This window comes from Pseudomonas sp. GW823-FHT06E10, from assembly GCF_058794995.1.
In genome coordinates this window covers 505,094-617,290 of record NZ_JBXAHJ010000001.1, presented here as the reverse complement: position 1 = coordinate 617,290, position 112,197 = coordinate 505,094, and the positions used below count along the sequence as shown (strand labels likewise).

Annotated in this window: 109 protein-coding genes and 2 pseudogenes (2 of these 111 only partly in view); 61 read left to right on the top strand and 50 right to left on the bottom strand. The window is 59.4% G+C overall.

What is annotated here, in order from left to right:
- The 5 genes from AC1Q6Y_RS02875 to AC1Q6Y_RS02855 all read right to left on the bottom strand — a co-directional run.
- Positions 1–70, bottom strand: partial view of a GGDEF domain-containing protein gene (locus AC1Q6Y_RS02875; RefSeq protein WP_492624009.1) — the 5' portion only. It extends 1,889 nt beyond the left edge of the window; only the first 70 of its 1,959 coding nucleotides appear in the window; the start codon lies at positions 68–70; its stop codon lies off the left edge, out of view.
- A complete protein-coding gene (locus tag AC1Q6Y_RS02870) occupies positions 67–945 on the bottom strand; it encodes an endonuclease/exonuclease/phosphatase family protein (RefSeq protein WP_057712592.1) in 879 nt (292 codons plus the stop codon). Before AC1Q6Y_RS02870 ends, AC1Q6Y_RS02875 begins: the two co-directional genes overlap by 4 nt.
- 14 nt (positions 946–959) lie before the next feature.
- Positions 960–1,601, bottom strand: coding sequence for a thiol:disulfide interchange protein DsbA (dsbA, locus tag AC1Q6Y_RS02865; protein WP_057712593.1), 642 nt, complete (start codon positions 1,599–1,601; stop codon positions 960–962).
- A gap of 199 nt (positions 1,602–1,800) precedes the next feature.
- On the bottom strand, positions 1,801–2,430 hold the full coding sequence (locus AC1Q6Y_RS02860; protein WP_057712594.1) for a c-type cytochrome: 630 nt from the start codon (positions 2,428–2,430) through the stop codon (positions 1,801–1,803).
- Positions 2,431–2,475: 45 nt separating this feature from the next.
- A complete protein-coding gene (locus AC1Q6Y_RS02855; protein WP_008002190.1) occupies positions 2,476–2,766 on the bottom strand; it encodes a c-type cytochrome in 291 nt (96 codons plus the stop codon).
- A 191-nt stretch (positions 2,767–2,957) separates the two neighbouring features.
- On the opposite strand from AC1Q6Y_RS02855, the gene yihA reads away from it, so the two are divergent.
- On the top strand, positions 2,958–3,602 hold the full coding sequence (yihA, locus tag AC1Q6Y_RS02850) for a ribosome biogenesis GTP-binding protein YihA/YsxC (protein ID WP_046042671.1): 645 nt from the start codon (positions 2,958–2,960) through the stop codon (positions 3,600–3,602).
- Between the two features lie 410 nt (positions 3,603–4,012).
- Here the strand turns inward: yihA and polA are convergent, their stop codons facing one another.
- Positions 4,013–6,817 (bottom strand): DNA polymerase I, encoded by a 2,805-nt coding sequence (polA, locus tag AC1Q6Y_RS02845; protein ID WP_492624008.1) that lies wholly within the window; start codon positions 6,815–6,817, stop codon positions 4,013–4,015.
- A 74-nt stretch (positions 6,818–6,891) separates the two neighbouring features.
- Between polA and AC1Q6Y_RS02840 the strand changes: the two genes are divergently transcribed.
- Positions 6,892–7,179, top strand: a complete 288-nt coding sequence (locus AC1Q6Y_RS02840; RefSeq protein ID WP_492624007.1) for a DUF2782 domain-containing protein — start codon at positions 6,892–6,894, stop codon at positions 7,177–7,179.
- A 60-nt stretch (positions 7,180–7,239) separates the two neighbouring features.
- The gene (locus AC1Q6Y_RS02835; RefSeq protein ID WP_007989412.1) at positions 7,240–8,190 is read left to right on the top strand and encodes a homoserine kinase; all 951 of its coding nucleotides are present in this window, start codon (positions 7,240–7,242) and stop codon (positions 8,188–8,190) included.
- Between the two features lie 114 nt (positions 8,191–8,304).
- On the opposite strand, the gene znuA is transcribed toward AC1Q6Y_RS02835, so the two are convergent.
- A complete protein-coding gene (gene znuA, locus AC1Q6Y_RS02830; protein WP_174245497.1) occupies positions 8,305–9,225 on the bottom strand; it encodes a zinc ABC transporter substrate-binding protein ZnuA in 921 nt (306 codons plus the stop codon).
- A 66-nt stretch (positions 9,226–9,291) separates the two neighbouring features.
- Here znuA and zur point away from each other — a divergent pair, with 66 nt between their 5' ends.
- The 7 genes from zur to AC1Q6Y_RS02795 all read left to right on the top strand — a co-directional run bounded on the left by zur (position 9,292) and on the right by AC1Q6Y_RS02795 (position 14,974).
- Positions 9,292–9,774 (top strand): zinc uptake transcriptional repressor Zur, encoded by a 483-nt coding sequence (zur, locus tag AC1Q6Y_RS02825; RefSeq protein ID WP_008045818.1) that lies wholly within the window; start codon positions 9,292–9,294, stop codon positions 9,772–9,774.
- Positions 9,774–10,559 (top strand): zinc ABC transporter ATP-binding protein ZnuC, encoded by a 786-nt coding sequence (gene znuC, locus AC1Q6Y_RS02820; RefSeq protein ID WP_007989407.1) that lies wholly within the window; start codon positions 9,774–9,776, stop codon positions 10,557–10,559. The genes zur and znuC overlap by 1 nt, the downstream gene beginning before the upstream one ends.
- Positions 10,552–11,340, top strand: a complete 789-nt coding sequence (znuB, locus tag AC1Q6Y_RS02815; protein WP_057712600.1) for a zinc ABC transporter permease subunit ZnuB — start codon at positions 10,552–10,554, stop codon at positions 11,338–11,340. The genes znuC and znuB overlap by 8 nt, the downstream gene beginning before the upstream one ends.
- Positions 11,341–11,377: 37 nt before the next feature.
- Positions 11,378–12,094 (top strand): PA5502 family lipoprotein, encoded by a 717-nt coding sequence (locus AC1Q6Y_RS02810; RefSeq protein WP_057712601.1) that lies wholly within the window; start codon positions 11,378–11,380, stop codon positions 12,092–12,094.
- 367 nt (positions 12,095–12,461) lie between these two features.
- Positions 12,462–13,469: a methionine ABC transporter ATP-binding protein gene (locus AC1Q6Y_RS02805; protein WP_492624006.1), complete on the top strand. Its 1,008-nt coding sequence runs from the start codon at positions 12,462–12,464 to the stop codon at positions 13,467–13,469.
- Positions 13,469–14,143, top strand: coding sequence for a methionine ABC transporter permease (locus AC1Q6Y_RS02800; protein ID WP_057712603.1), 675 nt, complete (start codon positions 13,469–13,471; stop codon positions 14,141–14,143). The genes AC1Q6Y_RS02805 and AC1Q6Y_RS02800 overlap by 1 nt, the downstream gene beginning before the upstream one ends.
- 60 nt (positions 14,144–14,203) lie before the next feature.
- Positions 14,204–14,974 carry a MetQ/NlpA family ABC transporter substrate-binding protein gene (locus AC1Q6Y_RS02795; protein ID WP_090452329.1) on the top strand — a complete coding sequence of 257 codons (771 nt, stop codon included), beginning with the start codon at positions 14,204–14,206 and terminating at the stop codon, positions 14,972–14,974.
- Positions 14,975–15,140: 166 nt separating this feature from the next.
- Here the strand turns inward: AC1Q6Y_RS02795 and AC1Q6Y_RS02790 are convergent, their stop codons facing one another.
- The 5 genes from AC1Q6Y_RS02790 to AC1Q6Y_RS02770 are packed head-to-tail and all read right to left on the bottom strand — an operon-like array spanning position 15,141 to position 19,040.
- Entirely contained in the window at positions 15,141–15,776 is a 636-nt protein-coding gene (locus AC1Q6Y_RS02790; RefSeq protein WP_057712605.1) for an SCO family protein, read from the bottom strand.
- On the bottom strand, positions 15,773–16,672 hold the full coding sequence (cyoE, locus tag AC1Q6Y_RS02785) for a heme o synthase (RefSeq protein WP_008045805.1): 900 nt from the start codon (positions 16,670–16,672) through the stop codon (positions 15,773–15,775). Before cyoE ends, AC1Q6Y_RS02790 begins: the two co-directional genes overlap by 4 nt.
- Positions 16,660–17,730 (bottom strand): COX15/CtaA family protein, encoded by a 1,071-nt coding sequence (locus tag AC1Q6Y_RS02780; RefSeq protein ID WP_057712606.1) that lies wholly within the window; start codon positions 17,728–17,730, stop codon positions 16,660–16,662. The genes cyoE and AC1Q6Y_RS02780 overlap by 13 nt, the downstream gene beginning before the upstream one ends.
- A gap of 10 nt (positions 17,731–17,740) precedes the next feature.
- Positions 17,741–18,334, bottom strand: coding sequence for a PA_0111/PP_0108 family redox-active disulfide protein (locus tag AC1Q6Y_RS02775; RefSeq protein WP_090457722.1), 594 nt, complete (start codon positions 18,332–18,334; stop codon positions 17,741–17,743).
- Positions 18,300–19,040 (bottom strand): SURF1 family protein, encoded by a 741-nt coding sequence (locus tag AC1Q6Y_RS02770; protein WP_492624005.1) that lies wholly within the window; start codon positions 19,038–19,040, stop codon positions 18,300–18,302. Before AC1Q6Y_RS02770 ends, AC1Q6Y_RS02775 begins: the two co-directional genes overlap by 35 nt.
- 71 nt (positions 19,041–19,111) lie before the next feature.
- Here AC1Q6Y_RS02770 and AC1Q6Y_RS02765 point away from each other — a divergent pair, with 71 nt between their 5' ends.
- Positions 19,112–19,315: a twin transmembrane helix small protein gene (locus tag AC1Q6Y_RS02765; RefSeq protein ID WP_057712609.1), complete on the top strand. Its 204-nt coding sequence runs from the start codon at positions 19,112–19,114 to the stop codon at positions 19,313–19,315.
- Between the two features lie 19 nt (positions 19,316–19,334).
- Here the strand turns inward: AC1Q6Y_RS02765 and AC1Q6Y_RS02760 are convergent, their stop codons facing one another.
- The 4 genes from AC1Q6Y_RS02760 to coxB all read right to left on the bottom strand — a co-directional run bounded on the left by AC1Q6Y_RS02760 (position 19,335) and on the right by coxB (position 23,731).
- Positions 19,335–20,222, bottom strand: coding sequence for a cytochrome c oxidase subunit 3 (locus AC1Q6Y_RS02760; protein WP_057712610.1), 888 nt, complete (start codon positions 20,220–20,222; stop codon positions 19,335–19,337).
- 25 nt (positions 20,223–20,247) lie between these two features.
- On the bottom strand, positions 20,248–20,799 hold the full coding sequence (locus AC1Q6Y_RS02755) for a cytochrome c oxidase assembly protein (protein WP_056726726.1): 552 nt from the start codon (positions 20,797–20,799) through the stop codon (positions 20,248–20,250).
- 129 nt (positions 20,800–20,928) lie between these two features.
- Positions 20,929–22,521 (bottom strand): cytochrome c oxidase subunit I, encoded by a 1,593-nt coding sequence (ctaD, locus tag AC1Q6Y_RS02750; protein WP_057712611.1) that lies wholly within the window; start codon positions 22,519–22,521, stop codon positions 20,929–20,931.
- A gap of 82 nt (positions 22,522–22,603) precedes the next feature.
- Positions 22,604–23,731, bottom strand: a complete 1,128-nt coding sequence (gene coxB, locus AC1Q6Y_RS02745) for a cytochrome c oxidase subunit II (RefSeq protein ID WP_492624004.1) — start codon at positions 23,729–23,731, stop codon at positions 22,604–22,606.
- 369 nt (positions 23,732–24,100) lie between these two features.
- Here coxB and AC1Q6Y_RS02740 point away from each other — a divergent pair, with 369 nt between their 5' ends.
- A complete protein-coding gene (locus AC1Q6Y_RS02740) occupies positions 24,101–24,751 on the top strand; it encodes a hypothetical protein (RefSeq protein WP_057712613.1) in 651 nt (216 codons plus the stop codon).
- Positions 24,752–24,870: 119 nt separating this feature from the next.
- On the opposite strand, the gene AC1Q6Y_RS02735 is transcribed toward AC1Q6Y_RS02740, so the two are convergent.
- The 3 genes from AC1Q6Y_RS02735 to AC1Q6Y_RS02725 form a co-directional block, all read right to left on the bottom strand.
- Positions 24,871–26,397 carry a SulP family inorganic anion transporter gene (locus AC1Q6Y_RS02735; RefSeq protein WP_492624003.1) on the bottom strand — a complete coding sequence of 509 codons (1,527 nt, stop codon included), beginning with the start codon at positions 26,395–26,397 and terminating at the stop codon, positions 24,871–24,873.
- A gap of 91 nt (positions 26,398–26,488) precedes the next feature.
- The gene (locus AC1Q6Y_RS02730) at positions 26,489–27,220 is read right to left on the bottom strand and encodes a carbonic anhydrase (RefSeq protein ID WP_008045785.1); all 732 of its coding nucleotides are present in this window, start codon (positions 27,218–27,220) and stop codon (positions 26,489–26,491) included.
- 244 nt (positions 27,221–27,464) lie between these two features.
- On the bottom strand, positions 27,465–28,523 hold the full coding sequence (locus AC1Q6Y_RS02725; protein WP_492624002.1) for a PA0069 family radical SAM protein: 1,059 nt from the start codon (positions 28,521–28,523) through the stop codon (positions 27,465–27,467).
- Between the two features lie 224 nt (positions 28,524–28,747).
- Between AC1Q6Y_RS02725 and AC1Q6Y_RS02720 the strand changes: the two genes are divergently transcribed.
- The 3 genes from AC1Q6Y_RS02720 (at position 28,748) to AC1Q6Y_RS02710 (ending at position 30,438) form a co-directional block, all read left to right on the top strand.
- Entirely contained in the window at positions 28,748–29,050 is a 303-nt protein-coding gene (locus AC1Q6Y_RS02720) for a hypothetical protein (protein ID WP_349735885.1), read from the top strand.
- A gap of 85 nt (positions 29,051–29,135) precedes the next feature.
- Positions 29,136–29,684: a hypothetical protein gene (locus AC1Q6Y_RS02715; protein ID WP_492624001.1), complete on the top strand. Its 549-nt coding sequence runs from the start codon at positions 29,136–29,138 to the stop codon at positions 29,682–29,684.
- A gap of 109 nt (positions 29,685–29,793) precedes the next feature.
- Positions 29,794–30,438 (top strand): phosphatase domain-containing protein, encoded by a 645-nt coding sequence (locus AC1Q6Y_RS02710; protein ID WP_198530227.1) that lies wholly within the window; start codon positions 29,794–29,796, stop codon positions 30,436–30,438.
- 41 nt (positions 30,439–30,479) lie between these two features.
- Here the strand turns inward: AC1Q6Y_RS02710 and AC1Q6Y_RS02705 are convergent, their stop codons facing one another.
- The gene (locus tag AC1Q6Y_RS02705) at positions 30,480–30,767 is read right to left on the bottom strand and encodes a YheV family putative zinc ribbon protein (RefSeq protein WP_057712619.1); all 288 of its coding nucleotides are present in this window, start codon (positions 30,765–30,767) and stop codon (positions 30,480–30,482) included.
- Complete coding sequence (prlC, locus tag AC1Q6Y_RS02700; RefSeq protein WP_407515793.1) at positions 30,764–32,815, bottom strand: oligopeptidase A; 2,052 nt, start codon at positions 32,813–32,815, stop codon at positions 30,764–30,766. The genes AC1Q6Y_RS02705 and prlC overlap by 4 nt, the downstream gene beginning before the upstream one ends.
- Positions 32,816–32,903: 88 nt before the next feature.
- On the opposite strand from prlC, the gene AC1Q6Y_RS02695 reads away from it, so the two are divergent.
- Positions 32,904–33,449, top strand: coding sequence for a gamma carbonic anhydrase family protein (locus AC1Q6Y_RS02695; protein WP_407515794.1), 546 nt, complete (start codon positions 32,904–32,906; stop codon positions 33,447–33,449).
- A gap of 25 nt (positions 33,450–33,474) precedes the next feature.
- Entirely contained in the window at positions 33,475–34,125 is a 651-nt protein-coding gene (locus AC1Q6Y_RS02690) for an HAD family hydrolase (protein WP_407515795.1), read from the top strand.
- Between the two features lie 124 nt (positions 34,126–34,249).
- Here the strand turns inward: AC1Q6Y_RS02690 and AC1Q6Y_RS02685 are convergent, their stop codons facing one another.
- The 9 genes from AC1Q6Y_RS02685 to AC1Q6Y_RS02645 form a co-directional block, all read right to left on the bottom strand.
- Positions 34,250–34,873 (bottom strand): ABC-type transport auxiliary lipoprotein family protein, encoded by a 624-nt coding sequence (locus AC1Q6Y_RS02685; protein ID WP_407515796.1) that lies wholly within the window; start codon positions 34,871–34,873, stop codon positions 34,250–34,252.
- Positions 34,870–35,808 carry an MlaD family protein gene (locus tag AC1Q6Y_RS02680; RefSeq protein WP_407515797.1) on the bottom strand — a complete coding sequence of 313 codons (939 nt, stop codon included), beginning with the start codon at positions 35,806–35,808 and terminating at the stop codon, positions 34,870–34,872. Before AC1Q6Y_RS02680 ends, AC1Q6Y_RS02685 begins: the two co-directional genes overlap by 4 nt.
- A 1-nt stretch (position 35,809) precedes the next feature.
- Positions 35,810–36,613, bottom strand: a complete 804-nt coding sequence (locus AC1Q6Y_RS02675) for an ABC transporter ATP-binding protein (RefSeq protein WP_057712625.1) — start codon at positions 36,611–36,613, stop codon at positions 35,810–35,812.
- Positions 36,610–37,758, bottom strand: a complete 1,149-nt coding sequence (locus tag AC1Q6Y_RS02670; RefSeq protein ID WP_218494539.1) for an ABC transporter permease — start codon at positions 37,756–37,758, stop codon at positions 36,610–36,612. The genes AC1Q6Y_RS02675 and AC1Q6Y_RS02670 overlap by 4 nt, the downstream gene beginning before the upstream one ends.
- A 54-nt stretch (positions 37,759–37,812) precedes the next feature.
- Complete coding sequence (locus AC1Q6Y_RS02665; protein WP_057712627.1) at positions 37,813–38,841, bottom strand: DUF5924 family protein; 1,029 nt, start codon at positions 38,839–38,841, stop codon at positions 37,813–37,815.
- Between the two features lie 186 nt (positions 38,842–39,027).
- Complete coding sequence (locus AC1Q6Y_RS02660; RefSeq protein WP_492624000.1) at positions 39,028–40,404, bottom strand: M16 family metallopeptidase; 1,377 nt, start codon at positions 40,402–40,404, stop codon at positions 39,028–39,030.
- A gap of 56 nt (positions 40,405–40,460) precedes the next feature.
- Entirely contained in the window at positions 40,461–42,119 is a 1,659-nt protein-coding gene (locus AC1Q6Y_RS02655) for a Na/Pi cotransporter family protein (RefSeq protein WP_150812656.1), read from the bottom strand.
- A gap of 293 nt (positions 42,120–42,412) precedes the next feature.
- Positions 42,413–43,180 carry a TerC family protein gene (locus AC1Q6Y_RS02650; RefSeq protein WP_218494541.1) on the bottom strand — a complete coding sequence of 256 codons (768 nt, stop codon included), beginning with the start codon at positions 43,178–43,180 and terminating at the stop codon, positions 42,413–42,415.
- Between the two features lie 85 nt (positions 43,181–43,265).
- The gene (locus AC1Q6Y_RS02645; RefSeq protein ID WP_008045759.1) at positions 43,266–44,573 is read right to left on the bottom strand and encodes a CitMHS family transporter; all 1,308 of its coding nucleotides are present in this window, start codon (positions 44,571–44,573) and stop codon (positions 43,266–43,268) included.
- A gap of 319 nt (positions 44,574–44,892) precedes the next feature.
- Here AC1Q6Y_RS02645 and AC1Q6Y_RS02640 point away from each other — a divergent pair, with 319 nt between their 5' ends.
- On the top strand, positions 44,893–45,294 hold the full coding sequence (locus tag AC1Q6Y_RS02640; protein WP_349735879.1) for a GFA family protein: 402 nt from the start codon (positions 44,893–44,895) through the stop codon (positions 45,292–45,294).
- Here the strand turns inward: AC1Q6Y_RS02640 and AC1Q6Y_RS02635 are convergent, their stop codons facing one another.
- Positions 45,295–45,621: a DOPA 4,5-dioxygenase family protein gene (locus AC1Q6Y_RS02635; RefSeq protein WP_057712632.1), complete on the bottom strand. Its 327-nt coding sequence runs from the start codon at positions 45,619–45,621 to the stop codon at positions 45,295–45,297.
- A gap of 86 nt (positions 45,622–45,707) precedes the next feature.
- Here AC1Q6Y_RS02635 and AC1Q6Y_RS02630 point away from each other — a divergent pair, with 86 nt between their 5' ends.
- A complete protein-coding gene (locus AC1Q6Y_RS02630) occupies positions 45,708–46,370 on the top strand; it encodes an NAD(P)-dependent oxidoreductase (protein ID WP_057712633.1) in 663 nt (220 codons plus the stop codon).
- Here AC1Q6Y_RS02630 and AC1Q6Y_RS02625 read toward each other — a convergent pair.
- On the bottom strand, positions 46,367–47,317 hold the full coding sequence (locus AC1Q6Y_RS02625; protein WP_492623999.1) for a choline sulfate utilization transcriptional regulator: 951 nt from the start codon (positions 47,315–47,317) through the stop codon (positions 46,367–46,369). The genes AC1Q6Y_RS02630 and AC1Q6Y_RS02625 overlap by 4 nt on opposite strands.
- 114 nt (positions 47,318–47,431) lie before the next feature.
- On the opposite strand from AC1Q6Y_RS02625, the gene betC reads away from it, so the two are divergent.
- From betC to AC1Q6Y_RS02610, 3 genes are all read left to right on the top strand, one after another.
- Positions 47,432–48,946, top strand: coding sequence for a choline-sulfatase (betC, locus tag AC1Q6Y_RS02620; protein ID WP_492623998.1), 1,515 nt, complete (start codon positions 47,432–47,434; stop codon positions 48,944–48,946).
- A gap of 16 nt (positions 48,947–48,962) precedes the next feature.
- On the top strand, positions 48,963–49,883 hold the full coding sequence (choX, locus tag AC1Q6Y_RS02615; RefSeq protein ID WP_154860837.1) for a choline ABC transporter substrate-binding protein: 921 nt from the start codon (positions 48,963–48,965) through the stop codon (positions 49,881–49,883).
- 220 nt (positions 49,884–50,103) lie between these two features.
- Positions 50,104–51,672, top strand: a complete 1,569-nt coding sequence (locus AC1Q6Y_RS02610; RefSeq protein WP_057712637.1) for a SulP family inorganic anion transporter — start codon at positions 50,104–50,106, stop codon at positions 51,670–51,672.
- A 107-nt stretch (positions 51,673–51,779) separates the two neighbouring features.
- On the opposite strand, the gene aroE is transcribed toward AC1Q6Y_RS02610, so the two are convergent.
- A complete protein-coding gene (gene aroE / locus AC1Q6Y_RS02605; RefSeq protein ID WP_090452288.1) occupies positions 51,780–52,601 on the bottom strand; it encodes a shikimate dehydrogenase in 822 nt (273 codons plus the stop codon).
- 13 nt (positions 52,602–52,614) lie between these two features.
- Complete coding sequence (gene hemF, locus AC1Q6Y_RS02600) at positions 52,615–53,529, bottom strand: oxygen-dependent coproporphyrinogen oxidase (RefSeq protein ID WP_057716534.1); 915 nt, start codon at positions 53,527–53,529, stop codon at positions 52,615–52,617.
- A 163-nt stretch (positions 53,530–53,692) separates the two neighbouring features.
- Between hemF and AC1Q6Y_RS02595 the strand changes: the two genes are divergently transcribed.
- The gene (locus tag AC1Q6Y_RS02595; RefSeq protein ID WP_492623997.1) at positions 53,693–54,670 is read left to right on the top strand and encodes an NADPH:quinone reductase; all 978 of its coding nucleotides are present in this window, start codon (positions 53,693–53,695) and stop codon (positions 54,668–54,670) included.
- Between the two features lie 98 nt (positions 54,671–54,768).
- On the opposite strand, the gene tsaC is transcribed toward AC1Q6Y_RS02595, so the two are convergent.
- The 3 genes and pseudogenes from tsaC to AC1Q6Y_RS02580 form a co-directional block, all read right to left on the bottom strand.
- Entirely contained in the window at positions 54,769–55,326 is a 558-nt protein-coding gene (gene tsaC, locus AC1Q6Y_RS02590; RefSeq protein WP_057712640.1) for an L-threonylcarbamoyladenylate synthase type 1 TsaC, read from the bottom strand.
- A 54-nt stretch (positions 55,327–55,380) separates the two neighbouring features.
- Positions 55,381–56,487, bottom strand: a complete 1,107-nt coding sequence (gene dprA / locus AC1Q6Y_RS02585; protein WP_492623996.1) for a DNA-processing protein DprA — start codon at positions 56,485–56,487, stop codon at positions 55,381–55,383.
- Positions 56,488–56,568: 81 nt separating this feature from the next.
- A pseudogene (locus AC1Q6Y_RS02580) lies at positions 56,569–57,321 on the bottom strand (peptidoglycan-binding protein); the annotation flags it as partial.
- A gap of 242 nt (positions 57,322–57,563) precedes the next feature.
- Here AC1Q6Y_RS02580 and def point away from each other — a divergent pair.
- From def to AC1Q6Y_RS02555, 5 genes are all read left to right on the top strand, one after another.
- Entirely contained in the window at positions 57,564–58,070 is a 507-nt protein-coding gene (gene def, locus AC1Q6Y_RS02575) for a peptide deformylase (RefSeq protein ID WP_150812665.1), read from the top strand.
- A gap of 69 nt (positions 58,071–58,139) precedes the next feature.
- The gene (gene fmt, locus AC1Q6Y_RS02570; RefSeq protein WP_492623995.1) at positions 58,140–59,099 is read left to right on the top strand and encodes a methionyl-tRNA formyltransferase; all 960 of its coding nucleotides are present in this window, start codon (positions 58,140–58,142) and stop codon (positions 59,097–59,099) included.
- Positions 59,096–60,406: a 16S rRNA (cytosine(967)-C(5))-methyltransferase RsmB gene (gene rsmB / locus AC1Q6Y_RS02565; protein ID WP_429521690.1), complete on the top strand. Its 1,311-nt coding sequence runs from the start codon at positions 59,096–59,098 to the stop codon at positions 60,404–60,406. Before fmt ends, rsmB begins: the two co-directional genes overlap by 4 nt.
- A 22-nt stretch (positions 60,407–60,428) precedes the next feature.
- Positions 60,429–61,805, top strand: a complete 1,377-nt coding sequence (trkA, locus tag AC1Q6Y_RS02560) for a Trk system potassium transporter TrkA (RefSeq protein WP_057712646.1) — start codon at positions 60,429–60,431, stop codon at positions 61,803–61,805.
- 157 nt (positions 61,806–61,962) lie between these two features.
- Entirely contained in the window at positions 61,963–62,277 is a 315-nt protein-coding gene (locus AC1Q6Y_RS02555) for a tetratricopeptide repeat protein (RefSeq protein ID WP_057397334.1), read from the top strand.
- Between the two features lies 1 nt (position 62,278).
- On the opposite strand, the gene AC1Q6Y_RS02550 is transcribed toward AC1Q6Y_RS02555, so the two are convergent.
- From AC1Q6Y_RS02550 to tag, 3 genes are all read right to left on the bottom strand, one after another.
- The gene (locus AC1Q6Y_RS02550) at positions 62,279–62,518 is read right to left on the bottom strand and encodes a PilZ domain-containing protein (protein WP_057712647.1); all 240 of its coding nucleotides are present in this window, start codon (positions 62,516–62,518) and stop codon (positions 62,279–62,281) included.
- Positions 62,519–62,678: 160 nt separating this feature from the next.
- Positions 62,679–63,566 (bottom strand): lysophospholipid acyltransferase, encoded by an 888-nt coding sequence (locus tag AC1Q6Y_RS02545; RefSeq protein WP_057712648.1) that lies wholly within the window; start codon positions 63,564–63,566, stop codon positions 62,679–62,681.
- Positions 63,567–63,606: 40 nt separating this feature from the next.
- Positions 63,607–64,164, bottom strand: coding sequence for a DNA-3-methyladenine glycosylase I (gene tag / locus AC1Q6Y_RS02540; RefSeq protein ID WP_057712649.1), 558 nt, complete (start codon positions 64,162–64,164; stop codon positions 63,607–63,609).
- Between the two features lie 81 nt (positions 64,165–64,245).
- On the opposite strand from tag, the gene glyQ reads away from it, so the two are divergent.
- The 5 genes and pseudogenes from glyQ to AC1Q6Y_RS02515 all read left to right on the top strand — a co-directional run.
- Positions 64,246–65,199, top strand: coding sequence for a glycine--tRNA ligase subunit alpha (glyQ, locus tag AC1Q6Y_RS02535; protein ID WP_003187265.1), 954 nt, complete (start codon positions 64,246–64,248; stop codon positions 65,197–65,199).
- Entirely contained in the window at positions 65,196–67,250 is a 2,055-nt protein-coding gene (glyS, locus tag AC1Q6Y_RS02530) for a glycine--tRNA ligase subunit beta (RefSeq protein ID WP_057712650.1), read from the top strand. The genes glyQ and glyS overlap by 4 nt, the downstream gene beginning before the upstream one ends.
- A 4-nt stretch (positions 67,251–67,254) precedes the next feature.
- The gene (gmhB, locus tag AC1Q6Y_RS02525; RefSeq protein ID WP_218494801.1) at positions 67,255–67,794 is read left to right on the top strand and encodes a D-glycero-beta-D-manno-heptose 1,7-bisphosphate 7-phosphatase; all 540 of its coding nucleotides are present in this window, start codon (positions 67,255–67,257) and stop codon (positions 67,792–67,794) included.
- 83 nt (positions 67,795–67,877) lie between these two features.
- Entirely contained in the window at positions 67,878–68,657 is a 780-nt protein-coding gene (locus tag AC1Q6Y_RS02520; RefSeq protein ID WP_057712652.1) for a lysophospholipid acyltransferase family protein, read from the top strand.
- Positions 68,658–68,938: 281 nt separating this feature from the next.
- Positions 68,939–69,121, top strand: a pseudogene (locus tag AC1Q6Y_RS02515) (winged helix-turn-helix domain-containing protein); the annotation flags it as partial.
- 60 nt (positions 69,122–69,181) lie between these two features.
- Here the strand turns inward: AC1Q6Y_RS02515 and gyrB are convergent.
- Genes gyrB through dnaA form a run of 4 tightly spaced genes read right to left on the bottom strand, consistent with a single transcriptional unit; the run spans position 69,182 to position 75,392 of the window.
- Positions 69,182–71,599 (bottom strand): DNA topoisomerase (ATP-hydrolyzing) subunit B, encoded by a 2,418-nt coding sequence (gyrB, locus tag AC1Q6Y_RS02510; RefSeq protein WP_057716535.1) that lies wholly within the window; start codon positions 71,597–71,599, stop codon positions 69,182–69,184.
- 5 nt (positions 71,600–71,604) lie between these two features.
- Positions 71,605–72,708 (bottom strand): DNA replication/repair protein RecF, encoded by a 1,104-nt coding sequence (gene recF / locus AC1Q6Y_RS02505; RefSeq protein ID WP_007969883.1) that lies wholly within the window; start codon positions 72,706–72,708, stop codon positions 71,605–71,607.
- A 20-nt stretch (positions 72,709–72,728) separates the two neighbouring features.
- Positions 72,729–73,832, bottom strand: coding sequence for a DNA polymerase III subunit beta (dnaN, locus tag AC1Q6Y_RS02500; RefSeq protein WP_007969885.1), 1,104 nt, complete (start codon positions 73,830–73,832; stop codon positions 72,729–72,731).
- Between the two features lie 39 nt (positions 73,833–73,871).
- Complete coding sequence (gene dnaA / locus AC1Q6Y_RS02495) at positions 73,872–75,392, bottom strand: chromosomal replication initiator protein DnaA (RefSeq protein ID WP_057712654.1); 1,521 nt, start codon at positions 75,390–75,392, stop codon at positions 73,872–73,874.
- Between the two features lie 566 nt (positions 75,393–75,958).
- Between dnaA and rpmH the strand changes: the two genes are divergently transcribed.
- The 21 genes from rpmH to glmS all read left to right on the top strand — a co-directional run bounded on the left by rpmH (position 75,959) and on the right by glmS (position 96,245).
- Positions 75,959–76,093 carry a 50S ribosomal protein L34 gene (gene rpmH / locus AC1Q6Y_RS02490; protein WP_003213577.1) on the top strand — a complete coding sequence of 45 codons (135 nt, stop codon included), beginning with the start codon at positions 75,959–75,961 and terminating at the stop codon, positions 76,091–76,093.
- A gap of 16 nt (positions 76,094–76,109) precedes the next feature.
- Positions 76,110–76,511, top strand: a complete 402-nt coding sequence (gene rnpA, locus AC1Q6Y_RS02485; protein WP_056727027.1) for a ribonuclease P protein component — start codon at positions 76,110–76,112, stop codon at positions 76,509–76,511.
- Complete coding sequence (yidD, locus tag AC1Q6Y_RS02480) at positions 76,504–76,749, top strand: membrane protein insertion efficiency factor YidD (RefSeq protein WP_010207715.1); 246 nt, start codon at positions 76,504–76,506, stop codon at positions 76,747–76,749. The genes rnpA and yidD overlap by 8 nt, the downstream gene beginning before the upstream one ends.
- A 2-nt stretch (positions 76,750–76,751) precedes the next feature.
- A complete protein-coding gene (yidC, locus tag AC1Q6Y_RS02475; RefSeq protein WP_057712656.1) occupies positions 76,752–78,431 on the top strand; it encodes a membrane protein insertase YidC in 1,680 nt (559 codons plus the stop codon).
- Between the two features lie 79 nt (positions 78,432–78,510).
- Positions 78,511–79,881, top strand: coding sequence for a tRNA uridine-5-carboxymethylaminomethyl(34) synthesis GTPase MnmE (mnmE, locus tag AC1Q6Y_RS02470; RefSeq protein WP_090452271.1), 1,371 nt, complete (start codon positions 78,511–78,513; stop codon positions 79,879–79,881).
- A gap of 550 nt (positions 79,882–80,431) precedes the next feature.
- Positions 80,432–82,330 (top strand): tRNA uridine-5-carboxymethylaminomethyl(34) synthesis enzyme MnmG, encoded by a 1,899-nt coding sequence (gene mnmG, locus AC1Q6Y_RS02465; RefSeq protein ID WP_090452269.1) that lies wholly within the window; start codon positions 80,432–80,434, stop codon positions 82,328–82,330.
- Positions 82,327–82,971 (top strand): 16S rRNA (guanine(527)-N(7))-methyltransferase RsmG, encoded by a 645-nt coding sequence (gene rsmG, locus AC1Q6Y_RS02460; protein WP_492623994.1) that lies wholly within the window; start codon positions 82,327–82,329, stop codon positions 82,969–82,971. Before mnmG ends, rsmG begins: the two co-directional genes overlap by 4 nt.
- An 18-nt stretch (positions 82,972–82,989) precedes the next feature.
- Positions 82,990–83,787 (top strand): ParA family protein, encoded by a 798-nt coding sequence (locus AC1Q6Y_RS02455; RefSeq protein ID WP_046038783.1) that lies wholly within the window; start codon positions 82,990–82,992, stop codon positions 83,785–83,787.
- Between the two features lie 9 nt (positions 83,788–83,796).
- Complete coding sequence (locus tag AC1Q6Y_RS02450) at positions 83,797–84,669, top strand: ParB/RepB/Spo0J family partition protein (RefSeq protein ID WP_057712660.1); 873 nt, start codon at positions 83,797–83,799, stop codon at positions 84,667–84,669.
- A 148-nt stretch (positions 84,670–84,817) separates the two neighbouring features.
- On the top strand, positions 84,818–85,225 hold the full coding sequence (locus tag AC1Q6Y_RS02445; RefSeq protein WP_008045685.1) for a F0F1 ATP synthase subunit I: 408 nt from the start codon (positions 84,818–84,820) through the stop codon (positions 85,223–85,225).
- Between the two features lie 16 nt (positions 85,226–85,241).
- The gene (gene atpB, locus AC1Q6Y_RS02440; protein ID WP_057712662.1) at positions 85,242–86,111 is read left to right on the top strand and encodes a F0F1 ATP synthase subunit A; all 870 of its coding nucleotides are present in this window, start codon (positions 85,242–85,244) and stop codon (positions 86,109–86,111) included.
- A 133-nt stretch (positions 86,112–86,244) separates the two neighbouring features.
- The gene (gene atpE, locus AC1Q6Y_RS02435) at positions 86,245–86,502 is read left to right on the top strand and encodes a F0F1 ATP synthase subunit C (RefSeq protein WP_003097235.1); all 258 of its coding nucleotides are present in this window, start codon (positions 86,245–86,247) and stop codon (positions 86,500–86,502) included.
- Positions 86,503–86,560: 58 nt separating this feature from the next.
- Entirely contained in the window at positions 86,561–87,031 is a 471-nt protein-coding gene (locus AC1Q6Y_RS02430) for a F0F1 ATP synthase subunit B (protein WP_008045681.1), read from the top strand.
- Between the two features lie 12 nt (positions 87,032–87,043).
- Positions 87,044–87,580, top strand: a complete 537-nt coding sequence (locus AC1Q6Y_RS02425; protein WP_008045680.1) for a F0F1 ATP synthase subunit delta — start codon at positions 87,044–87,046, stop codon at positions 87,578–87,580.
- Positions 87,581–87,601: 21 nt separating this feature from the next.
- Positions 87,602–89,146, top strand: a complete 1,545-nt coding sequence (gene atpA / locus AC1Q6Y_RS02420) for a F0F1 ATP synthase subunit alpha (RefSeq protein WP_030132553.1) — start codon at positions 87,602–87,604, stop codon at positions 89,144–89,146.
- 50 nt (positions 89,147–89,196) lie between these two features.
- On the top strand, positions 89,197–90,057 hold the full coding sequence (gene atpG / locus AC1Q6Y_RS02415; protein ID WP_008045673.1) for a F0F1 ATP synthase subunit gamma: 861 nt from the start codon (positions 89,197–89,199) through the stop codon (positions 90,055–90,057).
- A gap of 27 nt (positions 90,058–90,084) precedes the next feature.
- The gene (gene atpD, locus AC1Q6Y_RS02410) at positions 90,085–91,464 is read left to right on the top strand and encodes a F0F1 ATP synthase subunit beta (protein ID WP_008002330.1); all 1,380 of its coding nucleotides are present in this window, start codon (positions 90,085–90,087) and stop codon (positions 91,462–91,464) included.
- Positions 91,465–91,509: 45 nt separating this feature from the next.
- A complete protein-coding gene (locus AC1Q6Y_RS02405; protein WP_007969909.1) occupies positions 91,510–91,935 on the top strand; it encodes a F0F1 ATP synthase subunit epsilon in 426 nt (141 codons plus the stop codon).
- Positions 91,936–92,048: 113 nt separating this feature from the next.
- Complete coding sequence (gene glmU / locus AC1Q6Y_RS02400) at positions 92,049–93,416, top strand: bifunctional UDP-N-acetylglucosamine diphosphorylase/glucosamine-1-phosphate N-acetyltransferase GlmU (protein WP_090452263.1); 1,368 nt, start codon at positions 92,049–92,051, stop codon at positions 93,414–93,416.
- A 218-nt stretch (positions 93,417–93,634) separates the two neighbouring features.
- Entirely contained in the window at positions 93,635–94,411 is a 777-nt protein-coding gene (locus AC1Q6Y_RS02395) for a DeoR family transcriptional regulator (protein WP_057712664.1), read from the top strand.
- Between the two features lies 1 nt (position 94,412).
- On the top strand, positions 94,413–96,245 hold the full coding sequence (glmS, locus tag AC1Q6Y_RS02390; protein ID WP_218494554.1) for a glutamine--fructose-6-phosphate transaminase (isomerizing): 1,833 nt from the start codon (positions 94,413–94,415) through the stop codon (positions 96,243–96,245).
- A 46-nt stretch (positions 96,246–96,291) separates the two neighbouring features.
- Here glmS and AC1Q6Y_RS02385 read toward each other — a convergent pair whose 3' ends face one another.
- The 4 genes from AC1Q6Y_RS02385 to AC1Q6Y_RS02370 are packed head-to-tail and all read right to left on the bottom strand — an operon-like array spanning position 96,292 to position 101,074.
- Entirely contained in the window at positions 96,292–97,317 is a 1,026-nt protein-coding gene (locus AC1Q6Y_RS02385; RefSeq protein WP_492623993.1) for a DUF2955 domain-containing protein, read from the bottom strand.
- On the bottom strand, positions 97,307–98,425 hold the full coding sequence (locus tag AC1Q6Y_RS02380) for an HlyD family secretion protein (protein WP_492623992.1): 1,119 nt from the start codon (positions 98,423–98,425) through the stop codon (positions 97,307–97,309). The genes AC1Q6Y_RS02385 and AC1Q6Y_RS02380 overlap by 11 nt, the downstream gene beginning before the upstream one ends.
- Positions 98,418–99,929 carry an efflux transporter outer membrane subunit gene (locus AC1Q6Y_RS02375; protein WP_102669468.1) on the bottom strand — a complete coding sequence of 504 codons (1,512 nt, stop codon included), beginning with the start codon at positions 99,927–99,929 and terminating at the stop codon, positions 98,418–98,420. The genes AC1Q6Y_RS02380 and AC1Q6Y_RS02375 overlap by 8 nt, the downstream gene beginning before the upstream one ends.
- A 14-nt stretch (positions 99,930–99,943) precedes the next feature.
- Positions 99,944–101,074 carry an AI-2E family transporter gene (locus tag AC1Q6Y_RS02370; RefSeq protein ID WP_057712669.1) on the bottom strand — a complete coding sequence of 377 codons (1,131 nt, stop codon included), beginning with the start codon at positions 101,072–101,074 and terminating at the stop codon, positions 99,944–99,946.
- Positions 101,075–101,656: 582 nt separating this feature from the next.
- Here AC1Q6Y_RS02370 and AC1Q6Y_RS02365 point away from each other — a divergent pair.
- The 5 genes from AC1Q6Y_RS02365 (at position 101,657) to AC1Q6Y_RS02345 (ending at position 108,974) form a co-directional block, all read left to right on the top strand.
- On the top strand, positions 101,657–102,559 hold the full coding sequence (locus AC1Q6Y_RS02365; RefSeq protein WP_492623991.1) for a LysR family transcriptional regulator: 903 nt from the start codon (positions 101,657–101,659) through the stop codon (positions 102,557–102,559).
- Between the two features lie 119 nt (positions 102,560–102,678).
- Positions 102,679–103,305 carry a glutathione S-transferase family protein gene (locus tag AC1Q6Y_RS02360; protein ID WP_349735862.1) on the top strand — a complete coding sequence of 209 codons (627 nt, stop codon included), beginning with the start codon at positions 102,679–102,681 and terminating at the stop codon, positions 103,303–103,305.
- Positions 103,306–103,368: 63 nt separating this feature from the next.
- Positions 103,369–105,399 (top strand): pyridoxamine 5'-phosphate oxidase family protein, encoded by a 2,031-nt coding sequence (locus tag AC1Q6Y_RS02355; protein ID WP_492623990.1) that lies wholly within the window; start codon positions 103,369–103,371, stop codon positions 105,397–105,399.
- 274 nt (positions 105,400–105,673) lie between these two features.
- Positions 105,674–106,870: a DUF3142 domain-containing protein gene (locus AC1Q6Y_RS02350; RefSeq protein ID WP_492623989.1), complete on the top strand. Its 1,197-nt coding sequence runs from the start codon at positions 105,674–105,676 to the stop codon at positions 106,868–106,870.
- Positions 106,857–108,974 carry a hypothetical protein gene (locus AC1Q6Y_RS02345; protein ID WP_492623988.1) on the top strand — a complete coding sequence of 706 codons (2,118 nt, stop codon included), beginning with the start codon at positions 106,857–106,859 and terminating at the stop codon, positions 108,972–108,974. The genes AC1Q6Y_RS02350 and AC1Q6Y_RS02345 overlap by 14 nt, the downstream gene beginning before the upstream one ends.
- Before the next feature lie 3 nt (positions 108,975–108,977).
- Here the strand turns inward: AC1Q6Y_RS02345 and AC1Q6Y_RS02340 are convergent, their stop codons facing one another.
- A complete protein-coding gene (locus AC1Q6Y_RS02340) occupies positions 108,978–109,607 on the bottom strand; it encodes a LysE family translocator (protein WP_090452245.1) in 630 nt (209 codons plus the stop codon).
- Between the two features lie 145 nt (positions 109,608–109,752).
- Here AC1Q6Y_RS02340 and AC1Q6Y_RS02335 point away from each other — a divergent pair, with 145 nt between their 5' ends.
- Entirely contained in the window at positions 109,753–110,226 is a 474-nt protein-coding gene (locus tag AC1Q6Y_RS02335) for an Lrp/AsnC family transcriptional regulator (protein ID WP_057712676.1), read from the top strand.
- A gap of 92 nt (positions 110,227–110,318) precedes the next feature.
- Here AC1Q6Y_RS02335 and lpdA read toward each other — a convergent pair whose 3' ends face one another.
- Complete coding sequence (lpdA, locus tag AC1Q6Y_RS02330) at positions 110,319–111,719, bottom strand: dihydrolipoyl dehydrogenase (RefSeq protein WP_057712677.1); 1,401 nt, start codon at positions 111,717–111,719, stop codon at positions 110,319–110,321.
- Positions 111,720–111,933: 214 nt separating this feature from the next.
- On the opposite strand from lpdA, the gene hflK reads away from it, so the two are divergent.
- Positions 111,934–112,197, top strand: the 5' portion of a protein-coding gene (gene hflK / locus AC1Q6Y_RS02325; protein WP_492624020.1) for a protease modulator HflK. Its footprint extends 1,695 nt past the window's final position; only the first 264 of its 1,959 coding nucleotides appear in the window; it begins with the start codon at positions 111,934–111,936; the stop codon falls past the right edge of the window.

Here is a 112,197-nt window from a genome sequence, read left to right as displayed (position 1 = left end):
GTTCGAGCTTTTCCTGTTGTTCGATGCTTTTGAGGTATTTCTCTTTCCAGCGCTGTGCTTCGTCGCTCATTCATGGGATCCGCGAGGGGCAGGACTCAACGCGGGCAATGCATCGGCCGTGAGCGAACCCGGCAAACGAATCTCTACCGCGACCGGCAGGTGATCGGAAATGGGCTGTGCCAGCACCTCAACCTTTTCCAGGGTCAGGCTCGGGCTCAGCAGGATATGGTCCAGGCAGCGCTGTGGGCGCCAGCTGGGAAACGTCGCTTCCAGTTGCGGCGCAAGCAGGCCGAGATCGCGCAACGGGGAATGTTGCAGCAGGTCACTGGCATGGGTGTTCATGTCGCCCATCAGCACCTGATGCTTGTAGTCGCCGATCAACTCGCGGATGTAGGCCAATTGCAGACTGCGTGCCCGGGCGCCCAACGCCAGGTGCATCATGACCACCACCAGCGCTTCCGGGCCTTCGCCGAACCGTACCAGAATGGCTCCGCGACCCTTTGGTCCCGGCAACGGATGATCCTCAATTGCCCACGGACGCAATCGGCTGAGCACGCCATTGCTGTGCTGGGCCAGGCGACCGAGATTACGATTGAGTTGTTGATACCAGTAGGGAAAGGCGCCGAGCTGGGCCAGGTGTTCGACCTGATTGACGTAGCCTGACCGCAGGCTGCCGCCATCGGCCTCTTGCAAGGCGACCAGATCGAAGTCGCCCAGCAGATTGCCGATTTTCTGCAGGTTATCGGCACGCCCCGTGTGCGGCAGCAGGTGCTGCCAGCCCCGGGTCAGGTAATGCCGATAGCGCTCGGTACTGATACCGACCTGGATATTGAAACTGAGCAAGCGCAGACGACTGTCTGCGGGCAGGCCCGTGGATTCCAGATGATGCTCGTTGACCCGCGGATCATGCAGGCCAACGATGCGTTCAGTACCCCATCGGCGCATGGCAGTGACTGCCCTTAGTTGGCGGCAGCCTTGTTAGCCGCTCGCTCTTTGTCGATCAGTTTGTCGGCCAGTTGCAGGGCCTGTTCGGCACCGCCGGCAGAACCCACGTCGAAGCGATACTTGCCGTTGACGACCAGGGTTGGAACGCCGGAGATTTCATACTTCTTGGCCAGTTCACGGGCTTGAACAACCTGGCCCTTGATAGCAAAGGAGTCGAAGGTGGCCAGGAATTTATCCTTGTCTACGCCCTGGGTAGCCAGGAAGTCAGCCATGTCATTCTTGTCGATCAGCTTCATTTTTTTGTTCTGGATCGCGTCGAATACCGCGGCATGAACCTTTTGCTCAACACCCATGGACTCAAGGGTCAAGAACATTTGGCCATGAGCATCCCAAGCTCCGCCGAACATGGCCGGAATACGCTTGAAATTCACATCGGATGGCAGCTTTTCAGCCCAAGGATTGATTGTCGGTTCAAAATGATAGCAATGCGGGCAGCCGTACCAGAACAGCTCCACCACTTCGATCTTGCCAGGCACGGCAACCGGAACCGGATTGGTCAGCTCGACATAAGGGGCGGCTGGGGCGTCGGCGGCCTGGGCAGTCATGCCAAACAGGCTGGCAGCGGCAAAAACGGCACTGATGATCAGATTACGCATGCTTTACTCCTGGACAAATTTTTTCGCCGCGCGCGATTGTTTTCAGACAGATCCTGGCGGGCTTGAGTTCTGTAGTGTAACGGCAGCGGCCACAAAAAAGGGCGGCCAAGGCCACCCTTTTTATACTTGCCGAGACGGATTAATCGAGCGTTAACGTTGCAGGCGATCAGCACGCCGTTCAACGCCCGATCCACCGGCCTTAGTGCAGGCCTTGAATGTAGCTGGACACCGCGGCGATGTCTTCGTCGCTCAGCTTCTTGGCAATGCTCTGCATCGGTTTGGTATCGCCGTCGTTGGTGCGGCCACCTTCTTCCTTGCGGAAATCGACCAGTTGCTTGCCGACGTATTGAGCGTGCTGGCCACCCAGGTGCGGGAAACCGGCAGCCGCGTTACCTGCGCCATTTGGCGAGTGGCAACCGGTGCAGGCTGGCAGGCCCTTGGCCAGGTCACCACCACGGAACAGGGCCTCACCGCGAGCGACGATCTTCGGATCGGCGGCACCGACGCTGCCTTTCTGGCTGGCGAAGTAGGCAGAGATGTCCGCCAGGTCCTGATCGCTCAGGTTGGTCAGCAGGCCGGTCATTTCCAGAACGGTGCGCTTGCCCGACTTGATGTCGTGCAATTGCTTGGTCAGGTAGCGTTCACCCTGACCTGCCAGTTTCGGAAAGTTTGGCGCCATGCTGTTGCCATCCGGGCCGTGGCAGGCGCCACAGACGGCGGCTTTGGCCTGGCCGGCTTTTGCATCACCCGGTTGTACTGCCTCACCTGCAGCATGGGCCATGCCGGAGATGCCCACGGTCAACAGCAGACTCACGATCAATTTCTTCATCAGCTAATCCAACTACGGCTAAGGGTTAAGAGTTATGGACCGGGCTTACTCGCTCATCCAAAGGATGATGGCTTGGTAATCCTCGGCACTGCAGTCCATGCACAAACCACGCGGCGGCATCGCCTTGAAACCCTGGGTCACGTGTTGCACCAGCGTCTCCATACCTTTCGCCAACCTCGGCGTCCAAGCTTCCTGATCGCCTTTTTTCGGCGCCATGGGGAGTTGGCCGGAATGACAGGCACCACAAACACGGTTGTACACAGCTTCCGGATCCTGTGTAGCCTGAGCGCTGTAAAGCGGCATCAATACACCGGCAGCTAGCAGCCATTTCGTCATAAAACGACCTTTTCAGGGTTGAGAGCGAGCTGCGTTCTAGTGCGCAATCAAGGTCTGTCGCTCTCGTGAACTTCGTCCTACGCTGGGACAAAGCGCACACAAAATCTGCGGCATTATATACTGGCGTCACTGAAACGGAAGCGACACTGCTTGCCGCACCCATTCCTGGCGCCGCCCACATCGGAAATCCCATGCAACTCAAGAATCCCATCCTCGGTCTGTGCCAACAGTCCACCTTCATGCTCAGCGCCGCCAAAGTCGATCAATGTCCGGATGACGAGGGCTTCGAAGTCGCCTTCGCCGGGCGTTCCAACGCTGGCAAGTCGAGTGCCTTGAACACCCTGACCCACGCCAGCCTGGCGCGCACCTCGAAAACCCCGGGACGCACGCAGCTGTTGAACTTCTTCAAGCTAGACGATGAACGCCGTCTGGTCGACCTGCCGGGCTACGGTTATGCAAAAGTACCGATCCCGCTCAAGCAACACTGGCAGCGTCACCTGGAGGCATATCTGGGTGGTCGCGAGAGTTTGAAGGGTCTGATCCTGATGATGGACATCCGCCATCCGATGACCGATTTCGACCTGCTGATGCTCGACTGGGCCGTGGCTGCAGGCATGCCGATGCACATTCTGCTGACCAAAGCGGACAAGCTGACCTATGGCGCGGCCAAGAACACACTGCTCAAGGTTCAGGCGGAAATCCGCAAGGGTTGGGGCGATCTGGTGACAATCCAGCTGTTTTCGGCCCCCAAACGCATGGGCCTGGAAGATGCCTACACCGTACTGGCTGGCTGGATGGAGCTGGCGGACAAGGGTGCCGAAGCAGAAGCTCAGTAAGTGCCGAAAACTGCCTGCGGCGTACGCAGGCAGTTTTCTCGGGGCAAAAAAAACCCCGGGCTTCATATGGGGAGGGAGAAGTTCCGGGGTTGAAGCTCTAGACCGCTAGGGCGGGGTCCAGATATCTGCCAACACTTAACACAACATAGGAGCATCGAAGGGCTTCACCAGCCATTCAGTAACTCTGAGTGGTGGTGTGCAAGATTAGTTCAGATTTTTTTCAGAGAGCTTTGAAATAACTCTGATAGCCCTCCGGCCCAAGCTGTTTTTTTACGCCCTTCTGCCGCGGCACTATGCCGCAGCAGAACTCGACAATTTTCTGTAGGAGCGAGCTTGCTCGCGATGGAGTGTCAGACACATCGATTTCGACTGAAATTCCATCGCGAGCAAGCTCGCTCCTACAAGAAGGCTCAGTGAGCCTCATCCCAGTTATTTCCAACACCCACTTCGACCAGCAACGGCACATCCAGCTTCGCCGCCTCGCTCATGTGTACGCGAATTTCATCGCGAACCTGGTCGACCAGGTCTTCACGTACCTCGAGCACCAGTTCATCGTGCACCTGCAAGATGACTTTGGCGTCGAGGCCCGACGCGGTCAGCCAGTTATCCACCGCGACCATGGCTTTCTTGATGATGTCCGCAGCGGTGCCTTGCATCGGTGCGTTGATTGCCGTGCGTTCGGCAGCGGCGCGCTCTTGCGGCTTGTTGGAGTTGATGTCCGGCAGGTACAGGCGACGGCCGAAGAACGTCTCGACATAACCTTGCTCGGCGGCCTGGGCACGCGTGCGGTCCATGTACTGGCGAACGCCGGGGTACCGGGCGAAGTAGGTATCGATGTAGGCCTTGGCAGTCTTGGTGTCGACGCCGATGTCCTTGCCGAGCTTCTGCGCGCCCATGCCGTAGATCAGGCCGAAATTGATCGCCTTGGCACTGCGGCGCTGGTCGGAGGTCACTTCGGCCAGTTCGACCTTGAACACTTCGGCGGCGGTCGCGGTGTGTACGTCCAGATTGTGGCGGAAGGCGTTCATCAGCCCTTCATCCCGGGACAGGTGCGCCATGATCCGCAGTTCGATCTGCGAATAGTCCGCAGCCAGCAGCTTGTAACCGACCGGGGCCACGAAGGCCTGGCGGATGCGACGCCCTTCGGCGGTGCGCACCGGGATGTTCTGCAGGTTCGGATCGCTGGAGGACAGCCGCCCGGTGGACGCCACCGCTTGGTGATACGAGGTATGGATCCGCCCGGTACGCGGGTTGATCTGCTCCGGCAGGCGATCGGTGTAGGTGCTTTTCAGCTTGCTCATGGAGCGATATTCCATGAGCACTTTCGGCAATCGATAGTCGTCTTCTGCCAGTTTGGCCAGCACTTCTTCGGCGGTTGATGGCTGGCCCTTGGCGGTTTTCTTCAGTACCGGCAGGCCGAGCTTCTCGTAAAGGATCACGCCAAGTTGCTTGGGCGAACCGAGGTTGAATTCCTCGCCGGCAATCTCGAAGGCTTCACGCTCCAGCGCCACCATCTTGTCGCCCAGTTCGATGCTTTGCACGCCCAGCAAGGCGGCGTCGACCAATGCCCCCTGGCGCTCGATACGCGCCAATACCGGCACCAACGGGATTTCGATGTCGGTCAGTACGCTGGCCAGGCTCGGAATAGCCGAGAGTTTTTCGAACAGGGCATGGTGCAGACGCAAGGTGATATCTGCATCTTCGGCGGCGTAAGGCCCGGCCTGCTCCAGGGCGATCTGGTCGAACGTCAGCTGTTTCACGCCTTTGCCGGCGATGTCCTGGAAACTTACCGTGGTGTGGTCCAGATACTTCTGCGCCAGGCTGTCCATGTCATGGCGGGTGGCCGTGGAGTTGAGCACGTAGGACTCAAGCATGGTGTCGAAGGCGATGCCACGCACGGTAATGCCGTTGTCCTGATCGCCGCCGATGGCGCAGTTGGCCAGGATGTTCATGTCGAACTTGGCGTGTTGGCCGACCTTGAGCTTGTCCGGATCTTCCAGAATCGGCTTGAGCGCGCGCAGGACCGTGTCACGATCCAGTTGCTGCGGCACACCGATGTAGGAATGGGTCAACGGGATGTAGGCCGCTTCGTTAGCCTGAACCGCGAACGACAGGCCCACCAGTTGCGCCTGCTGCGCATCGATGCCGGTGGTTTCGGTGTCGAAGGCAAACAGTCTGGCGTTGTTCAGTTTTTCCAGCCAGGCATCGAACCGCGCTTGATCGAGGATGGTTTCATAGGCGGCTTCAGCAGCGACGGCCGGTGCTTCGACCTCTGGTTCGCTGAACAGATCGGCGGCCGGTGCTGGCTCGGCGGCAGCGCTCAGTTCCAGGCGTTTGGCGTCGCGATCAAGGTCGTTCAGCCAGCTCTTGAACTCCAGCAGGGAGTACAACTCGTAGAGTTTCGCAGGATCTTCCGCGCCCATTTTCAGGTCGTCGAGGCCAACGTCCAGTGGCACGTCAACCTTGATGGTCGCCAGCTGATAGGACAGGAAGGCCATTTCCTTGTGCTCTTCGAGCTTGGCCGGCAGGGTTTTGGCGCCGCGAATCGGCAGGGTCGGCACGATGTCGAGTTGCGCATAGAGCTCGGTCAGACCGCCGTTCACACCGACCAGCAGGCCAGAAGCCGTCTTCGGACCGATGCCTGGAACACCCGGAATGTTGTCGGAAGAATCGCCCATGAGCGCCAGATAATCGATGATCTGCTCCGGAGCGACGCCGAATTTCTCCTTCACGCCCTCCACATCCATGCTGCTACCGGTCATGGTGTTGACCAAGGTAATGTGACCGTCGACCAGTTGCGCCATGTCCTTGTCACCGGTGGAGATGATCACCGGACGGTCCGCCGCCGCGCTGCTGCGGGCCAGGGTGCCGATCACGTCATCGGCCTCGACGCCTTCGACGCACAGCAGCGGGAAGCCCAGGGCGATCACGCTCTGGTGCAGCGGCTCGATCTGCACGCGCATATCGTCGGGCATGCTCGGACGGTTGGCCTTGTACTCGGCGAACATCTCATCGCGAAAAGTCCCACCCTTGGCGTCGAACACCACGGCGAACGGACTGTCCGGATATTGCTTGCGCAGGCTCTTGAGCATGTTGAGCACGCCCTTGACCGCGCCGGTCGGCAGGCCTTTGGACGTGGTCAGCGGTGGCAGCGCGTGAAAGGCGCGGTACAGGTAAGAAGAACCGTCCACCAGGACGAGGGGGGCTTGGCTCATGAGCAGGATCAACCTTTTCGGCGGGTCCGGCGCTAGAATAGCGGGACCGTTGACGACAAAGGGACAAGGTTATCATGCGCACACTAAATCGCCTGTTGCTGGCTGGCTTGTTTGCAATCGCACCATCGGCCGTGATGGCGGCGGACGATGCGCCATCGGCGGACCCGGATGTCACCATTCGCACGGAAGGCGATAAACTCATTCAGGAATACCGGCAAAACGGCTTTTTGTACGCCATCAAGGTCACCCCAAAGGTTGGCAAACCGTATTTCCTGGTGCGCGCGGATGGCTCGGAGGGAAACTTCGTCCGTTCCGACTACCCGGATATGCTGATTCCGGCGTGGGAAGTTTTTAAGTGGTAAGTCGTCCTTAACTTTAATTGGCGCCGGCTCAACAGCGGCGCCCGTACTGGCAGCTTAAACATGTCTGTGTTCACCCCCCTGGCTCGGCCCGAGCTGGAAGCTTTTCTCGCCCCTTATGGCCTCGGCCGCCTGCTTGATTTCCAGGGGATTGCCGCCGGTAGCGAAAATACCAATTTCTTTATCAGCCTGGAGCAGGGCGAATTTGTCCTGACCCTGGTCGAGCGCGGTCCGGTTCAGGAGATGCCATTCTTCATCGAACTGCTCGACGTACTGCACGGCGCCGACCTGCCGGTGCCTTACGCCTTGCGCACCACAGACGGCGTGGCCTTGCGAGAGCTGGCGGGCAAACCTGCGTTGCTGCAACCGCGCCTGGCCGGCAAGCACATCAAGCAAGCCAACGCGCAACATTGCGCGCAGGTGGGTGAATTGCTCGGCCATCTGCACCTGGCGACCCAGGCCAACATGATCAAGCGCAAAACCGATCGCGGCCTGGACTGGATGCTGGAGGAGGGCACGCAGTTTCTGTCGCACCTCGGCGCCGAACAGAAAGACCTGCTGCAACGGGCGCTGGAAGAAATCACCCGGCAGAAGGAAAAAATCCTGGCACTGCCGCGGGCGAACATTCACGCCGACCTGTTCCGCGACAACGCGATGTTCGAAGGCACGCACCTGACCGGGCTGATCGACTTCTACAACGCCTGCTCCGGGCCGATGCTCTACGACGTGGCGATTGCCTTGAACGACTGGTGCTCGGACGACGATGGCGTAATCGATGGACCGCGAGCGCGGGCCTTGCTGGGCGCTTACGCGGCCTTGCGACCGTTCACCGCCGCCGAAGCCGAGTTGTGGCCGACCATGCTGCGGGTGGCTTGCGTACGGTTCTGGTTGTCACGCCTGATCGCGGCGGAGTCGTTTGCCGGACAGGATGTGTTGATTCACGATCCGATGGAATTTCAATTGCGATTGGCACAGCGACAGACAGTCAACACGCCTTTGCCTTTCGCCCTTTAAAGGCTTTGACCTGTGGGAGCGAGCTTGCTCGCGATAGCGGCAGGTCAGTCAACATTGATGTTGATGTAATGCCGCCTTCGCGAGCAAGCTCGCTCCCACAGGGTCTGGTGTCGGTTACAGTGACTCCAGGCACCCCGCCAGATCATTCCCCAATTTCTCCAACACCTGCTCATAGCCCTGGCCAGTCGCCGGCGTGTACCCGCCCAGCGCATCCAGTTCAGCCAGTTTCACCGGCAAACCCGCCACCAGAGTTTCCGCCAGACGGGGCCGCAGTGGCGGTTCGCTGAACACGCAGGTCTTGCCGACTTCCTGCAATCGCGCGCGCATCGCCGCGACATGCTGGGCACCGGGTTGCACTTCGGCCGCGACGCTGAACACACCCACGTGCTTGAGGCCGTAGGCGTCTTCGAAGTAGTCGAAGGCTTCGTGGAAAACGAAGTAGGGCTTGCCCTGAACATCGGCCAGGCGTTTCTTCAGGCGCGCATCCAGTGCATCGAGACGCTCGTCGAAGGCTTTCAGATTGCTCTGATAGCGCGCGGCATTTGCAGGATCTGCGGCACTCAGGTCAGCCGCCATTTTCGTGGCGATGACCCGGGCGTTGACCGGCGACAGCCACAAGTGCGCATCCAGGCTGCCCGGACGGTGATCGTGGTCGTGTTCGTCAGCTTCTTCAGCGTGGGAGTGGTTATCTTCGGCAAAGTGACGCAGTTTCATGCCCGGCAAATCCTGCACGGCGACGTTGGGCAACGTACGACCATTGAGCACACGTGGCAGGAAGCCCTCCATGTCCGGGCCGATCCAGTACAGCAGGTCCACCGATTGCACCTTGCGTACGTCGGAAGGGCGCAACGCATAGTTATGCGGTGAGGCACCCGGTGGCAGCAAAACCTCGGGGATCGCCACGCCATCCTGCACCGCCGCGGCGATCAGTTGCAGAGGCTTGATGCTGGTAAGGACCTTGACCTCGGCCTGCGCCGAACCGATCAGCAGAAAACTTGCGATAAATGCGACAAAAACAGAAAAAAGTCGGGACACGATGACCACTCGAAGAGGCGAGAACGGGTAACATAATAACGTCTCTCACAAACCTCGTCGCCGCTCATGCTAAAAACACCGATCGCCAGCCGTCCCCACGACCACTCACATTGCGTTCACAGCGCTTTGTCCGAGGCCGATGCCCTGTGCGCACGTCAAGGTCTGCGCCTGACCGCGTTGCGCCGGCGAGTGCTGGAGCTGGTGTGGCAAAGCCACAAGCCTTTGGGTGCCTACGACATTCTCGCGGTCCTCAGCGAGCAGGACGGTCGTCGCGCCGCACCGCCGACGGTGTACCGCGCGCTGGATTTCCTGCTGGAAAACGGCCTGGTCCATCGGATTTCCTCGCTCAACGCCTTCATCGGCTGCAACCACCCGGAACATGCTCACCAGGGTCAGTTCCTGATCTGCCGTGTGTGCCACGCCGCGATCGAACTTGAGCAAAAATCCATCAGCGACGCGATCATCGCCAGCGCCAGGGATGTCGGGTTTGTCGTCGAAGGCCAGACCGTTGAAGTGGTCGGTCTCTGCTCCGGTTGCCAGGGGGCTTGATGAGCAACGCGCTGATCCGTCTTGAGCAGGTTGCCGTCACGTTCGCCGGGCAACCGGTGCTGGACAACATAGAACTGAGCGTCGAGCCGGGGCAGATCGTTACCCTGATCGGCCCCAACGGCGCAGGCAAAACCACCCTGGTGCGTGCCGTGCTCGGCCTGTTGAAACCGGACAGCGGCAGCGTCTGGCGCAAGCCGAAACTGCGGGTCGGTTACATGCCGCAAAAACTCCATGTCGATCCGACCCTCCCGCTGTCGGTCCTGCGTTTCCTGCGCCTGGTACCGGGGGTGGACCGTGCGATGGCCTTGGCTGCACTCAAGGAAGTCGGCGCCGAACAGGTGATCGACAGCCCGGTGCAAAGCGTTTCCGGTGGCGAAATGCAACGTGTGTTACTGGCCCGTGCCTTGTTGCGCGAACCGGAACTGCTGGTACTCGACGAACCGGTACAGGGCGTCGACGTGGCCGGCCAGGCCGAGCTGTACAGCCTGATCACCCGCCTGCGTGACCGTCATGGTTGCGGTGTGCTGATGGTCTCCCACGATTTGCATCTGGTGATGAGCACCACGGACCAGGTGGTTTGCCTCAATCGTCACGTATGCTGTTCCGGCCATCCCGAGCAGGTCAGCGGCGATCCGGCTTTCGTCGAGCTGTTCGGAAAGAACGCACAAAGCCTGGCGATTTATCACCACCATCACGACCACGCCCACGACTTGCATGGCTCGGTGGTCAAGGCGCCCGCGTCGGGCCAACCCCATGTTCACGGAGATAGCTGCAAGCATGGCTGATTTTCTGCTCTACGCCCTGCTTGCAGGCCTGGCCCTGGCCGTCGTCGCAGGCCCGCTGGGGTCTTTCGTGGTCTGGCGGCGCATGGCCTATTTCGGCGACACCCTGTCCCACGCGGCATTGCTCGGCGTGGCCCTGGGTTTTCTGCTGGATGTCAGCCCGACCGTTGCCGTCACTGTTGGCTGCTTGCTGTTGGCGGTGATGCTGGTGACGTTGCAACAACGCCAGCCGCTGGCATCCGACACACTTTTGGGAATTCTCGCACCCAGCACGCTCTCTCTGGGCCTGGTGGTACTAAGCTTCATGCACGAAGTGCGGATCGACCTGATGGCCTATCTGTTCGGTGACCTGCTGGCGATCAGCCCGACCGATCTGGCCTGGATTCTTGGCGGCAGCGCGGCGGTACTGGTCTTGCTGGTTACGTTGTGGCGCCCATTGCTGGCGATCACGGTGCATGAAGAACTGGCCAGGGTCGAAGGTTTGCCCGTGGCGGGATTGCGCCTGGCGTTAATGCTGTTGATCGCCGTGGTAATTGCCGTGGCGATGAAAATCGTCGGCGTGTTGCTGATCACTTCGTTGCTGATCATCCCGGCGGCTGCGGCACAACGTCATGCTCGCTCGCCGGAACAGATGGCACTGGGCGCGAGCCTGCTGGGCATACTCGCCGTGTGTGGCGGGCTGGCGCTGTCCTGGTTCAAGGACACCCCGGCTGGCCCGTCGATTGTGGTGACGGCCGCCGCGCTATTTCTGCTGAGTTTTGTTCTGCCCCGTCGAGGGGTGTAGACTTGCTCGTTTTTTGCGCAAATAGAGAGTCGCAGGAATGAAGTCGTTCGCCTCCCGTTATCTGCTCCTTGTCGCATTTTCTTTGCTGCTGGGCGCCTGCCAAAGCACGCCACCGGCGGCCACCGAGGCCGCCGATGCGCGGGCCGCGGCCATCGTACAACTGGAACAAAACATCGCCAGCGATGAACTGGCCATCGCCGAAGACCAATTGGCAGCCTTGCAGGCCGAATCGCCCAACGATGCTTCCCTTGAGCAATACCAGCGGCAGCTGGCCGAAGCCTATCTGCGCCGCAGCCAGATCGTGCTGCAAAAGGGTGACGTGGATGCCGCAGCAACTGCCCTGAGCCGTGCCCGCGCGTTGATGCCCAAGGCTCCGGCACTGACCGGCGGAGTCAACGGCTCGATTGCCCAGGCGCGCAAGGCCGAACTGGAAAGAGCCGAAGCCGCCCTCAAGGCTGCCGAAGCCAAGCCAAAAGCCAAGGTTATCGACCTGACGGCTGAAAGCACCACGGTCGTGCTCAATATCAACGATATGGGCAAACTGCGTCGCCAACTGGATGCCATTGCCGCCGATGTGGTGAATTTTCAGTGCGACGTGAGCATTCAGGCTCCACGCACTAATGATTACCCTTGGCTGGCCAACTTGCTGACCAAACGGGTGAAGAAACTCGATCCTGAGTTTGATCTGAAGCTGGAGCGGCAGATTTTGCGCAGTGTCCCGGCGCAGATGGTTCTAACGCCTCGTAAATCTTAAAAGCATCGCGAGCACGCTCGCTCCCACAGGGTTTCGGGTTGCCCACACATTTTGTGACCAACACATCTCTACTGTAGGAGCGAGCTTGCTCGCGATGGCGGTCTCCCTGGCTCCGCAGATCTTCAGGCCGGAATCGCCTTGGCCTTCGCCTCCCTGTCCCAAACCCGATGCTGCCCACCATATCGAAGTTGCCTTCGGCCTTGGGTGAGTTTCTTCAGCCGTTCCTTTTTTCTGACCTTTGATCGCGTTATTGCCAAATGACAGGACAAATACGAAATAAATGCTAAGAACCTCTATACGGACAGGCTAAAATGCGCGCCCGGCTAACCGCTGATCCTTTTCTAACGCGCCCCACAAGGTTCGCTACGTGATCGAGTTTCAAAACGTCCATAAAACCTACCGCGTCGCCGGTAAGGAAATCCCCGCCCTGCATCCGACCAGTCTGACGATTGAGAACGGGCAGGTTTACGGCTTGATCGGTCATTCCGGCGCAGGGAAAAGTACCCTGCTGCGTCTGATCAATCGCCTGGAAAACGCCAGTGGCGGCAAAATCACCGTCGACGGTGAAGAAGTCACTGCACTCGACGCCAACGGCCTGCGCCGCTTCCGTCAGCAGGTCGGGATGATTTTCCAGCACTTCAACCTGCTGGCCTCCAAGACTGTCGCCGACAACGTCTCGCTGCCTCTGACCCTGGCCGGCGAATTGTCGCGCAGCGAGATCGATTCGCGCGTGGCCGAGTTGCTGGCGCGGGTCGGCTTGTCCGACCACGCGAAAAAGTACCCGGCGCAATTGTCCGGCGGGCAGAAGCAGCGTGTCGGCATTGCCCGTGCGCTGGCGACCAAGCCAAAAATCCTGCTGTGCGACGAAGCCACCAGCGCCCTCGACCCGCAAACCACCGCATCGGTCCTGCAATTGCTGGCCGAGATCAATCGCGAGCTGAAACTGACCATCGTGTTGATCACCCACGAGATGGACGTGATCCGCCGGGTCTGCGACCAGGTAGCCGTGATGGACGCCGGCGTGATCGTCGAGCAAGGCTCGGTGGCCGAAGTGTTCCTGCATCCGAAGTACCCGACCACCAAGCGCTTCGTGCAGGAAGACGAGCAGATCGACGAAAGCGAACAGCGTGACGACTTCGCTCACGTGCCAGGCCGCATCGTGCGTCTGACCTTCCAGGGCGACGCGACCTACGCGCCGTTGCTGGGCACCGTCGCCCGGGAAACCGGTGTGGACTACAGCATCCTGGCCGGTCGCATCGACCGCATCAAAGACATCCCCTACGGGCAACTGACCCTGGCCGTGACCGGCGGTGACATGGAAGCAGCCTTCGCCCGCTTCACCGCAGCCGACGTCCACATGGAGGTGCTGCGCTAATGGAAGCCCTGACAAGTTTCTTCGCCAATATCGACTGGTTCGAAATCTGGCTGGCCACCGGTGACACCTTGCTGATGCTGGGTGGTTCGCTGTTGTTCACCGTACTGCTTGGCCTGCCGCTGGGTGTGCTGCTGTTCCTGTGCAGCCCGCGCCAGTTGCTGGAAGCCAAAGGCATCTACGCGATGTTGTCGCTGGTGGTGAACATCCTGCGCTCGCTGCCGTTCATCATCCTGCTGATCGTGATGATTCCGTTCACCGTGTTAATCACCGGTACCTCCCTTGGTGTCGCCGGTGCAATTCCGCCGCTGGTAGTGGGTGCCACGCCGTTTTTCGCGCGCCTGGTGGAAACCGCCCTGCGTGAAGTAGATCGCGGCATCATCGAAGCGACCCAGGCCATGGGCGCGACTACACGACAGATCATCACCAATGCCTTGCTGCCGGAGGCTCGTCCGGGCATCTTCGCGGCGATTACGGTGACCGCCATTACACTGGTGTCCTACACGGCGATGGCCGGTGTCGTTGGCGCTGGTGGTCTGGGTGACCTGGCGATCCGTTTCGGTTACCAGCGTTTCCAGACCGATGTGATGGTGGTGACAGTGGTGTTGCTGCTGGTACTGGTCCAGGTACTGCAAACCGTTGGCGACAAATTGGTCGTCCACTTTTCCCGTAAGTAAGACATGAGCCGGCCATTCGCTGGCAGGCGCCAAACGGGCGCCTCACATGGAGTTAGCTGAATGAAAAAACTACTCGTGGCCTTCGCGGCCGTTGCGGCATTCTCTGCCCACGCTGAAACCCTGACCGTCGCGGCCACTCCGGTTCCGCACGCCGAGATCCTCGAATTCGTGAAGCCGGCCCTGGCCAAAGAAGGCGTGGACCTGAAGGTCAAGGTATTTACCGACTACATCCAGCCAAACGTGCAGGTCGCGGAAAAACGCCTGGACGCCAACTTCTTCCAGCACCAGCCGTACCTGGATGAGTTCAACAAGGCCAAGGGCACCCATCTGGTTTCTGTGGCTGGCGTGCATCTGGAGCCCCTGGGCGCTTACTCCAGCAAGTACAAGACCATCGCTGAACTGCCTGGCGGTGCCAACGTGGTCATCCCGAACGACGCTACCAACGGCGGCCGTGCGCTGTTGCTGATGGCCAAGGCCGGCCTGATCAAGTTGAAGGATTCGAACAACATCCTGTCGACCGTCAAGGACATCACCGAGAACACCAAGGATCTGAAAATACGCGAACTGGAAGCCGCGACCATCCCGCGCGTGCTGACTCAGGTCGACCTGGCGCTGATCAACACCAACTACGCGCTGGAAGCCAAGCTTGATCCGGCCAAGGACGCGCTGTTCATCGAAGGCAGCGACTCGCCTTACGTGAACATCCTCGTTGCCCGTCCAGACGACAAGGACACCGATGCGATGAAGAAGCTGGTTACCGCGCTGCACAGCCCGGAAGTGAAAGCCTTCATCCTCGAGAAGTACAAAGGCGCGGTGGTGCCGGCGTTCTGATCAGCTGACGTAAACGAAAAAGGGGCGCATTGAATGCGCCCCTTTTTTGTGCCCGAACCACCACCCCTTGTAGGAGCGAGTTTGCTCGCGAAGGTGTGTCAGCTGCATAGGTGTCGACTGACACTCCATCGCGAGCAAGCTCGCTCCTACAAGGGTTTTGTGTTGTTTAATTGCGCTTGAGCATCACCGGCAACTGCGCCACCAGCTTCGCATTGTTCAACGGCGCCCGAATGAACCCACGCTGTGTCCCATCCGGCCCGATCACCGCGAGGTTGCCGCTGTGATCAACGGTGTAGTTCGGCTTGCTCGTGTCCGCCGGAATGAACGGAATGCTCACTGCGTTGGCGATCGTTTGCAGTTCATCGGTCGACGCCGGGGTCAGGCCGATGAACTGCGGGTCGAAGTAGCCCAGGTACTGCTTGAGCTGCTTGGGCGTATCGCGGTTCGGGTCGACGCTGACCAGCACAATCTGCAATTTATCCACAGCCTCGGGCGGCAATTCGCTCTTGATCTGCCGCAACTGGGCGAGGGTGGTCGGGCAGATGTCCGGGCAGAAGGTGTAGCCGAAGAACAGCAGGCTCCACTTGCCTTTCAATTCATTGATCGCGACCGGCTGGCCGTCCTGATTGGTCATCATCACGTCCGGCAGATTACGGCTCTGCGGCAGCAAGATGATGCCGGCGTCGATCAGCGCCGTCGGATCGCCCTGGTTTTTCCCGGACAGCACCTTGTTGACGGTCAGGCCCAGGATCAGTGCGACCAGGGCGACAAGTATGAAGACGGTTTTCTGGGTTCGAGTCATAGGTTCAACAATAGGTAGTGGTCTACGAGCAGGGCGATAAACAGCAGGAACAAGTAGTAGATAGAGTACTTGAACGTGTTGATTGCCGCGTGCGGCCGAGTGCCACGGTACAGCACCACGGCCCATTGCAGAAACCGCGCGCCCAACCCGAGCGCGCAGACCAGGTAGAGCGTGCCGCTCATGTGGATCACATAAGGCATCAGGCTGACGGCAAGCAATGCGAAGGTATAAAGCAGGATGTGAATCTTGGTGTAGTGCTCGCCATGGGTGACCGGCAACATCGGGATGTCGGCCTTGGCGTATTCCTCCTTGCGATGGATCGCCAGCGCCCAGAAGTGCGGCGGGGTCCAGGCGAAGATGATCAGCACCAGCAGCAGCGGTTCGGCGCTGACGTGACCGGTGGCGGCGGTCCAGCCAAGCAATGGCGGCGCGGCACCGGCCAGACCACCGATGACGATGTTCTGCGGGGTCGCGCGCTTGAGGAATCCGGTGTAGACCACCGCGTAGCCGAGCAACGAGGCGAGGGTCAGCCACGCGGTCAGCGGGTTGGTGAACGCCAGCAGCATGGCTTGCCCGAGGACCGCCAATACCAGCGCGAACGTCAGCGCGGCGGTCGGCGAAACCCGGCCTTCGGCGAGCGGCCGTTTGTGGGTGCGCGCCATCACCGCGTCGATGCGCCGGTCCACCACATGATTGACCGCCGCCGCGCCACCGGCACACAAAGCGATGCCCAGGTTGCCGAAAATCAGCACCGTCCACGGCACCCCGGCGCGGGTCGCGAGGAACATCCCCACCAGCGAAGTGATGAGCATCAGCACCACGACTTTGGGCTTGGTCAGTTCCAGGTAGTCACGCCAGATCGCCTGACTGGGACGTTCGCCGATCAGAATCGCCATGGCATTTCTCCTTTTATTGTTATGGGCCCGGCTGAGTGTTTACGTGGGCTGAAGTGCCAGCGCGCTTGCTTGACCCGGACCAGACTGGTTCGGGCGTGGTAATTGACCAGCACCATGGTCAGCAACAGCGCCGCGCCGCCCGCGTTATGCGCGACGGCCACCGGCAGCGGCAGATGGAACAACACGTTGCTGATGCCCAGGGTGATTTGTGCGCCGAGTGCGATCAGCACCAGGCCTGCCAGGCGCGTCATGCCAACCGCCTTCAGTTGCCAGGCCAGACCGAGCAATACCAGGGTGACCAGTAACGCGCCGATGCGATGAGTCAGGTGAATGGCCGTACGGGCATCGCTGTCCAGTTGCCCGCCGAGGTAGTTCGGGCCGATGTGCTGGGTCAGGTGAAAGCCGTTGGCGAAGTCCGCCGCTGGCAACCACTGGCCGTGACAGGTCGGAAAGTCGATGCAGGCCACGGCGGCGTAATTGGAACTGACCCAGCCCCCGAGGGCGATTTGCCCGATCACCAGCAACAGCCCTGCCGTCGCCCAGTGCTGCAAACGTCGTGGCACGGTCAGCGCCGGCAGTACGCCGGACAGGCGCAAGGTCAGCAGAAACAACAGGCTCAAGGTCGCGAAGCCGCCCAGCAAATGCCCGGTGACCACCTGCGGCCAGAGCTTGAGCGTTACCGTCCACATGCCGAACGCGGCCTGGCCAACAACCACCGCCAACAGGAACAACGGCAGCTTCACCGGCTGTCCGGGATGGCGGCGATGCACCCACGCACGACCCGCCAACACCGCGATTAACAGCCCCAGCGTGCCGGCGGAGTAGCGGTGGATCATCTCGTTCCAGCCCTTATGGGCCTCGACCGGAGCGTCCGGGAAATGCAATTCGGCATGGGCCAGTTGGGCTTCGCTTTTCGGCACGCTGATGAAGCCATAGCAGCCGGGCCAGTCCGGGCAGCCGAGGCCGGCGTGGGTCAGGCGCGTGTAGGCGCCGAGCAACACCACAATCAGTGCCAGCAAGGTGGCAAACAACGCGAGGCGAAATCCAGGCTTGGCCATGACGATGCCCTTATCCGATGTTCGACAGTTTCAGCAGGTGGCGCAGATCGTTGAGCAAGTCCTTGCCCTTCACCGACGGGTCGTAGCGCAGCACCAGATTGCCGTGGGGGTCGATGATCCACAGGTGCGGCACGTCATTGCTCTGAGCGCCTTTTGTGTAGGCAGGCAAGTCCAGTGAATAACGTTGCAACTGCGGGTACTCGCGTTGAAGTTTAGTCTCGTAATCGCTGTTCAGCGTCTGCGCGGTGGCCAATGCATGGCTGGCGCGGGACGCATCGCGGCCCAGGCCGATCTGGATTTGCCGCGCCAGATACACCAGTTGCTGGCAGTCCACCGCGCAATCCTTGGGCGCGGTCACCAGTATCTGCCAACGCTCTTCCTGGGCCTGCACGCCGATGTCCGCGCGGGTCTGACCGTTGCCGATCAGTTCGCCGTGATAACTGCGGCCCTCGGGCACCCAGAAATTCAGCTTGTACATGCCGGTGGCAAGGATCATCGGACCGATCACCCCGAGCAGGATCAGCAGCAGTTGCATACGGCCCTTGCGCCGGTTCACCAACGGTTTCGCCTCAGACATGCTGGGTGGATTCATGGCCGCTCCCATGGTGTTTCTCCTTTGCGTTGTGCCAGCCGAGATAGAGATAAAGACCGAACAGGACGATCGCCATGGCGAACCACTGCACGGCATAAGCGATGTGTTTTTCCGGGCCCATGGCGACTACGGGCCAGTTGGCCTGGTAGATGGCGGGTCCGGTTTCGGCACGTAGTTCGTAGGCAAAGCCTTCGCGATTCAGTGCTGTCCAGAGCTTGTCTGGCTCAACGGCCGTAATCAGCTTCGGCCATGTCAACGTTGTGGGATCTGCGTGCAATTGGAACGTCGCCCCAGGGGAGACGTAGACCCACGCGTCGAGGCTTACCGCCTCGGTGGGTGTCTTGAATTGCGGTGGTGTGCGGCGCTCCGGCCAAGGCAACCAGCCGCGATTGACCAGCAGCCAAAGCCCGGTGGCCTGATCGTGAAAGGGTTGTAACAGCTCGACGCCAACCCTGCCGTTGCGTTGACTGTTATCCAGCAGCAGGCTGTGTTCGGCATCGAACCGGCCGTACAGGTGAACCCGACGGAAGGCCGGGTCTGTCGTGTGTTGCAGTTCGGTGCTGGCCATCGGCTCGGCGGCCCGCCGCTCGGTGTAGCTTTGCAGCAGCGCGCTTTTCTCCGCGCCCCGACTCAACTGCCAGAACCCCAGGGACACCAGTAGCGGCAGCAGCAGCGCCACCACCAGCGTTGGCACGATACCTGGCCGAAAGCACTTCATGGCATTGCCAGAAAATCGGTCATCGCGATAGCTATACTCAAGTACATCGCTTGTCCCCCCGGAGTCTCACCATGCTCAAAGCAGCCATCGTCCTGATGCTGATTGCCACGGTTGTCAGCCTGTTCAGCGGCCTGTTTTTTCTGGTCAAGGACGACAGCCGCTCAAACCGCCTCGTCATTGCCTTGAGTGTTCGTGTGACCCTGGCCGCCCTTACCCTTGGCTTGATTGCCTGGGGCTTTTTCAGCGGCCAGTTGGTTTCCAATGCCCCTTGGTAACACGCTCCTACAAGCGGCTTTAAAGCACATAGACGAAAACAAACAGCCCGATCCACACCACATCCACGAAGTGCCAGTACCAGGTCGCCGCTTCGAAACCGAACTGGTGCTCGTTGTCGAAGTGCCCGCGCATGATCCGCATCAGCATCACGAACAGGATGATGGTGCCGATGGTGACGTGGGCGCCGTGGAACCCGGTGAGCATGAAGAAGGTCGCGCCGTAGATGCCCGAGCCCAGGGTCAGGCCCAGTTCGCGGTAGGCGTGCATGTACTCTTCGGCCTGGAAGATGAGGAACGCACTGCCGAGCAATACAGTGAGCGCCAGCCAGAGTTTCAGTGCGCCGCGATGGCCCTTTTTCAAGGCATGGTGGGCGATGGTCACGGTCACGCTGGAACTGACCAGCAACACGGTATTGAGCAGCGGCAGGCCCCAGGGGCTAATGACTTCCTTGGGCGGCGGAAACAGTTTCGAGTCGGGGTTGCTCAGCAACGGCCAGGTGAACTGGAAGTTCGGCCACAGCATGTGCGCCATGCCTTTGGCGCCTTCACCACCGAGCGCCGGTCCGGAGATTTGACGCACATAAAACAGCGCGCCAAAAAAGGCGATGAAGAACATCACCTCCGAGAAAATGAACCAGCTCATGCCCCAGCGGAACGAGCGATCCATCTGTGCGCTGTACAAGCCGCCGCGACTTTCCTTGATCACCGTGCCGAACCAGCCAAACAGCATGTAGGCCAGCAACAGCCCGCCGACGAAAAAGATTAGCGGCCCGTGGGATTCCGGACGCGCTGCTTTCAGATCATTGAACCAGGTGGCCAGGCCAAACACCGTGACGAACATCCCGACCGTGGCGATGATCGGCCATTTGCTCTGGGCCGGGACGTAATAATGTTCATGAGTTGCCATTTATTGTTCTCCTTATCGGGCACGCTCAGCCGCCAGTGTTTACAGCTACCGGTGGATGTCGGGCGGTGATATCGAACAGCGTGTAGGACAGCGTCAGGTGCTTCACATCCTTGGGCATATCACGGTCAACGATGAAACGTACCGGCATCTCGATCCGCTGACCGGGCTGCAGCACTTGCTGGGTAAAGCAGAAACATTCGGTCTTGTGGAAGTACGCCGCCGCATTGCTGGGCGCGATGCTCGGCACGGCTTGGGCGCTCATCGGTTTATCGGTGGGGTTGTGGGCGATGAAGATCATCTCGTTCACCGCCCCCGGGTTCGCGGTCAATTCGTCATGTTTGGGGTAAAAGTCCCACGGCATGTCGGCGGTGTTGGTCGACAGAAACTGCACGCGCACCTGCCGCGAGGTGTCGACCGTTTGCTCACCCTCGTACTGCCCGCCGGTCTTGCCATTAATGCCGAAGGCCTTGCACATCACGTCGTAGATCGGCACCAGGGCAAAGCCGAACACAAACATTGCCACCACCACGGTCAGCAGGCGCGTGACCAGTTTCTTCATCGAAATCGAGTCAGCCATGATTTCCGCACAACCCTGCAGGAGCGAGCTTGCTCGCGAAAAACTTGAGAGCGCCGTGGTGTGTCAGGCTTCCAGCGTCATCGTTGACGACCATCGCGAGCAAGCTCGCTCCTACAAGGGCCACAGTGTTCATTTCACTTCCGGCGGCGTGGTGAAGGTGTGATACGGCGCCGGCGACGGGATGCTCCACTCCAGACCTTCAGCCCCATCCCACGGCTTGGCCGGTGCCGGCGCGCCGCCTCGAATGGTCTTGATCACGATGAACAGGAAGAAGATCTGCGTGGCGCCGAACATGAATGCGCCGATCGACGACACCATGTTGAAGTCGGCGAACTGCAGGTTGTAGTCCGGAATCCGTCGTGGCATGCCCGCCAGCCCCACAAAGTGCATCGGGAAGAAGGCCAGGTTCATGCCGATGAACGACAGCCAGAAATGCAGCTTGCCGAGGGTTTCGTCGTACATGTGGCCGGTCCATTTCGGCAGCCAGTAGTAGGCCGAGGCGAAGATCCCGAAGATCGCCCCCGGCACCAGCACGTAATGGAAGTGCGCGACCACGAAGTAGGTGTCCTGGTACTGGAAGTCCGCCGGGGCGATGGCCAGCATCAACCCGGAGAAACCGCCGATGGAGAACAGGATCACGAACGCCACGGCAAACAGCATCGGCGTCTCGAACGTCAGCGAGCCCTGCCACATGGTGCTGGCCCAGTTGAACACCTTCACGCCCGTCGGCACCGCAATCAGCAACGTGGCGTACATGAAGAACAACTCGCCCACCAGCGGAATGCCGACCACGAACATGTGGTGCGCCCAGACGATGAACGACAGGAACGCGATACTCGCCGTGGCGTAGACCATCGAGGTGTAGCCGAACAGTGGCTTGCGCGAAAAGGCCGGAATGATCGAGCTGACGGCGCCGAAGGCCGGCAGGATCATGATGTACACCTCGGGGTGACCGAAGAACCAGAACACATGCTGGAACAGCACCGGGTCTCCGCCACCGGCGGCACTGAAGAAGCTGGTGCCGAAGTGGATGTCCATCAGCATCATCGTCACGCAACCGGCCAGTACCGGCATCACCGCAATCAGCAGGAACGCGGTGATCAGCCAGGTCCAGACGAACAACGGCATTTTCATCAGCGTCATGCCGGGGGCGCGCAGGTTGAGGATGGTGGCGATCACGTTGATCGCGCCCATGATCGAACTGATCCCCATCAAGTGGATGGCGAAAATGAAGAAGGTCACGCTTTCCGGCGCGTAGGTCGTCGACAGCGGCGCATAGAACGTCCAGCCGAAGTTCGGCCCGCCACCGGCAGTGAACAGGGTCGACACCAGCATCAGGAACGCCGCCGGCAACAACCAGAAGCTGAAGTTGTTCATGCGCGGCAGAGCCATGTCCGGCGCGCCGATCATCAGCGGGATCATCCAGTTGGCGAGGCCGACGAAGGCCGGCATCACCGCACCGAAGACCATCACCAGACCGTGCATGGTGGTCATCTGGTTGAAAAATTCCGGCTGGACGATCTGCAGCCCCGGCTGGAACAGCTCGGCGCGAATCACCATCGCGAACGAACCGCCAAGCAGGAACATGGAGAACGCAAACCACAGGTACAACGTACCGATGTCCTTGTGGTTGGTGGTCAGCACCCAGCGCATCAGGCCTTTTGCGGGGCCATGGGCGTGGTCGGTGGCGGTATGAACATGCTCATCGATTACAGCAGTCATGTCCTGTCTCCTGCAAACAGATGGACTGGGCAGGCCGGGGTGCGTAGCCCCGACCGGTTCCTTACGTGCGCAATAGACCGGGTCATTTGCTTTCCGCCTGTTTCAGCTCCAGCACTTCTTTAGGCGTGACCATGTCGCCCTTGTTGTTGCCCCAGGCGTTACGTTCATAGGTCACGACCGCCGCGATATCGACCTCCGAGAGTTGCTTGCCGAATGCGGCCATGGAAGTGCCAGGCTTGCCGTGGAAAACAATGCTCAGGTGAGCGTCTTTCGGTCCGGTGGCGATTTTCGAGCCCTTGAGTGCCGGGAACATCGGCGGCAGACCCTGGCCTTCGGCCTGGTGACAGGCCACGCAGGTGGTGTGATAGACCTTGTCGCCGCGTTCCTTGAGCTCCTCGAGCGTCCATTCCTTGCTGGTCAGCTCTTTGAGCTGCGCGGCCTCGGCCTTGCGATCGGCCAGCCATTTTTCGTAATCGGGCTTTTCCTTGACCTCGACCACGGTCGGCATGAAGCCGTGATCCTTGCCGCACAACTCGGCGCACTGGCCACGGTAGATGCCGGGCTTGTCGATACGGGTCCAGGCTTCATTGACGAACCCGGGAATCGCATCGCGCTTGACCGCGAAAGCCGGCACCCACCAGGAGTGGATCACGTCGGCGGAGGTCACAAGGAAGCGCACCTTGGCACCGACTGGCAGCACCAATGGCTTGTCGACTTCGAGCAGATAGTGCTCGCCCTTGGCTTCCTTGTTGTTGATCTGATCCTGGGGGGTGGTCAGGTTGCTGAAAAACTCGACGTCCTGGCCCAGGTATTTGTAGTGCCACTTCCACTGGTAACCGGTGATCTGGATGTCGATATCCGGCTCACTGGCGTCGTACATCTTGATCAGGGTCGCGGTAGCGGGAACCGCCATGGCCACCAGGATCAGGAAGGGCACGATGGTCCAGAGGATTTCGACGGTGGTGCTTTCATGAAATTTGGCGGCCACCTGCCCGGTCGAGCGGCGGTGGAGAATCATCGACCAGAACATGGCACCAAATACGATGATGCCGATCACCACACAGATCCAGAAAATGATCATGTGCAGGTCGAATACTGCGTGACTGATTTCAGTCGCTCCAGGCGCCATATTCACAGTCCAGGCCGCTTGCGCCTGACTGAAAATCGACCACAACAGGAGGCCCATCCAGACATGTGGATGTCGCATCATTGCGGGTTCCCCTTATCGTTCTTGTTATCCCGCCGGCTTTCACCTGCGGCAAGGGAGCGGCTGCATCAGACTACGAACTTGAGCACCGGGCCTTGCTGCATATGCAGTCGGGCGTCATCAGCTAACTCCATTCCACCCCGAGTATAGACAGCGACTCTCACCTCGCAATGCGAAGGCGTAAATGATCTGAAACAGCATTAACTTGCGTTGCAGGGCACGAATGGAGAAGGATGCAGACGAGTGGTGGCAAATCGATATAACGGGACCGTCTCAAGGATGAAATAATTATGACAAATGCGTCTTAGCATTTTTCGTAAGCCAGCTAAGTTATGTCTTCCCTATTTCATTGCCTTGTTTCCTGGAGTTTTCATGAACACCGCCGCATTGCGCGAGCAGATCCAAACAGCCCAACAACACGAAGCCGAGACCGGTCTGCTGACGCGTCAACTGGAAAGCAAACTGGCTCATCTGCACCCGGCGATCCAATTGCCGGAGGCCGATACCAAAGGCGTACTGACGCGATTTGTCGCCGCCTACATCGAAGAAGTGCCTGATCTGCTGGATGCAGCCAATGAAGTCGCCAGGGAAGCGGGCATTGAGTCACAGATCAAACCGGTGCTGAAAATCGCCGAGCAGTACTTCCTCCAGCCGCCAGCCATCATGGCCGGCCATGCCGGGCTCGACAGTCTGCTGGATGAAGCCTATCTGGCGCATCGGTTTGTCGAAGAGGTCAACGACCTGTACATCAAGCATCTTGGCCAGCCACTGATCCCCTTGGACATGACTGTCGCCAACCTGATTGCTCACCAATTGATCGGTGAGACGTTCGCCAACCAACTGGACGAAGTGGTGCATCACGCCATCGACGAGATGCTCAACGACGAAACCTTCGCACTGGAGTCCGTGGAAGCCTACCGCGAGAAGCTCAACAGCCCGGACACCGGCGCCGCGTGGAAACGCTGGCCGTGCATGTCCCGCCGTTTGGGCGTAGGCCTGGAACTGGATCAACCGGCGGCTTGATTCACCGGTAAACACAATCCCCTGTGGGAGCGAGCTTGCTCGCGATGAGGCTATATCATTCAACATCAAAGTTGACTGATCTACCGCCATCGCGAGCAAGCTCGCTCCCACATCGGGCCTCAGCCAGCCGCACCTATGCCCGTGTTGGTACGAACCCTGCCTTCAAGTCTGCGCTTCAGCCCCCGCGATTCAATCAACAGCTTCGAACCCTTGGCCGCATTCGCCCGGCCCCACTCCTCCAGAAGCTCCAGACACGAGTGATCGATGTAGCTCAGGTTGTTAAGCGGCACATGCACCGTCGCGCCTGGTGGAATACTACCCAGCACCTGGGTCAGCGCCGGCACTTTGAGGAAGGTCGCCGCGCCCACCAGGCGCAATTCCATTTCCCCTTCCTGAGGCAGGTCGATCAGGCTGATTTTCAACCGCGAAGCTTTCAGCGCCAGTTTCACCAGCGTCAGGCCGAAGCCAATCAATACGCCAGTCAGCAGGTCCGTGAAAACGATGGCGAGCGCGGTTGCCGCATAGGTGAACATCGGCGCCCGACCATACCGGCCCAAACCACGGAATACCTTGAGATCCACCAGCTTGAAACCGGTGTACACCAGCACGCCCGCCAGGCTCGCCACCGGAATGCTTTGCAGCACGCTGGACAGCAACAGTACGAACGCCAACAACCACAGGCCGTGGAAAATGGTCGAAAACCGCGTGGTTGCGCCAGCCTGAACATTCGCCGAACTGCGTACGATAACGCCGGTCATCGGCAACGCTCCAAGCAGGCCACACAGCATGTTGCCGATACCTTGCGCCGACAATTCCCGGTCGAAGTCCGAGCGCTGGCCACTGTGCATGCGATCAACCGCGGCGGCTGAGAGCAAGGTTTCGGCGCTCGCGATGAAAGCCACGGCAAACGCCGCGATCAGCAAGGTCGGATCAGCCAGGTTGAGCAGATCCGCTGGCTTGAGCCAGTCGATGGCCTCCATCAGGTTGGCCGGAACCTCAACCCGTTTGACCTGCAACGCCAGCATCAGGCTGGCAAGCGTGGCCAGACCGACGCCAAGTAGCGCGCCAGGAACGAAGCGCAGGGATTGCGGACGGAATTTATCCCACAGCCACATGACGGCGATTGTCGACAAACCGAGCAACCCGGCTTGCCAGCCAAACGTGGGCAACGCCAGAGACAGCGCCGCCGGGAAGGCCGCCAGGTTATCCAGACCCGAAGGTTTGGGCACTGCATCCAGCATCACATGCACCTGAGACAGGATGATCAGCACGCCAATCCCGGCCAGCATGCCGTACACCACCGCGGGTGCCGTCACTCGAAACCAGCAGCCCAGCTTCAATCGGCCAGCCACCAGTTGCAGCAAACCCGCCAACAACAGTATCGGCCCGAGCATGGCGATGCCGTGCTGGCGGACCAACTCGAATACCAGAACGGCCAGGCCCGCCGCCGGGCCGCTGACTTGCAGTGGCGAACCGGCCAACCAGCCGACCACCAGACCACCGATGATGCCGGTGATCAGGCCTTTGGCCGGCGGCAGCCCCGAAGCAATCGCGATGCCCATGCACAGAGGCAGGGCGACCAAAAACACAACCACCGAAGCCAGCAGCTCCCGTGGCAGAACAGCTTTGAGTCGAGCAGCACGCATGGTGAGTCTCCCGAAATTTTTCTTCAGGCATGGCAAAGCCAGGCTGCCTGAACGGCAGCCTCGGCTGAACCACACAACGATTTAGGAGGATTTAGAAGCGCGCTTTGGGCGTCGCCACGGGAATTGGCAGGCTGCCATTGAGCGGCAGGAAACAGCCTTGATCTGCGTCGTACGCTTTGATTTCGCTGGTTTCGATGTTGTAGACCCAGCCGTGAATAAATAGCTGACCGTTGGCCATGCGCGAAGCCACCGACGGATGGGTGCGCAGATGCTGCAACTGGGCGATCACATTCTCTTCAGTGAGGATGTGCATGCTTTCGCTTTCGCTGGAGCAGTTGCAGTTCTCTTGCACCATGGTTTTGGCCACTTCGGCATGACGCAGCCAGGCTTTGACCGTGGGCATTTTTTCCAGACTGTCCGGGTTGAGTACCGCGCGCATGGCGCCGCAGTCGGAATGCCCGCAAATGATAATGTGATGCACCCCAAGAGCCAGTACGGCGTACTCGATGGCCGTGGAAACACCACCGTTCATTTGCCCGTAAGGCGGCACGACGTTGCCGACGTTACGGGTCACGAACAGGTCGCCGGGGGAGCTCTGGGTAATCAACTCGGGAACGATGCGCGAATCGGCGCAGGCGATGAACATCGCTCGTGGCCGCTGGGCCGTGGCGAGTTTCTTGAAGAGCTCTTCCTGTTGAGGAAAGATCTCATGATGAAAATGCAAAAAGCCGTCAACGATATGCTGCAACGCTGCATCGGCGGTTTCGGCCTCGGGTTGGGCTGAAGCCGACGCAGCCAACGGCTGTTTATCCTTGTCACTCATCAATTCATCCTCATTGGCGGGCTCAGGGAGTCATCCCGTGTGGTCCGGTGTGAAGCCAGTGGCTGGTTAAAAAACATCCAGGCCAAACATCTCGACCCATCAGTCACTCGATGAACAAGGTAGCGGCCGAATCTTAATTGAAACTGAATAAAACGCTCTAGAATGCGCGTTACAGGTCACAAAAAACGTGACCAGCCTAAGACGCGAGCGCGATCTTCAGTACTCAACCATAGGCCAATTGTCCTCAAATCAATGACATTTGGCGACCGGGCGGACAAAAGGCATTGCAGTCCAGGTCAAAGCTTTCCCGGCGATTGAGCCCCAGGCGCTTGATGGCTTTGGCAAAACGCTGTGCCAGCAGGTCGGCGAAGGGACCTTCGCCGCGCATTCGAGCACCAAAGCGGCTGTCGTAGAGTTCACCGCCACGGCTCTGGCGAATCAGGCTCAGCACATGCGCCGCCCGTTGCGGATAGTGGGCGCCCAGCCATTCTTCGAACAGCGGCGCCACTTCCAGCGGCAGACGCAGCATCATGTAGGCAGCGCTTTGTGCTCCGGCGTCGTGAGCCTCGGCGAGCAGGCTTTCGAGTTCGCTGTCGTTGATCATCGGAATCATCGGTGAACACAGGACGCCCACCGGAATGCCCGCCTCGCGCATGACCCTGATCGCCCGCAACCGGGCCTTGGGCGCTGCGGCGCGGGGTTCAAGGATGCGTTTGAGATCGTCGTCCAGGGTGGTCAGGCTGATCATCACCGCCACCAGGTTTTGCTGTGCAAGTTCGGTCAGCAGGTCCAAATCGCGAAGGATCAGCGAGCCTTTGGTGACGATGGTCACGGGATGACGATATCGCAGCAGTACTTCGAGGGTTTGCCGGGTGATCCTGTACTCACGCTCGATCGGCTGATAGGGGTCGGTGTTGGAGCCGAGGTTGATCGGCGCACATTGATAGCCGCGTTTGGACAGCTGTTGCTCCAGCACATCCACAGCGTTGGTCTTGGCGATCAGCTTTGTCTCGAAATCCAGCCCGGGCGACATGTCCCAATAGGCATGGCTTGGCCGCGCGTAGCAGTAGATGCAGCCATGCTCGCAACCGCGATAGGGATTGATCGATCGATCGAAGGGCAAGTCCGGCGACGTGTTGCGGGTAATGATGGTTTTCGCCGTTTCAATGCTCACCTCGGTGCCCTGGGTGAGCGGTACTTCCTGATACCAGCCGTCGTCCTCAACCACCGAATGGCTGGGGGCAAAGCGGTTGTGCGGGTTGGTTGCGGTGCCGCGGCCGCGGGGAGGCAGAGAGCTAACCATCAGCGGACTCCTTGATCTGTATATCCATACAGTAACCGACTCACTGCCTGTCGACCAGTACCGCTCAGCCCTTCATCTGACAAAGGGGCATCATGATGCTTACTTGTTCATTGATAATCAGAAAACTCAGGAAACATATAGTCAGTGGTTAGATTCAATACCCAACCGTATATTCAACCCAACAGGCAATACCCTCAACAGCAATCAAATAAAAGGATTTATTAATGTCTTTCTTTAATCAGCGCGGTATTTTCCTTCAACTCATGCGACCAAATCCTTCGGAACCCAACACCTTGGTTTCTTTGCAACTGGCTCGCAAAGAGTTGAGTTGGGATGCGGAAAATGAAATGCAAGTTGAAAAGCTGGTCGACTCAACTTACTACACCGCCACTTCCACCGACCTTGGCAACTCTTTCAGCATCCGGACCGTGGGCAAGGATGTCGATGGAGACGGGACCATCGATGCCGACGACAAAGCCAAGTTACAGGCGCTGGCAAAGGCTTATGCCAGTATCGTCAATCCCTGAGCCCTGACTTTCCGATCACTGGAAAGTGCTATTGCCGAATGCATGCGGGCTCCCGCATGCATTCCAGACAGCCTGGAGGATAAAAATGTCAATGCTCATAAAAACCGGTGTTTATCTACAACAAATAGAAACGACGAAAGATGTACAGGTAATTATCAAGCTAATAAGGGCAGGCGAGTATCCGAACAAAACAATGGAGCAATTCGCTGATATTCTCGCAGGCGCTCCCTCAGTGACACTCCATATAAAAGACGAAGGCAAGACTTCAAAGCTCGATTTTGATCCTTGGTCCGATATCAATGTCACTCCAGACAATAGCATCGACGAAAAGGACATTGCCGCCCTTACACAACTTGCACTCGCTTTTTATCATCAACAAATAATTGCCCCAGAGGGCATAGCGTACCTTTATCGTCTTTCCGCTGAATCACCCGAGCTTCGAGTAGACGTTGAGGAATTTGAAATTGACGAAGATGATCATCAACTGTATAGCCTCGGTGTGTACGAAACTAAATCTGCAAATGCCGGCTCGTCTTTTGAAGGTCGCAAGCGCAACCCTTTAACTGGACAGGTGTTTAACTATGGGGTCGGACTGAACGAGCTGCTCAAATCCTTCATCAAACTGAAACTATAACCTGAGCGCGGACTTCACGATTCTTTGACAGTCAGCTCACAGGCCTTTGACCGTGCATGGCTGATCCTTGCCACCATCTTCCCGTCCCTTTCTGAACGGTCGCTCAAGCATGCTTTTTCCACGTTTTTTATCTGCAATATGCTTGTCGCTGGTTGTGCTCGCTAACCTGACACCGGCACTTGCTGACGACAGTGTGATGCAGCGTCCAGCAGACTGGGCTCAACAGATAGAGAAGCAATACAACCTCTTCCAGATGTCGCCGACGCTCTATCGCAGCGCCTTGCCGGACAAGGGCGCGGTGCCGCTGCTGGAGAAACTCAAGGTGGGTACTGTGATCAATTTCCTGCCCGAAGCAGACTCCAGTTGGTTGTCCGCGCCAGGCATCACGCAAGTACAACTGCCTTATCGCACCAACCATGTGGATGACGCCGATGTGCTCAAGGCCTTGCGCGCCATTCGGTCCGCCGAAGCCAAAGGCCCGGTGCTGATGCACTGCAAACACGGTTCCGACCGTACCGGCCTGATGGCCGCCATGTACCGGGCTGTCATCCAGGGCTGGACCAAGGAGGAGGCCCTGAACGAAATGACCCAGGGCGGTTTTGGCGACAGCACCCACTTCAAGGACGGAATTCGCTACATGATGCAGGCCGACGTGGAAAAACTGCGCACGGCCCTGGCCAATGGCGATTGCAGCACCAGCCCGTTCGCTGCGTGTTCAATGAAGAGCTGGTTCAAGTCCGCTCACATCGAATAAAAAAAGCCCCCGTTGCATTGCGCAACGGGGGCTTTTTTCACTCAGTTTTGTTCGTCAGGCTTTTTCTTCAGCTTCGGATTCGGGAAGAACTGAACCGGCTGAACCTTGGTGTCGGCAGGTTTGGGGGCGCTGGTGTTCACCCGCGTACCCAACTCCTTGGGCACCGACAGCCCTTGCTCATTGAGTGTGTCGGAGTAACCGCAGGCCACGCACTCTCGGTGCGGGACCTGGTCTTCATTCCACATCATCAATTTGTCCGGCTCGCTGCATGCCGGGCAGACCGCCCCGGCGATAAAGCGTTTTTTCGTAATCACAGGTCCCTCACTCATGCTGCCGCGCCCTCACTCAGGCCGCTGTGGCGCAAGAGTGCGTCAATTGATGGCTCACGACCACGGAAGTCGACGAACAGCACCATCGGCTCCTGGGAGCCGCCACGGGCCAGGATTGCTTCGCGGAACGCACGACCGGTGTCGGCGTTGAGCACGCCTTCTTCTTCGAACTTCGAGAACGCATCGGCCGACAGCACTTCAGCCCACTTATAGCTGTAGTAACCCGCGGCGTAACCGCCAGCGAAGATGTGCGCAAAACTGTTGGGGAAGCGGTTGTAGGCCGGCGGACGCATCACCGAAACCTCGTCACGCACGCCTTCAAGCACTTGCAGCACGCTGCGGCCGTCGCCATGGGTGGCGTGCAGTTCGAAGTCGAACAGCGAGAACTCCAGTTGGCGCACCATCATCAGGCCGGACTGGAAGTTTTTCGCCGCAAGCATCTTCCCAAGCAGGTCCTGAGGCAGCGGTTCGCCGGTTTCATAATGACCGGAAATCAGCGCCAGGCCTTCCGGCTCCCAGCACCAGTTTTCCATGAACTGGCTCGGCAGCTCGACCGCATCCCAAGCCACGCCGTTGATGCCGGACACGCCAGCATGCTCGACGCGGGTCAACAGGTGATGCAGGCCGTGACCGAACTCGTGGAACAGGGTGGTGACTTCGTCGTGGGTCAGCAGCGCAGGCTTGCCGCTGTCGGCCGGGGTGAAGTTGCACACCAGGTTGGCCACCGGGCTTTGCAATACACCGCCAGCGGTGCGACGACGGTCGCGGGCGCCATCCATCCAGGCGCCGCCACGCTTGTTGGCGCGAGCATAGAGGTCGAAGAAGAAGCGGCCGACGTGCTGGCCGTTTTCCTTGATTTCAAACAGACGGACATCCGGGTGCCAGGTGTCGAAGCCTTTCTGCTCGGCAATCTCGATGCCGTACAGGCGCTGGACGATGGCGAACAGACCGCTGAGCACCTTGTCGATCGGGAAGTAGGCGCGCAGGGCTTCCTGGGCGACGCTGTAACGCTGTTCACGGAGTTTTTCGCCGTAGAAACCGCTGTCCCAGCTTTGCAGATCCGGGCAGCCCTGTTCGGCGGCATAAGCCTTGAGCTGTTCCAGATCCTGGGCAGCGAACGGTTTGCTGCGCTTGGCCAGGTCGCGCAGGAAACTCAGCACCTGATCGCTGGACTCGGCCATTTTAGTCGCCAGGCTCAACTCGGAGAAACTGCTGAACCCCAAGAGTTTTGCCAGTTCCTGACGCAGGTCGAGGATTTCTTCCATGACCGGGCCGTTGTCGTTCTGGCCGGCATTCGGCCCCTGGTCCGACGCCCGGGTGCAGTACGCGGCGTAGACTTCTTCACGCAGCGCGCGGTCCTGGGCGTAGGTCATCACCGCGTAATAGCTCGGGAATTCCAGGGTGATCAGCCAGCCGTCCAGATCCTTGGCCTGAGCCGCGGCGGCCATTTGCGCTTTGGCCGAATCGGTCAGGCCGGCGAGGGCGGCCTCATCGGTGATGTGCTTGGTCCAGGCCTGAGTGGCATCGAGCAACTGGTTGGAAAAACGGCTGCCCAATTCGGACAGCTTGCTCTGCACTTCGGCGTAACGCTTTTGTTCGGCTTCCGGCAGGTCGATACCCGACAGACGGAAGTCACGCAGGGAGTGTTCCAGGATAGTTTTCTGCGCCACGTCGAAACCGGCGGCCTCCGGGCTGCTGGCCAGGGCTTCGAAAGCCTGGAACAGTTCGCGGTTCTGACCCATTTCAGTGGAATAGGCGCTCAAGGCCGGCAGGCACGACTCGTAGGCTTCACGCAGTTCGGCGCTGTTGCACACGGCATTGAGGTGGCTGACCGGGCTCCAGGCGGCGCCCAGACGGTCGTTGAGTTCGTCCATCGCCAGCACCAGGCCTGCCCACGTTGGCTGTTTGACCTGGGTCTTGAGGATCTCGACGATAGCGGCACGGTTGTCAGCCAGGATCTGTTCAATGGCCGGTTGTACGTGTTCGACGCGGATGGCGGAGAACGGCGGCAGGTCATAGGACTGCAAAAGAGGGTTGTTCACGCTCACGGTTGATACCTTGGCTGGAGAAACATGCAGCCATCTTAATTACAATCGACGTTCACCGCAGCTATCAGCAACAGAGAGAAACCCTATCGTGAACCTTCGCAAGTATCAGAACCACACGCCGCTGCTGGGTAAAGGCGCTTTTGTCGACGGCTCGGCAGTGGTGATCGGCGACGTTGAAATCGGCGAAGACAGCTCGGTCTGGCCGCTGACAGTGATCCGTGGCGACATGCATCGAATCCGCATCGGCGCGCGCACCAGCGTGCAGGATGGCTGCGTGTTGCACATCACCCACGCCGGGCCGTTCAACCCGGATGGCTTCCCGCTGCTGATCGGCGATGACGTGACCATCGCCCACAAGGTCATGCTGCATGGCTGTTCGGTGGGCAGCCGGGTGTTGATCGGCATGGGCAGCATCGTCATGGACGGTGCGGTGGTCGACGATGAGGTGATCATCGGTGCCGGCAGCCTAGTGCCGCCGGGCAAGCATCTGCAAAGCGGCTTCCTGTATGTGGGCAGCCCGGTGAAGCAGATCCGCCCGCTGAATGACAAGGAACGCACGTTTTTCACCTACAGCGCGGCGAACTACGTGAAGCTCAAGGACCTGCATCTGGCCGAAGGCTACGACCAGCTTTGACCCGGCCCCTTATTCAGGATTCGACATGCATTACCAAACCGTTTTGTTCGACCTCGATGGCACCCTGACCGACCCACGTGAGGGCATTACTCGTTCGATCCAGTTCGCCCTGAGCAAACTGGGTATCGATGAGCCGGACCTGGCCAGACTCGAACACTTCATCGGCCCGCCGTTGTTGCAGGCATTCATGCAGTTCTACGACTTCGATGAAGCCAAGGCCTGGGAAGCGGTGAATTTCTACCGCGAGCGCTTCAAGGTCACCGGCCTCTACGAAAACCGGGTGTTCGATGGTGTCACGCCACTACTGGAAACCCTGAGCGGGCAAGGCCGACAGCTGTACATCGCGACCTCGAAACCGTGGGTGTTCGCCCGGGAAATCGCCCGGCATTTCGATTTTGCCAAACACTTCAAGGTGATTTACGGCAGCGAACTGGACGGCACCCGGACCAACAAGGTCGAGCTGATCGCTCACCTGATGGCCGAAGAAAACCTGGACCCGGCCAACACTTTGATGATCGGCGACCGCAAGCACGACCTGATCGGCGCGCGCAGCAATAGCCTGGACGCGGCGGCGGTAGGTTACGGGTTCGGCAGCCATGAAGAGTTGAGCGCCGAAGCGCCGGCGTATCACTTTGAGACGCTGGAAGAGTTGCATCAGGCGTTTTTGCCGAGCTGATCAGGCCGACACAAGTCAACTGTGGGAGCGAGCTTGCTCGCGATAGCGGTGTGTCAGGCACATTGATTGTGAAGGTGCCTCAGTCATCGCGAGCAAGCTCGCTCCCACAGGACTGCGCAAGTCCTCAAGGTCTGGGCGGCGGGGCGAGTTTCTGTCCTTGCTCAACCGCCCAGTTCACCACCTGCGCGGTCAACTGATCGTTCGCCTGACCAAACCCCGCCACCACCGCCGGGACTTGCACATTGCTCAACGGCTGGCGCACTTCAAAGCGGCGGCTGGCGAGGATGCGCTGGTCGTAACTGCGCACCAGCAATGCATCCAGACGCACGACAGCGCTGGCATTCGTGCCTTGGTATTGAGTCTGGAACGCCTGCAGGCTGCCGCCCAATTCAAGATCGGTCTGGAAAATGCTGTCATCGGTGCTCAGCAGCGGCACCCGCCCGTCATGCTGGAAACCTTCCAGCAGGCGATTGCGCACCAGCACCGGCGCCGGGTCGCTCCAGCGTGAACCCTTGTAGTGGCTGATCACATCGCCCTGGGGAATTACGGCAATGTTCGGACTGTTCAACGCTTCGCTGGACTGGAATTTGCTCAGGCGCAGCGACCAGCGCTGCGGCGTGCCATGGCTGGCCGATGCGCTCTGGGCCGACGGCAATCGATAGACCTCGAAGGGCTCGGGCTTGGGCAGGATCGAGCACGAACTGATCAATGTGAAGCCAGCGAGGAGGGCAATCCGAATCAGCTTCATGGCGTAAATTCCTTGGTCTTGTCACTGCCCAGCAGGTAACCGCTGGGGTTGGCTTCCAGGCGTGTGGTGATGGTGCGCAACGAACTCAGGGTTTCGCGCATCTCACGGACCGCCGGGCCCAGGCCATTAAGGCCTTGCATGCCGCTGTTGAGCGAATCCTGATTGGTGGTGATCAGTTTGTTGAGGGTGGCGCTGCTCTCCTGCAGCGACTTCATCGCCTGCTCGGCACTGCCCAGCGCTTCCTTGCCATGCTCGTTGAGCAGCCCGTTGGCATTGCGCATCAACGCCGTCGTCTGCTCCAGCATGGTGTTGGCCTGCTTACCCACCGAGGCCAGTTGCTGCATGGTCTGGCGGATATCGCCGCGCTGATCGGCAATGGCCCCGGTGGTTTGCTCCAGGTGCTCCAGGGTGTTGCTGATGCGCTCGATGTTTTCCGTGGAGAACATCAGATTGGCGTTATGCATCAGCGTACTCACCCCGGCCATCAGGTCTTCGCTGTCGTTGAGCAGCCGGGCGATGGGCGAGGGCGAGGCGACGATGGTCGGCAGGTTACCGTCCTTGCCCTTGAGCGTCGGACTCTGTGGTGTGCCGCCGCTGAGTTGGATGATCGAAGTCCCGGTGACGCCGGTCAGGGCCAGTTTGGCCTGGGTGTCCTCCTTGACCGGGGTATCGCCGGCCAAGCGAATTCGCGCCAGCACCCGGCGCGGGTCTTTCGGGTCCAGGCGCAGCGAGATCACGTCGCCGACCTTGATCCCGCTGTACTGTACCGAACTACCTTGGGACAAACCGCTGACCGCCTCGTTGAACACGACTTCGTAGTCCTTGAACTCGGTGTCGACACTGGACTTGGCCAGCCACAGGCCGAACAGCAGCGCGGCCGTCACCACAATCACGGTGAACAGGCCGATCAATACATGATGGGCTCGGGTTTCCATGTCAGACCTCGTTGAGCTGTTGGGCGGCCGTCAATGCCGCGCGGCCACGAGGGCCATGGAAGTATTCGTGAATCCACGCATCGTTGGTTTCCGAAACCTTGTCGATGGCGTCCGCCACCAGCACTTTTTTCTGCGCCAGCACCGCCACCCGGTCAGTGATGGTGTAGAGCGTGTCGAGGTCGTGGGTCACCAGAAAGACACTCAGGCCCAAAGCATCGCGCAGGGTCAGGATCAATTGATCGAACGCGGCGGCGCCGATCGGGTCGAGACCGGCGGTGGGTTCGTCGAGAAACAGGATGTCCGGGTCCAGTGCCAATGCCCGGGCCAGCGCGGCGCGCTTGATCATGCCGCCGGACAGCGACGAGGGGTACTTCTCTGCGGCCGACAGCGGTAACCCGGCCAAGGCCATTTTCACCGCCGCCAGGTGCTCGGCGTCGTTGCGGCTCAAGCCGGCGTGTTCGATCAGCGGCAGGGCGACGTTCTCGGTCACCGTCAGTGAAGAGAACAGCGCGCCTTTCTGGAACAGCACGCCGAATCGCCGCTCCACCAGCGAACGCTCGTGCTCGGACAAGGTCGGCAGGTTTTTCCCGAAAACTTTCACCACGCCTTCGCTGGGCTGGCGCAACCCGACAATGCTGCGCAGCAGCACCGACTTGCCGCTGCCGGAGCCGCCGACCACGGCGAGGATCTCGCCCTTGTACAAGTCCAGGTCGAGGTTCTCGTGCACGCTCTGGCTTCCAAAACGGTTGCACAACCCACGGACTTCAATCACCGCCTCGGAGGGCGCTCTGGGGATACGACTCACCAACCCATCTCCATGAAAAACATCGCGGCGATCGCATCCATCACGATCACCACGAAAATCGACTGCACCACACTCGACGTGGTGTGCGCGCCCACAGACTCAGCGCTGCCACTGACCTTGAAGCCTTCGAGGCAACCGATGGCGGCGATGAGGAAGGCGAACACCGGCGCTTTGACGATCCCCACCAGAAAGTGCTGAACGCCGATGTCCGTTTGCAGCAGCGACAGGAACATCGCTGGCGAGATATCCAGCGCCACCGCGCAGACCACGGCACCGCCGATAATCCCTGACAGCATCGCCAGGAAGGTCAGCATCGGAAGGGCGATCAGCAACGCCAGGACCCGCGGCACCACCAGCAACTCCACGGGATCGAGGCCCAGCGTGCGGATGGCGTCGATTTCTTCGTTGGCCTTCATCGAACCGATTTGCGCCGTGAACGCACTGGCGGTGCGCCCGGCCATCAGGATCGCGGTCAGCAGCACACCGAATTCGCGCAGGAAGGCAAACCCCACCAGGTCCACGGTGAAGACGGTGGCGCCGAAAGTGGCCAGCACCGTCGACCCGAGAAACGCCACCACGGCGCCCACCAGAAAAGTCAGCAACGCAACGATGGGGGCGGCGTCGAGACCGGTCTGTTCGATATGGGCGATCATCGGCGTGACGCGCCAGCGCTTGGGACGGAACAGGCCGCGGACGATGGTTTCGATGATCAGTCCGACGAAACCCAGCAGTTGCAGGGTGTCCTGCCAGACAGTGTCCACCGCGCGGCCAATGCGGGTCAGCAACTGAATGGAAACGCTGACTTCCGGCTCCTTGATCGGTACGCAGAAATCGGTCAACGAGCAGTAGACGGTTTGCAGCAACGCCCGATCCGCGGCAGGGAGTGTGCAATCAGGATGTTCGGCAGAACGACCGAGGCGCTCGGAGCCGAGCAGCTCGACCAACAACGAGGCACCGGCGGTGTCGAGGGCGCCGAGACCATTGAGGTCGATGGGGGTGTTGGCGTCGTACTGGCCGTGGAGTTTTTCGCTCAACAGCTTGAGGTCAGCGTAATGGGCAAGCGTCCAGTCGCCCGTCACCCGCAACCGCGCAGGGGTAATCGAGGAGTCCAATCGGGCGTTGCCGGCCATCGTGCTGCTGATCATAAGCTCCGTGCTTGTTCAGTGATTACGCAGCTCTACGTAATAGCACGAACCGGACTACTTTTCTTTGATCGCTGTGCTGTCCGTGACTTTGAAGCGCAGCACGCCAATGACCTGGCCATCTTCGGTCAGGACCCGAACCTGCCATTTGCCGGCCGGGTTGCCCGGGAAGTTCTGCTTGTGGGTCCAGGCCCGGTAACCTTCCTTGCGCCCGCCACGAATATCCAGGGGGATGCGGTCGACCTCTTTACCGTTGAACTGCCAGACGTGATAAATCCGCTCGTCCAGGCCACGCGGGGCGTTGATCGCGGTGTACGCGTAAAGCCCGCCATTACGGATCTGTTCGGCGCTGACTTCGTCGAGGCTGGCGCCAGGTGTGCGATCCTGCATTTGCGTACTGATGGCCACGTCGGTCATCCACAGCGTCGCCGGCGGCACCCACGAGCGCAGCTCCCAACCAACGGCGCCGATGCCCAGGGTGATACTCAAGATCGCCAGCGCATTGCGCAGGGTACGAATCGGGAAGATCGACGCCAGGCTCGGGAACGACAGCAGCACCGAGATACCCAGTGCCCATTTGAAACTTTGCGCGGTGGTCAGGTGCATGATCACCGGCAATGCGGTGAGCAGCGCGGCGAACAGGGTCAGGGTGTGCAGGGCCAGAAACGCCCAACGCCGTGGAGCCAGCCACTTGTAGTAGAGCGGGTCGACGATCGAAATCAGCGCCGCGACGCCCAGCAACCCGGTGAAAAACAACTGGCCGCTGTTCCACGTCGTGGTGATGAAGAAGAACGGCAGGACAAAGAACAGGCTTTCCTGATGGATCATCTGCGTTGCGTAACGCAACAACGGTTCCGGTATTTCGCGCTTGAAGATGCGCGTGAACAGCTTGGTCAGGCTGTTTTCCAGCATCAGCCAGATCCAGCTGATCAGCATGATGGTGGTGATCCAGCTCGCCAGGCCTTGCTGGCGATCGACCAGAATGAAACTGCCCACCCCGGAGATGAAACCAAAGAGCGCAATGACCCCTGGGTACCGCTTCATCAAATCAAGGATGCGCTGTACGAAAAGGGATAGGTTTTGCATTCGTTGGTTTCACAGTCGTCGTAGGAAAAAACCTCGACAGGGTACCGCTGGTGCGGCGCTGTGGCGAGGGTTCGCGATGAGGCCGGCACATCCAACATTTTCGGCGGCTGACAATCCGCTATCGCGAGCAAGCTCGCTCCCACAGGGAACCGGCAAGGCCTCTCAGTCCGTTGTCACATGGAATGGTTACTTCCTGCGGTGCAAACGCCAGCCCACCAACATCAACACGATCAAGCCCACCCCACCGACCACCAGCCACATCAACTGGTCATAACTGAACAAAGGCTTCTCGATCCGCAAATACCCTGGTTGCAGGAGCAATTCGCGCACGGCCTTGTTCGCTTCTTCCAGGGTCACCCCTTGCAGCTCCCGGGCCGGGTTGGTGAAGTGACCGTCCTCGTAGTTACCGATCGCGCTCCAGTAGTAGTCGGCCAACGCGCTGTTGCCTTGTACGGCCCAGGCCTGGCGGGCAATCGCGGCCTGCTTGAGGCGGTTGAAGGTGTCGGCATTGAGGCCGTCCTTGAGCAGGCCGGCCTTCAGGTCCTCGAGTACTTGTTCGGCATCGGCCACGGCGTCGCGCTCAAGGTCGGCGTTGAGGCTCATGAAACCTACGCCGCCGAACACCTCGCGCTCCGCCCACGGGCCGTAGGACAAACCGTGAGCCAGGCGTAACTGGCGATAAAGCGCCCAATCCAGATAGTCCTTGAGCAAATCGAAGGTTTCATCGTGCCCATCCTCCAGTACCGGCTCCGGCACCAGCCAGTGCAACTTGGCGCCGTTGCCGACCAGACTGTGGGTCAAGGTGCGCTCATGGGTGGCGCTGGCCTGGATTTGCGGCAGCGGCGGATGCTCGCCAGGGGTGATCGCTTCCAGCGCGCCATACTCCCGTTCCAGATAGGCTGGCAGCAACTTGTCGAGGTCGCCGACCACGATCAGGGTCATGTTGTTCGGCGCATACCAGTCCTTGCGCACCTGCTCCAATTGTTCACGGGTCAGGTCATCGACCTGCGCACGCTCCGGGCATTTGAGGCCCAACTCCACGGCCAGTTGGTTGCTGGCCGTGTGGCCGAGGTCCTGACGATCGAGCCAGCGCTGCAGGTGCGAGTAGTGGCCGCCGTCTTCACGCTCGACCACTTGCTTGGCCGCGTTAATGGCGCTGTCGTCGAAGCGGGTCTGGGTCAGCAGCGCCAGCAACAGGTCGAGCACCTTGCGCTGGTTTTTCGCCGGGGCTTCGATGACGAAAGTCGTATCGGCATTACTGGTGAACGCGTTCCACTCGCCGCCCAGAGCCTGCATGCTTTCTTCCAGGCCGCCTTCGCCGCTGGCGTCGATACCGCTGAACAACAAGTGTTCCAGCAGATGCGGCAACTCCTTTTCTTCGCACTTGAAATCGTCCAGGCCAACGCCGACCACCAGCCGGATTGCCACATGCCCGTGGTCAGTGCCGGGCTTGAGCAGCAACTGCAAACCGTTGCGCAGGGTGTAGCCCTCGACCTGGAAGCGATCCAGGGCGAATGACGGGAATGAACCTAGCAACAGGCAGGCGAACAACAGACAACGCATAACGAGCTTCCGTACGGCTAGCGTAAGTTCAACAGACTTCAGGCAACTGTGGACGTTCAGGGTGAATGAGTGATGTCGCTCAAATCGTCGACCACCAGCGCACCTGTGTCCGATGTTTCCAGCACCACGTAGGCACTGCTGCAAAACAGCGAATTAAGACGCTTCATGTCGGCGATCAGCTCCAGGTGCAACGAACTGGTTTCGATACTTTGCACGATTTTACGTTGCAAGCGGCTGACATGAGCGTGAGCCAGGCGCCGTTCCTGTGCGCGGAAACGACGTTTTTCACGCACCAGCTGGCGGGCACTTTCCGGGTCGCCACTGAGAAACACCGACATCCCGAGCCGCAGGTTGGAAATCAACTGAGTTTGCAGCCCGGTCAATTCGTCCAGCCCCACTTCGGAAAACGACCGGCGCTGCGAGGTTTTCTGCTGCTGGACCTTGCGCAGCATGCGTTCGATCAAGTCGCTGGCCAGTTTCAGGTTGATCGCCAGTTCGATGATTTCCGCCCAACGCCGGCTGTCCTGATCGCTGAGATCTTCCCGGGGCATTTGCGCCAGATACAACTTGATCGCGCTGTAGAGCGCTTCGACATCGTCGGTCAGGCGCCGCATTTCCTGGGTGACGGCGGTTTGCTTTCCGCGCAACACGTCGAGCATGGCTTCGAGCATGTTGTCGATCAGGTCGCCCATGCGCAGGGTTTCCCGGGCTGCGTTGGCCAGCGCCAAACCGGGGGTGACCAACGCCGTGGGGTCAAGGTGTCGGGGCTTGGCCGTACCGTTGACTAGCGGGCGCTCCGGCAGCACCCAGGCACAAAACCTGGCCATCGGCCCAACACTGGGCAGCAAGATCAGGCAACGCGCGATGTTGTAGAGCAGGTGAAAGCCAATGACCATTTCCTGAGGGCTGAAATCCAGGCCATCGAGCCAGTGCACCAGCGGATCGAGCACTGGAATAATCAGTAAAAGACCAATCAGTTTGTACAGCAGGCTGCCCAGCGCCACTTGGCGCCCGGCGGCGTTCTGCATGCTGGTGCTGAGGAACGCGAGTATGCCGCTGCCGATATTGGCGCCGATCACGAGCCCGATGGCCACCGGCAGGCTGATCACGTTGGCGCCCGCCAGGGTCGCGGTGAGCAATACAGCGGCCAGGCTGGAATAGGAAAGCATCGCGAACAGCGCGCCGACCAGGGCGTCGAGCAGGATATCGCCGGTGAGCGAGGCGAAAATCACCTTCACCCCTTTGGCATGGGTAATCGGGTGCGCGGCTTCAACAATCAGTTGCAGCGCCAGAATGATCAACCCCAAGCCAATTGCGACACGGCCCATCTGTCCGAGTCGGGTCTGCTTGCGCGACAGAAAGAAGATCACCCCGGCAAAAATCAGCAACGGCGACAACCACGACAGATCGAACGTCAGCACCCGCGCCATCAGGGCCGTACCGACATCGGCACCGAGCATGGTGACCAACGCTGGCGTAAGCGCCATCAGGCCCTGGCCGACAAAGGAGGTGACCAGCATGGCGGTGGCGTTGCTGCTCTGGACCATCGCCGTCACGGCGATCCCGGAGAGGAAAGCCAGCCAGCGGTTGGACATGTTATGGCTGATGACATGGCGCAAGTTGGTGCCGTAGACCCGCAGGATGCCGGTTCGGACGATGTGCGTGCCCCAGATCAGCAGGGCCACGGCAGAAAGCAAATTGAGCAGGGTGAGCATAATGACCCCCTGTGGTGTAGCGCCCCAAAGGAGCAAGTTGACGGTACCGCGCGACGTTCTACGTTCTGTACTTAAGCTGTAGTTGGCTAACGGTCTGCGCGCCAGCATCGCATAGCCAAAGACGCGATTGAAACAAAACTGTCATGAAAAGAGCGATCTTCCAGCCACACAAAACACTGTGGGAGCGAGCTTGCTCGCGATGAGGCCATCAGATTCAACTTTGACGTTGACTGACAGACCACCATCGCAAGCAAGCTCGCTCCCACAGGTTTTGCGTATTGACCGCTACCGGGTTACTGGCCCGGAATGTCCTTGCGCAGCTTTACCGGATCCTGCTGTTTCTTCTTTTTCGCGATGGCAGTGCGCATCCTGATGTTGATCGCTTCCACCGCCAGCGAGAACGCCATGGCGAAGTAGACGTAGCCTTTTGGCACGTGCACGTCCAGGGATTCCGCAATCAGCACCGTACCGACGATCAGCAGGAACGACAGCGCCAGCATCTTCAGCGATGGGTGCTTGTCGATGAACTCACTGATGGTGCCAGATGCCCACATCATCACCAGTACGGCCACGATGATTGCCGCGACCATGACCGGTACGTGGGACACCATGCCGACCGCAGTGATCACCGAGTCCAGGGAGAATACGATGTCGATGATCGCAATCTGGACGATGGTGTAGAGGAAGTTGCCGCCCTTGCCCGAAGGCTCTTCGTTGGTTTCGTCTTCACCTTCCAGCGCGTGGTACATCTCTTGCGAGCTCTTCCACAGCAGGAACAGACCACCGAAGAACAGGATCAGGTCGCGTCCGGAAATACCCTGGCCGAATACTACGAACAGGTCCGCCGTCAGGCGCATGACCCAGGTGATCGACAGCAGAAGCAGGATTCGCGTGATCATGGCCAGCGCCAGACCGAAAATCCGGGTGCGCGCCTGCATGTGTTTGGGCATGCGGCTGACCAGGATCGAAATCATGATGATGTTATCGATACCCAGGACGATTTCCAGGGCGGTCAGGGTGAAGAAGGCAACCCAGATTTCAGGGTTGGTCAGCCATTCCATGTGTATTCCTTTGAGCGATTGTTAAACCAAAACGGGCCCGGGCTTCAAACAGCGAAGCCTGGACCCGAAGTGGTGAGTCTTGGGCTTATAGAGTGCTGAACACCGGGAAAGTCCCCAACAGCAGTGCAGCAATCAGTATGCAGATACAAACCAGCACTGCCCACTTGAGAGTGAAGCGCTGGTGGTCACCGAAGTCGATGCCGGCCAGGGCCACCAACAGGTAGGTCGATGGAACCAGCGGGCTCAACAGGTGGACGGGCTGACCGACGATCGAGGCACGTGCCATTTCCACTGCGGTTATACCGTAATGGCTGGCGGCTTCGGCAAGTACCGGTAACACGCCGTAATAAAATGCATCGTTCGACATGAAGAAAGTGAACGGCATGCTTACCAACGCCGTGATCACTGCCAGGTACGGGCCGAGGAAGTCCGGAATCACCGCCAACAGGCTCTTCGACATGGCGTCGACCATCCCGGTGCCGGTCAGGATACCGGTGAAGATACCGGCCGCAAAGATCAACCCGACCACCGCCAGTACGCTACCGGCGTGAGCCGCGACGCGATCCTTCTGCTGTTGCAGGCAAGGGTAGTTGACGATCATGGCGATACTGAACGCCACCATGAACAGTACCGGCAACGGCAGCAGGCCGGCGATCAGGGTGCACATCAAGGCCAAGGTCAGGGCGCCGTTGAACCAGATCAGCTTCGGACGACGGGCATCCGGGAACTGCGAAACGCTGATTTCACTGTGGTCGATTTCATCGCCCACCAGGTGCAGTTCACCCAGACGCGCACGTTCACGCTTGCCGTAGAAGTAGGCAATGACCAGGATCGCCACCACACCAGCCAGCATCGCAGGAATCATCGGTACGAAGATGTCGGACGGATCCACATGCAACGCACTGGCGGCGCGAGCAGTCGGGCCACCCCATGGGGTCATGTTCATCACGCCACCGGCGAGGATGATCAGGCCGGCCATGATTCGCGGGCTCATGCCGATACGGCTGTAGAGCGGCAGCATGGCGGCCACGCAGATCATGTAAGTGGTCGCGCCGTCACCATCGAGGGAGACAACGAGCGCCAGAACGGCGGTGCCGACCGAAACTTTCAGCGGGTCGCCCTTGACCAGTTTGAGGATCTTGCGCACGGCCGGGTCGAACAGGCCGGAGTCGATCATCAGGGCGAAGTACAAGATAGCGAACATCAGCATCACGCCGGTTGGCGCAAGCTTGGTAATGCCTTCGAGCATCATCGGACCGATCTTCGGCGAAAAACCGCCGAACAGGGCAAAGATGATTGGAATGATGATCAGGGCGATCAGCGCGGACAGGCGCTTGGTCATGATCAGGAACATGAACGTGATGACCATGGCGAAGCCAAGGAAAGTCAGCATGGGAATACTCCAGGCGTAGCGCGGCTAGGGAATGGGCGGATCAGGCGGGATCAGCGCAGAACGGGAAGCACGAGACGTACGGGCGGAGTTGCAGCGAAGCGGCGGATGGAAGAGGACATCAGAATCACCATTGTTGTTGTTAAATGGGCTGTGCGAGCGATAAACGCTGGCATTGGCCAACCGGTCTGTTGCCGGTAGTGGGGGCGATCCTAATCGGGGAAGCTTTCAGCCAGCTTTCGCCAATGAAAGCAAGGACCGGATGTGCAACCGATCGTCGGATTGGGTTTCAAGTCCCTGAACACAGGGCGGGAGGTTGAACATGGGCGAGCTTCACACCGGCGGCTGCCATTGCGGGCAACTGCGCTATCAATTCAGCGGGCCGCTGCACGATATCGCCCACTGTCATTGTTCGATTTGCCGACGGGTCAGCGGCGGCATCGTGACTACCTGGATAACCGTGCCGGCATCCGCCTTTCAATGGCTGGCCGGGACGCCGTCGCGGTACGAATCTTCATCCACCTGTGCGCGATATTTCTGCGGCCACTGTGGGGCGCAACTGGCACTAGCGACGCAACTAAGCCCGGAAAGCATCGACCTGACCATCGCCACCCTCGACCATCCTGAGCAAGCACCAGCCGAGCGGCACATCTGGACCGACAGCCGCTTGCCGTGGCTGCATCTGGACGAACATTTGCCCGGTGAGGCTGAAGAAACACTCTGATCAAAAAACAGACAGGTCCAGCGGCCGAATCGCGCCCATCCAGATCGCGTGCTCGGTGTGGTCAAGCAAATCGTCGCCGGTGTCCGGGTGCAGGAACACCACCAGCCCCTTGCGGTTCAGCGCCAGCCACGGCAGAACGTCGCCCAGCACCTGCGGTTCGAACGCCAACTGGCAGCTCCAGTCCGGGTGCGGACCGACCGGGCGCTCGTGCACGCGGCCCATTTTCAATGGAAACAATTGCGCCGCCCGTTCACATAAGGCTCGCGCCTGCGAGATCGTGTTGGCATCGAAATAAACGTGGGCGTGGTAGCCCGTTATCTGCTGCATCTGAATCCCTCTGAAAGTTGTTCGAACCCTCGCCGTTTCCTGCGGGTCAAACGTTATACAGACGCTGGAAAACAGGAAGCCCAGCCATGAAAAATGCCGAAACCCCCGTCGTGAAAGTGGTGCTTTATGGTGCCATGAGTAGCCTGGGCAGTGCGCTGATGGCTGAAATGCTGCGACGCCAGCATGAAGTGATCGCGATTCTCGATGACCTGACGGCGCTGGCACCCCGTCCGGGGCTGCGCACCAAGACTGGCGACCTGTTCGACGCGCAACGGGTCAAGCAGAGTGTGGCCGGCAGTTCAGTGGTTATCTGCTTACTGGACGCACCAGGGTTACCGTTCAATAGCGAACACGTGGAAAAAGCCATCGTGCCCGGCCCGGTCGAGCAGGTGCTGGCAGTGGATGCGCTCATCGATGGCATGCAGGCAGCAAACATCGCCCGATTGTTTCTGGTGGGTGATTTCGACGTGCTGGACGACCCGGAAACCGAGGATAGCTTGCAACGTCACGCCGCCGAGGAAATCCGCGAGGCACTGCAAAGCAGTCCTTTGAAGTGGACGCTGGTTAACGAACCGCGCGGGGTACCAGGGCTGACCATCGAACACTTTGCCAACATCGGTGGCAACCCCGAACCGGGGTTAGTTGAACCGCTCAAACGGCTGGCCCGCACTGCCGTGGGCATTGCCGATGAATTGCACCTGAACCTGCACATCGGCGAGCACGTCAACTTCATCGCAACCGACAGTTAAACCGCAATGGACGGCAGCGTCAGGCCGTTGAGCGATTGCGCACTGCAGGCCTGTTCCGCCATCAACCAATCCACAAACTGCTGGATCAATGCTCCGCGTCTTTTGCGCTGGGGCAGAACCACGTAGTAACCCAGCCTCGACATCACCGTTTCGCCGATCGGTCGACACAACAACCCTTGCGCCAGCAAGTTATCCACAAGGTGGCGCCAGCCGATGGCCACGCCCTGGCCGCCAATCGCCGCCTGAATCAGCAAGGTGTAATTATCGAAGCGCAACTGCCCGGGCGCCGGGGGCGAGGTAATGCCCAGCTCGCGGAACACACCACTCCAGTCGAACCAGTTACTGCTGTGTTCCCCACGCAGGTGCAACAAAGGAAACTCCAGCAATGCCTGGGCTGGCAAGGGCAGTGGACGCTCGCTCAACAGCTGCGGGCTGCACACCGGAAACACTTCCTCGCTGAACAGCCAATGGCTTTCACCCTGCTTGAAGCGGCCATCGCCGAACAGCACCGCCACATCGATATCGGTACGTAGCATGTTATGGCTGCGTTCACTGGTGACCAGGCTGACATCCACCTGCGGATTGGCCGCGTGAAAGCGGTGCAGACGCGGCATCAACCAATAGGCGGCGAAGGCAAAATCCGTGGCCACCTGCAGCACTTCATGCTGTTGCTGTGCGCTGATTGCGCTCAATCCTGCGTCGATATTCTGCAAACCGAGCTGAACCTGCTCAAAAAGAATCTGCCCAGCCTCTGTCAGTTCGATTCCGCGATAAATGCGGTCGAACAGGCGTGTTGTCAGTTGTTCTTCCAGGCGCTTGATCTGCTGGCTGATGGCCGGTTGCGTGGTGCCCAGTTCAACCGCCGCCGCTGTGAAGCTGCGCTGACGGGCCGCCGCTTCGAAGGCGCGAAGCAGATCCAGTGACAGGTCACCAAGGGCGTCATACATAAGCTGTGCTTATCCTAGTCATTGCCGCGTATGGGCTTTACCACAAGGTGCGAGGGTTTCATTCTCAAAGCCAGCACTCTCGCATAAACATCCACTATGGAATGCCGCGATCACATGAAGCGCAAGAACATTCTTTTCATCATGGCCGATCAAATGGCCGCGCCAATGTTGCCGTTCTACGGCCCATCGCCCATCAAACTGCCCAATCTCAGTCGCCTCGCCGTACAAGGCGTGGTGTTTGACTCCGCCTATTGCAACAGCCCATTGTGCGCGCCATCGCGTTTCACACTGGTCAGCGGCCAGTTGCCGAGCAAGATCGGCGCCTACGACAACGCCGCCGATTTCCCCGCTGACGTACCGACCTACGCCCACTACTTGCGCCGCCTCGGCTACCGCACCGCCCTGTCGGGCAAGATGCATTTCTGCGGGCCAGACCAGTTGCACGGCTACGAAGAACGCCTGACCAGTGACATTTACCCGGCCGACTACGGCTGGGCGGTGAACTGGGATGAACCGGACGTGCGCCCGACCTGGTATCACAACATGTCGTCGGTGCTGCAGGCCGGTCCGTGCGTACGCACCAATCAACTGGATTTCGACGAAGAGGTGGTGTTCAAGGCCCAGCAGTACCTGTTCGACCATATCCGCGAGGATGGCGACCAGCCGTTCTGCCTGACCGTTTCGATGACTCACCCGCACGATCCGTACACCATTCCCAAGGCTTTCTGGGATTTGTACGACGATGCCGATATCCCGTTGCCTACAACCCCGGACCCGCATGACCTCGATCCGCATTCGCAACGTCTGCTCAAGGTCTACGACCTGTGGGACAAGCCGCTGCCTGTGGATAAGATCCGCGATGCCCGTCGCGCCTATTTCGGCGCGTGCAGCTATATCGACAGCAACGTCGGCAAACTCCTGCAAACCCTCGAAGATACCGGGCTGATCGATGACACCATCATCGTGTTTTCCGGTGACCACGGCGACATGCTCGGCGAGCGCGGCCTCTGGTACAAAATGCACTGGTATGAGATGGCCGCACGGGTGCCGCTGTTGGTCAGCGCACCGGGGCAGTTTGGCGCCGGCCGGGTCAGCGCCAGTGTTTCCACAGCGGACCTGTTGCCGACATTCGTCGAACTGGCCGGCGGCTCGCTGGAACCGGGCTTGCCGCTGGACGGCCGCTCGCTGATTCCGCACCTGCAAGGGCAGGGCGGCCACGATGAAGTGTTCGGTGAATACATGGCCGAAGGCACCGTCAGCCCGTTGATGATGATCCGTCGCGGTGCCTACAAATTCATCTATAGCGAAGACGACCCTTGCCTACTCTTCGACGTACAGAATGACCCTCGCGAACTGGAAGAACTCAGTCATTCGCCGCAACATCGCCAGTTGTTCGACGATTTTCTCGCCGAAGCGCGGGCCAAATGGAACATCCCGGCGATTCACCAGCAGGTGCTCGCAAGCCAGCGGCGCCGACGCTTCGTGGCCGAGGCGCTGACCCTCGGCAAGCTGAAGAGCTGGGATCACCAGCCGCTGGTGGACGCCAGTCAGCAGTACATGCGTAACCACATCGACCTCGACGATCTGGAACGTAAAGCACGTTATCCACAACCCTGCCAAAACCAATAATGTTAAGGGGAAGTCCATGCAAAGGTTATCCACAGTACTGACGGTCGGGCTCCTGGCTCTGGGCAGTGCCTCGGCGTTTGCCGATCAGAGTTGCGAGACGGTGAAGATGGCCGACCCGGGCTGGAGCGACATTGCCGCGACCAACGCCATCACCGGGTTTCTGCTGGACGGCATGGGCTACAAGGCCAAGGTCGACACCCTCGCGGTGCCGATCACCTTTGGCGGGTTGAAGGACGGCCAGGTCGATGTGTTCCTGGGTAACTGGATGCCGGCGCAGCAGGGCTTCTACGACAAATTCGTCGCAAGCGGCGATGTCACGCAACTGGCGAAGAACCTCGACGGCACCGAATTCACCCTCGCTGTCCCGGACTACGTGTGGGACGCGGGTGTGCATAACTTTGCCGACCTGAACAAGTACGCCGACAAGTTCGACCACAAGATCTATGGCATCGGCTCCGGTGCACCGGCGAATATCTCGCTGCAAGAGATCATCAAGAAAAACGATTTCGACATGGGCCAGTGGAAACTCGTCGAGTCCAGCGAGCAGGCGATGCTGGCGGAAGTGTCCCGCGCGGTGAAAAAACAGAAATTCGTGACCTTCCTCGGCTGGACCCCGCACCCGATGAACGTGCAGTTGAAAATGCATTATCTGAAGGGTGGCGAGAAATACTTCGGTGACACCGGCAGCGTGCATACCCTGACCCGAAAAGGTTATGCACAGGCCTGCCCGAACGTCGGCAAACTGCTGACCAACCTGAGTTTCACTCAGGAGATGGAAAACAGCATCATGGCCGAGGTGGTGAACAAGAAGGTCAGCAATGCCGACGCGGCCAAGGCGTGGATCAAGGCCAACCCGGCAGTGCTGGATAAATGGCTCGATGGGGTGAAGACAGTGGATGGCAAGGATGCTTTGCCAGCGGTCAAAGCCAAACTCTAAACCAGAGGCGATATGGTCTTTGTGGCGAGGGGGCTTGTCGGACCGCCGCACCGCCCCGTTCGATTGCGAAGCGATCGTAAAACCATTGAATGCGGTCTACCTGATAAACCACATTCAATGGTTTTGGGACGGCTGCGCCGTCCAACGGGGGCAAGCCCCCTCGCCACAATGATCGCCTTGTCCTGCTACCCTTGCGCAAAATCCCCACCCGAGAGGACCCATGGCCCTTCCCAGCCGCCATTCACTCTTCCCTTTCCTCACCTGGCTACCCCGGCAAACCCGCGCCAGTGTCGGGCGCGACCTGATTGTCGGCCTCAGCGGCGCGATCCTCGCGTTGCCGCAATCCATTGCCTACGCACTGATCGCCGGCCTACCACCGGAATACGGCCTGTACGCTGCAATCATCCCCGTTCTGATCGCCTGCCTCTGGGGTTCGTCGTGGCATTTGATCTGCGGTCCTACGGCCGCCATCTCCATTGTCCTGTATGCCAGCGTCAGTCCTCTGGCCGTTCCAGCGTCGCAGGACTACGTCATGCTGATCCTGTTGCTGACGTTTCTTGCCGGTATCTTTCAGTGGCTGCTGGGTTTGCTGCGGTTCGGCGCGCTGGTGAATTTCGTCTCGCACTCGGTGGTACTCGGCTTCACCCTGGGTGCTGCCGTGGTGATTGCCATCGGTCAATTGCCTAACCTGCTGGGGCTGGACTTGCCCAGCCAGGCCACCGCGCTGGATAGTTTCATCACGTTGTTGCGCCATCTCGGCGAAATGGACAAACCTTCGCTGGCGCTGGGTCTGGCGACCGTGGTGGTCGGCGTGATCCTCAAACTGCTGCTGCCACGCTGGCCGACGCTCTTGATCACCCTGATTCTCGGCGGCTTGCTGGTTTGGCTCTGGCCATCAATGTTCGGCCATGTGCAACTGGTAAGCGCCTTCACCGGCAAACTGCCGCCCTTCAGCCCGTTGCCCCTGGACCTGGATCTGATCCTGCGCCTGCTGCCCAGCGCGGTGGCGGTCGGAATGCTCGGGCTAGTAACCAGCCTGTCGATCGCCCGCTCGATCTCGGCACGTTCGCAGCAATTACTCGACGCGAATCAGGAAGTCCGCGCCCAGGGCTTGTCGAACATCGTCGGTGCGTTTTTTTCCGGATCGCTGTCGGCCGGCTCCTTCACTCGCTCAGGCCTGAGCTACGAAGCGGGGGCCTGTTCGCCGCTGGCCGGGATTTTTTCGGCATTGTGGGTGGCGCTGTTTGCGATCTTCGGCGCAAGCCTGATCGCGCACATCCCGATTCCAGCCATGGCCGGCAGCATTCTGTTGATCGCCTGGGGACTGGTGGACCATCGCGGGATTCGCGCGTTGTTGCGGGTCAGCCGCGCCGAATTTGTGGTCATGGCGCTGACCTGCGTCGCCACGCTGCTGCTGGAGTTGCAGACGGCGATCTACGCCGGCGTGTTGGCCTCGCTTTTTTTCTACCTCAAACGCACATCGCAACCACGGGTGCAGCATGTGCGAGATGGCGAGGAAGACATTCTGCGGGTGGGGGGCTCGATTTTTTTCGGCGCCAGCCATTACCTGCAAGTACGCCTGCAACGCATGCACGGCGCGCGCGTGGTGATCGAGGCGCAGCAGATCAACTTCATCGACTACTCAGGGGTGGAAATGCTGCACCAGGAAGCCCGGCGGCTACTGCGTCAAGATCGCAGCCTCACCTTGCGCCGGGCCCGACCGCAGGTGGTGGAAGAGTTGAGGAAGCTGGAAGGGGCGGAGAAATGCCCGATCCGGTTTGAGGACTGAAACGCCGCTCTCTGTAGGAGCGAGCTAGCTCGCGAAGGTCGTGAACGATTACGCGCAAAACCAGATGCCCTCAGGTTTTTCGCGAGCAAGCTCGCTCCTACAGTAGGTTACAAGGCCAACTGTCGACGCAACTCAGCCAGCACCGGCGCCGTATCCGGGCGCACGCCGCGCCACAGGAAGAACGCTTCCGCCGCTTGCTCGGCCAGCATGCCCAAGCCATCCATCGATACCGCCGCCCCGTGTTCGCTGGCCCAGCGGCAGAACGAGGTCGGTTCCTTGCCGTACATCATGTCGTAGCACACCGTTTTGCCAGGCTCAATCAAGCTGGGGGCAATAGGCGGCACATCGCCGGTCAGGCTCGCCGAGGTCGCGTTGATGATCAAGTCCACCGACTCCTGCAACCAGTCGTAGCCGCTGGCCGAGATCGGCCCCAGATCGCAGAACAGTTCCGCCAGCAGCTCGGCCTTGTCCACCGTGCGGTTGGCGATGATCACCGAGGCCGGTTGCTCGGCCAGCAACGGCTCCAAAGCACCGCGCACCGCACCGCCAGCACCGAGCAGCAGGATGCGTTTGCCCTTGAGGCTGAACCCGGCGTTGACCGTCAGGTCCCGCACCAGCCCGGCACCGTCGGTGTTGTCGCCCAGCAGACTGCCATCGGCCAGTTTGCTCAGGGTGTTCACCGCTCCGGCCCGTTGCGCCCGCGCCGTCAGGCTGTTCGCCAGCCGATAGGCTTCTTCCTTGAACGGCACCGTCACGTTGGCGCCGCGTCCTTCGAGGAAAAACCTCCGGGCACAGGTGGAAAAGTCGTCGAGTGGCGCCAGCAGCGTGTTGTAATCCAGTTTCTGCGCGGTCTGCTCGGCGAACAGTCGATGGATCAGCGGCGACTTGCTGTGACCAATCGGGTTACCGAATACGACATAACGGTCCATCAGGATTCCTCGTTCAGGCTTCGGCCAACCAATCGCGGTCTTGCAGGAAGTACTCGGTGAGACGCGCTTCTTCACTGCCAGGCTCGGCTTTCCAGTCGTAGCCCCAGCGCACTTGCGGCGGCAGCGACATCAAGATCGACTCGGTACGCCCACCCGATTGCAGGCCAAACAACGTGCCACGGTCGTAGACCAGGTTGAATTCAACGTAGCGGCCACGGCGGAACTCCTGGAACTCACGCTGCTTGGCGGTGAACGCATCGTTCTTGCGGCGCTGCACGATGGGCAGGTAAGCGTCGATGTACGCATCACCGATGGCGCGCATGAAGGCGAAGCTGGTGTCGAAGTCCCACTCGTTCAGGTCGTCGAAAAACAGGCCGCCGATGCCACGCGGCTCGTGACGATGCTTGATGTGGAAGTAGCTGTCGCACCAGGCCTTGTAACGCGGGTAGACGTCCGGACCGAACGGCGCGCAGGCCTGCTCGGCCACGCGGTGCCAGTGGATGCAGTCTTCTTCGTTGCCGTAATACGGGGTCAGGTCGAAGCCGCCACCGAACCACCAGACCGGCTCTTCACCTTCTTTTTCGGCGATGAAAAAACGCACGTTGGCGTGGGAAGTCGGCACATGCGGGTTGTGCGGGTGGATGACCAGCGACACGCCGAGGGCTTCGAAGCCGCGGCCGGCCAGTTCCGGTCGATGGGCGCTGGCAGACGGTGGAAGACCACTGCCGAAGACATGGGAAAAGTTGACGCCACCCTTTTCAATCACCGCGCCGTTTTCTATCACACGGGTGCGACCGCCACCGCCCGCCGGCCTGGTCCAGGCGTCTTCGACGAATTGCGTGCCACCGTCTTCGGCTTCCAGGGCGGCGCAAATACGGTCTTGCAGGTCGAGCAGGTAGGCTTTTACGGCCTCGGTGCGGGTCGTCATGTCATCACCTTGAATCGGGCAAAACAACGCGGCGCTCCATTGGAGCTCAGCCTGCGCAAATGGGCGCGTAGCATACCATCGCAAGTCACCCCGCCGCAGTTGACGAAGATCAAGCTTAGGAGTCCGATAGGGAGCTTGGTAAAACGACCTATGGAGAGTTCTGATGGCAAAGCGTATCCAGTTCCGCGCCCATGGCGGCCCCGAAGTGCTCGAATATGTGGATTACCAACCCGCCGAGCCAGGTCCGAAGGAAGTACGCGTGACCAACAAGGCCATCGGCCTGAACTTCATCGACACCTACTACCGCAGCGGTTTGTATCCACCGCCGTCCCTGCCGTCGGGTGTCGGTTCAGAGGGTGCGGGCGTGGTCGAGGCAGTGGGCAGCGACGTGACCCGCTTCAAGATCGGCGATCGCGTGGCCTATGGCAGCGGGCCGCTGGGCGCCTACAGCGATGTTCACGTCTTACCCGAAGCCAATCTGGTGAAACTGCCGGACGCCATCAGCTTCGAACAGGCCGCTGGCGTCATGCTCAAGGGCCTGACCGTGCAATATCTGCTGCGTCAGACTTATGAACTCAAGGGTGGCGAAACCATCCTGTTCCATGCCGCGGCCGGTGGGGTCGGTTCCCTGGCCTGCCAATGGGCCAAGGCCTTGGGCGTGAAGCTGATCGGCACTGTCAGCTCGGCGGAGAAAGCCGCGCTGGCCAAGACCAACGGCGCCTGGGCGACCATCGATTACAGCCATGAAAATGTCGCGCAACGTGTGCTGGAATTGACCGACGGCAAAAAAGTCCCGGTGGTGTACGACGGCGTTGGCAAGGACACCTGGCTGACTTCACTCGACAGCGTCGCGCCGCGTGGGCTGGTGGTGAGTTTCGGCAATGCGTCCGGCGCGGTCGACGGCGTGAACCTGGGGATCCTGGCGGGGAAAGGCTCGTTGTACGTGACCCGGCCAACCCTGGGCACTTATGCGAACAACGCCGAAAACCTGCAACGCATGGCCGACGAGTTGTTCGAGATGATCATCGGCGGCAAGCTGACCGTGGACATCAGCCAGCGTTATCCACTGGCTGACGCGGCGAAGGCGCAGACCGAGTTGTCGGCGCGGCGCACGACGGGCTCGGTTGTTTTGTTGCCCTGACTGACACCATCGCGAGCAAGCTCGCTCCCACAAGGTTTCTGTGTCGAATACAAATCCCCTGTGGGAGCGAGCTTGCTCGCGATGGGCGCACCTGGGTATCAGTCCGGGCGCACAACCCTGCCGGTCGCCAGATCGCGAATCACGCTCGGGTTCTTGCGTCCGCCCAGGTTTCCGCCCAGCACCAGATCCACCTGGCCACGGAAATACTGTTCGACGCGAATTCGCGTACGTGCCGCCGGGCGCCCCTGCGGATTGGCCGACGTCGACACCAGCGGCCCGACCAGCGCGCACAAATCCCGCACCAGCGGGTGATCGCTGACCCGCAGCGCCACGGTTTCATGCACGCCGGTAATCCACTCCGGCAGCAGGTTCTGGTGCGGCACCAACCAGGTGTTCGGACCCGGCCAGGTACTGGCCATGCGGTCCATCCACAACTCGGGGAAGTCTTCGAAGAGGAAATCGAACTGACGGATGTTGTCGGCGACCAGAATCAGCCCCTTTTCCACAGACCGGCCCTTGATCAGCAGCAAACGTTCCACCGCATCGATGTCCCACGGGTCGCAACCCAGACCCCAGACTGCTTCGGTTGGGTAGGCAATCACCGCCCCGGCGCGAATTGCTTGCGCGGCTTGTTGCACACGCCAACTGTTGACCATGAAAAACACTCCAGATTAAGGCTCTGCGCAGTTTACCGATCTTGTTTATAAAACCTAGCTCACCCGTGCAAACCAGCGCCCGTTTTCGCACACGGCGCGGCCATCCATTTCCAGTTCCGTCAACGCCGCCAGCACTTTCGGCAAGGCCCAGCCGCTTGCGTCGGCCAGCGCTTCACTGGTGTGAGGCGCGGCATGCAGCAGTTTCAGCAGTGGGTGAGTCGTCGCAGGGGTGCAGGTTTCTGTGGATAACGACAGTCGTTGCCAACCGCGCAAGGCTTCGAGGATATGTTCGATGGTTTCCACCAGCACCGCACCGTCCCGAATCAACTGATGACAGCCGCGGGCGCCGGGGTGATGGATCGACCCGGGCATCGCAAACACCTCGCGCCCCTGTTCCGCCGCCAGCCTCGCGGTGATCAGTGAACCGCTGGCGACACTGGCTTCAACCACCAGCACTCCGAGGGACAAACCACTGATGATCCGATTGCGCCGAGGGAAGTTGCTGGCGCTGGGACCTGCATCCAGCGGAAACTCCGAAAGCACTGCGCTGCCCGAAGCGATCATGGCGTCCGCCAGGCGTCTATTTCGCTGTGGATAAAACTTCTCGAGCCCCGTGCCGAGCACACCGACCGTTTGCCCGCCGACGTCGAGCGCGGCCTGGTGCGCGACGGCGTCAATGCCCAGGGCCAGGCCGCTGGTAATGACAAAACCGGCACCCGCCAGGCTGCGGGAAAACGCGGCAGCGGTGTCCATTCCTGGCCGGGAAGCGCGACGGCTGCCGACCATCGCCAGTTGTGGTTTTTCCAGAATGCCCGGATCGCCCGCGACAAATAACAGCGGTGGTGCATCGCTGATTTGTGCCAGCAGTGCCGGGTAGTCCGGTTGGTCCAACATCAGTAAATGCTGGGCCGGGCGCTCCAGCCAGGCCAATGCATGACTGGCGCCGTCACGGATCTCAGTGCTACGCCTGGCCTCGGAACAGGCCAGTGGCAAACCCAGCGCGCGCCAGGCACTGGCTGGCGCACTGATGGCTTTGGATGCCGAGCCGAAGGCTTCGAGCAATTTCTTGAAACGCGCCGGGCCGAGTTCCGGCAAACGGTGCAGACGTAATCGAGCTTCCAGTTCCGCGGGGGAAACCGGTGTAACAGTAGGCATCGACATGGATCATCCTTGATCGTTATGAGCACCCGTACAAACGGGAATAAACTGTGGATAACTCTGTTGGTAACTTGTGAAGCACTTTTACGGATTTCGTACCTTGTCCATCACCGACAGCGAGCGCGAGGCGCTGAGCACCAGCCCGTAACTGAGCTTGTCGTAGGTACGGAAAACCATCAGCAAACCGGCGCGCTCATCGGGAATTTTCAATGGCTGGCCAGTGATCCGGTCCCTTACGGTTTCACCGGTTTTCATTACCGCCAGCAGATTGCCTTCGGCCAGACCGTCGCGCTGACCCTTGTTCAGCGTTACCACGTCCAACTCGCCAATCTGCGTGACCCCACGCGGCACATCGATGATCAAACCGTTGATTTCGTGGCTCGGTGCGCTGGGCGTGAAGGTGGAGTTGATCGCGCGCTCTTCACCGCTGAACAAGCGATCGCCGAGGCGGACCTCCTGAGTCGTGCGTAGCAACTCCAGGGTGGCAACGTCACCTTCGATGGCCACGACATCGCCGCCGCCGATATCGTCGGCGTTGATCCCCAGAATTTCCTTGCTCTGCGGATCGGTGTAGACCTTGCCTTGGCGGAAGATACCGTACGCCGGTTGTGCCGGATCGAAATGGCCACGGGCAAAGATGCGGTCACCCGCGCCGCTGAGCACCCGTTCGGAATCACCAGCGACGATGTAAGGCGCCTTGTCGAATTCCTCGGCCTTGTCGACGATGCGGTTGCTCAGCAGAAAGCTGTTGATCGATTTCAGAGCAATGCCGGGGATCGCCTCGGTCACCGGGCTGCTGCGAACCTGAGGCGACAGCTTTATGGTGGGAATCTCTTCCCGAAGCTGCCCTTGCCCGTACGCCCAACCTGCCGAAGCCAGGAGCAGCAGGGCGAGTAGTGATTTCCTCATGCGGTGAATCCCTTTATTATGTGCATTCGCGTGAAACGCCAAAGCCGTCAGTGGCTCGCTCCCTACTTGCTTGTCAACAAAAGGGAGCTACGTTTTACAACGGTAGCCTGCATCTTCGGACCGCCAGGCCATCGACCCGACCTTACTTCACACGTGCACTTATCAAGCTTATGGCCATTTTAAACATCCTCGAATTCCCTGATCCGCGTCTGCGCACTATCGCCAAGCCAGTGGCCGTAGTGGACGACGAAGTGCGTCAGTTGGTCGACGACATGTTTGAAACAATGTATGAAGCGCCTGGCATCGGCCTCGCCGCTACCCAGGTCAACGTGCACAAACGTATCGTCGTGATGGACCTCTCCGAAGACCGCACCGAACCGCGAGTGTTCATCAACCCCGAGTTCGAACCCCTGACCGACGAGATGGAGCAATACCAGGAAGGCTGCCTTTCGGTACCCGGCTTCTATGAAAACGTCGATCGCCCGCAAAGGGTCAAGGTCAAGGCGCTGGACCGCGATGGCCAACCCTACGAACTGATCGCCGAAGGCCTGCTCGCGGTGTGCATCCAGCATGAATGCGACCACCTCAACGGCAAATTGTTCGTCGATTACCTGTCGACGCTCAAACGCGACCGCATCAAGAAGAAGCTGGAAAAACAGCATCGCCAAAACGCTTGATGCCCTCCTTCAAAGGCTTGCCGCGGCAAGCCTTTTTCTTTTCAAGATGCTTTGCAATAGAGAACACCCATGACTGAGCCACTGCGCATCGTCTTTGCCGGCACCCCCGAATTCGCCGCCGAACACCTCAAGGCCCTGCTCGACAGCCCTTACGAGATCGTTGCGGTCTACACCCAACCGGATCGTCCGGCCGGTCGCGGGCAAAAACTGATGCCGAGCCCGGTCAAGCAGCTTGCTCTGGAGAACAATATCCCGGTGCTGCAACCGCCCACTCTGCGCAACGAAGATGCTCAGGCTGAACTGGCTGCACTGAAGCCGGACTTGATGGTGGTGGTCGCCTACGGCCTGATCCTGCCGCAAGTGGTGCTGGATATTCCGCGTCTGGGTTGCATCAACAGTCACGCCTCGCTGCTGCCACGCTGGCGGGGTGCGGCGCCGATCCAGCGCGCCGTGGAGGCGGGCGACGCCGAAAGTGGCGTGACCGTGATGCGCATGGAAGCCGGCCTCGACACCGGGCCGATGTTGCTCAAGGTCACCACGCCGATCAGCGCCGAAGATACCGGCGGCAGCCTGCACGATCGCCTGGCCGAAATGGGCCCGCCGGCTGTAGTCCAGGCGATTGCCGGCCTCGCCGCCGGAACCCTGGAGGGCGAAGTGCAGGACGACAACCTCGCTACCTATGCGCACAAATTGAACAAGGACGAAGCACGCATCGACTGGAGTCGCCCGGCGGTTGAGCTGGAGCGTCTGGTCCGTGCCTTCAACCCGTGGCCGATTACCCACAGCACCTTGAACGGCGAAGCCCTGAAAGTACTGGCCGCAAACCTCGCCGAAGGCAAAGGCGCCCCGGGTGAAATCCTCGGCGCCAGCAAGGACGGTCTTATCGTCGCGTGCGGCGAGCAGGCCTTGTGCCTGACCCGTCTGCAATTGCCCGGCGGCAAAGCGCTGAACTTCAGCGATCTGTTCAACAGCCGTCGCGAGAAATTCGCCACCGGCACTGTCCTCGGCCAAGTGGCGGACGCTCAATGAATCCGCGTCTGGCCGCCGCCAAGGCACTCGCTGCCGTCCTGAACGGAAAAGCCTCGCTCAACAGTTCGCTGCCTACGCAGTTGGACAAGGTCGAGGACCGTGATCGCGGCTTTACCCAGGACCTGGCGTTCGGCACCGCGCGCTGGCAGCCACGTTTGTCGGCGCTGGCGGCCAAGCTGCTGCAGAAGCCGTTCAAGGCTGCCGACGCCGATGTCGAGGCGCTGTTGCTGGTCGGTCTCTATCAGTTGCTCTACACCCGTGTCCCGGCCCATGCCGCCATTGGTGAAACCGTCGGTTGTGCCGACAAGCTGAAAAAACCCTGGGCCAAGGCGCTGCTCAACGCTGTGCTGCGTAATGCTCAGCGCGAAAGCGAAACGATTTTCGCCGAGTTGGAACGTGATCCGGTGGTGCGCACCGCTCACCCACGCTGGCTGCAGAAATCTTTGAAAGCGTTCTGGCCAGATCAATGGGAAGCCATTTGCGCGGCGAACAATGCGCATCCGCCTATGATCCTGCGGGTCAACCGTCGCCATCACACCCGTGATGCCTACCTCGGTTTGCTGACTGACGCGGGAATTGCCGCCACGCCGTGTGTCTACAGCCGCGACGGCATCGTGCTCGACGCCGCCGCCGATGTGCGCAGCCTGCCGGGTTTCGCCGAGGGCTGGATCAGCGTGCAAGACGAAGCCGCGCAACTGGCTGCTGATCTGCTCGACCTCGCGCCGGGTCAACGGGTGCTCGACGCTTGCTGTGCACCAGGTGGCAAGACCTGCCACATCCTCGAAGCCGAGCCAAAACTGGCCGGCGTCGTGGCGGTAGACCTGGAAGCCAAGCGGCTGGTGCGGGTGCGGGAAAACCTCGAACGCCTGAAACTGAGCGCCGAACTGATTGCCGCCGACGGCCGCGACACTCAGGTGTGGTGGGACGGCAAGCCGTTCCAGCGCATCCTGCTGGACGCGCCATGTTCGGCCACCGGTGTGATTCGTCGTCACCCGGATATCAAACTGACCCGCCAACCCGACGACATCGTCGCGCTGGCGCTGCTGCAGGGCGAGTTGCTCGATGCCATGTGGAAAACCCTGGAGGTCGGCGGCATCCTGCTGTACGCCACCTGTTCCACGCTGCCGACCGAGAACACCGAGGTCATCGAAGCCTTCCTCGCCCGCACGCCGGGTGCTCGTGAACTGGACCTCGCCACGGCGGCTGGCATCAAGCAGCCCCATGGTCGCCAGTTGCTGGCCCAGGAAGGTGGCCACGATGGCTTCTACTACGCCAAGCTGATCAAGATCACCGCCACGCGCGGTTAAATGGATTCAATGGAGTGACTGGATGAAAATCATCATCCTCGGTGCAGGGCAAGTCGGCGGTTCGCTGGCGGAACACCTGGCCAGCGAAGCCAACGATATTACTGTGGTCGACACCGATGGCGAACGTCTGCGCGACCTTGGTGACCGCCTGGACATCCGCACGGTACAAGGTCGTGGCTCATTCCCGACCGTGTTGCGCCAGGCTGGAGCCGATGACGCCGACATGCTGGTCGCGGTGACCAACAGCGACGAAACCAACATGGTCGCCTGTCAGGTCGCCCATACCCTGTTCCACACCCCGACCAAGATCGCCCGGGTTCGCGAAGCCGCGTACCTGACCCGCGAAGAGCAATTGTTCCAGAACGAAGCGATTCCGGTGGACGTGCTGATCAGCCCGGAACAAGTGGTCACCAACTACATCAAGCGCCTGATCCAGCACCCCGGTGCCTTGCAGGTGATCGACTTCGCCGAAGGCAAGGCGCAATTGGTGGCGGTGCGGGCGTACTACGGCGGGCCGCTGGTGGGCCAGCAACTGCGGCAGTTGCGTGAACACATGCCGAACGTGGAAACCCGCGTTGCGGCGATTTTCCGTCGTGACCGGCCGATCCTGCCCCAGGGCGACACGGTGATCGAGGCCGACGACGAAGTATTTTTTATCGCCGCCAAGGCGAACATTCGTGCGGTGATGAGCGAAATGCGCCGTCTCGACGAAACCTATAAACGCATCGTCATCGCCGGTGGCGGGCAGATTGGCGAGCGTCTGGCCGAGGCCATCGAAAGCCGTTATCAGGTGAAAATCATCGAGATGAACCCTGTACGCTGCCGTCATCTCTCCGACACACTGGACAGCACGGTGGTGTTGCAGGGCAGCGCTTCGGACCGCGACCTGCTGATGGAAGAGAACATCGCCGACGCTGACCTTTTCCTGGCCCTGACCAACGACGACGAAGCCAACATCATGTCGTCGTTGCTGGCCAAGCGCCTGGGCGCGAAGAAGGTGATGTCCATCATCAACAACCCGGCTTATGTCGATCTGATCCAGGGCGGCGACATCGACATCGCCATCAGCCCGCAACTGGCGACCATCGGCACATTGCTGGCCCACGTGCGCCGGGGCGACATCGTCAGCGTGCATTCACTGCGCCGGGGTGCGGCGGAGGCCATCGAGGCGATTGCCCATGGCGATGCGAAATCGAGCAAGGTGATCGGCAAGGCCATCGAGAACATTGGCCTGCCGCCGGGCACCACCATCGGTGCGATTATCCGCGACGAAGAGGTGATCATCGCCCACGACGACACCGTGATCGAAGCGGGGGACCATGTGATTCTGTTCCTTGTGGATAAAAAGCATATTCGCGATGTAGAGAAGTTGTTCCATGTGGGGCTGAGCTTCTTCTGATACGGGGCCTGCCTTTGCAGGAGCGGGCCCTGCTCGCGATGGTCGTCAACGATAATGCTGGAAACCAGACACCCCGCGTCGCTTTCAGGTTTATCGCGAGCAAGCTCGCCCCTACAGTAAATCAACCCATGACATGCCTCAGGCAAGGAATCCACCGATGATCGAATCCCTGGAAAAAATGCTCGCCAAGGGTGTGGATAACGCTTTGCTGCGCTTCGGCCTGGGCAAGGGCTATCTGGATCTGGGGGAAAACGCCAAGGCTGCGGAGCATTTCCAACGCTGCGTGGAGTTCGATCCGAAGTATTCGGCGGCGTGGAAACTACTGGGCAAGGCCCATCTGGCGCTGGCGGACTTTGCGGCCGCGCGGCAGGCTTGGGAGCAAGGCCTGGAAGCTGCTCGCGGCCATGGCGACAAGCAGGCGGAGAAGGAAATGACGGTGTTCCTGAAGAAGCTCGAGCGTCAGGCGCACTGACTCAGAGATAACGCAAACCGATGCCCTCGGCGTCCACCTGCACCACTTCCATGCGCACGCGAGGCGCGCCTGTGGGTAAGTCCTGCACCTGTCCGTAAACCACCGCCCCCCGGGGCAGCGCCGACAGTTTCGGATGCTTCACGTAGACGCCGGTGGTCGACAGGTTGCGCGTCTGGCCCAGGCAATCGCCAATGCTTTCGTGACTGATCTTGATGCGAAATGATTTGCGGTGTTCGGACATCTTTTTGCGCCCTGATGAACGGTTGTGGATACGTGCAGGAGCGAGCTTGCTCGCGATGGATGCCAGGGCGCCGCGTTCAACCTGGCAGCCCACCTCATCGTTAACGTCCATCGCGAGCAAGCTCGCTCCTACAGGTTATCCACAGAGTGTGCCAAGTAAGTCAGTACCAACGCTCTTCACCCGGTGGGCGCTTCTTGAAGCGCTTCATGCTCCACATGTACTGGCTCGGGTACGCCCGCACATAGCGCTCGACCACTTGGCTCATGGCCGCACAGGACTCTGCCGTATCGGTGCTGTACATGGCCTCTGGCGCGGCTTCAAGGATCACTTTGTAGCCCGAACCGTCCGGCAGGCGCAGGGCGTGCAGGAATACGCCGACTGCTTTGCCGCCGGCCAGCATGTTCGGTACGAACTTGCTGGTCAGTGCCTGAGTGGCGAAGAACGGCACGAAGATCCCGGCGGATTCGGACGGTTCCGGGTCAGCGGGAATGCCCACTGCACCACCTTTGCGCACTTCCTTGATGACACTGAGGATGCCTTCCTTGGTGGAAGCAGCGACCTTGTTACCCAACTGCACCCGCTGCTTTTGCAGCAATTCATCTACTGCCTTCAATTTCGGCGGACGGTAGAAAATGATCGGTTTGCACTGGCTGCAATAGAAGTGATTGAGCACTTCCCAGTTGCCCAGGTGGCTGGTGATGCCGACCACGCCTTTGCCGGAGGCAAGGGCGTCCTTCAATACGTCGAGGCCTTCGACTTCGCGCACCAGGTCGATGGAGCGCTGGGCCGGCCATATCCAGGCGCAGGCACTCTCGGTCAGGGACTTGCCGATGTCTTTCAGGCTCTGGCCCACCAGGCGTTCACGCTCGGCGGGGTCCATGTCCGGAAAGCACTTGGACAGATTGATCCGTACCACGTCGCGGGAACGGTTCGGGGTTTTCCACATAACCCAGCCAATCGCCGAGCCCACGGCCTGCACGGCCCACCACGGAAGCAGGGCAAACAGCCGTAGAGCGCCTACCAGCAAGGCGCCTTTAAACTTATCCACAGGTCACTCCTGATCTTGTGCTGTGCGCGAGGCGGCCATTCTAACCGCCGTTCGCCAGCTGCGCGTAGCGGTCGCAATCGCGGGTGTGATCCATGACCATGCCCGAGGCCTGCATCAGCGCGTAGCAGATGGTCGGCCCGACGAACGTGAAGCCGGCCTTTTTCAAGCCTTTGCTCATTTCCACGGCAGTCGGCGTCACGGCCGGGACTTCGCTGCGATCCTTGAAATGATTGATCACAGGCGTGCCGCCGACGAATGACCACAGAAACGCCACCGGATCCTCCAGCGCCAGCCAGGCCTGGGCATTGCGCCGGGCCGCGTTGAGCTTGAGTCGGTTGCGGATGATGCCGGGATCGAGCATTAGCTCGTCGATTTCGGCATCGCTCATCTGCGCCACGCGCTGCACGTCGAAGCCGAACAAAACTTCGCGATAACGCTCGCGCTTGCGCAGCACGGTGATCCAGGAAAGCCCGGCCTGGAACCCTTCGAGCAAAAGTAACTCGAACAATCCCTGCGCATCCCGTAGCGGCGTGCCCCACTCCTGATCGTGATAAGCCATGTACAGCGGATCTTCGGAACACCAAAAGCAGCGTGGCATAAGGCTCCAGGGGGCGTGCGCAGCAATGAATCGGGTATACTCCCGCTCTTTAAATCGCAGCCCAAGAAACAGGTGAATTTCGTGAGCCAGCCTACGCCAGCCGTGCGTACCTTCCAAGACTTGATCCTCGCCCTCCAGCAATACTGGGCCGAGCAAGGTTGTGTGGTACTTCAGCCCTACGATATGGAAGTAGGCGCCGGCACTTTCCACACCGCAACATTCCTGCGCGCCATCGGCCCGGAAACCTGGAACGCCGCCTACGTGCAGCCAAGCCGCCGTCCGACTGACGGCCGTTACGGTGAAAACCCGAACCGTCTGCAGCACTACTACCAGTTCCAGGTGGTCCTGAAGCCGAACCCGGACAACTTCCAGGAACTGTACCTGGGCTCTCTCAAGCACGTTGGCCTGGACCCGCTGGTCCACGACATTCGCTTCGTCGAAGACAACTGGGAATCGCCGACCCTCGGCGCCTGGGGTCTGGGCTGGGAAGTCTGGCTCAACGGCATGGAAGTGACCCAGTTCACCTACTTCCAGCAAGCGGGCGGCATCGAGTGCTACCCGGTGACCGGCGAGATCACCTACGGCCTCGAACGTCTGGCCATGTACCTGCAAGGCGTGGACTCGGTCTACGACCTGGTGTGGGCTGACGGTCCGTTCGGCAAAGTGACCTACGGCGACGTGTTCCACCAGAATGAAGTGGAGCAGTCCACTTACAACTTCGAACACGCCAATGTCGACAAGCTGTTCGAACTGTTCGATTTCTACGAAAGCGAAGCCAAGCGCCTGATCGAACTCGACCAGCCGCTGCCGTTGCCGAGCTACGAAATGGTGTTGAAGGCTTCCCACACCTTCAACCTGCTGGATGCGCGCCGGGCGATCTCGGTGACCGCGCGTCAGCAATACATCCTGCGTGTACGCACCCTGGCGCGTTCCGTTGCGCAAGCCTACCTGCTGGCTCGCGCCAAGCTGGGCTTCCCGATGGCGACCCCGGACCTGCGTGATGAAGTACTGGCCAAGCTGGAGGCTGCACAATGAGTGCTCTGGATTTTCTGGTTGAACTGGGCACTGAAGAACTGCCACCCAAAGCCCTGAACACACTGGCCGAGGCGTTCCTCGCCGGTATCGACAAGGGCCTGCAAGCTGCCGGCCTGAACTACGAGAGCAAAACCGTTTATGCCGCTCCGCGCCGCCTGGCCGTGCTGATCACCGCACTGGCCACCCAGCAGCCGGATCGCAGCATCAACCTCGACGGCCCGCCGCGTCAGGCCGCGTTCGATGCTGAAGGCAACCCGACCCAGGCAGCATTGGGCTTCGCCAAGAAGTGCGGCGTCGAGCTGAGCGAAATCGATCAGAGCGGCCCGAAACTGCGCTACAGCCAGAGCATCGCCGGCAAGGCGACTGCGAGCCTGCTGCCGACCATCGTCGAAGATTCGCTGAACGACCTGCCGATCCCGAAACGCATGCGTTGGGGCGCGCGCAAGGAAGAATTCGTTCGTCCGACCCAATGGCTGGTGATGCTGCTCGGTGACCAGGTCATCGACTGCACCATCCTCGCCCAGAAGGCCGGCCGTGACTCCCGTGGCCACCGCTTCCATCACCCGGAAAACGTGCGCATCGGTTCGCCGTCCAGCTACCTGGCCGACCTGCGTGCCGCCTACGTTTTGGCCGACGCCAACGAGCGTCGCGAGATCATCAGCAAGCGCACCGAAGAGCTGGCCACCCGCCAGGAAGGCACGGCAATCGTTCCTCCAGCGCTGCTCGATGAAGTGACCGCGCTGGTCGAATGGCCGGTGCCGCTGGTGTGCTCGTTCGAGGAGCGCTTCCTCGACGTGCCGCAGGAAGCCCTGATCACCACCATGCAGGACAACCAGAAGTACTTCTGCCTGCTGGACGCCGACGGCAAGTTGCTGCCACGTTTCATTACCGTGGCCAACATCGAGAGCAAGGACCCACAGCAGATCATCGCCGGTAACGAGAAAGTGGTTCGCCCACGCCTGACCGACGCCGAGTTCTTCTTCAAGCAAGACAAGAAGCAAAAGCTCGAAGACTTCAACCTGCGTCTGCAAAACGTGGTGTTCCAGGAAAAACTCGGCAGCGTCTACGACAAGGCCGAACGCGTATCCAGGCTGGCCGCGTTCATTGCTCCACACATTGGTGGTAACGCTCAATGGGCGGCGCGTGCCGGCCTGCTGTCCAAGTGTGATCTGGCGACCGAGATGGTCGGTGAGTTCCCGGAGATGCAAGGTGTCGCCGGTTACTACTACGCCCTCAACGATGGCGAGCCGGAAGATGTCGCGCTGGCGCTGAATGAGCAATACATGCCGCGCGGTGCCGGCGCTGAACTGCCGACCACCCTGACCGGTGCGGCCGTGGCGATCGCCGACAAGCTCGACACCCTGGTCGGGATCTTCGGTGTCGGCATGCTGCCCACCGGTAGCAAAGACCCGTATGCTCTGCGCCGTGCCGCGCTCGGCGTGCTGCGGATCCTGATCGACAAGAAGCTCGACCTCGACCTGACCGACGCCGTGGCCTTCGCCGTCAACTCGTTCGGCAGCAAGGTCAAGGCTGCCGGCCTGGCTGATTCGGTGCTGGAGTTCATCTTCGACCGTCTGCGTGCCCGTTACGAAGACGAAGGCGTGGATGTTGCCACCTACCTGTCGGTACGTGCCCTGAAACCGGGTTCGGCCCTGGATTTCGATCAGCGCGTACAAGCGGTGGAAGCGTTCCGCAAATTGCCGGAAGCCGCTGCACTGGCCGCGGTGAACAAGCGCGTATCGAACCTGCTGAGCAAACTCGAAGGCAGCATGCCGACCACCGTCGAAGCCAAGTACTTCGACAACGCCGCCGAGTTCTCCCTGTACTCGGCGATCCAGCAAGCGGATCAAGCGGTGCAGCCAATGGCTGCGACCCGTCAGTACAGCGAATCGCTGGCACGTCTGGCCGCCTTGCGCGAGCCGGTGGATGCGTTCTTCGAAGCCGTGATGGTCAATGCGGAGGACGCAAAGGTCCGCGCCAACCGTTATGCGTTGCTGGCACGTCTGCGTGGGTTGTTCCTCGGCGTCGCCGACATTTCGCTGCTGGGTTGAGGGACTGCTGTTGAAACTGCTGATTCTCGATCGGGACGGAGTGATCAATTACGACTCCGACGCTTACATCAAGTCGGTGGAGGAGTGGATTCCGCTCCCCGGTTCGATCGAAGCCATCGCGCAGTTGAGCAAGGCTGGCTGGACGGTAGCCGTCGCTACCAACCAGTCGGGCATCGCTCGCGGCTACTACGACCTTTCCACCCTCAATGCCATGCACGAGCGCTTGCGCGCGTTGGTGGCGGAGCAGGGTGGTGAAGTCGGCCTGATCGTCTACTGCCCGCATGGGCCGGACGAAGGCTGCGATTGCCGCAAGCCGAAACCCGGGATGTTGAAAAGCATCGCCGCTCATTACAACGTGTCGCTGACCGATCTCTGGTTCGTCGGCGACAGCCTTGGTGACCTGGAAGCCGCCAAAGCCGTCGATTCACAGCCAGTTTTGGTAAAGACCGGGAAAGGCGAAAAGACTTTGGGCAAGACCCTTCCGGTTGGCACATTGATTTTTGACGATCTGGCGGCGATTGCCGCAGAACTTATCCACAATTAGAGTGCTTCTGAAATTCCTGATAAAGGACCCATCAGGAGTGCGCTTTATACAGGCGGGCAATTCCCGCAACGGTAAACGTCACCATGTCGATATTGCAGGCCATCAGAACCTTCCTCTTTTACCTGCTGCTGGGCACCAGCTCATTGCTGTGGTGCAGCCTGAGTTTTTTTATCGCGCCGTTTCTGCCCTTCAAGGCACGTTATCGCTTCATCAACGTGTATTGGTGCCGTTGTGCCCTGTGGCTGAGCAAAGTGTTCCTTGGTATTCGCTACGAAGTGAAGGGTGCCGAGAACGTACCTGAACGGCCGTGCGTGATTCAATCGAACCATCAGAGTACCTGGGAGACGTTTTTTCTCTCCGCCTACTTCTCACCGCTGAGCCAGGTGCTCAAACGTGAGTTGCTCTATGTGCCGTTCTTCGGTTGGGCCATGGCCATGCTGCGACCGATCGCCATCGATCGCGACAACCCGAAAGCAGCACTCAAGCATGTGGCTCAAAAAGGTGATGAGTTGCTCAAGGACAATGTCTGGGTGCTGATCTTCCCCGAAGGCACGCGCGTTCCTTTCGGCACCGTCGGAAAGTTCTCGCGCGGTGGCAGCGCCTTGGCGGTCAACGCCGAATTGCCGGTGCTGCCGATTGCGCACAACGCAGGCAAGTTCTGGCCGAAAACCGGTTGGGCGAAGAAGCAGGGCGTCATCACTGTGATCATTGGTGAGCCGATGTATGCCGCAGGCACCGGACCACGAGCCATTGCTGAATTGAACGACCGGGTCCAGGCGTGGAACGAGCAGATGCAACGGGAAATGGGCTCACTGCCACCGGCTCCGCAAGCGCCGGTTTCAAACGATCAGGTGGTTGTCTGAGATTCTGTGGATAACCTGTGTACCGTTTCATTGAAAAGCGTCGTTTTTTGTACGTAACATTATGATTTTTTTACATATTTCTTAGAATGATAAAAACCATAAAAACGTGCATAAGTTTTTTTTGGACGTAAAAAAACCGGCGGATATAGCCGGTTTTTTTATGCCCATCCACAACGGCTTTGACCATCGATAATCCCAACCCCACGCCATCGATACCTTGGGCGGAAGAAAAGCGTCGGTATTGGCTGAACAGTTCGATCTTCAGCTGCGCGATGGGCAGCGCCTGGTCGCGGGATTATCTGTACGAACGATTCTGGCCCGATGAAGAAGTGTCCTCGTCCCGGCCGCTCGATACTCACATCTATCGCCTGCGCAACAAGCTTGGGCTGACGGCGGATCGCGGTTGGCAGTTGCTGACGATTTATGGGTATCGGTTGGAGAGTGTGGCACCGGCGAGCGAGTAAAACGCAGGCAAAAAAAGGCCAATGCAAATGCATTGGCCTTTTCGTTGGTGTCGACCAGGATCAGAAGTCCAGGTTGGACACCGCCAGGGCATTGCTTTCGATGAAGTCACGACGTGGTTCGACCGCATCACCCATCAGGGTGTTGAAGATCTGGTCCGCGCCAATGGCGTCTTCGATAGTCACTTTCAGCATGCGACGCACGCTTGGGTCCATGGTGGTTTCCCACAGCTGATCCGGGTTCATCTCGCCCAGACCTTTGTATCGCTGGATGGTGTGGCGCTTGGTGCTTTCAGCCATCAGCCAGTCCAGGGCTTCCTTGAACTCGGTGACCGACTTACGGCGTTCGCCACGCTGGATGTACGCGCCATCGTCGAGCAGGGTGCTCAGTTGAGCGCCCAGGGAAACAACGGTCTTGTAGTCGTTGCTGCCGAAGAAGTCGCGGTTGAACGTGACGTAGTTCGACAGGCCGTGGGAGATCAGTTCGACCTCTGGCAGCCACACGCCACGCTCACGGTCTTCACGCAGACTTGCCTTGTAGACCAGACCCGACTTCTCGACGGTGCGCAGGCGCACTTCGTACTGGGCCAGCCAGTCCTGCATCGCTGCATGATCGGACAACTGATCCATGCTGACAGCCGGCAGGTAGATGAAGTGCTCGGTCAGTTCCTGTGGGTACAGGCGCGACAGACGCTTGAGGGTCTTCATCACCAGACGGAAGTCATTCACCAGACGCTCGAGGGCTTCGCCGGAGATACCCGGTGCATCCTCGTTCAAGTGCAGGCTCGCATCTTCCAGGGCCGACTGCGTCATGTACTCTTCCATGGCGTCGTCGTCTTTGATGTATTGCTCTTGCTTGCCTTTCTTCACTTTGTACAACGGCGGCTGAGCGATGTAGATGTAGCCACGCTCGATCAGCTCCGGCAGCTGACGGAAGAAGAAGGTCAGCAGCAGGGTACGGATGTGCGAACCGTCGACGTCAGCATCGGTCATGATGATGATGTTGTGATAGCGCAACTTGTCGATGTTGTACTCTTCGCGACCGATGCCGCAGCCCAGCGCAGTGATCAAGGTGCCCACTTCCTGGGAAGAGATCATCTTGTCGAAGCGTGCCTTCTCGACGTTCAGGATTTTACCCTTGAGGGGCAGAATCGCCTGGGTCTTGCGGTTACGCCCCTGCTTGGCAGAGCCGCCCGCGGAGTCACCTTCCACGAGGTACAGTTCGGACAGGGCAGGGTCCTTTTCCTGGCAGTCGGCCAGTTTGCCCGGCAGGCCTGCGATGTCCAGCGCGCCTTTGCGGCGGGTCATCTCACGGGCTTTACGTGCCGCTTCACGAGCACGGGCCGCGTCGATCATCTTGCCGACGACCAGCTTGGCTTCGTTCGGGTTTTCCAGCAGGAAGTCGGAGAAGTACTTGCCCATTTCCTGTTCGACCGCGGTCTTCACTTCGGAAGACACCAGCTTGTCTTTGGTCTGGGAGCTGAACTTCGGATCCGGCACCTTCACCGAAATGATCGCGGTCAGGCCTTCACGGGCATCGTCACCGGTGGTGGCGACTTTGTGCTTCTTCGCCAGGCCTTCTGCTTCGATGTAGGTGTTCAGGTTACGCGTCAGCGCCGAACGGAAACCCACCAGGTGAGTACCGCCGTCGCGCTGTGGAATGTTGTTGGTGAAGCACAACAGGTTCTCGTTGAAGCTGTCGTTCCACTGCAGGGCAATTTCCACGCCGATGCCGTCTTCACGCTGGACGTTGAAGTGGAACACCTGGTTGACCGGGGTCTTGTTAGTGTTCAGGTATTCAACGAACGCACGCAGGCCGCCTTCGTATTTGAACAGTTCTTCCTTGCCGCTGCGCTCGTCCTTGAGGACGATACCGACACCGGAGTTGAGGAAGGACAGTTCACGAATCCGCTTGGCCAGGATGTCCCAGCTGAAGTGGATGTTCTTGAAGGTTTCGCTGGAAGCCTTGAAGTGGATCTGCGTACCGGTGGTTTCGCTGTCGCCAACGATTTTCATCGGCTCTTGCGGAACACCGTGGACGTAAGTCTGTTCCCAGATCTTGCCGCTACGGCGAACGGTCAGGACGAGCTCTTCCGACAGGGCGTTAACTACCGACACACCCACACCGTGCAGACCGCCGGAAACCTTGTAGGAGTTATCGTCGAATTTACCGCCGGCGTGCAGCACGGTCATGATGACCTCGGCTGCCGAAACGCCTTCTTCCTTGTGTACGTCTACCGGGATGCCACGGCCGTTGTCGCGAACGGTGATGGACTCATCCGGGTGGATGATGATGCTGATGTCGTCGCAGTAGCCGGCGAGCGCTTCGTCGATCGAGTTGTCGACCACCTCGAACACCATGTGGTGCAGACCGCTGCCATCGTCGGTGTCGCCAATATACATACCGGGACGTTTGCGTACGGCATCCAGGCCTTTCAGCACTTTAATGCTCGTTGAGTCGTACGTATTTTCTTCGCTCAATGCCTTCACTCCCGATGGTCGTGGGTCTGGGTGATACGGCCCTGTTCCACGTGGAACAGAGCGACTGGCGTTTCCGTCTGCCAGCCTTCCCTCAATAATTCGTGATCTACACAGGTGATAAATACCTGGCAGCGTAAGTCTTCCAACAAGCGGCAAAGGGCGCGACGGTGGTGCTCGTCCAGTTCGGACGGCAAGTCATCCACCAGATAAATACACTGACCGCGTCGAGCCTGGCTGACCAAGTGCCCTTGGGCAATCCGTAATGCGCAAACCACCAACTTCTGCTGGCCTCGGGACAAGATGTCCGCGGCGTTGTGCGCCCCCAGTCTGAGCCGCAAATCAGCGCGTTGTGGTCCGGCCTGGGTATGTCCCATTTGCTGGTCCCGCTGAAGAGACCCGGCGAGCACAGCACTCAGTTCACGGTCCTTGTCCCAGCCGCGGTAATAGCTGAGCGTCAAGCCTTCAAGCTCAACCAGTTCGCTCAAGGTTTGTTCAAAGACTGGTTTCAAGGCTTTGATATAAGCGCGGCGGTATTCATCGATTTCAGCGCTGGCCTGGCACAGTTCCCTGTCCCAAACCGCTTGCGAAACGGCGTCAAGTGTACCATGCCGCAGCCAAGAGTTTCTCTGGCGCAGGGCCTTCTGCAAGCGCTGCCAGGTTGACATGAAGCGCGGTTCCACGTGGAACACACCCCAGTCGAGAAACTGTCGGCGAATCTTCGGCGCGCCTTCCAGCAATCGAAAGCTATCCGGATTGATCAGTTGCAGTGGCAAGATCTCGGCCAGTTGCGCGGCGCTGCGAGCGTTCTGCCCATCGATACGGATCTGGAATTCGCCTTGGCGATCCCGGGAAATACCCAAGGCGCTATGCCCGCCCTCCGCCAGTTCAACCTGGCCAAATACCGTACAGGCAAGCTGTTCGTATTGAATGACCGGCAACAGACGGGTGCTGCGAAACGAACGGGCAAGCCCCAGCAGATGGATGGCTTCCAGAACACTGGTTTTGCCGCTGCCGTTGGCGCCGTAAAGAATATTGATGCGGGGGGAGGGGGAGAAGGTCACCGGGTGCAGATTGCGCACCGCGGTGACCGAGACGCGACTTAAGGACATCTAGCTTCTGCTGAACATGATTACAGACGCATCGGCATGACAACGTAGGCCGAGTCGTCGTTATCCGATTCCTGCACCAGCGCGCTGCTGTTGGAGTCGGACAGGATCAGACGAACCTGCTCGGTGGTCATCACGCCCAGTACGTCGAGCAGGTAGCTCACGTTGAAGCCGATTTCCAGAGAGCCGCCGTTGTATTCAACGCCCACTTCTTCTTCCGCTTCTTCCTGCTCCGGGTTGTTCGCCTGGATCTTCAGCTGACCGCTGGCCAGTTGCAGACGGATACCACGGTACTTCTCGTTGGACAGAATGGCGGTACGGCTGAACGCTTCGCGCAGAGCCTGACGATCACCAAGAACCAGCTTGTCGCCACCTTTAGGCAGAACTCGCTCGTAGTCCGGGAACTTTCCGTCAACCAGCTTCGAGGTGAAGGTGAACTCACCGGTGGTGGCGCGGATATGATGCTGACCCAGCACGATGCTGACATTGCCGTCCGGCTCGGTGAGCAGGCGAGCCAGTTCGAGGATACCTTTGCGCGGCACGATGACCTGGTGACGATCCGGCTGGCCGATGTCGGCCTGCATCGAGCACATGGCCAGACGGTGACCGTCGGTGGCTACGGCGCGGATGACGCCAGCAGAGACTTCCAACAGCATGCCGTTGAGGTAGTAACGCACGTCCTGCTGGGCCATGGCGAAGCTGGTGCGTTCGATCAGACGACGCAGCTTGCTTTGCTCCAGACTGCAGGTCAGCGAACCCGGGCCTTCTTCCACAGTAGGGAAGTCGTTGGCCGGCAGTGTCGACAGGGTGAAGCGGCTGCGGCCAGCCTTGACCACAAGCTTCTGCTCGTCGACCTTGATGTCGATCAGCGCATCGTTCGGCAGGCTTTTGCAGATGTCCATCAGCTTGCGCGCCGGTACGGTGATGGAACCCGGATCCGCCGGCTCTTCGAGTTGAACACGACCGACCAGCTCGACTTCCAGGTCGGTACCGGTCAGCGACAATTGCTGGCCTTCGACAACCAGCAGCACGTTGGAAAGTACCGGCAAGGTCTGTCGGCGTTCGACGACGCCTGCGACCAGTTGCAGGGGTTTCAACAGGGCTTCGCGTTGAATGGTGAAATGCATGGTCTAGTCCCTTGCCTTAATTAGCTGCGCTGGTGTTCATCAAGTGGTCAGTGTACGCAGCAGGTTCTTGTAGTCCTCGCGGATGTCCGCGTCGGATTCCTTAAGTTCGTTGATCTTGCGGCACGCGTGCAAGACCGTCGTATGGTCGCGGCCGCCAAACACATCGCCGATTTCCGGCAGGCTGTGGTTGGTCAGTTCCTTGGACAACGCCATGGCGACCTGACGCGGACGAGCGACCGAACGCGAACGGCGTTTGGACAGCAAGTCGGAGATCTTGATCTTGTAGTACTCGGCGACAGTGCGCTGAATGTTATCCACAGAGACCAGTTTATCCTGCAACGCCAACAAGTCCTTAAGGGATTCGCGAATCAGCTCGATGGTGATATCGCGGCCCATGAAGTGCGAGTGGGCGATCACGCGCTTGAGCGCGCCTTCCAGCTCACGGACGTTGGAGCGAATGCGTTGGGCAATGAAGAACGCGGCGTCGTGAGGCAACTCGACTTTGGCCTGATCGGCCTTCTTCATCAGGATCGCCACGCGGGTTTCCAGCTCCGGCGGCTCGACCGCTACGGTCAGGCCCCAGCCAAAACGGGATTTGAGGCGTTCTTCAAGGCCTTCGATTTCCTTCGGGTAGCGGTCACTGGTGAGAATGACCTGCTGCCCACCTTCGAGCAAGGCGTTGAAGGTGTGGAAAAACTCTTCCTGGGAACGCTCCTTGCGGGCGAAGAACTGAATGTCATCGATCAGCAACGCATCCACCGAACGGTAGAAGCGTTTGAACTCGTTGATCGCGTTCAGTTGCAGGGCCTTGACCATGTCCGCCACGAAACGCTCGGAATGCAGGTACACCACCTTGGCATTCGGGTTCTTCTTTAATAGGTGGTTACCCACAGCGTGCATCAAGTGGGTTTTACCCAGGCCGACGCCACCATAAAGGAAGAGTGGGTTGTAACCGTGCTTGGGGTTGTCTGCCACCTGCCAGGCAGCGGCGCGCGCCAGCTGGTTGGATTTACCTTCAACGAAATTCTCGAAGGTAAAGGTGCGGTTCAGGTAACTGGTGTGCTTGAGCGCACCTTCGACCTGCACGGTACGTTGCTCGGCGCGCACAGGTGCCTGTTGCGAACTGGCTCCGGCCATCGGGTCGAAGCTGTCACGGGAAGGTTCTTCCTCGGAGACTTCAGCCACTTTTTGCGTCGCACGCTTGGTCGACACGGCGGCAGGTGCCGGCGGCGGACTGACGGGTGCTTGAGCAGCCTGGGCCTGGGAAGCCGCAGCAGCCAGGGGAGCGTTTGGCGCGGCACGGGGTGCCGAACTGCGTTTGCTGCCTATTAATAAGGAAAGCGCAGGCGCCATGCCATTGCCGTGCTCATCGAGCAATTCGAGAACACGCCCCAGGTACTTTTCGTTGACCCAGTCCAGAACAAAACGATTGGGTGCATACACACGCAACTCGTCGCCTTCGGCTTCGACCTGTAGTGGACGGATCCAAGTGTTGAATTGTTGGGCAGGCAGCTCATCGCGCAGAAGCTCCACGCACTGCTGCCAAAGTTCCACTGACACGGATATCCCCTAAGTTGAAAGCCGGTGAGGCAAAAACAAGCGGCCATTGTAGCGACCAGACGCCGACTTATCCACACGAAGGTGGTTCATCGACCAAGAAGAATCACCGTTTCATACGCAAAAAAGGCGACCAGTGGTCTGTGCATAAGCTCTGTGGATAACCGGGGTTAAGGTCATTGCACAAGTGGGGGCGAAACTCGGTGGATAACCGGCCTGTGGATAAAGCGACCTTTCACACACAGGTTATCCGACAGCGCAGCACAGGCTGAACACTGTTTTCCACCGTAGTTGTCATTCTCTGTACAGCAGGTAAAACAAGGGCTGAATCGAGTTATCCACAGAAGATGGCGAGCCTAGCTTTTATAAGCTTTACAGAAAAGCTTTAAATACTTTCCTTTCTTATTTTTATATCTACGCAAGGTGCAAGTGCTGAAAAACCTCTGGAGATCTATTTATAAGGAAACGTTGGTTGGAAATTGACCTGAAGGCTTGCTTTCTCTAGAATCCCCGGTCTCTTAAAACGGGGGCCATTCCGGCCCGTTGTGGACGAACCAGGTAACACGACAATGAAACGTACTTTCCAACCAAGCACTATCAAACGCGCTCGTACCCACGGTTTCCGTGCTCGCATGGCTACCAAGAACGGTCGTGCCGTCCTGTCGCGTCGTCGCGCCAAAGGTCGTGCGCGTCTGGCAGTTTGATAATCCGGCACTGGAGGTGAGTCAGGACTTCAGTCGGGAAAAGCGTCTGCTTACCCCCCGGCAATTCAAGGCAGTCTTTGACTCCCCTACCGGCAAGGTTCCGGGGAAAAATCTCCTGCTCCTTGCGCGCAACAACGATCTTGATCACCCCCGTCTCGGGTTGGTAATCGGGAAAAAGAGCGTAAAGCTCTCCGTCGAGCGCAATCGCCTCAAACGTCTGATGCGCGAATCGTTTCGCCTGAACCAGGATTCTCTGGTCGGCTGGGACATTGTTATCGTCGCGCGCAAAGGTTTGGGCGACGTAGAAAACCCCGAATTGATTCAGCATTTCGGCAAACTCTGGAAACGACTGGCTCGCAGTTCGCCAGTACCAGCAGTCAAAACCGAAACTGTAGGGGTAGACAGTCCAGATGCGTAAACTGGCACTCGTTCCGATCCAGTTTTATCGCTATGCCATTAGTCCCCTGATGGCCAGTCACTGTCGTTTCTACCCCAGTTGTTCCTGCTACGCGTTAGAAGCCATCGAAAATCATGGCCTTCTTCGCGGTGGCTGGCTGACCTTTCGTCGTTTAGGTCGCTGTCATCCGTGGAATCCCGGTGGTTATGACCCGGTTCCACCTATCCCTACCTCCCGTTCTTCTTCGATGGCCGAGTAATCATGGATATCAAACGCACGATCCTGATCGTCGCCCTGGCAATCGTGTCCTACGTTATGGTTCTTAAATGGAACCAGGACTATGGCCAGGCTGCCCTGCCGACTCAGAATGTTGCCACCAATACGACTGCATCGGGCCTGCCGGATACGGCATCTGGCTCCAACGCTTCTGCCAGTGACGACATTCCACGTGCTGCAAGCGACACCAGCGCACCTGCCGAAACGCCGGTGGCTGTGAGCAAGGACCTCATCCAGATCAAAACGGATGTACTGGACCTGGCTGTCGACCCACAAGGTGGCGATGTTGCCCAGTTGACCCTGCCGCTGTATCCGCGTCGTCAGGATCACCCGGAAATTCCGTTCCAGCTGTTCGATAACGGCGGCGAACGTACTTATCTGGCGCAAAGCGGTCTGATCGGCACCAACGGTCCGGATGCAAATCCGGCCGGTCGTCCGGTTTATTCCTCGGAGAAGAAGATTTATCAGCTGGCTGACGGTCAGGACCAATTGGTCGTGGACCTGAAGTTCAGCAAGGACGGCGTCAACTACATCAAGCGTTTCACCCTGAAACGCGGCCTGTATGACGTAACCGTTTCCTACCTGGTCGACAACCAGAGCGCCCAGCCCTGGAATGGTGCGATGTTCGCCCAGTTGAAGCGCGACGCCAGCGCCGATCCTTCATCGACTACGGCTACCGGCACCGCGACTTACCTGGGCGCCGCCCTGTGGACAAGTTCCGAGCCGTACAAGAAAGTGTCCATGAAGGACATGGACAAGGCGCCGCTGAAAGAAACCGTCACAGGCGGTTGGGTTGCCTGGTTGCAGCACTACTTCGTGACCGCATGGATTCCGGCCAAGGGCGAAAACAACGTCGTCCAGACCCGTAAAGACAGCAAAGGCAACTACATCATCGGCTACACCGGCCCATCGATGAGTGTTGCGCCGGGTGCCAAGGCCGAGACCAGCGCTGTTCTGTACGCCGGTCCGAAAAGCCAGGCTGTGCTGAAAGAGTTGTCCCCAGGTCTGGAACTGACGGTCGACTACGGCATTCTGTGGTTCATCGCCCAACCGATCTTCTGGTTGCTGCAACACATCCACGCCATTGTGGGTAACTGGGGCTGGTCGATCATCTTCCTGACCATGCTGATCAAAGGGATCTTCTTCCCGCTGTCGGCTGCCAGCTACAAATCCATGGCGCGCATGCGTGCAGTGGCGCCGAAACTGGCCGCGCTGAAAGAGCAACATGGCGATGACCGGCAGAAAATGTCGCAAGCCATGATGGAACTGTACAAGAAAGAGAAGATCAATCCGCTGGGTGGTTGCTTGCCAATCCTCGTGCAGATGCCGGTTTTCCTCTCGCTGTACTGGGTTCTGCTGGAAAGCGTTGAAATGCGCCAAGCGCCGTTCATGCTGTGGATTACTGACCTGTCGATCAAGGATCCGTTCTTCATTCTGCCGATCATCATGGGCGCAACCATGTTCATCCAGCAGCAGTTGAACCCGACTCCTCCGGATCCGATGCAGGCCAAGGTGATGAAGCTGATGCCTATCATCTTCACCTTCTTCTTCCTGTGGTTCCCGGCCGGTCTGGTGCTGTACTGGGTTGTAAACAACGTGCTGTCCATCGCACAACAGTGGTACATCACGCGTAAAATCGAAGCGGCCGCTAAAGCAGCTGCCTGATTTACACTGTGGATAACCACTCAAAACGCCCCCTAGTGGGGCGTTTTGCTATCTGTCACTTTTGTCTGGATACCGGTTTATGAGCGTTCCTCGCGAAACCATCGCAGCTGTCGCCACCGCTCAAGGTCGCGGCGGTGTAGGCATCGTGCGTATTTCCGGGCCGTTGGCCAGCGTTGCGGCCAAGGCCTTCAGCGGTCGCGAGCTCAAGCCGCGATTTGCCCACTACGGTCCGTTTTTCAGTGAAAACGACGAGGTGCTGGACCAGGGCATTGCCCTGTATTTCCCCGGCCCGAACTCGTTCACAGGTGAAGATGTGCTGGAGCTGCAAGGCCATGGCGGTCCGATTGTTCTGGATATGTTGCTCAAGCGCTGCCTGGAACTGGGTTGCCGTCTCGCCCGGCCGGGGGAATTCAGTGAGCGCGCCTTCCTCAACGACAAACTGGACCTCGCCCAGGCCGAAGCCATTGCCGACCTGATTGAAGCCAGTTCTGCCCAGGCTGCGCGAAACGCATTGCGCTCCCTGCAAGGTGCTTTCTCGTCACGTGTGCATAACCTCACCGAGCAATTGATCGGCTTGCGCATCTATGTCGAAGCGGCCATCGATTTTCCGGAAGAGGAAATCGACTTCCTCGCCGATGGCCACGTCCTGAGCATGCTCGACAAGGTGCGCGACGAGTTATCCACCGTCATGCGCGAAGCCGGGCAGGGCGCCTTGCTGCGTGACGGCATGACAGTGGTCATTGCCGGTCGTCCGAATGCCGGTAAATCCAGCCTGCTCAATGCCCTGGCCGGGCGTGAAGCGGCGATCGTGACCGAAATTGCCGGCACCACCCGTGACGTGCTTCGCGAACATATCCACATCGATGGCATGCCGCTGCACGTCGTGGATACCGCCGGTCTGCGCGATACCGATGATCATGTGGAAAAAATCGGCGTCGAGCGTGCCTTGAAAGCTATCGGCGAAGCCGATCGGGTACTGTTGGTGGTTGATGCCACTGCACCGGAAGCCCTCGATCCTTTCGCACTCTGGCCGGAGTTTCTCGAAATCCGTCCCGATCCCGCGAAAGTCACCCTGATCCGCAACAAAGCCGATCTTACGGGCGAAGCCATTGCGCTGGAGGTCAGCCAGGACGGCCATGTCACCATCAGCCTGAGCGCCAAGTCGGGTGGTGTCGGGCTGGAGCTGCTGCGTGATCACCTCAAGGCCTGCATGGGCTATGAACAAACGTCCGAAAGCAGCTTCAGCGCTCGCCGGCGACACCTTGAGGCGCTACGTCATGCCAGTGCTGCCCTCGAGCATGGCCGTGCCCAATTGACCCTGGCCGGTGCTGGCGAGTTGTTAGCCGAGGATTTGCGCCAGGCTCAGCAGTCGCTGGGTGAAATCACCGGTGCTTTCAGTTCCGATGACCTGCTGGGGCGGATTTTTTCCAGTTTCTGTATCGGTAAGTAGCCCTCCTGTTACTCACAGACAGGCCATTCGTGCCTGTCTGTTCTCTCCTTTTCTGAAAAAAACTTCCAGTGCCGAGCGGACTTCGTCTGCTTGAGCGGAATTCCTGCACCCGAATTTCGAGCGAACGGCACTTTTCTGTGGATTAAGCCCTGTGAATAACCGCGGCTAAGGTCAGTTGATAACAGGGCTCGAAAACTGGACATAACCGCCTCTGTGGATAACCACCCCTTTCATCCACAGGCTTAAATCGGTTATCCAAGGGCCTCATTGGCACATGAACACAGGGTTTTGAATCTCTGTACACATTGAAAATAAAGGGCTGTATCAATCTATCCACAGAAAGGTAGGTGCATAGAAATAAACATAAAAACAAAGATTTAATAAATTTCTTTCTTTTTAATTTCTATAACTCCGACTTTTCCACAGCTGGTTAAATTTTGTGCAAAGGGTTCTTTAGGAAGGGCGAAGTCCCTATACTTGTCGACCAGGTCCAAAAACCTGAGCTCAAACTATTCCTGAATTACCTACTTAAGCAGGCACGAGGTGCGTGGTGGATTTCCCTTCCCGTTTTGAAGTGATCGTCATCGGCGGCGGTCATGCCGGTACCGAGGCAGCACTGGCCTCAGCACGTATGGGGGTTAAAACCCTATTGCTGACGCATAACGTGGAAACCCTCGGTGCCATGAGTTGCAACCCGGCCATTGGCGGGATCGGCAAAAGCCACCTGGTCAAGGAAATCGACGCCCTTGGCGGCGCGATGGCCATGGCTACCGATAAAGGCGGTATCCAGTTTCGCGTGTTGAACAGCCGCAAAGGCCCGGCCGTGCGAGCAACCCGCGCGCAGGCAGACCGGGTTCTGTACAAGGCAGCTGTCCGCGAAATCCTGGAGAACCAGCCGAACCTGTGGATATTTCAACAGGCCGCTGACGATCTGATCGTCGAGCAGGAACAAGTCCGTGGTGTTGTCACCCAAATGGGCCTGCGTTTCTTCGCTGATTCCGTGGTGTTGACCACCGGTACGTTCCTCGGTGGACTTATCCACATCGGTTTGCAGAATTTTTCCGGCGGTCGCGCCGGTGATCCGCCATCGATCGCGCTGGCTCACCGTCTGCGTGAACTGCCATTGCGCGTGGGTCGTTTGAAAACCGGTACTCCGCCACGTATCGACGGTCGGTCTGTGGATTTCTCGGTGATGTCCGAGCAACCGGGTGATACGCCGATCCCGGTGATGTCGTTCATGGGGTCAAAAGAGCAGCATCCGAAGCAAGTCAGCTGCTGGATTACCCACACGAATGCGCGCACCCACGAAATCATTGCCGCGAACCTCGACCGTTCGCCGATGTATTCCGCTGCCGGTGAGATCGAAGGGATAGGCCCGCGTTATTGCCCGTCGATCGAAGACAAGATCCATCGCTTCGCCGACAAGGAAAGCCATCAGGTGTTTATCGAACCGGAAGGTTTGACCACCCATGAGCTGTATCCGAACGGGATATCCACAAGCTTGCCGTTCGACGTGCAATTGCAGATCGTGCAATCGATCCGCGGCATGGAAAACGCGCACATCGTGCGTCCGGGCTACGCGATCGAGTACGACTACTTCGATCCACGCGATTTGAAATACAGCCTGGAAACCAAAGTCATCGGCGGCTTGTTCTTCGCCGGGCAAATCAACGGCACAACCGGTTACGAAGAAGCCGGTGCCCAGGGTTTGCTCGCCGGGACCAACGCTGCACTGCGTGCGCAAGGCAAAGAGGCCTGGTGCCCGCGTCGCGACGAGGCCTATATCGGCGTGTTGGTCGACGACCTGATCACCCTCGGTACCCAAGAGCCGTACCGCATGTTCACTTCCCGTGCCGAGTACCGCCTGATTCTGCGCGAGGACAACGCCGACCTGCGCTTGACCGAAAAAGGTCGCGAACTGGGTCTGGTGGATGACGTGCGCTGGGCGGCTTTCTGCAAAAAACGCGAAAGCATCGAACTGGAAGAGCAGCGCCTGAAAAGTACCTGGGTACGCCCGGGTACCGAACAGGGCGATGCCATTGCCGAAAAATTCGGCACGCCACTGACTCACGAATACAACCTGCTCAACCTCTTGAGCCGTCCGGAAATCGACTACGCTGGTCTGATCGAAGTGACCGGTGGCGGGGCAGACGATCCACAGGTCGCCGAACAGGTCGAAATCAAGACCAAATACGCCGGTTACATCGATCGTCAACAGGATGAAATCGCCCGCTTGCGCGCCAGCGAAGACACCAAACTGCCTGTGGATATCGATTACACGAATATTTCCGGTCTCTCCAAAGAGATCCAGAGCAAGCTCGGTGCGACCCGTCCAGAGACTTTGGGCCAGGCCTCGCGTATCCCGGGCGTAACGCCGGCTGCCATTTCGCTGTTGATGATTCATTTGAAAAAACGCGGCGCGGGCCGTCAGTTGGAGCAAAGCGCTTGAGTTCGTTGGTCACTTCGCAACACGCAGAAGAGTTATCCACAGGTGCCCGCCAGCTTGGCGTCACGCTGACAGAAACCCAGCACGCGAAACTGCTGGGTTATCTGACCCTGTTGATAAAATGGAACAAGGCTTACAACCTCACTGCCGTGCGTGATCCGGACGAAATGGTTTCCCGCCATCTGCTCGACAGTCTGAGCGTGATGTCATTCATCGAAAACGGGCGCTGGCTCGATGTCGGCAGTGGCGGTGGCATGCCAGGCATTCCACTGGCCATCCTGTTTCCCGAGTCTCAGGTGACTTGCCTGGACAGCAACGGCAAGAAAACCCGCTTCCTGACCCAGGTCAAACTCGAACTCAAACTGGATAACCTGCAAGTTATCCACAGTCGCGTCGAAGCCTTCCAGCCTGCGCAACCATTCCACGGGATCATTTCCCGGGCGTTCAGCAGCATGGAGAACTTCAGCAACTGGACTCGCCATCTTGGCGATAGCGAAACACGCTGGCTGGCAATGAAGGGCGTTCACCCCGCCGATGAACTGGTAGCATTGCCGGCAGACTTCCACCTCGATAGCGAACACGCCCTGGCCGTACCTGGTTGCCAAGGCCAACGCCATCTGCTGATACTGCGCCGCACGGCATGATTGGGAACACAAGCAAGAATGGCTAAGGTATTCGCGATTGCGAACCAAAAGGGTGGCGTGGGCAAAACCACCACCTGCATCAACCTCGCAGCATCCCTGGTCGCGACGAAGCGCCGGGTGCTGTTGATCGATCTTGATCCACAGGGCAACGCCACCATGGGTAGCGGTGTGGATAAACATGGCCTGGAAAACTCGGTCTACGACCTGCTGATCGGAGAATGTGATCTGGCCCAGGCCATGCACTTCTCCGAACACGGTGGTTACCAGCTGTTGCCGGCCAACCGCGATCTCACCGCGGCCGAAGTGGTGCTGCTGGAAATGCAGATGAAGGAAAGCCGTCTGCGCAGCGCGCTGGCGCCGATCCGGGAAAACTACGATTACATCCTGATCGACTGCCCGCCGTCGCTGTCGATGCTGACCTTGAACGCACTGGTTGCCGCTGACGGGGTCATTATCCCCATGCAGTGCGAGTACTTCGCACTCGAAGGCTTGAGCGACCTTGTGGATAACATCAAGCGTATCTCTGAACTGCTGAACCCGAACCTCAAGGTCGAAGGCCTGCTGCGTACGATGTACGACCCACGCCTGAGCCTGATGAACGATGTCTCGGCGCAGCTCAAGGAACACTTCGGCGAGCAGCTCTACGACACCGTCATTCCGCGCAATATCCGTCTGGCCGAAGCGCCAAGCTACGGCATGCCGGCGCTGGCGTACGACAAAGCTTCGCGAGGCGCCGTTGCCTACCTGGCATTGGCGGGCGAAATGGTTCGTCGTCAACGCAAAAACTCACGCATCGCCGCTGCTCAGGCAACTTAAGGAATCCCCATGGCCGTCAAGAAACGAGGTCTCGGACGTGGACTGGATGCTCTGTTGAGTGGTCCGACTGTCAGCTCGCTGGAAGAACAAGCGGCGCAAGCCGATCAGCGTGAGCTGCAACATCTCCCCCTGGATCTGCTCCAACGCGGCAAGTACCAGCCGCGTCGTGACATGGATCCGCAGGCGCTCGAAGAGCTGGCGCAATCGATCAAGGCCCAGGGCGTCATGCAGCCCATCGTGGTTCGCCCGATCGGCAGCGGCCGCTTTGAAATCATTGCCGGCGAACGCCGCTGGCGCGCCAGCCAGCAAGCCGGGCAGGAAACCATCCCGGCGATGGTTCGCGATGTACCTGATGAAACCGCGATCGCCATCGCGCTGATCGAGAACATTCAGCGCGAAGACCTGAACCCGATTGAAGAAGCGGTGGCCCTGCAGCGGTTGCAGCAGGAGTTCCAGCTGACCCAGCAACAAGTGGCCGAGGCTGTGGGCAAGTCCCGGGTGACCGTGGCCAACCTGTTGCGCCTGATTTCCTTGCCGGAAGTCATCAAGACCATGTTGTCCCACGGCGACCTGGAAATGGGTCATGCCCGTGCTTTGCTCGGTTTGCCGGAAATTCAACAGGTTGAAGGGGCGCGACATGTTGTCGCACGCGGGCTGACCGTGCGCCAAACCGAGGCACTGGTTCGCCAGTGGTTGAGTGGTAAACCGGAGCCTGTGGAAGCGGCAAAACCGGACCCGGATATCGCCCGTCTCGAACAGCGCCTGGCCGAGCGCCTAGGCTCTGCGGTGCAGATCCGCCACGGTAAGAAGGGTAAAGGGCAGTTGGTGATTGGCTACAACTCACTGGATGAGCTTCAAGGCGTACTTGCACATATCCGCTGAAACATTTCCTCATGTAGCGCGCAGTCGGAAATCACTACCTGACAGTTGAATAGGGGCAGAACCGCCCCTATACTCTGCGCGCATTTTGTCGGCACAAATTATGCCAAGTTATTGAATTTCGGCAGCCGACCATTGGGGAGTAAAAGTGATGGAAACCCGCACGCCAAACCGCCTGCCCTTCCATCGCCTGGCAGTTTTTCCGGTGTTAATGGCTCAATTTGTCGTGTTGCTGATCGCCGCTTTGGCGCTCTGGTACCGATATGGAGTCGTTGCCGGGTACTCGGGACTCTGCGGAGGCCTGATAGCCTTGCTACCCAATGTTTATTTCGCTCACAGGGCATTTCGGTTTTCCGGCGCCCGAGCAGCCCAGTCCATCGTCCGGTCTTTTTATGCCGGCGAGGCAGGCAAACTGATTTTGACGGCAGTGCTGTTTGCACTGGTGTTTGCAGGTGTGAAGCCACTGGCGCCGATTGCAGTATTCGGTGCCTTCGTGCTGACTCAGTCGGTCAGCTGGTTCGCTCCCCTGCTGATGAGAACAAGACTTTCGAGACCTTAGGGCGTTTGAGGCAACCATGGCAGAAACAACCGCTTCGGGCTATATCCAGCACCACTTGCAGAACCTGACCTTCGGTCAGCACCCTACCGGCGGCTGGGGCTTTGCCCACACCGCAGCAGAAGCCAAAGAAATGGGCTTCTGGGCTTTCCACGTCGATACTCTCGGCTGGTCGGTCGCATTGGGTCTGATCTTCGTTCTTCTTTTCCGCATGGCGGCCAAGAAAGCGACTTCCGGTCAGCCTGGTGCTTTGCAGAACTTCGTTGAAGTATTGGTCGAATTCGTCGATGGCAGCGTGAAAGACAGCTTCCATGGCCGTAGCCCGGTGATTGCACCGCTGGCACTGACCATCTTCGTCTGGGTGTTCCTGATGAACGCCGTCGACCTGGTACCGGTCGACTGGATTCCTCAGCTGGCCATCCTGATCTCCGGCGATGCGCACATTCCGTTCCGCGCCGTGTCGACCACCGACCCGAACGCTACTCTGGCCATGGCCTTCACGGTGTTCGCGCTGATCATTTTCTACAGCATCAAGATCAAGGGCCTCGGCGGCTTCATCGGCGAGCTGACCCTGCACCCGTTCGGCAGCAAGAACATCTTCGTTCAGGCGCTGCTGATTCCGGTGAACTTCCTGCTGGAATTCGTGACCCTGATCGCCAAGCCGATCTCCCTGGCTCTGCGTCTGTTCGGCAACATGTACGCCGGCGAGCTGGTCTTCATTCTGATTGCTGTGATGTTCGGCAGCGGTCTGCTCTGGCTTAGTGGCCTGGGCGTTGTTCTGCAGTGGGCGTGGGCTGTGTTCCACATCCTGATCATCACCCTGCAGGCGTTCATCTTCATGATGTTGACCATCGTCTACCTGTCGATGGCGCACGAAGAAAACCATTAAGGCCAGTCTCGACTAGTCTGATGTCCTTCCCGGTAAAACGGGAAGGTGCTCCTTACGGGGCATCTGAAACGATTTGTTTTACCGCTTTAATCTAAAAAACCTAAACCATACGACGTAAAAGTCGGGAGGAAAGATGGAAACTGTAGTTGGTCTAACCGCTATCGCTGTTGCACTGTTGATCGGCCTGGGCGCACTGGGTACCGCAATTGGTTTCGGCCTGCTGGGCGGCAAGTTCCTGGAAGGCGCAGCGCGTCAGCCAGAAATGGTTCCAATGCTGCAAGTTAAAATGTTCATCGTTGCCGGTCTGCTCGACGCCGTAACCATGATCGGTGTTGGTATCGCTCTGTTCTTCACCTTTGCGAACCCGTTCGTTGGTCAAATCGCTGGCTAATTACTCGGATCTTCCGGGTAATTTGGTGTGATGGACAACGTAACTGCGAGGTGTTGGCGTGAACATTAATGCGACCCTGATTGGCCAGTCCGTTGCGTTCCTGATTTTTGTACTGTTCTGCATGAAGTTCGTATGGCCTCCGGTCATTGCGGCACTGCACGAACGTCAAAAGAAGATCGCTGATGGTCTGGACGCTGCCAGCCGTGCAGCTCGCGACCTGGAGTTGGCCCAAGAAAAAGCGGGTCACCAACTGCGCGAAGCGAAAGCTCAGGCAGCTGAAATCATCGAGCAAGCCAAGAAACGCGGTAACCAGATTGTCGAAGAGGCTGTTGAAAAGGCCCGTGTCGACGCTGACCGTGTGAAGGTTCAGGCTCAGGCCGAGATCGAACAGGAACTGAACAGTGTCAAAGACGCGCTGCGTGCCCAAGTGGGCTTGCTGGCAGTCGGCGGCGCCGAGAAGATCCTGGGTGCCACAATCGATCAAAACGCGCACGCAGAGCTGGTTAACCAACTGGCTGCTGAAATCTAAGCGAGGGCGATCATGGCAGAACTGACCACGTTGGCCCGACCTTACGCTAAGGCGGCCTTCGAGCACGCTCAGGCCCACCAGCAACTGGCCAATTGGTCAGCCATGCTCGGCCTGGCTGCAGCGGTGTCGGAAGACGACACCATGCAGCGCGTGCTCAAGGCCCCGCGACTGACGAGCGCAGAAAAGGCCGCCACGTTTATTGACGTGTGCGGCGACAAGTTTGATGCCAAGGCACAGAACTTCATCCACGTCGTTGCCGAAAACGACCGTCTCCCGCTGTTGCCGGAGATCGCCGCTCTGTTCGACCTGTACAAGGCCGAACAAGAGAAGTCGGTAGACGTTGAAGTCACCAGTGCTTTTGCATTGAACCAAGAACAGCAAGACAAACTCGCCAAGGTTCTCAGTGCACGACTCAACCGGGAAGTGCGCCTGCAAGTTGCGGAGGACGCTGCCCTTATTGGTGGTGTCGTCATCCGCGCCGGCGACCTGGTTATCGATGGCTCGATTCGCGGCAAAATCGCGAAACTTGCCGAAGCATTGAAATCTTGAGTTTGAAGGGGCAGCAGAGCAATGCAGCAACTCAATCCTTCCGAAATAAGTGAAATTATCAAGGGCCGCATCGACAAGCTCGATGTGACCTCCCAAGCCCGTAACGAAGGCACTGTCGTCAGCGTATCTGACGGTATCGTGCGGATTCACGGTCTGGCCGACGTAATGTACGGCGAGATGATCGAGTTTCCGGGCGGCGTCTTCGGTATGGCCCTCAACCTGGAGCAAGACTCCGTAGGTGCCGTTGTATTGGGCGCATACCAGTCTCTGGCTGAAGGCATGAGCGCCAAGTGCACTGGCCGCATCCTGGAAGTTCCGGTTGGTAAGGAACTGCTGGGTCGCGTAGTCGACGCACTGGGTAACCCTGTTGACGGCAAAGGTCCACTGGGCAACACCGAGACCGACGCGGTCGAGAAAGTTGCTCCAGGCGTGATCTGGCGTAAGTCGGTAGACCAGCCTGTACAGACTGGCTACAAGGCTGTCGATGCCATGATCCCTGTCGGCCGTGGCCAGCGTGAGCTGATCATCGGTGACCGTCAGATCGGTAAAACCGCTCTGGCGATCGACGCGATCATCAACCAGAAGAACAGCGGCATTTTCTGCGTCTACGTAGCAATCGGTCAGAAACAATCGACCATCGCCAACGTGGTTCGCAAGCTGGAAGAAAACGGCGCCCTGGCCAACACGATCATCGTGGCTGCCAGTGCTTCGGAATCTCCAGCGCTGCAATTCCTGGCACCGTACTCCGGTTGCACCATGGGTGAATTCTTCCGCGACCGCGGTGAAGACGCGCTGATCGTTTATGACGATCTGTCCAAGCAAGCAGTGGCTTACCGCCAGATTTCCCTGCTGCTGCGCCGTCCACCAGGCCGTGAAGCTTACCCAGGCGACGTGTTCTATCTCCACTCCCGTCTGCTGGAGCGCGCATCCCGCGTTTCGGAAGAATACGTAGAGAAGTTCACCAACGGCGCAGTGACCGGCAAAACCGGTTCCCTGACCGCACTGCCGATCATCGAAACCCAGGCTGGCGACGTTTCCGCGTTCGTTCCGACCAACGTGATTTCCATCACCGACGGTCAGATCTTCCTGGAATCGGCCATGTTCAACTCGGGCATCCGTCCTGCAGTGAACGCCGGTGTTTCGGTATCCCGTGTGGGTGGTGCCGCTCAGACCAAGATCATCAAGAAGCTGTCCGGTGGTATCCGTACCGCTCTGGCTCAGTACCGTGAACTGGCGGCATTCGCCCAGTTCGCTTCTGACCTGGACGAAGCGACCCGTAAGCAACTTGAGCATGGTCAGCGCGTTACCGAGCTGATGAAGCAGAAGCAATACGCACCAATGTCGATCGCTGACATGGCGCTGTCGCTGTATGCCGCTGAGCGTGGGTTCCTGACTGACGTTGAAATCGCCAAGATCGGCAGCTTCGAGCAAGCGCTGATTGCTTTCTTCAACCGCGATCACGCCGATTTGATGGCGAAGATCAACGTGAAAGGTGACTTCAATGACGAAATCGACGCTGGCATGAAAGCCGGTATCGAGAAGTTCAAGGCCACCCAAACCTGGTAAGCCGCAGCGGGAGCCGCAAGGCTCCCGCTTGCTAACCTGATAGGTGTTACATGGCAGGCGCAAAAGAGATTCGCAGTAAGATTGCGAGCATCAAAAGCACGCAAAAGATTACCAGCGCCATGGAAAAAGTGGCGGTCAGCAAAATGCGCAAGGCACAAATGCGCATGGCTGCTAGCCGTCCTTATGCGGAGCGTATCCGCCAGGTAATTGGGCATCTGGCCAACGCCAACCCGGAATACCGCCACCCGTTCATGATCGACCGCGAAATCAAGCGTGTTGGTTATGTCGTAGTGAGCAGTGACCGTGGTCTGTGCGGCGGCTTGAACACCAACCTGTTCAAGGCCCTGGTCAAGGACATGGCGGTAAACCGCGAAAACGGCGTCGAGATCGATCTGTGTGTCGTTGGTAGCAAGGGTGCGGCCTTTTTCCGCAACTTCGGCGGTAACGTCGTTGCAGCTATCAGCCACCTGGGTGAAGAGCCGTCGATCAATGATCTGATCGGCAGCGTCAAGGTGATGCTGGATGCCTACCTGGACGGCCGTATTGACCGCCTGTCCGTGGTGTCCAACAAGTTCATCAACACCATGACGCAACAGCCTACCGTGGAGCAGTTGATTCCACTGGTGGCAACCCCGGATCAAGACCTCAAGCACCACTGGGACTATCTCTACGAACCGGATGCCAAGGAGCTGCTCGACGGCTTGATGGTCCGTTACGTGGAGTCGCAGGTCTACCAGGCGGTGGTCGAGAACAACGCGGCTGAACAAGCTGCGCGGATGATCGCGATGAAGAACGCTACCGACAACGCCGGTGATTTGATCAGCGATTTGCAGCTGGTCTACAACAAGGCGCGTCAGGCTGCGATCACCCAAGAGATCTCGGAAATCGTCGGCGGCGCTGCCGCGGTTTAACGGTTCAAATATTCAGAGGATCCAGCTATGAGTAGCGGACGTATCGTTCAAATCATCGGCGCCGTTATCGACGTGGAATTTCCACGCGACAGCGTACCGAGCATCTACAACGCGCTGACAGTACAAAGCGCGGCCGGGACCACTCTGGAAGTTCAGCAGCAGCTGGGCGACGGCGTGGTTCGTACCATTGCGATGGGTTCCACCGAAGGCCTGAAGCGCGGTCTGGAAGTTACCGACTCTGGCGCAGCCATCTCCGTACCGGTCGGTAAAGCGACTCTGGGCCGGATCATGGACGTTCTGGGCAACCCGATCGACGAAGCTGGCCCTATCGCCACTGAAGAGCGTTGGGGCATTCACCGTCCAGCGCCTTCGTTCGCTGAACAAGCAGGCGGCAACGACCTGCTGGAAACCGGCATCAAGGTTATCGACCTGGTTTGCCCGTTCGCCAAAGGCGGTAAAGTCGGTCTGTTCGGTGGTGCCGGTGTAGGCAAAACCGTAAACATGATGGAACTGATCCGTAACATCGCCATCGAGCACAGCGGTTATTCCGTGTTCGCCGGTGTGGGTGAGCGTACTCGTGAGGGTAACGACTTCTACCACGAGATGAAGGACTCCAACGTTCTGGACAAAGTGGCACTGGTTTACGGTCAGATGAACGAGCCGCCGGGTAACCGTCTGCGCGTAGCACTGACCGGCCTGACCATGGCCGAGAAGTTCCGTGACGAAGGTAACGACGTTCTGCTGTTCGTCGACAACATCTACCGTTACACCCTGGCCGGTACTGAAGTATCCGCACTGCTGGGCCGTATGCCTTCGGCAGTAGGTTACCAGCCGACCCTGGCTGAAGAGATGGGCGTTCTGCAAGAACGTATCACTTCGACCAAGGAAGGTTCGATCACTTCGATCCAAGCGGTATACGTACCTGCGGATGACTTGACCGACCCGTCGCCAGCGACCACCTTCGCCCACTTGGACGCTACCGTCGTTCTGTCCCGTGACATCGCTTCCCTGGGTATCTACCCAGCGGTCGATCCACTCGACTCGACTTCGCGCCAGCTGGACCCGAACGTAATCGGCCAGGACCACTACGACACCGCTCGCGGCGTTCAGTACGTTCTGCAGCGTTACAAAGAACTGAAGGACATCATTGCGATCCTGGGTATGGACGAGCTGTCGGAAGCCGACAAGCAGTTGGTAAACCGTGCTCGTAAGATCCAGCGCTTCTTGTCGCAGCCGTTCTTCGTGGCTGAAGTCTTCACCGGTGCATCGGGTAAATACGTTTCCCTGAAAGACACCATTGCTGGCTTCAAAGGCATCCTCAACGGTGACTACGACCACCTGCCAGAACAAGCGTTCTACATGGTTGGCGGCATCGAAGAAGCGATCGAGAAAGCCAAGAAACTGTAATCCCGGCGCCCGGCAACGGGCGCTAATTTAGGTTGAGGCAATCAGATGGCTATGACAGTCCATTGCGATATCGTCAGCGCGGAAGGAGAAATCTTTTCCGGTCTGGTCGAGATGGTGATTGCGCACGGTGCACTGGGTGATCTTGGTATCGCTCTGGGTCACGCGCCGCTGATCACTAATCTGAAGCCAGGTCCGATCCGCCTGGTCAAGCAGGGCGGGGAAGAGGAGGTGTATTACATCTCCGGTGGTTTCCTCGAGGTTCAGCCGAACATGGTCAAGGTTCTTGCCGACACCGTGCAACGTGCTGCCGACCTGGATGAAGCCTCCGCTCAGGAAGCCGTTAAGGCAGCCGAGAAGGCCTTGCATGAACGTGGCGCAGAATTCGATTACGGTTCTGCTGCCGCACGTCTGGCCGAGGCTGCAGCTCAGCTGCGCACCGTCCAGCAGATCCGCAAGAAGTTCGGCCACTAAGGCTGCACTTGTTGTGTGATTGATTAAAAAGGGTAGCCTCGGCTACCCTTTTTTCTTTTCCGATTTTTACAACCCGGTCGCAGCCGCTGACCACCCAGGATTGGTAGCCAGTCATGTCTCTTGAAATCGTTATTCTCGCTGCTGGCCAAGGCACGCGTATGCGTTCTGCTTTGCCGAAAGTTTTGCACCCGATTGCCGGCAACTCCATGCTCGGCCATGTTATCCACAGCGCCCGGCAACTAGATCCACAGCGCATTCACGTCGTGATCGGTCATGGTGCCGATGCGGTGCGCGAACGCCTGGCGGCGGATGACCTGAACTTCGTCCTGCAGGACAAACAATTGGGTACCGGCCACGCCGTTGCTCAAGCCGTGCCGTTCATTCAGTCCGACACCGTGCTGGTGCTCTACGGTGATGTGCCGTTGATTGAGGTCGAAACACTGCAGCGCCTGCTCAAGCAGGTGGGTCCAGAGCAATTGGGACTGCTGACCGTCGAACTGGACGATCCGACCGGTTACGGCCGCATCGTTCGTGATGGCGCTGGCAAGGTTGCCGCCATTGTCGAGCAGAAAGATGCCGATGAAGCCCAACGCCAGATCACCGAAGGCAATACCGGCATTCTGGCGCTGCCTTTTGCCCGGCTCGGCGACTGGATGAGCCGTCTCTCCAACAACAACGCCCAGGGCGAGTACTACCTGACCGACATCATTGCCATGGCAGTGAGCGATGGTCTGGTGGTGGCCACCGAGCAACCGCACGACGCCATGGAAGTGCAGGGCGCCAATGACCGCAAGCAGCTTTCCGAACTTGAACGGCATTATCAATTGCGCGCGGGTCGTCGTTTGATGGCTCAAGGTGTGACGCTGCGCGACCCGGCTCGTTTCGATGTTCGTGGCGAAGTGACGGTCGGGCGTGACGTGCTGATCGACATCAACGTGATCCTTGAAGGCAAGGTGGTCATTGAAGATGACGTGGTGATCGGCCCGAACTGCGTGATCAAGGACAGCACCCTGCGCAAAGGCGTGGTCATCAAGGCCAACAGTCATATCGAAGGTGCCATTCTGGGTGAGGGCAGCGATGCCGGTCCGTTTGCGCGTCTGCGTCCAGGTACCGTGCTGGAAGCCCGGGCGCATGTGGGTAACTTCGTCGAGTTGAAAAATGCTCACCTGGGCGAAGGTGCCAAGGCCGGTCATCTGACTTACCTGGGCGATGCCGAAGTCGGGGCGCGCACCAACATTGGTGCCGGCACCATCACTTGCAACTACGACGGCGCCAACAAGTGGAAAACCGTGTTGGGCGAAGATGTGTTCATTGGTTCCAACAACTCGTTGGTAGCGCCTGTGGATATCCTGTCCGGTGCAACCACCGCGGCTGGCTCGACCATTACTTCGACTGTGGATAAATCCCAGTTGGCCATCGGGCGTGCTCGTCAGAAGAACATCGACGGCTGGAAGCGGCCGGAGAAGATCAAGAAGGGCTGAGTTATCCACAACTCCCTTGTAGGAGCGAGCTTGCTCGCGATGGACGTCAATGATGACGAGGTCAGTCTGAATAAAAGCAGCGCCCTTAAGTCCATCGCGAGCGAGCTCGCTCCTACACAGGGTTATCCACAGTTCTTTTTATCGCATGGTGCTTGACGAAGTTTCGCTGATAGGTTTTGATTGCTTCCGCTATCTTTCGAAACGAAACTTACCAGCTCATGTCAAAGCGCAACACACCTCAGCGTCGTCACAACATCCTCGCCTTGCTCAATCAGCAGGGCGAAGTCAGTGTGGATGAGTTGGCCAAGCGCTTCGAAACGTCGGAAGTTACGATTCGCAAGGATCTGGCGGCACTTGAAAGCAATGGCCTGTTGCTGCGTCGTTACGGCGGGGCGATCACCCTGCCTCAGGAACTGGTGGCCGACATTGGTCAGCCGGTTTCCAAATACAAACAAGCCATCGCCCGTGCCGCCGTCGCGCGAATTCGCGAGCATGCGCGCATCATTATCGACAGTGGCAGTACCACCGCTTCCATGATCCCGGAACTCGGACAGCAACCCGGTCTGGTGGTGATGACCAACTCGCTGCATGTCGCCAATGCCCTGAGCGAACTTGAGCACGAACCGGTGCTGTTGATGACCGGTGGCACCTGGGACCCGCACTCCGAGTCCTTTCAGGGGCAGGTTGCCGAGCAGGTACTGCGCTCCTACGACTTCGACCAGCTGTTTATCGGCGCTGATGGCATCGATCTGGTTCGCGGTACAACCACCTTCAACGAGCTGCTCGGGCTGAGCCGGGTCATGGCTGAAGTCGCCCGCGAAGTAGTCGTGATGGTGGAGGCCGACAAGATCGGCCGCAAGATTCCAAACCTGGAGCTGCCATGGAGCAGTGTCCATACCATTATTACCGATGAACGCCTGCCCCTTGAGGCTCGCGATCAGATTCAGGCCCGCGGCATCACTTTGATTTGCGCGGCTGTCAGTCAGGAGAAATAGCATGTGTGGAATTGTCGGCGCAGTCGCAGAACGTAACATCACCGCCATCCTCGTCGAAGGCCTGAAACGCCTCGAATACCGTGGGTATGACAGCGCTGGCGTGGCGGTCTACACCAACGATGAAAAACTCGAGCGCGTGCGTCGTCCGGGCAAGGTCAGTGAGCTGGAGCAGGCGTTGACCACCGAGCCGCTGGTCGGTCGCCTGGGCATTGCCCACACGCGCTGGGCCACCCACGGTGCGCCGTGCGAGCGCAATGCCCACCCGCATTTCTCCGGCGACCTGGCGGTGGTGCACAACGGCATCATCGAAAACCACGAAGCCCTGCGTGAACAACTCAAAGCCTTGGGCTATGTGTTCACCTCGGACACCGACACTGAAGTCATCTCCCACCTGCTGAACCACAAACTCAAGGATCTGCGCGATCTGACCGTCGCCCTCAAGGCGACCGTCAAAGAGTTGCACGGTGCTTACGGCCTGGCAGTGATCAGCGCGCAGCAACCGGATCGCCTGGTCGCAGCCCGCAGCGGCAGCCCGCTGGTAATCGGCCTGGGCCTTGGGGAAAACTTCCTGGCATCCGACCAGTTGGCCCTGCGTCAGGTCACCGACCGTTTCATGTATCTGGAAGAAGGCGATATCGCTGAAATCCGCCGCGACAGCGTGCAGATCTGGGACGTTGACGGCAAGGTCGTCGAGCGCGAAGCCGTGCAGTATCGCGACGGCGCCGAAGCCGCTGAAAAGGGCGAGTTCCGCCACTTTATGCTCAAGGAAATCCACGAGCAACCGTCCGTGGTGCAGCGCACCCTGGAAGGTCGCCTGAGCCAGAACCAGGTCCTGGTACAGGCATTCGGCCCACAGGCTGCCGAACTGTTCGCCAAAGTGCGTAACGTACAGATCGTCGCGTGTGGCACCAGTTACCACGCCGGCATGGTCGCGCGTTACTGGCTCGAAGAGTTGGCCGGCATTCCTTGCCAGGTCGAAGTCGCCAGCGAATTCCGCTACCGCAAGGTGGTGGTGCAGCCGGACACCTTGTTCGTGACCATTTCTCAGTCCGGCGAAACCGCCGACACCCTGGCCGCGCTGCGCAACGCCAAGGAACTGGGCTTCCTGGCCAGCCTGGCGATCTGCAACGTCGGCATCAGCTCGCTGGTGCGCGAATCCGATCTGACCCTGTTGACCCAGGCCGGTCGCGAAATCGGTGTGGCTTCGACCAAAGCCTTCACCACGCAATTGGTTGGCCTGCTGTTGCTGACACTTTCCCTGGGCCAGGTTCGTGGCACCTTGGCCAAAGGTGTCGAAGCGACGTTGGTCGAAGAGTTGCGTCGTTTGCCGACCCGTCTGGGCGAGGCGCTGGCCATGGACGGCACCGTGGAAAAAATCTCCGAGCTGTTCGCCGAGAAACACCACACGCTGTTCCTCGGCCGTGGCGCGCAGTTCCCGGTGGCGATGGAAGGGGCACTCAAGCTCAAGGAAATCTCCTACATCCACGCTGAAGCCTATCCGGCCGGCGAGCTGAAACATGGCCCGTTGGCGCTTGTGGATAACGACATGCCAGTAGTGACCGTGGCGCCGAACAACGAACTGCTGGAGAAGCTGAAGTCCAACCTTCAGGAAGTCCGCGCCCGCGGTGGCCAGTTGATCGTCTTCGCTGACGAGAAGGCCGGCATGACCAACGGTGAAGGCACTCACGTTGTGCACATGCCGCACATCCACGACATCCTGTCGCCGATTCTCTACACCATCCCGCTGCAACTGCTGTCGTACTACGTTGCCGTACTCAAGGGCACCGACGTTGACCAGCCGCGCAACCTGGCGAAGTCGGTCACTGTGGAATAAGTTATCCACAGGTGAAAAACCCCCTTCTCAGGGGGTTTTTCTGTTTCTAGGCGGTCGTAATTCGACGCTCCCGCCGCATGTCCAGCAGATGGACCATGACACAGGCGTACAAGGTCACCAGTATGAACAGGCCCATGCGGATGGCGAAGGCGGTGTAGACGTCCTTGCCCGCCGCACTGTCCTGTACCGATTGGCCGAGCAGAATGATCAGGGTCGCCAGGCTGTTGAGCCAGAAACTCGGTGGTTGTCGAGTCATGGCCACACCGTAGAGTTTTCTGGCCACCAGCAAACCGAACAGCAGCATCCACAGAAAGAACATCCACAGGTTGACGAACAGGCTGAGTGCGCACCAGAAAAGAATTGCCATCAGGCCACCGAGCAGGGTCGAGCCGAGCAACTCCTGGCCGGCGGTGCGGGCACTGGTCGCGCAGCTTTGTTTGCCGAGGCTGACGGCTTTCATGATGATCGGCAGGTAGCTGGCCGGGTCGATCATGGCCAGCAGGAAAGTCGGCAGTACCACCAGCGTGGCACGTAGCGCCAGCCAACTGCTTTCGGTTGGAGTAAGGCTCGGGCCGGGTTTGGCCGCGGGGGCACTGGCGGGGTCGGGAAACAGCCAATGGCTTATGGTCAGCGTGGTGACGGCAAGGAACAGCCCCTTGACCAGGGCCACGATCACCTCAAGCGCCAGGGCGAATTCAGCGGTTCCGGCCGAACTGATCAAGGTCAGGCCCACCACCAGAAACGTCGCCACCAGCGGGTTGCCGCCGCGCAAGCCATAACCGAAGGCCAGGAACAGGCATAGCCCTACCAGCAGCACACCGCTGAACGGGTAGTAACGCAGCAGGGGAATGAGCAACAGGCCGGTCCCGGTGGTCAGCATAAGGATCAGGATCAGGCCCAGGCTGGCCTTGAACGGCAATGGTCGGTTCATCGCTGCCAGCATCATCAGCGCCAGCATCGGAGAGAGGAACGGGATGGGCAGGGCCAGACCAAAGCTCGCCGCCAGGCACAGCGCCGTGCCGAAGCTCAGGCGCAGGGCGCGCTGAACCCGGGGCGGGCGCTCAATACGCATAGGACATCCAGCTCATCAGGCGCAGGAACAGGCGACCCAGGAAATTCAGCGGGTTACTTTCACTCGGAAATGCCATGACTTCGGCCTGCCCGCCGGACCGGATGCCTTGCGGGCTGGTCAACTCACCGGGCTCGAACTCGATGATCACCGGAAAGCGCTGGGCAGGGCGCAACCAATCGCGGCTGTTCTCCACTTTCGGCAGGCTGCCCGGCTGGGTGGTCTGGCCGATATCGACGCCATAGCCGACGCTACGCACATGGCCTTTGAAAATTCTCCCCGGCAGGGCGTCGAGGACGATGGACACCGGCGTCCCTGGCTGGACACTTCCCAGGTTGTTTTCGGTCATGTCGGCGCTGATCCAGACATCGTGGATGGCGATCAGGGTCATCACCGGCGCACCGGCGGAAGCAAACTGGCCGACATCGGTGCGCAGATCGGTGATCAGGCCGGCCGAGCGCGCGTGGACCTTCGTATTGCTCAAGTCCAGCTCGGCTTTTTCAAGGTTGCTGGCGGCGCTGAGCAACTGGGCGTTTTCGTCTTCGTTACCGCCCTGTTGTTCGCGCGCACGTTGCACTTCGGCCTTGGCCGCGGCGACCTGGCTGATGGATTCTTCCAGGGTGGCGCGGGATATCTCCAGGCGTCGCAGCGAGATGGTGCCCGGGTCTTCTCTGTACAGGCGTTCAAGCCGCTGGATGTCCTGGCGTGCCTTGAGCTCGTTGGCCTGGGATGCACGCAGTGATGCTTGCTTGGAGTCGACACCGGCGGTGTTGGCGCCCACCTGGCGACGGGTCGACTCAAGGTCGGCGCGAGCGCGATCGACGGCAATCTGGTACTGCTCCGGGTTGACTTCAAACAGCAATTCGCCAGCCTTTACGTCCTGGTTGTTGCGTACATGCACCTTGGTCACCCGGCCGGATACCTCGGCGGCCACCGGTACAATGAAGGCCTGCACCCGTGCCTGTTGCGTGTAGGGGGTGTAACGGTCGGCCATCAGGTACCAGACCAGACTCAGGATGATCAGCAGCACCACCCAGTTGATCGCTTTTTTCGCAGGGTCGGCGGCAGGTGTCGGGGCTTTCTCGGCGGCCGGTTGTTGGCTGTCAGTCATTGGCACTTTCCTTCGGTTCGTCGAGCAGATCGCCCCAATCGGTCCGTTCTTGCATTTGTTTGCGGGTGGCCGGGTCGATCATCGGCTGGTCGCTGTACCAGCCTCCGCCCAGAGCCTTGTATAGGGCGATCAGGCTGTTGACCGCGGTGCCACGGTTGACCAGGTAGATATCCTGTTGGGCAAACAGGGCCCGCTGGGCATCCAGCACGCGCTGGAAATCGGAATAGCCTTCGCGGTATTGGGCATTGGCCAGGGTCACCGAACGTTCGGCGGCCACCGATGCATCGCTGAGGATCCGGTCGCGCTCCAGTGCTTTGATCAAGCCGGTCGCGGCGTCGTCCGCCTCGCGTGCCGCCTGGCGCACGCTGTCCTGGTAGATAACGATCAGTTGCTGCAAGCGCGCATCCTGCACGCGGACGTTGTTGGTGATCCGGCCGTGGTCGAAGATGTCCCAGCGCAAACTGGGGCCGGCCACCATGTCCAGGGTGTTGGATGCACCGCTGAGCGAGCTGGCAGACCAGACGATGCTGCCCAGCAGGCTGATGGAGGGGTACAGGTCAGTCTCGGCCACACCGATCAACGCCGACTGCGCCGCCACTTGCAACTCGGCAGCACGAACATCGGGGCGCCGCACCAGCAGGTTGGCCGGCACATCCTGCAAGACCGCAGTATCGAGCAGCGGCACTAAGCCGGTGTTGCGATTGAGGTCAGGGATCGAGCCGGGTGGCTGGCCGATCAGGGTGGACAACGCATTGCGCAAGCTCGCCACCTGGCTCTCGAAATCCGGGATGGTACTGAGGGTGCCCAGGTACTGGGTCTTGGCTTGTTGCAGATCAAGTTCGGCTTCGGCCCCGCTGTTGAACAGGCGCTCGGTGATCTCGTAGCTGCGTTTTTGCAATTTGGCGTTACTGCGGGCGATGGCCAGGCGCGCCTCGGCGGTTCGCAAGGCGTAGTAGTTTTGCGCCAGTTGCGCGTGCAACAGCACCAAGGCATTTTCATAGTTGGCCTGGGCGGCAAACCAGGATGCGTCCGCCGACTCGATGGCACGGCTGAAACGCCCCCAGAAATCCAGCTCCCAGCCGATATCGAAACCGGCGCTGTATTGCCAGAAATGCGTGTCCTGAGGGTTGGCGCCGCCCGATTGTCGACGGTTCAAGTACAGGCTGTCGGCGCTGGCCTGCTGCAATTGCGGGTAGCGTCCACTCAGGGCGATACCCAATTGCGCCCGGGACTCCATGACCCGCAGGCCAGCGAGGTGCAGGTCGGCGTTGTGGGCATCGGCTTCGGCCATCAAATGGTCCAGCACCGGGTCGTTGAACACGCGCCACCATTGGCGGCTGTCAGGTTGCGCGCGTTGTTGGCCGGCGACCTCCAGGGCCGGGCTGTTCCAGTGGTCGACCCAGGGCTGGGCCGGCGACTGGAAATCCGGGCCCAGTTGTACACAGCCCCCCAGGACGACGGTGCCACAGAGCAGAAGCCGGCTGATGCGAGCAGGGCGTGGCATCAAGCGCAAACTCCTCAGACAGGACGCTGATCGTTCAACGCCTCGATCTCGGGTGTCTCGTTCATTAGCTCGGCAGACGGTTGGTCCTGGACCCATTGCCAGAACAATTGGTAGCCCACCGCCAGCGCCACCGGCCCGATGAACAAACCGATGAAGCCGCCGCTTACCATGCCGCCCAGGGCGCCAATCAGAATCACCGGCATCGGAACATCGACGCCACGACCCAGCATCAACGGTTTGAGGACGTTGTCGGCCATCCCGGCAATCAGGCTGTAGATGCCAAACACGACGGTGGCCAGGCTGGTCCCTTCGGTGGCGAAGACAAAAGCGATCACCGGAAGGGTCACCAGCAGTACCGGCAATTGCATGATCCCCATCAACAGCGCCACCATGGCCAGTAGCCCGGCACCGGGGACACCCATGAGCACGAAGCCCACACCGACCAGCAACATCTGAATGAACGCGATGCCCACTACGCCCTGGGCGACCGCGCGGATGGTTGCAGTGCAGAGCACGGTAATGCGTGGCCCACGCTCTGGTCCGGAAAGGCGCGAGGTGATGGCCAGGGCGCTTCTTTCGCCGTTTTCGCCATAGGCCATGAACACGCCGGCAATGATCAGGGCGCCGATGAACAACAGAAAGCCCACGCCAACATCGGCCATTTTGCCCAACAAGGTCAGGCCGACGGACTTGATGTAAGGCATCAGCTTCATGAGCACGCTGCTCATGTCGGTGGCGGCCTGCATCCAGTAGCCATAGAGCGGCTCGCCTATGAGCGGCAGGGAAGCGATTTTTTCGCTGGGGAGCGGAATCTGCAACGTATCGGACTTGAGAACCGCCAGGGTGCCCTGGACCGATTCACTGATCGAGGTGCCCAGCAGGTAGATCGGTACCATCAGCAAAGCCAGGGCGACCACCACGATCAGGGTGGCGGCACGACCGTCCTTGTTGACCAGCTTGCGCTTGATGAGCGCATGCAGGGGATACAGGGTAATGGCCAGAATCATTGCCCAGAGCATAAGGTTGAGGAAGGGGTGGAAGATCTGGAAGCAGAACAGTACCAGCACCGTAATCAACCCGGCGCGAATCAGTACATCGAGCAAACCACCGGACAGTGCTCTAGCGGAAATGTTAGTGCGCAACATTGTCGAACTCCTTGCTGTGTCACACAGGTTAGCCAGGCCGTTGAAGTTCAACTCTTCCCTACTAAGTGAATCCATAAAGCAGGATCGACGGGCAGCCGTCAAAGCGTTAAAAACCGATAACGCCTTACTTTAAGTAGAGAAAACTTCAATGAGGTACCTACCAAAAACCCAATAGGTAACAGGTGGTTTGTAGTATAGGAGCAGTCGTATATTCCGCCTGTTTATACAGGCTGGAATCCTGCTGCAGTTGATGGAGTCCGCTGCGAGCCCTTGACTGAAGCGGTTTGGAAGCTGAGCCAATGGCTCCTTTTTCTCTACCGGGCATTTGCCGTTGCAGCGGGCTGATCAGAATAATTGCCAACAGTCGCACCCGTCGCAAGAAAATAATCGTCATTAATTATCAATAATCCCCGGTCCGCTTTTTGAGGTTTGTGACACGCTTGGTTTTTACGGTGCAGGCGCTACAGTGCAGTAGCCCATTGATTTACCTGATGGTCCGGCGCCCAACTATGTTGTTGAACATTTGCGCTTAACATTCCGGCCTTCGGTTGCGGTTTATCTATCTGAAATGAGGACAGTCCCATGGACCGCTTCCAGGAAATGCAGGTCTTCGCTGCTGTCGCCAAGGAGCAGGGTTTTTCGGCGGCGGCGCGGGGTTTGGGTCTGTCGGCGGCCAGCGTCACCCGAGCGGTCGCAGCGCTGGAGAAGCGAATAGGCACACAACTGCTCACGCGTACGACGCGCAGCGTTTATTTGAGCGAGGCCGGTCAACGATATCTGGAGGATTGTCGGAGAATTCTCGCCGAGGTGCAGGAAGCCGAGGACTCGGCAGCGGGCAGCCATATCCATCCCCGTGGGCAACTGACCATCACCGCACCGGTCTTGTTTGGCGAGCTGTTTGTCACGCCGTTGATGGTGAGTTATCTGACGCAATTCCCCGAGGTCTGCATCAACGCGCTGCTGGTGGACCGGGTGGTGAGCGTGGTCGAGGAGGGCGTTGATGTGGCCATCCGCATCGGCGAGCTCCCCGACAGCAACCAGCATGCGATCCGCGTGGGCGAGGTGCGGCGGGTGATCTGCGCATCGCCACAGTTTCTGGCCAGTCATGGTCGGCCCAGACATCCCCGGGAACTGGCCCAGGCGCCGATTATTGCGACTTCTGCTATTGGCCAACTCAGGAGTTGGCCATTCATTGAAGACGGCGAAACCTTGAGCGTGCGGGCTGAACCGCGGCTGGTGGTGACGGCGAATCAGGCAGCCATCACGGCGGCCAGTTTGGGGTTGGGCTTCACGCGGGTGCTGTCTTATCAAGTGGCGGGCAAGGTGGCTGCCGGAGAGCTGGAAATCATTCTGGCGGACTTCGAACTGCCGCCGTTGCCCATCCATGTGGTCTATCAGGGCGGACGTAAAGCACCGGCCCGGGTGCGCAGTTTTGTTGATTTCGCGGTGAACACGCTGCGCGAGCATCCGGCGCTCAGGCGTTGAGTTATTTCATCCGGTGAAATAATGGATTGCGTTTGCTGGTGATTCTGTTGTTTTGGTCGAGGGTAGAAGATACGACCCATCTCTCCCCTGAACAGCAGCACTCACCCGAGGTGTCGACCATGCAAGCGATCAAACTCTACAACTTCCCACGTTCCGGCCACGCTCATCGTGTCGAGTTGATGCTGTCCCTGCTGAAACTGCCGACCGAATTGATCTTCGTTGACCTCGCCAAAGGCGAACACAAGCAACCGGCGTTCCTCGCGCTCAATGCTTTCGGTCAGGTGCCGGTGATTGATGATAAGGGCGTGGTGTTGGCCGATTCCAACGCGATTCTGGTTTACCTGGCGCAAAAGTACGGCAACGGTCGCTGGCTGCCGGCTGATCCGGTAGGGGCCGCCAAGGTCCAACGCTGGTTGTCGGTGGCGGCCGGTCCGATTGCCTTCGGCCCTGCCCGGGCAAGATTGATTACTGTGTTCGGCGCGCCTTACAACGCTGCAGAAGTGATTGCCTATGCCCATACCGTGCTCAAGGTAATCGATCACGAATTGGCCGATACGCCGTATCTGGCCGGCACTGATCCGACGATTGCCGACGTCGCCGCCTACAGCTACATCGCCCATGCGCCTGAGGGCAATGTGTCGCTGGACGAGTACACCAACATTCGTGCCTGGCTGGCCCGCATCGAAGCCTTGCCGGGTTTTGTCGGCATGCCGCGCACCGTCGCCGGCCTGCAAAAAACCGCCTGATGCTGGTGGCCCGGTGTTGCCGGGCCGCCCCGTTCTGCGCCACAGGCGCAAGGGAGCAGCCGTATGGACCGTTCACCCTGGCATGCCGGCGAGAAACAATTGCAGGCGCATGTGGGCGTTGCCGAACGAATGGAGGCGTTCGGTCGTAAGGTGATTCGCAGCGAGATGCCGGACCAGCACCGCACCTTCTATCAACAATTGCCGTTCATGCTGTACGCAGCGGTGGATGCCGACGGTCATCCCTGGGCCAGTGTCCTTGAAGGCCAGCCCGGTTTCGCACATTCGCCAGAACCTGGCTTGCTGCAATTTCGCAGTCTGCCGGCCTTTGATGATCCCGCGCAGTTGAGCGAAGGCTCGGCCATCGGACTGCTGGGCATCGAGTTGCACACCCGCCGCCGTAACCGCATCAATGGGCATGTCAGTGCCATGACCATGGATGGTTTCGCGGTGACGGTGGACCAGTCCTTCGGCAATTGCCCGCAGTACATTCAGTTGCGCCAGTTTCGCTCGGTGCCGCTGACCGATCCTGCGACCCGTGCCGCCCAGCATTTCGGCGAACTGGATGACGCGAGCAAAGCCATGATCGCCGAGGCGGACACCTTTTTCGTTGCCAGTTATGTGGACGTCGACGGTGAACGCTCGGTGGATGTTTCTCACCGCGGCGGTCAGGCCGGTTTCGTACAGGTGGAAGGCAATCGCCTGACCATTCCGGATTTCGCCGGCAACCTGCATTTCAACACCTTGGGCAACCTGCTGCTCAATCCCCGGGCCGGGTTGTTGTTCATCGATTTCAATACCGGTGATTTGCTGCAGCTCAGTGGGCGCACCGAAATCATCCTGGACGGTCCTCAGGTCGAGGCGTTCCAGGGGGCCGAGCGCCTGTGGACGATCGATGTCGAGCAAGTGGTACGTCGTCCGGCTGCCCTGTCGTTGCGCTGGCGCTTCGATGGCGTTTCACCCACCAGTTTGCTCACCGGTACCTGGGAGCAGGCCAAGGCGCGTTTGCAGGCCAAGGCCCTGGGCGATCAGTGGCGGCCGTTGCGGGTGACGCGGATTGAAGCGCAAAGCCACAGCATTCGCTCGCTTTACCTGGAGCCCGCCGACGGAGCGGGGTTGCCACTGTTCCAGGCCGGGCAGCATTTGCCTTTGCGCCTGAACATTGACGGCGATGTGCATATCCGCACGTACAGTTTATCGAGCGCACCGTCCGATGATTTTTTCCGCATCAGCGTGAAGCGTGACGGACGGGTGTCTACGCATTTGCATGAGCAGATTCGTGTCGGCGACCTGCTGGAGGCGCGGGCGCCGCAAGGGCATTTCACCGTGGCGCCCCATGAGCGTCGACCATTGGTGTTGTTGGCGGCCGGGGTTGGCATCACGCCGCTGTTATCGATGCTGCGGGAAGTGGTTTACCAAGGGTTACGCACCCGGCGTATCCGGCCCACATGGTTCATCCAGAGTTCGCGCACGCTGGCCGACCAGCCATTTCGCCGCGAACTGGATCGCTTGCTCGAGGATGCCGGTGACGCGGTGCGGGTAGTGCGTTTGCTCAGTCAACCGGAAGCCGAGGCGATACAAGGAGAGGACTTCGACCTCAGTGGACGGATCGACGTCGCGCTGCTCAAGGATCTGCTGACAGTCGAGGACTACGATCAGCCGGATTTTGTGGTCTGCGGTCCCGGGAGTTTTACCCAGGCGTTGTACGACGGCTTGCGCGAGTTGGACATTCGCGATTCGCGGATTCACGCCGAAACCTTCGGCCCGTCCACCTTGCGCCGGCGACCGGACCCCGATGCGGTGGTCATCGAACAACCGCCAGCCGCCACCACGTCCGTGCCCGTGGTGTTCCAGCGTTCGGCCAAGGAGGCGCGCTGGCAGCCAGACGGCGGCAGCTTGCTGGAGTTGGCGGAAAGCCGTGGCCTGCGCCCGGAATTCAGTTGTCGCGGCGGCTCCTGCGGCACCTGCAAAACGCGCTTGATCAGCGGTCAGGTGCATTACCCACTGCCGCCAGCGGAGGTGCCGGATGACGGACAGGTGCTGATTTGCTGTGCGATTCCGGCGCAGGGCGCGCAACCGCTGGTACTCGATATCTGAATATCATTGCAGGCGAACATTGCCCGCCGGTCGATGGCTGAGTAGGGTAGGGGCAGAACGAACAAGGGCCGCAGAGGGTAGTGCCTATCAGTTAAGCCCCGGACATTGTGGGAGCGAGCTTGCTCGCGATAGCGGACCGTCAGGCACCCCTTGTGTGACTGTCCAACCGTCATCGCGAGCAAGCTCGCTCCCACAAGGTTTGCGGTGTTTAAACGCTTAACTGACTGGCATTCACCGCACAGGCCCTTTCTGCATTTCAGGAACAGGCGTTTCAATGGTTTTTTTCACTCGCTCGATGGTCTTGCTGATGGCGCTGGCGCTCACCACCGGTTGCGAAAGACAGGATGCACCGCCGCTGGATCAACAGCTTTACGTCTGGCAGCGGCAGTGGACGCCGGCCCACGACGCTGCCCTCAGGGATAGCCGCGCCGACTTTTCGATGTTGCGGGTGCTGGCCTTGCAGGCCTTTCCCAACGCGGGCTGGAGTCGGGCCCGGATTGACCCGGCACTGCTCAAGCGCGATGGCCGGCCGGTGATTGCGGTGATTCGCCTGGATGGGCAGCTCAAGGCGCTGGATCAGGATGAGATCACAGCGCAAATCCGCCAGGTGATCGGCGACTGGAAGGGACATGGGCTGAACCTCGCCGGCGTGGAAATCGACCACGATGCCGGTAACGCTCGGCTACCGGAGTACCGCCAATTTCTCGCGCAGTTGCGCGGAGCATTGCCGACTTCGCTGGTACTGAGCATCACCGCGTTGCCATCCTGGCTCGACAGTCGCGAACTGCCGGCGCTGTTATCCACAGTCGACAGCAGTGTGTTGCAGGTGCACGCGGTGAGCGATCCGCGTCGTGGCTTGTTCGATGCTGATCAGGCCCGGCAATGGGCGAAGGCCTGGAGCCGTATCACGACGAAACCGTTCTATCTGGCGCTGCCGGCCTATGGCGTGGCGTTGCTGCCCTCGGCGGGTGGCGCGCCCGTTGTGGAAAGCGAAGTGACGGTGGAGCGTGAAGGGCTGCGTCGGGAATTGCTTGCCGACCCTCAGTCATTGCGCACCCTCGGCACCGAGTTGCGTGCCGATCCACCGAAACATCTGGCGGGCCTGATCTGGTTTCGCCTGCCATTGGCCAACGACCGTCGGGCCTGGAGCTTGACCACTTTGCTCGCCGTGGCGCGTGGTGATGTCCTCGACAGTCAATTGAAACTGAAACTCTCGGCCGACAATGGCCTCTATGACATCGGCATCAGCAACCAGGGCAATCTCGACAGCGCCTGGCCCGAACGCCTGACACTGGCGGTCAGCGGTTGTGAGGGGGCCGATGCCTTGGCCGGTTACGCGTTGCAACAGCGTCCGGATCTGCTTACCTTCACCCGCCTGCGTGATGGCCGAATACCGGCCGGCGGACAGCGTGCCGTTGGTTGGGCTCGCTGCGCACACATTGATCAAGGAGGTTCGAATGTTCACCCGTAACTGGCCGCGTCATTTGCTTTGCCTGAGCCTCAGCCTGCCGCTGGGTTCGGCACTGGCCTGCGGTCCGGACTTCCCCATGCGCCTGCTGGATAACCGAGGCCAGTCGCTGGCGGAACTGCCGGAAGGCAACTTCAGCTTCGAAATCAGCCGCCTCGGTCACGCCATCAACGGGTTGAAGAACGTCGCCGCTGGCGTTGACTACACGGATGTACCTGACGCTGTAGCGCTGCGCGATCAAGCCGAGCAGGCGGGACTTTCCGCCGAACAACAGGTGTTGGTGAAACACTTGCGCAGCCTGACCGATGCCCGCCAGGTCGAAAGCGAGGGCGCGCAACTGCCGCCTGAGCTCAGGTTGTACCTGGCCGGCGCTGTGGCATTTGCCGTGGGTGATCCCGCCTTGGCCGCCGGGTATTTCAAGAAAGTGCTGGCCCTGCCCGCAGAGCAACGGGCCTCGCGCAGTACCTGGGCGGCTTACTCGTTGGGTCGAGCGTTGTTCGCCATGAGCGCCGAAGCCAATGCGGCTCCGGATCTGCTCGAACAATCCCGTGACGCCTTCGAGCAAACCCGGCAACTGAGCATCGACGGCTTCAGTGATCCACTGGAACTGGGTGTCGCGAGCCTCGGTGAAGAAGCCCGGGTGGTGCGCACCGCTGGCGACTGGAACCGCGCCATCGAGTTGTACGCCACGCAGAATCTGCACGGCTCCGCGGTGGGCTACACCTCGTTGAAGCTGTTGATGGCGGACCTGATGACGCTGCCGGATGATCAAGTGGCCGAGTTGCTCAAGGGCCAGCCAGTGCAGCAATTGGTGACAGCATCGCTGATCAGTCGGTTGGGGTGGTCGTTCGGTGATCAACCGCCCAACGAACAGAAAATGATCAAGCTGCTGCAAAACAGTACCCGTGGCAGCCTCGAAAACGCCGACCGCCTGGCGGCAATGAATTATCAACAGGGTGATTACGCCAGCGCCAAGGCTTTCCTCGAACAGGCTGGCGATGGTGGGTTGGCCTGGTGGTTGCGGGCGAAACTGGCGGTGCGCGAGGGCAACAAGAGCGCGGCCGCCGCAGCCTATGCCAAAGCGGCGCAGGCCTTCCCGCAGAATGAATCCTGGGGCGAGCGCCGCACACCGGACTTCGATTACGAAACGCTCCAGCCCAAATGCCGGGTCGAGGGTGAAAGTGCGATCCTGGCCCTGCAACGCGGGGATTACCTGCAAGCCTTCGATCAGCTGTATCGCAGCCAGAGCATTTACTGGTTCGACGCCGCCACCGTTGCCGAGCGCGTGTTGACCCTCGAAGAACTCAAGCACTACGTAGACACTCAAGTGCCGGCCCCGCCGCCGCTCAGCCAGCAGGACCGCGACAACTATGTGCCCTTGCCGGTGGCGGCGAGCCTGCGCAATCTGCTGGGCCGTCGGCTGTTGCGCGAGGGGCATTACGAGCAGGCGCCGGCGTACTTCGACAATGACGGCTTGCGGCACAAGGCAAAGCTGTATGGCGAGCAACGTCTGGCAGCTGATTCAGCCTGGTGGCCGACCCGTCGCGCCGCCGCTCTGTTCAATGCGGCCTGGACGGCACGCGAGTGGGGGATGGACATCCTGGGCTACGAAATGGCGCCGGATTACGCCACGTTCGGCGGTAACTACAGTCTCGAAAACACCGAACTCAAGGTCGGTCCTTTGGTGGCCGAGGACGAAGTGAAGCGCCAGCAGGCCAGCGCAGCCCAGCCTGATCAGCGTTATCACTATCGCTTCGTGGCCACCGCGCTGGCGAGCAAGGCGGCGGATAACTTGCCTCACACCAGTCAGGCGTTTGCGGCGGTGCTGTGCGAGGCGTCGGGGTGGAACAGCAGCCTCGAAGAGCAAAGTGCGATATATCGGCGTTATGTCAAAGAAGGGCCTTACGTGGAATGGGCCGCCGATTTCGGCCACCAGTGCCCGTACCCCGACTTCGAAAACGCCGACAAACGCTACGTGACCCAAGTGACCGACGCTGCGCGTTCGGCCTTGCGACCGTACAAGATGCCTTTACAGGTTGGTAGCGTAGTGGTGTTCGCGGCAGCGGCGCTGTTGATGTTCAAACGCCGCCGCCGCAAGGCGCAGTGAGGTTCAAGCCTGTTGCACAAAGGTCAGCCGCACGGCGAAACCGATCAACAGGCTGCCGAACAACCATTGTTGCAGGCGCTGGGCTGAGGGGCTGCTTTGCAGCCAACGGCCGAGTGCGGCGCCGACCAGGGCGTATGCGCTGTCGAACAGCAACCCGACACTAACCAGCACCACGCCCAAGGTCGCAAATTGCCCGAGCACCGGCCCAGACTGTGGGTCGATGAATTGCGGTAGCAGCACCGAGCAGAACAGCAGTGCCTTGGGATTGAGCAGGTTGGTCAGCAGTCCGCGTCGGATGGCTGCGCCCCAGCGCGGTTTTTCGCCGGTTGTGTCGGCGCTGGTGAGGCTCGGCAGCATCGTGGTTCGCAGGCACTGAATGCCGATCCACAGCAGGTACGCGGCACCGGCCAGGCGTACCACGTCGAACGTCCAGGGCGCTGCCTTGAACAGTGCCGCCAGCCCCAGCGCCGCCAATGCCACATGGCAACCCCGGGCAATACCCAGGCCCACGGCCGTGGCCAGCGCGGCGCCTTTGCCTTGGCGGGCACCGGTCTGCAACAGCAGGATCATGTCGGGCCCCGGCAACAGGTAGACCACCGCCAGTGCCATGAAAAACAGCCAGAGACCTTGCATGTTGCACCCCATTCGTTGTCGATTTGGTCGTGCCAGTCTAGGGCTGAAGGGCGGGGCAGGTGCTTGCGTTGTCAGCTTCTATCGGGTCATGTATTGGCATAATCTGCCACTTAATCAAGATTGAACCATCAGGATCTACCAAACCATGAAACTCGACGCCTACGACCGCAAGATTCTCGCCGCACTGCAACGGGATGGCCGCCTGAGCAATGTGCAACTGGCAGACGAGATCGGCCTGTCGGCATCGCCATGCTTGCGCCGGGTGCGGATGCTTGAAGAGGCGGGGGTGATTCGCGGCTACCAGGCCAATCTGGATCGCGACGAAGTGGGGTTGGGGCTGACAGTGTTTGTCGGGGTCAAGGTCGAGCGTCATAACGATGAGCAAGCCGAAGCCTTCCGCCTGGCGGTGACGGCATTGCCGGAGGTGATTTCGGCGTTTCTGGTATCAGGAGAGTCGGATTTTCTGCTGCAGGTAGTGGTGCCGGACTTGCGTGCCTATGACCGGTTTCTCACCGGGCGTTTGTTGAAGTTGCCGGGGGTGAGCGACATCCGCAGCAACTTTGCGATTCATACTGTGAAGGCCCCGGGGGTGTTGCCGCTGGAGCATTTGCCGCTGTAGACCGAGTCGTTTGCATCGCGAGCAAGCTCGCTCCTACAGGGAGCGGGCTTGCTCGCGAAGGCGATAAATCAGTCACTGCAACTCTTCAAGTCTTACATCTGCGTCGCCATCCCCTCCACATTCATCGCCGCCTGGCGCAAGGCCTCGGAGCGAGTCGGGTGTGGATGGCAGGTCAGGGCGATGTCTTCGGCCGAGGCGCTGAACTCCATGGCCACGCAATACTCGCCAATCATTTCACTGACGCTCGGGCCAACCAGATGCACGCCGAGGACTTCGTCCGTGCGTTCATCGGCCAGCACTTTGGCGAAGCCTTCGGTCTCGTGGTTGATCTTCGCCCGGCTGTTGGCGGTAAAGGGAAATTTGCCGACCTTGTACGCCCGACCTTCAGCCTTGAGCTGCTCTTCGGTTTTGCCGACGCTGGCCAGCTCCGGTTTGGTGTAGACCACACTGGGGATCAGGTTGTAATTGACCTCGCCAGCCTTGCCGACCATCTGCTCGACGCAGGCCATGGCTTCGTCCTCGGCCTTGTGGGCGAGCATGGGGCCGGAGGTCACGTCACCAATCACCCAGACCCCGACGGCTTCGGTGCGATGCCCCTTGTTGGCGAGCATGCCGCGCTTGTCCGTGGCGAGGCCGACGTTCTCCAGGCCCAGGCCCTGTGTATAAGGTCGGCGCCCGATGGCCACCAGCACGTAATCGGCTTCAAGCAATTCGGCGGCACCGCCTGCGGCAGGCTCGATGCTGAGCTGCACGCCGGTGGCGGAGGTGGTGGCGCTGGTCACTTTTGAACTCAATTTGAAACTCAAGCCTTGTTTGCTCAGGGAGCGCTGCAGGGTTTTGCCGGCTTCGATGTCCACGCCTGGGCAGATCCGGTCGAGAAACTCGACCACCGTTACCTGTGCCCCAAGGCGTCGCCAGACCGAACCCAGCTCCAGGCCGATCACGCCGGCGCCGATCACTACCAGATGCTTGGGCACCTCGGTCAGCGCTAGGGCACCGGTGGAGTCGAGGATGCGTTTGTTATCGATATCCACGCCGGGCAGGGGCGTAGGCTCGGAACCGGTGGCGATGATGATGTCCCTGGCACTCAGTTCGGTCTTGCCGCCGGCGCTATCGGTCACCGTGACTTTGCCCGGCCCGTCGATGTGGCCCCAGCCTCTGATCCAGTCGACCTTGTTCTTGCGGAAAAGAAACTCGATGCCCTTGGTCAGCCCGGTAACGCTTTCATCCTTTTGCTTCATCATCTGGTTGAGGTTGAGCACGGGTTTGACTTCGATCCCCAGATTGGCGAATTCCGCGCCCTTGGCCGCGTCGTACAGTTCGGAGGCATGCAGCAACGCCTTGGATGGCATGCAACCGACGTTCAGGCAGGTGCCGCCGAGTGTGGCGCGTCCTTCCACGCAGGCAGCTTTCAGACCCAGTTGTCCGGCGCGGATCGCCGCGTTGTAACCGCCGGGGCCACCGCCGAGTATCACGACGTCATAAGTGCTCATGGATGTACTCCTGGATCGAATGGGGAAGGGATGGGTAAAAGTAGTTCCTGAGTAAAATTACGAACGTAATATGTGCGTTCTGCCGCATTTCGGTCAAGGCTTCAGCCAAGCGACAGGTTGGGCATCTTTAGATAGCGCGCTCGAGTACGAAAATTTCACCATTTTCGTTATATCGTAACGAATTGCCATGCAAGCGAAGACACTCTGGGGTGGTATGCAAGTCGATCTCGATGTTGATGAAACGCCGTTAGCCGGGTTGCCGCGCTTTCAGCAGGCGTTCATTCAAGGGCGGCGTTTGCGCCAGTTCGCCATCGGTGCGGGCGTGCTCGCGACGGTAGGTGTGCTGCTGGCGTTTTTTGCCGGGCTGTTTTCCTCGCAAACACTGTGGCCAACATTGCTGCTGAACCTGAGCATGGCGTTTGTCGTGTTGATGGCGGGTTTGCAATCGGCCTGGTGGGTGGCCCAGTGGCGTGCTCGC

What these genes read in the sequence shown, in the direction of transcription:
- AC1Q6Y_RS02870 (WP_057712592.1), bottom strand. Translation starts at nt 945, where the DNA reads ATGCGCCGATGGGGTACTGAACGCATCGTTGGCCTGCATGATCCGCGG.
- dsbA (WP_057712593.1), bottom strand. Translation starts at nt 1,601, where the DNA reads ATGCGTAATCTGATCATCAGTGCCGTTTTTGCCGCTGCCAGCCTGTTT.
- AC1Q6Y_RS02860 (WP_057712594.1), bottom strand. Translation starts at nt 2,430, where the DNA reads ATGAAGAAATTGATCGTGAGTCTGCTGTTGACCGTGGGCATCTCCGGC.
- AC1Q6Y_RS02855 (WP_008002190.1), bottom strand. Translation starts at nt 2,766, where the DNA reads ATGACGAAATGGCTGCTAGCTGCCGGTGTATTGATGCCGCTTTACAGC.
- yihA (WP_046042671.1), top strand. Translation starts at nt 2,958, where the DNA reads ATGCAACTCAAGAATCCCATCCTCGGTCTGTGCCAACAGTCCACCTTC.
- polA (WP_492624008.1), bottom strand. Translation starts at nt 6,817, where the DNA reads ATGAGCCAAGCCCCCCTCGTCCTGGTGGACGGTTCTTCTTACCTGTAC.
- AC1Q6Y_RS02840 (WP_492624007.1), top strand. Translation starts at nt 6,892, where the DNA reads ATGCGCACACTAAATCGCCTGTTGCTGGCTGGCTTGTTTGCAATCGCA.
- AC1Q6Y_RS02835 (WP_007989412.1), top strand. Translation starts at nt 7,240, where the DNA reads ATGTCTGTGTTCACCCCCCTGGCTCGGCCCGAGCTGGAAGCTTTTCTC.
- zur (WP_008045818.1), top strand. Translation starts at nt 9,292, where the DNA reads ATGCTAAAAACACCGATCGCCAGCCGTCCCCACGACCACTCACATTGC.
- znuC (WP_007989407.1), top strand. Translation starts at nt 9,774, where the DNA reads ATGAGCAACGCGCTGATCCGTCTTGAGCAGGTTGCCGTCACGTTCGCC.
- znuB (WP_057712600.1), top strand. Translation starts at nt 10,552, where the DNA reads ATGGCTGATTTTCTGCTCTACGCCCTGCTTGCAGGCCTGGCCCTGGCC.
- AC1Q6Y_RS02810 (WP_057712601.1), top strand. Translation starts at nt 11,378, where the DNA reads ATGAAGTCGTTCGCCTCCCGTTATCTGCTCCTTGTCGCATTTTCTTTG.
- AC1Q6Y_RS02800 (WP_057712603.1), top strand. Translation starts at nt 13,469, where the DNA reads ATGGAAGCCCTGACAAGTTTCTTCGCCAATATCGACTGGTTCGAAATC.
- AC1Q6Y_RS02795 (WP_090452329.1), top strand. Translation starts at nt 14,204, where the DNA reads ATGAAAAAACTACTCGTGGCCTTCGCGGCCGTTGCGGCATTCTCTGCC.
- AC1Q6Y_RS02790 (WP_057712605.1), bottom strand. Translation starts at nt 15,776, where the DNA reads ATGACTCGAACCCAGAAAACCGTCTTCATACTTGTCGCCCTGGTCGCA.
- cyoE (WP_008045805.1), bottom strand. Translation starts at nt 16,672, where the DNA reads ATGGCGATTCTGATCGGCGAACGTCCCAGTCAGGCGATCTGGCGTGAC.
- AC1Q6Y_RS02780 (WP_057712606.1), bottom strand. Translation starts at nt 17,730, where the DNA reads ATGGCCAAGCCTGGATTTCGCCTCGCGTTGTTTGCCACCTTGCTGGCA.
- AC1Q6Y_RS02775 (WP_090457722.1), bottom strand. Translation starts at nt 18,334, where the DNA reads ATGGGAGCGGCCATGAATCCACCCAGCATGTCTGAGGCGAAACCGTTG.
- AC1Q6Y_RS02770 (WP_492624005.1), bottom strand. Translation starts at nt 19,040, where the DNA reads ATGAAGTGCTTTCGGCCAGGTATCGTGCCAACGCTGGTGGTGGCGCTG.
- AC1Q6Y_RS02765 (WP_057712609.1), top strand. Translation starts at nt 19,112, where the DNA reads ATGCTCAAAGCAGCCATCGTCCTGATGCTGATTGCCACGGTTGTCAGC.
- AC1Q6Y_RS02760 (WP_057712610.1), bottom strand. Translation starts at nt 20,222, where the DNA reads ATGGCAACTCATGAACATTATTACGTCCCGGCCCAGAGCAAATGGCCG.
- AC1Q6Y_RS02755 (WP_056726726.1), bottom strand. Translation starts at nt 20,799, where the DNA reads ATGGCTGACTCGATTTCGATGAAGAAACTGGTCACGCGCCTGCTGACC.
- ctaD (WP_057712611.1), bottom strand. Translation starts at nt 22,521, where the DNA reads ATGACTGCTGTAATCGATGAGCATGTTCATACCGCCACCGACCACGCC.
- coxB (WP_492624004.1), bottom strand. Translation starts at nt 23,731, where the DNA reads ATGATGCGACATCCACATGTCTGGATGGGCCTCCTGTTGTGGTCGATT.
- AC1Q6Y_RS02740 (WP_057712613.1), top strand. Translation starts at nt 24,101, where the DNA reads ATGAACACCGCCGCATTGCGCGAGCAGATCCAAACAGCCCAACAACAC.
- AC1Q6Y_RS02735 (WP_492624003.1), bottom strand. Translation starts at nt 26,397, where the DNA reads ATGCGTGCTGCTCGACTCAAAGCTGTTCTGCCACGGGAGCTGCTGGCT.
- AC1Q6Y_RS02730 (WP_008045785.1), bottom strand. Translation starts at nt 27,220, where the DNA reads ATGAGTGACAAGGATAAACAGCCGTTGGCTGCGTCGGCTTCAGCCCAA.
- AC1Q6Y_RS02725 (WP_492624002.1), bottom strand. Translation starts at nt 28,523, where the DNA reads ATGGTTAGCTCTCTGCCTCCCCGCGGCCGCGGCACCGCAACCAACCCG.
- AC1Q6Y_RS02720 (WP_349735885.1), top strand. Translation starts at nt 28,748, where the DNA reads ATGTCTTTCTTTAATCAGCGCGGTATTTTCCTTCAACTCATGCGACCA.
- AC1Q6Y_RS02715 (WP_492624001.1), top strand. Translation starts at nt 29,136, where the DNA reads ATGTCAATGCTCATAAAAACCGGTGTTTATCTACAACAAATAGAAACG.
- AC1Q6Y_RS02710 (WP_198530227.1), top strand. Translation starts at nt 29,794, where the DNA reads ATGCTTTTTCCACGTTTTTTATCTGCAATATGCTTGTCGCTGGTTGTG.
- AC1Q6Y_RS02705 (WP_057712619.1), bottom strand. Translation starts at nt 30,767, where the DNA reads ATGAGTGAGGGACCTGTGATTACGAAAAAACGCTTTATCGCCGGGGCG.
- AC1Q6Y_RS02690 (WP_407515795.1), top strand. Translation starts at nt 33,475, where the DNA reads ATGCATTACCAAACCGTTTTGTTCGACCTCGATGGCACCCTGACCGAC.
- AC1Q6Y_RS02685 (WP_407515796.1), bottom strand. Translation starts at nt 34,873, where the DNA reads ATGAAGCTGATTCGGATTGCCCTCCTCGCTGGCTTCACATTGATCAGT.
- AC1Q6Y_RS02680 (WP_407515797.1), bottom strand. Translation starts at nt 35,808, where the DNA reads ATGGAAACCCGAGCCCATCATGTATTGATCGGCCTGTTCACCGTGATT.
- AC1Q6Y_RS02670 (WP_218494539.1), bottom strand. Translation starts at nt 37,758, where the DNA reads ATGATCAGCAGCACGATGGCCGGCAACGCCCGATTGGACTCCTCGATT.
- AC1Q6Y_RS02665 (WP_057712627.1), bottom strand. Translation starts at nt 38,841, where the DNA reads ATGCAAAACCTATCCCTTTTCGTACAGCGCATCCTTGATTTGATGAAG.
- AC1Q6Y_RS02660 (WP_492624000.1), bottom strand. Translation starts at nt 40,404, where the DNA reads ATGCGTTGTCTGTTGTTCGCCTGCCTGTTGCTAGGTTCATTCCCGTCA.
- AC1Q6Y_RS02655 (WP_150812656.1), bottom strand. Translation starts at nt 42,119, where the DNA reads ATGCTCACCCTGCTCAATTTGCTTTCTGCCGTGGCCCTGCTGATCTGG.
- AC1Q6Y_RS02650 (WP_218494541.1), bottom strand. Translation starts at nt 43,180, where the DNA reads ATGGAATGGCTGACCAACCCTGAAATCTGGGTTGCCTTCTTCACCCTG.
- AC1Q6Y_RS02645 (WP_008045759.1), bottom strand. Translation starts at nt 44,573, where the DNA reads ATGCTGACTTTCCTTGGCTTCGCCATGGTCATCACGTTCATGTTCCTG.
- AC1Q6Y_RS02640 (WP_349735879.1), top strand. Translation starts at nt 44,893, where the DNA reads ATGGGCGAGCTTCACACCGGCGGCTGCCATTGCGGGCAACTGCGCTAT.
- AC1Q6Y_RS02635 (WP_057712632.1), bottom strand. Translation starts at nt 45,621, where the DNA reads ATGCAGCAGATAACGGGCTACCACGCCCACGTTTATTTCGATGCCAAC.
- AC1Q6Y_RS02630 (WP_057712633.1), top strand. Translation starts at nt 45,708, where the DNA reads ATGAAAAATGCCGAAACCCCCGTCGTGAAAGTGGTGCTTTATGGTGCC.
- AC1Q6Y_RS02625 (WP_492623999.1), bottom strand. Translation starts at nt 47,317, where the DNA reads ATGTATGACGCCCTTGGTGACCTGTCACTGGATCTGCTTCGCGCCTTC.
- betC (WP_492623998.1), top strand. Translation starts at nt 47,432, where the DNA reads ATGAAGCGCAAGAACATTCTTTTCATCATGGCCGATCAAATGGCCGCG.
- choX (WP_154860837.1), top strand. Translation starts at nt 48,963, where the DNA reads ATGCAAAGGTTATCCACAGTACTGACGGTCGGGCTCCTGGCTCTGGGC.
- AC1Q6Y_RS02610 (WP_057712637.1), top strand. Translation starts at nt 50,104, where the DNA reads ATGGCCCTTCCCAGCCGCCATTCACTCTTCCCTTTCCTCACCTGGCTA.
- aroE (WP_090452288.1), bottom strand. Translation starts at nt 52,601, where the DNA reads ATGGACCGTTATGTCGTATTCGGTAACCCGATTGGTCACAGCAAGTCG.
- hemF (WP_057716534.1), bottom strand. Translation starts at nt 53,529, where the DNA reads ATGACGACCCGCACCGAGGCCGTAAAAGCCTACCTGCTCGACCTGCAA.
- AC1Q6Y_RS02595 (WP_492623997.1), top strand. Translation starts at nt 53,693, where the DNA reads ATGGCAAAGCGTATCCAGTTCCGCGCCCATGGCGGCCCCGAAGTGCTC.
- tsaC (WP_057712640.1), bottom strand. Translation starts at nt 55,326, where the DNA reads ATGGTCAACAGTTGGCGTGTGCAACAAGCCGCGCAAGCAATTCGCGCC.
- dprA (WP_492623996.1), bottom strand. Translation starts at nt 56,487, where the DNA reads ATGTCGATGCCTACTGTTACACCGGTTTCCCCCGCGGAACTGGAAGCT.
- def (WP_150812665.1), top strand. Translation starts at nt 57,564, where the DNA reads ATGGCCATTTTAAACATCCTCGAATTCCCTGATCCGCGTCTGCGCACT.
- fmt (WP_492623995.1), top strand. Translation starts at nt 58,140, where the DNA reads ATGACTGAGCCACTGCGCATCGTCTTTGCCGGCACCCCCGAATTCGCC.
- rsmB (WP_429521690.1), top strand. Translation starts at nt 59,096, where the DNA reads ATGAATCCGCGTCTGGCCGCCGCCAAGGCACTCGCTGCCGTCCTGAAC.
- trkA (WP_057712646.1), top strand. Translation starts at nt 60,429, where the DNA reads ATGAAAATCATCATCCTCGGTGCAGGGCAAGTCGGCGGTTCGCTGGCG.
- AC1Q6Y_RS02555 (WP_057397334.1), top strand. Translation starts at nt 61,963, where the DNA reads ATGATCGAATCCCTGGAAAAAATGCTCGCCAAGGGTGTGGATAACGCT.
- AC1Q6Y_RS02550 (WP_057712647.1), bottom strand. Translation starts at nt 62,518, where the DNA reads ATGTCCGAACACCGCAAATCATTTCGCATCAAGATCAGTCACGAAAGC.
- tag (WP_057712649.1), bottom strand. Translation starts at nt 64,164, where the DNA reads ATGCCACGCTGCTTTTGGTGTTCCGAAGATCCGCTGTACATGGCTTAT.
- glyS (WP_057712650.1), top strand. Translation starts at nt 65,196, where the DNA reads ATGAGTGCTCTGGATTTTCTGGTTGAACTGGGCACTGAAGAACTGCCA.
- AC1Q6Y_RS02520 (WP_057712652.1), top strand. Translation starts at nt 67,878, where the DNA reads ATGTCGATATTGCAGGCCATCAGAACCTTCCTCTTTTACCTGCTGCTG.
- recF (WP_007969883.1), bottom strand. Translation starts at nt 72,708, where the DNA reads ATGTCCTTAAGTCGCGTCTCGGTCACCGCGGTGCGCAATCTGCACCCG.
- dnaN (WP_007969885.1), bottom strand. Translation starts at nt 73,832, where the DNA reads ATGCATTTCACCATTCAACGCGAAGCCCTGTTGAAACCCCTGCAACTG.
- rpmH (WP_003213577.1), top strand. Translation starts at nt 75,959, where the DNA reads ATGAAACGTACTTTCCAACCAAGCACTATCAAACGCGCTCGTACCCAC.
- yidD (WP_010207715.1), top strand. Translation starts at nt 76,504, where the DNA reads ATGCGTAAACTGGCACTCGTTCCGATCCAGTTTTATCGCTATGCCATT.
- yidC (WP_057712656.1), top strand. Translation starts at nt 76,752, where the DNA reads ATGGATATCAAACGCACGATCCTGATCGTCGCCCTGGCAATCGTGTCC.
- mnmE (WP_090452271.1), top strand. Translation starts at nt 78,511, where the DNA reads ATGAGCGTTCCTCGCGAAACCATCGCAGCTGTCGCCACCGCTCAAGGT.
- AC1Q6Y_RS02455 (WP_046038783.1), top strand. Translation starts at nt 82,990, where the DNA reads ATGGCTAAGGTATTCGCGATTGCGAACCAAAAGGGTGGCGTGGGCAAA.
- AC1Q6Y_RS02450 (WP_057712660.1), top strand. Translation starts at nt 83,797, where the DNA reads ATGGCCGTCAAGAAACGAGGTCTCGGACGTGGACTGGATGCTCTGTTG.
- AC1Q6Y_RS02445 (WP_008045685.1), top strand. Translation starts at nt 84,818, where the DNA reads ATGGAAACCCGCACGCCAAACCGCCTGCCCTTCCATCGCCTGGCAGTT.
- atpB (WP_057712662.1), top strand. Translation starts at nt 85,242, where the DNA reads ATGGCAGAAACAACCGCTTCGGGCTATATCCAGCACCACTTGCAGAAC.
- atpE (WP_003097235.1), top strand. Translation starts at nt 86,245, where the DNA reads ATGGAAACTGTAGTTGGTCTAACCGCTATCGCTGTTGCACTGTTGATC.
- AC1Q6Y_RS02425 (WP_008045680.1), top strand. Translation starts at nt 87,044, where the DNA reads ATGGCAGAACTGACCACGTTGGCCCGACCTTACGCTAAGGCGGCCTTC.
- atpA (WP_030132553.1), top strand. Translation starts at nt 87,602, where the DNA reads ATGCAGCAACTCAATCCTTCCGAAATAAGTGAAATTATCAAGGGCCGC.
- atpG (WP_008045673.1), top strand. Translation starts at nt 89,197, where the DNA reads ATGGCAGGCGCAAAAGAGATTCGCAGTAAGATTGCGAGCATCAAAAGC.
- atpD (WP_008002330.1), top strand. Translation starts at nt 90,085, where the DNA reads ATGAGTAGCGGACGTATCGTTCAAATCATCGGCGCCGTTATCGACGTG.
- AC1Q6Y_RS02405 (WP_007969909.1), top strand. Translation starts at nt 91,510, where the DNA reads ATGGCTATGACAGTCCATTGCGATATCGTCAGCGCGGAAGGAGAAATC.
- glmU (WP_090452263.1), top strand. Translation starts at nt 92,049, where the DNA reads ATGTCTCTTGAAATCGTTATTCTCGCTGCTGGCCAAGGCACGCGTATG.
- AC1Q6Y_RS02395 (WP_057712664.1), top strand. Translation starts at nt 93,635, where the DNA reads ATGTCAAAGCGCAACACACCTCAGCGTCGTCACAACATCCTCGCCTTG.
- glmS (WP_218494554.1), top strand. Translation starts at nt 94,413, where the DNA reads ATGTGTGGAATTGTCGGCGCAGTCGCAGAACGTAACATCACCGCCATC.
- AC1Q6Y_RS02385 (WP_492623993.1), bottom strand. Translation starts at nt 97,317, where the DNA reads ATGCGTATTGAGCGCCCGCCCCGGGTTCAGCGCGCCCTGCGCCTGAGC.
- AC1Q6Y_RS02380 (WP_492623992.1), bottom strand. Translation starts at nt 98,425, where the DNA reads ATGACTGACAGCCAACAACCGGCCGCCGAGAAAGCCCCGACACCTGCC.
- AC1Q6Y_RS02375 (WP_102669468.1), bottom strand. Translation starts at nt 99,929, where the DNA reads ATGCCACGCCCTGCTCGCATCAGCCGGCTTCTGCTCTGTGGCACCGTC.
- AC1Q6Y_RS02370 (WP_057712669.1), bottom strand. Translation starts at nt 101,074, where the DNA reads ATGTTGCGCACTAACATTTCCGCTAGAGCACTGTCCGGTGGTTTGCTC.
- AC1Q6Y_RS02365 (WP_492623991.1), top strand. Translation starts at nt 101,657, where the DNA reads ATGGACCGCTTCCAGGAAATGCAGGTCTTCGCTGCTGTCGCCAAGGAG.
- AC1Q6Y_RS02360 (WP_349735862.1), top strand. Translation starts at nt 102,679, where the DNA reads ATGCAAGCGATCAAACTCTACAACTTCCCACGTTCCGGCCACGCTCAT.
- AC1Q6Y_RS02355 (WP_492623990.1), top strand. Translation starts at nt 103,369, where the DNA reads ATGGACCGTTCACCCTGGCATGCCGGCGAGAAACAATTGCAGGCGCAT.
- AC1Q6Y_RS02350 (WP_492623989.1), top strand. Translation starts at nt 105,674, where the DNA reads ATGGTTTTTTTCACTCGCTCGATGGTCTTGCTGATGGCGCTGGCGCTC.
- AC1Q6Y_RS02345 (WP_492623988.1), top strand. Translation starts at nt 106,857, where the DNA reads ATGTTCACCCGTAACTGGCCGCGTCATTTGCTTTGCCTGAGCCTCAGC.
- AC1Q6Y_RS02340 (WP_090452245.1), bottom strand. Translation starts at nt 109,607, where the DNA reads ATGCAAGGTCTCTGGCTGTTTTTCATGGCACTGGCGGTGGTCTACCTG.
- AC1Q6Y_RS02335 (WP_057712676.1), top strand. Translation starts at nt 109,753, where the DNA reads ATGAAACTCGACGCCTACGACCGCAAGATTCTCGCCGCACTGCAACGG.
- lpdA (WP_057712677.1), bottom strand. Translation starts at nt 111,719, where the DNA reads ATGAGCACTTATGACGTCGTGATACTCGGCGGTGGCCCCGGCGGTTAC.